This window comes from Pseudomonas citronellolis, from assembly GCF_900112375.1.
Taxonomy (GTDB): domain Bacteria; phylum Pseudomonadota; class Gammaproteobacteria; order Pseudomonadales; family Pseudomonadaceae; genus Pseudomonas; species Pseudomonas citronellolis.
The window spans coordinates 1-110422 of the sequence record NZ_FOLS01000020.1 but is presented as its reverse complement, the minus strand read 5'-3'; the positions used below and the strand labels follow the sequence as shown (position 1 = coordinate 110422).

The following is a 110422-nucleotide window of genomic DNA, read 5'->3' as shown; positions in this document are numbered from 1 at the left end:
GCCAGCGCCTGGCTGAGGCTGAGCTGGACGCGGTCGCGCTCGCGGAACAGGCTGGCGTTGTCGGTGTCCAGGGCGTCGGCCGCGGCGGCCAGCCCCAGGTAGCCCTTGTCCGAGCGGCGGTAGGACAGCTGCAGGTTGGTGCCGCCGAACGACTTGTTGTAGGCCAGGCGGTAGCTTTCGCCGTTGTCGGGCATGTCCTGGCCCGCGGCGTCGGCGGGCAGGGCGTCGAAGCGCGACAGGGTGGCGTCCAGGGAGAAGGCGCCGTAGCGCGTGTTCAGCGCGGCGCCGATCAGCGAGGCCATGTAGCTGTCGGCGATCACCGCGCCGGAATAGGCGCTGAGGTTGTTGCTCAGGCCCCGGCGGTAGCCGCCCTGGACGAACTTCAGCGGGTTGTCGACGTCCTCGCCGCGGTAGCTGCCGGAGGCCACCTGGTAGCGCGAGGCGCCGGGCCTGAGCAGTTCGGCGGCATAGGAATAGGGCACGCTGAAGCTCTTCTCGCGGCCGTCGGCCTCGATCACCGTGACCAGCAGGTCCTCGGTGTAGCCGGTGTTGTACAGGTCGTCGATGACGAAGGGGCCGGGCGGCACGCTGACCTGGTGGATCAGTTGCTGGCCCTGGTGGATCTTCACGGTCGCATTGCTGTCGGCGATGCCGCGCACCACCGGCGCGAAGCCGCGCTCGCTCTCGGGCAGCATGCGCTCGTCGCTCTCCAGCTGCACGCCGCTGAAGGGGATGCTGTCGAACAAGTCGCCGGCGGTGAAGTGCTGGCCGAGGGTCAGTTGCGAGGACAACGCGGTGATGTCGCGCTGGGCGTAGTTGTTCAGGGTGCGGTAGTGGCTGCCCTGGCGGGTGGTGTCGCCGTGGCTGAAGGTGGCGTTGTGGCGCAGGCGCCAGTCCATCAGGTTGAGGCCGCCGTTGAGGCCGAGGAACAGGTCGTTGCGGGTGTCCTGGCTGTTGCTGGAGCGGTCGAAGTTGCTGGTGTAGCTGACGAAGCCGGCGTTGATCCCCGAATCCCAGCTCTGCGGCGGCGCATAGTTGCGTGGGCGCTGCTTGACGTAGGCCTGGGGCAGGGTGAGGAGGATGGCCCCGCTGGCGCCGTCCAGCTCCACGCGGCTCTGCGGCACGCGTTCGGGCAGGTCGATGCAGTCGCCGCTGGCGGGCTTGGCGTCGGCGGCGGGCTCGGGCAGCAGCACGCCCCACTGTTCCAGTTGTTCCTGGGTGAAGCAGTAGACCTGGCGTTGCTCGGCGGTATGCACCACGCGCACTTCCTGCTGGCCGAAATACACCTTGTTCAGGGTCAGGTCGAGGGAGTAGGTGCCCGGCGGCAGCGCCGAGGGGTTCTTCTCGAACCCGGAAACGTCCGTGCTCATGCCCAGCGTCTCCAGCAGGCCGCGGTCGAAATGCACCTCGCCGGTGCCTTCGGCGGCCACTGCCGGGGCCGGGAGCAGGGCGCAGAAGAGCCCTCCCAGGCACCCCAGACGCAGGATGCGGGACAGTATCGAAGGGGACACGATGGACCTCGCGGGGGAGGGTTACTCGACGGTGGCTTCGGTTTCGATCAGGCCGCCGAAATCGTTGATCCAGGTGTAGCGGACCCGTGCGCCGGGCCTGGCCCAGGCCGCCGCGTCGCGGGGCAGGGCGATGCCGTAGCTGCCCTTGGCCGGGACCATGTCCAGGTCGTCGTTGTCGTATTGTCTGGCGCCCGAGCGCAGTTGCAGGCGGGCCAGGGACACCGAGTAGGGCAGGTCGTTGACCGCGCGCAGCATGCTCTTGCCGCCCTCGGAAACGACGCGCCACTTCAGCTGCTGCGCCGCGTCGGCGGCCACGCCCTTGAGCTTGGCCGGGCGGTAGAACAGCTTGAGCTGAGAACGGAAGGCCACCTGCAGCTTGCCCGCGCTGTTGTTGCTGGCGGCCGCGTCGGCCTTGTCCGGGCTGCTCGAGGGCACCTCCAGGACGTTCAGCCAGAATACCGATTCGCGGTCCTGGGGCAGCGAGCGGTCGATGTTGGCGATGCGCAGCAGCAGGCCCTTGTCCGGGTCGACCCGCGAGACCGGCGGCGTGACGATGAAGGGCGAGCGCCCCTGCTTGTCTGCGCCGGGCGTGCCCTTGCCGTTGTCCACCCAGGCCTTGATCAGCGACGGCGTCTTGCCGGTGTTGCGGATGTTGACGGTGATGTCCCGCTCGGCGGCCGGGTAGACCACGCGGGTGCCGGTGATGACGATGCTGGCATTGGCCTGGAACGCCAGCAGGCAAAGACCGAGCAGGAAGAACAAGTGGGTAGCGGGACGCATCGGGCAACCTCCTTCTCTGTAAAGAAGGACTTTGGGTGGAGTCTAGGCGGGGCCGGGGTACTGGCAAGTTCCCGGGCGGTGAAGTTGTCCGGAGAACTTGTAAGTGCGTTTATTCATTCAGACCGTGTATGAACTTTCGTCGATGTGTTCATGCGCGTGATGAATATTCCGAGTGCATCCCCCGATGGGGGAGGGGGATGCATCCGGGGCCGCTGTCAGTCGTAACGGATGGAATACAGCAGGGCGGTGTCGGCGGTACCGGGCGATACCAGCTCCGAGGTCTGTACGTAACGGGCGTAGTAGGCGAATTCCAGCGGGCCGGCTTCGTCCATGGGCTTACTGACGTTGTTGGCGTTGGTGCGCAGGTCGATGGCTTCCAGTTCTTCGTTGGCGATCTGCAGCTCGATGCCGGACATGCTCATGGCTTCGCCGTTGAAGGCGAGGTTGCCGGTGGTCGGGTTGACGTTGGCCGAGGCGAAGTCGACCTTGTAGGTCTGGCCGACGGTGCAGCCGTTCAGGGCGATGGTGAAGCGCTGCTCGCCGGCGGTGGAGCCCACGGTGTCGAAGTCGCTGGTGGAGATCGACGGCAGGTTGATGGAGGCATCGGCGCCGCCACCGTTCACGCTGACTTCGCAGGTGTCTTCCATAACGTGGCCGGTGAAGCTGATCTGGCCACCGGTCGCTGCCTGGGCGCCACCGGCTGCCAGGGCGAGGAGTACGGCTGCGGGAAGAGTGAGATTTTTCATGGTGTTTTTCCTTGCAGGTTTTTCGGTAGGTGAATTCTCCCTGCTTCCCGAAATTTCGAATATTAGGAAACTTCTGATGCGCCGTAGGTGTATTCCTATGAATGAGGTAGGCAACGGATATAAGTGGGTTACTAATTGAAAAGTAGGAAGTAAAACAAGTTGCCTGGAATGTAGGGCGTATAACCGTTGGCGGTTATACGCCGCCACACCCAAGCCTCCAGCCAACGCCCAGGCCAGCCCCGGAGCCGCCGCGCGCCAAGGCCAAACGGCGGATAACGCGGAGCGTTATTCGCCCTACGGATTTCCAGAGAAACATCCAAGCGCACCGGAACGCCCCTTCAGAAGGCCGAGCGAAACCGGCGCTCAGGAGGTCGTGCGACATGGATGTCGCGAGAGCCCCGATGGGCTACAGGGACGTACCCTCGGGGCGGGCCTTCGTGGCGGGGGAATTCGTGAGGGTAGCCCGACTCTGTCGGGCCCGTATGGCGGGGCAAGCCTTTTTGGTTCCTTTTGTGGCGATTGACAAAAGGGACTCGCCCGAGGGGGCGAAACAAGACGGTCGGGCAGACTCGGAGCGGCGCGTTACACCGAGCCCCAAGCCACTGGGCGGAGTTAAGGTCGGAGAGGAGGACAGACTTCGCGAGCCAAGCCACAGCCCCCCAAATGAAAAAATGCCGTTTCCCCCAGACAGAGAAACGGCATCCTTTCTTAAGTGAACAGCACTACCGGCATTTGCCGAAGGCTATCTCAGTTATACCGACGCGCAACAGATCGTGGTCAGGCTCTTAGAACTTGTAGCCGAAGCCAATCATGTACACCCACGGATCGACGTCTACGTCGACCTTGGTCTTCTGGATGCCCAGGGCGCCCGGGCCGTTGACGCTGGCCTTGGTGTCGATGTCCATGTACCACACGGCAACGTTGAACAGAGCGTGCTCGTTGAGCATGTAGTCGAAGCCCAGTTCGCCGGCCAGGCCCCAGGAATCCTGCAGCTTCAGGTTGCTGAAGCCCTGGTCCTTGCGGTTGCTGGCCAGGTCTTCGTCGAAGAAGGTGGTGTAGTTCACGCCCAGGCCGCCGTAGGGCTGGAAGGCGGAGTTGGTGCCGCCCATGGGGTAGTACTGCAGCAGCACGGTCGGCGGCAGCTGCTTGATGTCGGCCAGCTTGCCGTCCAGGCCGGTCAGGCCGGTGGCGCGGTTCAGGCCCTTGACGTCGACCTGGTGGTTGAACGGGGTGGCGGCGACCAGCTCGACACCGATCTTGTCGGTGATCAGGTAGCTGAAGGTCAGGCCCAGCTGGGTGTCGCTGTCCACGGTGGCCTTGGTGCCGCCGACCTTGCCGCCGTCCAGCTTGATGTCGCTGCTGTCGTCGTTGGGGGCTACGGTGGCGAAGCCGCCGCGGACGATGAAGTCACCGGCCTTGTGGCCCTGGATGTCCGCAGCCTGGGCGGCGAACGGCGTGGATACGGCGGCGGCGAGCAGGGAGGCGGTGAGCCAGGACTTGCGCATGATGGTGATGCTCCATGATTTTGGAATAAGCGTTGGTGGACATCATGGTAGACGGCGCTAAGCGATCCTTCTTGATTCAGCTCAATAAAGCCCCCCTGCCTCGTAGGGGTAATGCCTGTGGCGGATGGTCGCAGGCTATTCGCCCTCGTATTCGTACGGCGTGACCTCGTCGGCTTTGAGCTGGTAGCCGGCCTGGGCCAGATCGCTGTCGATGTGCTTCACCTGCATGCGCCCGACCACCCAGTAGGGCTGGTACAGCTCGTCCATCTTCACGCCGTGGGCCTGGTGCACGTAGACGATCTGGTTGGACGGCGGCGGTGGCACGTGGATGCAGGCGCCGTAGTAGGGCACCAGGAGGAACTCGTTGACCTCGCCGTCCTGGCCGACGTCCAGCGGCACTATGTAGCCGGGCAGCTTCACCTGCTGGCCGTCCAGCGCCTGCACCACCGGGGCGGCCGGCGACTGCTGCTTGGCCGCCGGGCCGCTCTCGGCGTTGAGCGCGTCGCTAAGCTGGGAAATGTCGTGCAGCGGCACCGGCGGCGGGGGCGGCGGCGCGCCCTCGGGGATCAGCTGCGGCCAGGTCAGCGTCTGCGGCGTGCCGGCCCAGGCCGCGCCGGCGGCGAGCAGGAGCAGGGCGAGGAAGGTGGAGGCGGTTCTTTTCATGGGGGCTACTCAGATGCGGATCGACAGGCCGTCGGCCAGCGACTGGCGATAGGCGCGCCAGGCCGGCACGCAGCCGATCAGTATGGCGGCCAGCAGTATGCCGCCGAGCAGCGACCACTCATAGGCGCTCGGCGCCGCCAGCGGCAGGAAGATGCCGTAGTTGGCCTGCACGTAGCCCTGGGCGGCGGCGATGCCGGCGTACAGCAGGCCCAGGCCGAGGGTGACGCCGGCCAGGGCCAGGGCGAAGGCCTCGGCCAGCAGCAGGCTGAACACGTGCCAGGGCCGCGCGCCCACCGAGCGCAGGATGGCCATCTCGCGGCGGCGTTCGTTGAGGCTGGTGAGGATGGCGGTGAGCATGCCGATCAGGCCGGTCAGCACCACGAACAGCGAGACCACGAACAGCGCCTTCTCCGCCGTGCCCATCAGCCCCCACAGCTCCTGCAGGGCCACGCCGGGGAGGATGGCCAGCAGCGGCTCGCCGTCGTACTCGTTGATCTGCCGTTGCAGGGCGAAGGTCGCCACCTTGCTCTTCAGGCCGAGCAGGAAGGCGGTGATGGCGGTCGGCTGCAGGTCCATGTGGCGCGCCTGGTCGGCGCTGATACGCCCCGCGCCGCGGGCCGGCACGCCGTTCTTCCAGTCGACGTGCAGCGCCTCCATGCCGGCCAGGGAAATGTGCAGGGTGCGGTCCACCGGGGTGCCGGTACGCTTGAGGATGCCGACCACGGTGAACGGCTTGTCGTCGTGCTGCACCAGGCTGATGGTGCTCACCCCGTGGCTGAGGACGATGTGATCGCCCAGCTTGTAGTGCAGCGCCTCGGCCACCTCGGCGCCGAGCACCACGTCGAACAGGTCCTGGCCGAAGGGCCGGCCCTCGGCCAGTTGCAACTGCTGGTCGCGGGCGTAGCGGTAGTGCTCGAAGTAGCCGGTGTCGGTGCCCATCACCCGGTAGCCGCGGTGCGAGTCGCCCAGGGAGATCGGGATGGCCCATTTCACCAGCGGGCTGGCCTTGACCGTCTGGAAGCTCTCCCAGCGGATGTTGTTGGTGGCGTTGCCGATGCGGAACACCGAGTACAGCAGCAGGTTGATCGAGCCGGAGCGCGCGCCGACGATCAGGTCAGTGCCGGAAATGGTGCTGGCGAAGCTGGCGCGGGCCTCGCTGCGCACCCGCTCCACGGCCAGCAGCAGACAGGCGGAGAGGGCGATGGCGAAGACCGTGAGCAACGCGGTGAAGCGGCGGTTGGAAAGGCTGGCCAGGGCCAGGCGCAACAGATACATGCTCAGATCCCGGGGGCGGTGGCGGCGCGGTTGAGGTCGGCCAGCGACAGACTGCGGTCGAACAGCGGCGCCAGGCTCTGGTCGTGGCTGACGAACAGCAGGCTGGCGCCGGCCGCGCGGCATTCGGCGAACAGCAGTTGGAGAAAGGCTTCGCGGGCGTCGGCGTCCAGCGCCGAGGTCGGCTCGTCGGCGATCACCAGTTCCGGCTGGCCGATCAGCGCGCGCGCCGCGGCGACGCGCTGCTGCTGGCCGATGGAGAGGTTGTCGGCGCGCCGCTGCAGCAGCGCCGCGTCGCCCAGGCCCAGGTGCGCGAGCAGGGCGCTGGCGGCTTCGCCGACGCTGCCGTGGCGCTCGCGAGCGCGGGCCGCGCGGCTGCGCGAGAAGTGGCAGGGCAGTTCGACGTTCTCCTGCACCGAGAGGAACGGCAGCAGGTTGAACTGCTGGAAGATGTAGCCGGTGTGGTCGACGCGGAAGTGGTCGCGGCGCGCGGCGGAGAGCTGCGCCAGGTCCTCGCCGAGCAGGCGGATGCTGCCGCGCCGGGGCTTCTGCACGCCGCCCAGCAGGCCGAGCAGAGTGGTCTTGCCGCTGCCGGAGGGGCCCTTGAGGAACAGCGTCTCGCCACGGCCGAGGGAAAACTGCGGGATGTCCAGCAGCTCCGCCTGGCCGGGCCAGGCGAAGCCGAGGTCGCGGAGTTCGAGCAGGGTGTCCATGGGGCGCGTCAGAACTTCAGCAGGCTGCTGGCCGGGGTCAGCTCGGCGCCCTGCTGGCCGTTCGGGCCGATCAGCTGCACCACCAGCTTCTGGGTGCCGGGGAAGCGCTTGAACAGCGGGGCGAAGTCGAGGCTGGTGAGGGCTTCGGGCGCGGCGCAGGTCAGCTTGTAGTGGGCGTTGATGTCGCTGTGCTGGTGGCCTTCGTGCTCGTCGCCATCGTCGTCGTGGTCATGTTCGTGGGCCTTGGCACTGCCGAACAGCGGACTTTCCAGCTCCACCTCGGCGACGCCGCACTTGGCTGCGGCCGGTGCCTGTACCAGCTCCAGGGGCTTGCCCAGCTGGGCGCGGGCGGCGGCCACGGTGGCCTGGTCGGCGGCGCTGCTGGCCGGGTGCTCGAAGCCGACGAAGTTCATCGCCGGGCTGTCCACTTCCAGCTCCAGGGTGTTGCCGTCCAGCGCGACGTTGAGCTGGGCCACGCCGTGCTCGTGCTTGCCGAGGCTGCCATGCTCGTGTTCGTCATGGGCCTGGGCGGCGGCGAAGGGGATCAGGGCGAGGGCGAGCAGCAAGGGGCGCATGGACGGTCTCCGGGAGGGAAAAATCGAGAGTGCGTTACGTTATAACGAAATATTGCGGCTGGCTAGAGGCGCCCCGGGAGATTGGCGTGGCCGGGCTGGCGTGGGAGCATGCCGACATGCAGGAGGAAACCGACATGCGAATCCGTGGAAGCATCGGCGACTGGCCGGTGGACCTGAGCCTGGAACTGGACGAGGAAGAGTGGCAGCGCCTGGGCGCGGCACTGCGCCATGCGCCCGCCGCACCTGTCGCCGCTCCGGTGGCGCCTGTGGATAACCCGCTGGTGGCGCCCAGCGGTACCGACCGCCTGTGGCAGGCGGCCCGCGACCTGTTGCGCCGGGCCGGCAGTTGCGAAGGCCCGCAACTGCTTGACGAACTGGCCGCCCTGGCTGGCAGCGCCGGCGCGGCCAAGGGGCTGCTGGTGCGTTTGCGGCATAGTCCGGATGTGAGGATCGAAGTGCGGGAGGGGACTCAGGTGTTTACCTGGGTTGGGGAGTAAGGGGCTTTTGGGCTTTTTGCTTTTCGTAGGAGCGAGCTTGCTCGCGAACGGAGTTTCCCGGCCATGCTGGTGCCAGGCATGAGAGCGCCCTCTCCCTAACCCTCTCCCTGAAGGGAGAGGGGACCGTTCGGAGCGCTTGGGTATTCCTGAGTTAGCCGGCTAGTCCGTTGGCTTCCAGCTGAAACCATCACCTCTCTCGGCACGGACAAGCCCCCTCTCCCTTCAGGGAGAGGGGACGGCGCCACACCCAGCACCAGAGCAGCCGGTTGGCACCGTTCGCGAGCAAGCTCGCTCCTACACGAAACGAACCCCCCTGCTCAATACAGCAGATTGGCCAACTTCCGCCGATAGGCGATCACCAGCGGATGCTCATTGCCCAGCAGGTCGAACACCTGCACCAGCGTCTTGCGCGGCAGGTCCTCGGCGTAGCCGCGGTTGCGTTGGAACAGGCGCAACAGGCCGTCCATCGCCGCTTCGTACTGCTGCCGCGCGAGTTGCTGCACGGCCAGTTGGTAGGCGGCCTCGTCGTCGCCGGCGTCGGCCGCCAGGCGGGTTTTCAGGGTGGCGGCGTCGGGCAGGTCGGCGGCCTGGCGCAGGAAGGTCAGCTGGGCGCGGGCGGCGGCCAGGGCGGACTTGTGCTCGTCGCTCTTCACCGCGTCCAGCACCGTCTCGGCTTCGCCCAGCTCGCCGCGCTCGGCCAGGCAGCGGGCGTAGAGGATCAGCGCCGCGGCATTGGTGTTGTCTTCGCCCAGCAGGGCCTTGAGCTGGGCCTCGGCCTCGGCGAAGCGGCCTTCGGCGAAGGCGGCTTCGGCAGCGTCCAGCGGGTTGCCGGCGGGGGCTGCCGGCGGCTGTACGTGCTGCTCCAGCATCTGCCGCACCGCCGATTCCGGTTGTGCGCCGGCGAAGCCGTCGACCGGCTGGCCGTCCTTGAACAGCACCACGGTGGGCAGGCTGCGGATGCCGAAGCGCATGACGATGTCCTGCTCGACGTCGCAGTTGACCTTGGCCAGCAGCAGTTCGCCCTGGTAGGACTCGGTGACCTGCGCCAGCATCGGCATCAGCGCCTTGCAGGGCGCGCACCAGTCGGCCCAGAAGTCGACGAGCACCGGCTTGTGGAAAGAGTTCTGGATCACCAACTGGTCGAAGTCGGCGCTGGTGACGTCGAAGATGTAGGGCGTGTCGCTCATGGGGGCTCTCGTCGGGCGAAAGGGGCGAAAGGGTGCTGGTCACTATAAGTGGGGGCGCGGCGGACGGAAACAAGGCAATGCCGCACCGCGCCCTACGTCCCAGGTGAGCACGGCTTCTCGTAGGAGCGAGCTTGCTCGCGAACAGACTCCGCTGCGGGGCTCATTCGCGAGCAAGCTCGCTCCTACGAAGAGCGCCTCGGCGCGGTCCTTACGACGGCGGTCAGGCGCCGCGTTGCGCGTGATACAGGCTGACCTTGCGGAATTCGTGGGGCTCGGCCAGGTCCGGCCAGGTGCAGGCGTCGAGGATGTCCAGGCGCCGGTACAGCGGGTGCTGGAAGTCGCGCACCCGCGAGTCGGCCACCAGGGCCTCGCGGCCCTTGCCGAGGAAGGCGTCGAGCAGCGGCAGGTTGGCGCGGTCGTAGAGCACGTCGGCGACCAGGATCAGGTCGTAGCGGTCCTCTTCGCCGAAGAAATCTTCTGAATAGCTCAGCTGCACGCCGTTCAGCTCGGCATTGGCGCGGCTGGCGGCCAGGGCCAGCGGGTCGAGGTCGCAGGCCACCACTTCGGCGGCGCCGGCCTTGGCCGCGGCGATGGCGGCGATGCCGGAGCCGGCGCCGAAGTCCAGCACGCGCTTGCCGGCCACCCACTGCGGGCGCTCGGCCAGCCAGCGCGCCAGGGCCAGACCGCTGGCCCAGCAGAAGCACCAGTAGGGCGGTTCTTCGAGGATGCGGCGGGTCTCGTCGGGGCTGAACTGGCGGTCCATGTTCTGCGCATCGATCAGCCACAGCGCTATGTCGGTGCCGGGCAGGCGCTCGGCGCCCAGGCGGGCGTCGCCGAGCAGCTCGCCCAGGGCCTGCTGCAGGTCCTGCGGGGCCTTCACGGCGCCGGCTCCAGGCGCAGCTCGCCGAGGACCTGGGACTGCCCGGGAGCGATGGTCAGCGGGCGCAGGCGCCAGGCCAACTGGCCGTTCTGCGCCACCCGCGCATGCAGTTCGATGCGGCCGCCGCTGGGGAAGTCGCTGGGGTCGTAGCGCAGGCTGAAGGGCAGGGCGCCGCCGTTGCCCACCAGGACCAGGCTGGCCAGGGCGCGCTGCGGCCGGTCGCGTTCATCCATCAGCAGCAGGGCCAGTTCCACCTCGGCGCCATCGGGCAACGCGCCGCGGCTGCTGGTGAGCACCCCGGACAATTCGCGCTGGTTGGCCGGCAGGGGCGTCGCGGCGGCCTTGGCCGGGGCACTGGCGGCGGGAGGCTGCGGAGCGGGTTGCTTGCTCGAACAGGCGGCCAGCAGGGCCAGGGCGAGCAGGCAGAGAAGGCGGAGTGGCATGGGCGATTTCCCTCGCGGCGGTTTCCAGGGCGGCGCCTGTATAGCGTAAAGCGTGCGGCTTGTCTCGGGGAGCGCGGCGCCGGATGTTTCGTCGAACGGCCGGTCGAAGGGCCCCGGCGGATGGGGTACCATGGGCCACCATTTCGTAGGGCCATTCTCTGCCATGCATTGTCCCTTCTGCGGTGCCCACGACACCAAAGTCATCGATTCCCGCCTGGTCGCCGAGGGCGACCAGGTCCGCCGCCGCCGCGAGTGCCTGGCCTGCGGCGAGCGCTTCACCACCTTCGAGACCGCCGAGCTGGTCATGCCGCGGCTGATCAAGCAGGACGGCAGCCGCCAGCCGTTCGACGAGGACAAGCTGCGCGCCGGCATGCAGCGCGCGCTGGAGAAGCGCCCGGTCAGCGTCGAGCGCCTGGAAGAGGCCATCGCCCACATCAAGCACAAGCTGCGCGCCACCGGCGAGCGCGAGGTGAAGTCGCGGGTGCTCGGCGAGCTGGTGATGGCCGAGCTGCAGAAGCTCGACGAGGTGGCCTACATCCGCTTCGCCTCGGTGTACCGGCGCTTCCAGGACCTCAACGAGTTCCGCGAGGAGATCGAGCGCCTGGCCCGGGAGCCGTCCAAGGAATGAGCGCCGTCGACCTGGCCTACATGGCCCGCGCGCTGGAACTGGCGCGCAAGGGGCTGTACTCCACCCACCCCAATCCCCGCGTCGGCTGCGTGGTGGTCAAGGACGGCGTGGTGATCGGCGAAGGCTGGCACGTCCGCGCCGGCGAGCCCCACGCCGAGGTCCACGCCCTGCGCCAGGCCGGCGACAACGCCCGCGGCGCCACCGCCTACGTCACCCTGGAGCCCTGCAGCCACTTCGGCCGCACCCCGCCCTGCGCCGATGCCCTGGTGAAGGCCGGCGTCGCCCGCGTGGTGGCGGCCATGCAGGACCCCAACCCGCAGGTCGCCGGGCAGGGGCTGCGGCGCCTGGCCGAGGCCGGCATCGAGGTGGCCTGCGGCGTGCTGGAGGCCGAGGCCCGGGAAATCAACGCCGGCTTCATCAAGCGCATGGAGACCGGCCTGCCGTTCGTTCGCGTCAAGCTGGCGATGAGCCTGGACGGGCGCACCGCCATGGCCAGCGGCGAGAGCCAGTGGATCACCGGCGCCGCCGCGCGCCGCGCCGTGCAGCGCCTGCGTGCGCGCTCCAGCGTGGTGCTCTCCGGCGCCGACACCGTGCTGCTGGACTCTGCCCGCCTCACCGTGCGCCCCGACGAACTGGGCCTGGACGCCGAACAGACCGCCCTGGCCGCCGCGCGCCAGCCGCTGCGCGTGCTGGTGGACGGTCGCCTGCGGGTGCCGACCGACGCCGCCTTCTACCAGGCCGGCCCGGCGCTGGTGGCCAGCTGCGCCGAACGCGACGGTTTCGCCGCCGAGGGCCGCGAGCTGCTGGTGCTGCCCGGCGCCGATGGCCACGTCGACCTGGCGAAGCTGCTCGCCGAACTGGGCGCGCGCGGCGCCAACGAAGTGCTGGTGGAAGCCGGCCCGCGCCTGGCCGGGGCCTTCGCCCGCCTGGGGCTGGTGGACGAGTACCGGATTTTCGTTGCGCCCAAGCTGCTGGGTTCCAGCGCCCGTCCGCTCTTGGAGCTGCCGCTGGAGAAGATGGCCGAGGCGCGCGAGCTGAAGATCGCCGACATCCGCGCCGTGGGCGACGACTGGCTGGTCACGGCGCGGCCGGTCTGACGGAATTGTCTGCGCTACCCCCTGCGAATGCGCGGGGAGAGCAAACTGAACCTTCCGACTTGCGCCGGCCTGTGGTAAAACGCCACACGCGGTCAACGCTGTAACGGCCGCGATTGACGTTCTCAGGGCGGGGTGCAAGTCCCCACCGGCGGTGATGGCGCGCAACGCGTCGAGCCCGCGAGCGCTTGCCACGACCGGCCCACCGCCGCAGTGGCAAGGTCAGCAGACCCGGTGCGATCCCGGGGCCGACGGTAACAGTCCGGATGAAGAGAGAACGGGATGAACCTGCGCAAGGTGCATCTGCACGCCTGCGCGTCGTGTCCCTTCGATCGGTATGCCCTGTTTTTCCCAAAACAGGAGTTCCAACACCATGCACCACCCCTTCGTTTCCACTGCGCTGGCTCGCGCCGGCCGGCACGCCTGCGCGCAACCGCATTGCGCCGTCCGGGAGGCCCCATGTTCACCGGCATAATCGAAGCCATCGGCAGCATCCGCTCGATCACCCCCAAGGGCGGTGACGTGCGCCTCTACGTGCAGACCGGCAAGCTCGACCTCGCCGACGTCAAGCTCGGCGACAGCATCGCCGTCAACGGCATCTGCCTGACCGCCGTGGAGCTGCCCGGCGACGGCTTCTGGGCCGACGTCAGCCGCGAGACCCTCGCGCGCACCGCCTTCGCCCAGCTCAAGGTCGGCAGCCGCGTCAACCTGGAGAAGGCCCTGACCCCCACCACCCGCCTGGGCGGCCACCTGGTCAGCGGCCACGTCGACGGCGTCGGCGAGATCGTCAAGCGTGAGGATAACGCCCGCGCCATCCAGTTCACCGTGCGCGCCCCGCGCGAGCTGGCCAAGTACATCGCGCTGAAAGGCTCGATCACCGTCGACGGCACCAGCCTCACGGTCAACGCGGTGAATGGCGCCGAGTTCGAGCTGACCATAGTCCCGCACACCTTGGGCGAGACCATCATGGGCGACTACCGCCCCGGTCTTCAGGTGAACCTGGAAGTGGACCTGCTGGCGCGCTACCTGGAGCGCCTGCTGCTCGGCGACAAGGCCGCCGAGCCCGCCGCCAGCAGCATCACCGAAGCATTCCTGGCCGAAAACGGCTTCATGAAGCATTGATAGGAGCTGCCCAGATGGCACTCAACAGCATCGAAGAACTGGTCGAAGACATCCGCCAAGGCAAGATGGTCATCCTCATGGATGACGAGGACCGCGAGAACGAAGGCGACCTGATCATGGCCGCCGAGTGCGTGCGCACCGAAGACATCAACTTCATGGCCAAGTACGCCCGCGGCCTGATCTGCATGCCGATGACCCGCGAGCGCTGCGAGCGCCTGGGCCTGTCGCTGATGGTGCAGCGCAACGGCTCGGGCTTCGGCACCAAGTTCACCGTCTCCATCGAGGCCGCCGAAGGCGTCACCACCGGCATCTCCGCCGCCGACCGCGCACGCACCGTGCAGGCCGCCGCCGCGAAGGAAGCGGTGGCCGCCGACATCGTCAGCCCCGGCCACATCTTCCCGCTGATGGCCCAGCCCGGCGGCGTGCTGGCCCGCGCCGGCCACACCGAGGCGGCCTGCGACCTGGCGCGCATGGGTGGCTTCGAGGCGTCCGGGGTGATCTGCGAGATCATGAACGACGACGGCAGCATGGCCCGCCGCCCGGAACTGGAAGCCTTCGCCGAGCAGCACGGCATCAAGATCGGCACCATCGCCGACCTGATCCACTACCGCCTGATCCACGAGCGCACCGTCGAGCGCCTCGCCGAGCAGCCGCTGGACACCGAGCTGGGCCAGTTCAACCTGATCACCTACCGCGACTCGGTGGAGGGCGAGGTGCACCTGGCATTGACCCTGGGCGAGATCTGCGCGGAAGAGCCGACCCTGGTGCGCGTGCACAACATGGACCCGCTGCGCGACCTGCTGATGGTCAACCAGGCCGGGCGCTGGAGCCTGCGCGCGGCCATGGCCAAGGTGGCCGAGGCCGGCAGCGGCGTGGTGCTGCTGCTGGGCCACCAGATCGGCGGCGAGGACCTGCTGGCCCACGTGCGCGAGATCGCCGCCAGCGCGCCGGCGCCCAAGCCCAGCACCACCTACAGCACCGTCGGCGCCGGTTCGCAGATCCTCCGCGACCTGGGCGTGCGCAAGATGCGCCTGATGTCGGCGCCGATGCGCTTCAACGCGATATCCGGTTTCGACCTGGAAGTTGTAGAATACCTGCCCGCCGAATGAACCCGCGCCGCCGTGCCCTGGCACGGCGGCGCCGTTCTTCTAGCCTAATTTCGCGGAGCGTCGCCGACGCTCCGGCTCTTTAACGAAACGAGACCTGTCCATGACCCTGAAGACCATCGAAGGTACCTTCATCGCCCCCAAAGGCCGCTTCGCCCTGGTGGTTGGCCGCTTCAACAGCTTCGTGGTGGAAAGCCTGGTGCAAGGCGCCATCGATGCGCTGGTGCGCCACGGCGTCGCCGAAGGCGACATCACCATCATCCGCGCCCCGGGCGCCTTCGAGATCCCCCTGGTAACCCAGAAAGTCGCCCAGCGCGGCGAGTTCGACGCCATCATCGCCCTCGGCGCGGTGATCCGCGGCGGCACCCCGCACTTCGAATACGTTGCCGGCGAGTGCACCAAGGGCCTGGCGCAGGTTTCCCTGCAGTTCGGCGTGCCGGTGGCCTTCGGCGTGCTGACCGTCGACTCCATCGAACAGGCCATCGAGCGCTCCGGCACCAAGGCCGGCAACAAGGGCGCCGAGGCCGCGCTGTCCGCCCTGGAAATGGTGAGCCTGCTGTCGCAGCTGGAGGCCAAGTGAGCAGCAACGACAACGGCACCCCGTCCAAGCCGGCCAAGCCCAACAAGATCGCCATGCGCCGCAAGGCCCGCAGCCTCGCGGTGCAGGCCCTGTACTCCTGGCAGATGGCCGGCCAGCCGCTGAACGAGATCGAGGCGACCTTCCGCACCGACAACGACTTCAGCGATGTCGATGGCGCCTACTTCCACGAGATCCTCCACGGCGTGCCGCGCCTGAAGACCGAGCTGGACCAGGAATTCACCCCCTGCCTGGACCGCCCGCTGGAAGAGATCGACCCGGTCGAGCTGGCCATCCTGCGCCTGGCCACCTACGAGCTGCGCAACCGCCAGGACGTGCCCTACAAGGTGGTGATCAACGAAGGCATCGAGCTGGCCAAGACCTTCGGCGCCACCGACGGCCACAAGTTCGTCAACGGTGTGCTGGACAAGCTGGCGCCGCGTCTGCGCGCCGCCGAGCTGCGCGGCGCCAAGCGCTGAGTCCGCCGCAAGGCATGGGTGAGTTCGAACTGATCCGCCGCTATTTCGCCGCGGCCGCCTGTGCGGCCGCGGCCGATGGCGTGGCCCTGGGCATCGGCGACGACTGCGCCCTGCTGGCGCCGGCCGCCGGCCAGCAACTGGCGGTGTCCACCGACACCCTGGTGGCCGGCGTGCATTTCCCCGCGCTGTGCGATCCCTTCCTGCTCGGCCAGCGCGCCCTGGCGGTTTCCGCCAGCGACCTGGCGGCCATGGGCGCCGCGCCCCTGGCCTTCACCCTCGCCCTGACCCTACCCGAAGCCGATCCGGCCTGGCTGGAAGCCTTCGCCCAGGGCCTGAACCGCATGGCCGCGGCCTGCGGCCTGGCGCTGGTCGGCGGCGACACCACCCGCGGCCCGCTGAGCATGACCCTCACCGTATTCGGCCAGGTGCCCGTCGGCCAGGCGCTGACCCGCAGCGGCGCCCGCCCCGGCGACCTGCTCTGCGTCGGCGGCCCGGTCGGCGAGGCCGGCGGCGCTCTGGAGCTGGTGCTCGGCCGCCTGGCCGCCGAACCCGAAGTGGCCGAGCCGCTATTGGCGCGCTACTGGGCGCCGCAGCCGCAGCTGGCCCTCGGCCAGGCCCTGCGCGGTCGCGCCACGGCGGCGCTGGACGTGTCCGACGGGCTGCTCGCCGACTGCGGCCACATCGCCCGCGCCTCCGGCGTGGCCTTGATCATCGAAGCCGAACGCCTTCCGGCCAGCGCGCCGCTGGAAAGCCTGCTGGGCGCCGAGCGCGCGCTGCAGGCCAAGCTCGGCGCCGGCGACGACTACGTCATCGCCTTCACCCTGCCGCCCGCGCAGTTGCCGGCCTTGCAGGCGCAGTGGCCGCAGCTGGCGGCCATCGGCCGCGTCGAGGCCGGCAGCGGGGTGCGCGTGCTGGACGGCGCAGGCCACGACATCACGCCGCGCCAGGGCGGCTACCTGCATTTCACGGAGTGACCGCAGTGCCCGAACATCCCGACCAAGCCCCCGCCCAGCCCGTGCCGCCGTCGGTCTGGCGCAACCCCTGGCATTTCCTGGCCTTCGGCTTCGGCTCCGGAACCCTGCCCAAGGCGCCGGGCACCTGGGGCTCGCTGGTGGCCATCCCCTTCGTCCCGCTGTGGCAGCTGCTGCCGGACTGGGGCTACTGGCTGATGCTGGGGCTGACCATGCTGTTCGGCTTCTGGTTGTGCGGCAAGGTCGCCGACGACCTGCGCGTGCACGACCACGAAGGCATCGTCTGGGACGAGATGGTCGGCATGTGGATCACCCTCTGGCTGGTGCCCGAGGGCTGGTGGTGGCTGCTGGTGGGCTTCCTGGTGTTCCGCTTCTTCGACATCCTCAAGCCCTGGCCGATCCGCTGGGTCGACCGCCACGTGCACGGCGGCGTTGGCATCATGCTCGACGACGTCCTCGCCGGGGTCTTCGCCTGGCTGGCCATGCAGGGCTTGGTCTGGGCCTGGGCCGCCTGGCTGCTCTGACAACAGCCGACTTCATCACTGACGGCGCAGCGGCGCCGGTGTAACGTGGCGCCATCCTCGCGCCAGCCGACAAGGAGCCCCACCATGCTGCGCCTGCTGCCTGCCCTGAGCCTCGCCCTTGCCGCCAGCGCGGCCCTCGCCGCCCCGCAGGTGTGGGTGGTGGGGCTGTTCCCCAACGCCGCGGTGGTGAACATCGACGGCCAGCGCAAGTTCCTCCGCGTGGGCGAGACCGGGCCGCAGGGCGTGCAGGTGGTCAGCGCCGACGCGCACAAGGCGGTGCTGCGCGTCGAGGGCGTGGAACGCACCTACGAACTGAGCCGCGAATACAACGCCAGCGGCTACTCGGCCCCGGCGCCGGTACAGGAAATGAGCATCGCCCGCGGCACCGGCGGGCATTACTGGGTGTCCGGCTCGATCAACGGCCAGAACGCCCAGTTCCTGGTCGACACCGGCGCCACCACGGTGGCGATGAACGAAGCCCAGGCGCGGCGCCTGGGCATCGACTACCGGGTGGTCGGCAAGCCCATGGTCGCCTCCACCGCCAGCGGCACCGTCAAGGGCTGGCGCATCGGCCTGAACAGCGTGAAGCTCGGCGGCATCGAGGTGCTGGGCGTCGACGCCAGCGTGCTGGAAGGCGAGTTCCCCACCGAGATTCTGCTGGGCATGAGCTTCCTCAACCGCGTGGGTTGGCGGGAAGAGCAGGGGATGATGTACATCCAATCCAAACACTGAGCGCCGGATCCATCGATGGCTTCGATAGCCAAGTTGCGGATTTCGCAATGACGGCGGCCCCGGCACTGCTGTTACAATGCCGGCTCCTTACTACTGTCTGACTTTCAGGAGTTTCCGGTGTCCGTCGTGTTCGTCGCCGCCTCCAAGCTGCCCACTCCCTTCGGCGAATTCACCATGCATGGCTTCCTCGACGAGGAAACCGGCAAGGAACATGTCGCCCTGACCATGGGCAAGATCGACGACGGCCAGCCGGTGCTCGGTCGCCTGCATTCCGAATGCCTGACCGGCGATGCCCTGTTCAGCCTGCGCTGCGACTGCGGCTTCCAGCTCGAAGGCGCGCTCTCGGCCATCGCCCGCGAAGGTCGCGGCGTGCTGCTGTACCTGCGCCAGGAAGGCCGTGGCATCGGCCTGCTGAACAAGATCCGCGCCTACGCCCTGCAGGACGAAGGCGCGGACACGGTCGAAGCCAACCTCAAGCTGGGCTTCGGCGCCGACCAGCGCGACTACGCCATGTGCCTGCCGATGCTGCAGCACCTGGGCGTCTGCTCGCTGAAGCTGATGACCAACAACCCGCGCAAGGTGAAGGCGCTGGAGGGCTACGGCCTCACAGTGGCCGAGCGCGTGCCCCTGCAGAAGGGCCTGAACCCGCACAACAAGCGCTACCTGGCGACCAAGGCCGGCAAGCTCGGGCACATGCTCGGCGAGCTGCACCAGGGCGAGGCGGAGATCGAGGCGCAGTGAACCGCGCCGCCGAGTTCGGCCGCCTGGGGCGTCTGTGGTGGCTGCACCTGGCCCTGGCTCTCGGGCCGCTGCTGGCGCTGCTGCTGTGGGGCTTCGAGATCGACGCCCTGGCCGTGCTGGCCACCCCGCTGTACGTCGCCGCGCTGGTCTCGATGTACTTCACCCTGCCGCTGTTCCGCCGCTACAAGCTCGCCCTGATCGACGCCGGCAAGGCCCGTGACACGGCCGAAGAGCCCGTCGCCTGGGCGGAGCTGGCGCGCACCTGGCGCAACGGCGTCCTCGGCGCCAGCCTGCCGGCCTGGATCGGCGTGCTGGCGTGTTTCACCGACCTGTCCGGCGTGGCGCTGATCCTCCTCGGGCTGACCAGCCTGCTGATCCTCTGGCTGTACCGCCTGCCGCGCCAGTTGCTCTGATGCGCCTGCTCGTTGCCGTCCTGCTGCTATCGCTAGGCCTGCCGGCACTGGCGGCGCAGCGGGTGGTGAGCCTGTCGCCCTCGATGACCGACAGCGTCCTGGAACTGGGCGCCGGCGCGCGCCTGGTGGGTGTGCTCGATGGCGACGAACGCCCGGCGCAACTGGCGGCGCTGCCATCGCTGGGGCGCTACGGGCAGCTGAACCTGGAACGCCTGCTGAGCCTGCGGCCGGACCTGGTGCTGGTCTGGCCCGGCAGCATTCCCGATGCGCAGATGGCGCGGCTGAAGGGCCTGGGCCTGAAGCTCTACATCGCCGAGCCGCACCGGTTGGAAGATATCCCCAGGCAGCTGGAAGAGCTGGGCGCGCTGCTCGGCGCCCAGGACAAGGCCGCGGCCTTGGCCGCCAGCTTCCGCCAGCGCATCGCCGAACTGCGCCAGCAGTACGCCCGCGAGCACCCGCTGCGGCTGTTCTACCAGGTATGGAACCGTCCGCTGTACACCCTGGGCGGACGCCAGGTGGTCAGCGATGCCCTGCAGGTGTGCGGCGCGCGCAATCTGTTCGACGACCTGCAGCTGCCGGCGCCGCAGGTGGGCATGGAAGCGGTGCTGGCCCGCGATCCGCAAGTGATACTGGCGCCCAACGCCGAACAGGCGGCGGAATGGCGGGCCATGAAACAACTGAGCGCGACCCGCCTGAACCAGCTCTGGGTGCTGCCCGACCGCAACCTGGAGCGGCCGAGCTACGCCATGCTGGCCGCCACCGAAAAACTCTGCCGCCTGCTCGCCAAGGCCGAGCCGTAGGGCGGATAACCGTTCGCGGTTATCCGCCGGCCGGGATGCCGTACCCCCCCATAACCTGTAGGAGCGGGCCCTGCCCGCGAATCGCGCGCAGGGCGCGCTCCTACATGGGAATGGCGCGGGTGGGCGCGTAGGCGCAACTGTCTTGCAGACCGCACCGGGGTGCTCTTCGTAGGAGCGAGCTTGCTCGCGAACAGACTCCGCTGCGGGGTTCATTCGCGAGCAAGCTCGCTCCTACGAAAAGCCGTGCTCGCCTGCAGCGTAGGACCTCATTCGCGAATTGCGTCGGTATGTCCGGCTCTTACGGGAGAGAAGCACCGTACCTCCCACCGCTCAGAACCCCTCCAGCACGATCTTGCCCTTGGCCTTGCCGCTCTCCAGCAGCGCGTGGGCGCGGCGCAGGTTGGCGGCGTCGATGCGGCCGAAGTGCTCGCCCAGGGTGGTGCGCAGCACGCCCTGGTCGACCAGGCTCGACACGCGCTGCAGCAGGCGGTGCTGCTCGATCATGTCGTCGGTCTGGAACATCGAGCGGGTGTACATGAACTCCCAGTGCAGCGACAGGCTCTTCTGCTTGAGCAGGCTCACGTTCAGGTTCGCCGGGTCGTCGATCAGGCCCAGGCGGCCCTGCGGGTGCAGGCTGGCGACTATCTGCTGCAGGTGCCCGTCGGTGTGCGTCAGGCTGGCCACGTGGCTCACCTGGCCGATGCCGATGCGCTGCAGTTCCTCGCTCAGCGGCTTGCCGTGGTCGATGACGTGGTGGGCGCCGAGGTCGCGGACCCATTCCTGGGTTTCCGCCCGCGAGGCCGTGCCGATCACGGTCACGCCGGTCAGGTGCCGGGCCAGTTGGGTGAGGATGGAACCCACGCCGCCGGCGGCGCCGACGATCAGCAGGCTCTGCCCGGCGCTGCCCGGGCCCTCGGCGATCTGCAGGCGTTCGAACAGCAGCTCCCAGGCGGTGATGCTGGTCAGCGGCAGGGCCGCGGCCTGGGCGAAGTCGAGGCTGGCCGGCTTGGCGCCGACGATGCGCTCGTCCACCAGCTGCAGTTCGGCGTTGCTGCCCGGGCGCGTCAGGTCGCCGGCGTAGAACACCTCGTCGCCCGGGCGGAACAGGCTGACCTCGCTGCCCACCGCGCGGACCACGCCGGCGGCGTCCCAACCCAGCACCTTGTATTCGCCGGCCGCAGGCTCGGCGCGCTGGCGCACCTTGGTGTCCACCGGGTTGACGGAAATGGCGCGGACTTCCACCAGCAGGTCGCGCGGGCCGGGCGTCGGCTCCGGCAGTTGGATGTCGAGCAGGGCGTCGTCGGCGTCGATCGGGCGGCTGTGGGTGTAACCGATGGCTTTCATGGCGGCTCCTCAGTCGATGCGGTTCATCAGGCGGATGTCGAGTTCGGCCAGGTCGTCCCGGCTGGACGCGACGAAGGCCTGGAAGTGCTCGCTGGCCTCGTGCTCGGCGAGGGCGGCCTCGTCGCGCCATTGCTCGATCATGTAGATCAGGTCGGCGTCCTTGCGGTCGCGGTGCAGGTCGTACTGGATGCAGCCGGGCTCGGCCCGCGAGGGCACGCGCAGCTCGGCCAGGCGGGCCTGCAGGGCGTCGGCGCGGCCGGGCTTGGCGCGGATGATGGCGATCAGGGTGAGGGGGCTGCTCATCGGGACTCTTCCTTGCGGCAGTGGGGGATGGGCGCATCCTCCGCTCTTTCGTTGTGAAGAAAAACCGCGTAGGAAGAAAGTCTCTTTCAAAGGAAAATTGAAAATGCTGCGTTTCGACGACCTCCAGCTGTTCGTCCGCACCGCCGAGCGCGGCAGCCTGTCCGCCGCGGCCCGCGAACTGGAGGTGTCGCCGGCGGTGGCCAGCGCCGCGCTCAAGCGCCTGGAGGGCGCCCTGCAGGCGCGCCTGTTCGCCCGTTCCACCCGCAGCCTGCGGCTGACCGCCGAGGGCGAGCTGTTCCTGGCCCATGCGCGGGCCTCGCTGCAGAGCCTGGAGGAGGGCCGCCAGCTGCTGGCCGGCGGCCGCAGCGAGATCGCCGGGCCGTTGCAGGTCTCGGCGCCCTCGGACCTGGGGCGCAACGTGCTGTTGCCCTGGCTCGACGAGTTCCAGGCGCAGCACCCGCGGCTGGTTTTGCGCCTGCTGCTCAGCGACCGCCAGGCCGACCTCTACCGCCAGCCGGTGGACGTGGCCATCCGCCTCGGCCAGCCGCCGGACTCCAGCCTGGTGGCGCTGCCCCTGGCGGCGGACAACCGCCGCGTGCTGTGCGGCGCGCCGGCCTACTTCGCCCAGCATGGCCGGCCGCAGCGGCCGCAGGACCTGGCCCGGCACAACTGCCTGCTGTACATGCTCGGCGGCCGTGTGCACGAACGCTGGCGCTTCGGCGACGAGACGGTCGAGGTGGGCGGCGACCGCGTCAGCGACGACGCCGACGTGGTGCGGCGCTGGGCGGTGGCCGGGCGCGGGCTGGTCTACAAGTCCTGGCTGGACGTGGCCGCCGACGTGCGCGCCGGGCGCCTGGAAGTGGCCCTGGCCGACCACCGGGGCGAGGCGGCGCCGCTGAACCTGTTCTGCACCCACCGCGCGCAGCTGAGCCCGTCGGTGACCCTGCTGCGCGAGTTCGTCCAGCAGCGCTGCGCCGAGCATCTGCGCGGCGCGCCCTGGCGCTGAGGCTCAGAGCGGGGTGTAGCGCGCCACGGCGTGGCTGAGGTCCCAGCCGACCGAGACCGAGAACACCAGCAGCAGGGTCGGCACCAGGCACCACCAGATGCGCTTGGGCAGGGCCGGCAGCGGCTGGCGCAGCTGGCTGGCCCAGAGCGCGGCGGCGCAGACGGCGGCGGCGAGCAGGGCGCCGGCGATCACGTCGCTGGGCCAGTGCGCGCCCAGGTACAGGCGCGAGCCGGCGATCCAGGCGGCCGGCAGCATGGCCAGCAGCAGCCAGGTCAGGCGCACCCGCGGCGAGCCCTCGCGGCTGGCCAGCACGCCGAGCACCAGGAAGCAGGCGAAGGACGCCGAGCTGTGCCCGCTGGGCATGCTGAAGGCGCTCAGCGGGTCGGCGATCACCTCCGGGCGGGCGCGGCCGAAGAAGTGCTTGAGGGTGGTGTTGAGCAGTGCCGTGGCCAGCAGGGTGCCGCCGGCGAACAGCGCATGGCGCCATTTGCCCAGGCCCAGCAGCAGGCCGCTGACGACGATGCCGACGATCACCTGGGTGCGGAAGTCGCCCAGGCGCGTCACCGCCACCATGATGTGGTTCAGCAGCGGGCTGCGTTCCTCCTGGATCAGCGTCATCAGGCCGTGGTCGAGGGCATCCAGGTGCGGCCAGCCGATCAGGATGCCCAGCAGCAGGGCGGCGCTCAGCCCGGCGGCGATCAGTGCGGTGCCGTGGCGCCGCTTCAGGCAGGCATGGATCAAGGCGCCGCCGAGCACGGCCAGGCCGCCGGCGACCACCGCCATCTCCGGCCAGAAGCCTTCCGGCAGTGGCAGGCGCAGGGCTGCGCCGGTGGTCCAGCCGGGCAGCAGGTAGGCCACCGACCAGCCGGCGGCGGCCAGGATGGAGACCGCCAGGAAGCGCCCGAAGGGCATGTCGAGCATGCCCGCCACCAGCGGCAGGAACGGCCGCAGGGCGCCGATGAAGCGGCCCACCAGCAGGCTGGTGACGCCGTAGCGGGCGACGAAGCCTTCTGCGCCGGCCAGCCATTCCGGGTGGTGGCGCAGCAGCGGCAGGCGGCGGATGTCCTGGTGGAAGCGGCGGCCGAGGAAGTACGAGCAGAGGTCGCCCAGCAGGCCGCCGGCGAAGGCCAGCAGCAGCGTCTGCCCCAGGCCCAGGGCGCCGCCGCCGGCCAGCACGGCCACGGCGAAGAGCATCACCACGCCGGGCAGCACCAGGCCGACCACCGCCGCGCATTCGAGGAAGGCGATGAGGAAGACCACCAGCCCCAGCCACTGCGGGTGGCCGGCGATCCATTGGTTGAACAGGTCCAGGCTCATGTGCGGTGCGCTTCCGAGCTATCCAGCAGGTAATAGTCGCGTCCTTCGACCTGGCCGCGGCGCAGCGGGTTTCGCGTGCAGAAGGGCGCGAAGGCGGCGTCGACGAAGCGGTACATCAGGTGCTCGTCGCGGCCGTGGGGGATGCCTAGGCGGGTGGTCTGGATGACCTGCGCCGGGGTGTCGCCGACGTCGTCGACGAACAGCCGCTGCACGTCGAACTGTCGGGCATCCCAGTCCGGCACCTTGAGGCCCATGGCCTTGCACAGCAGTGTCTGGCCGGCGCAGAGCTTGCCCAGCGGGCGCTCGCTGCCATCGGCGGCGGGGTTGAGCTGGCGCATGCGGGCCACGGCCTCGTCGCCGCTGACGCGATCCATCCAGGGGTGCCCGGACTTCATCAGCACGGCGTTGCCGGCGCCACCGGCGCTGAAGTTCAGCGAGTCGCCGCCACGCGCGTAGTACATGTAGATGTGCCCGCCGTCGAGGAACAGCGCCTTGCGCTTCTCGGTGTAGCCGAGCGAGGCGTGGCTGCCTTTCTCGGCCAAGTAATAGGCTTCGGTCTCGATGATCCGCGCGGACAGCCAGAGCCCGCCGACGCGGTGACGGATCACCTTGCCCAGCAGCTGGCGCGCCACCAGCAGGGCGTCGCGGTCGAAGAAGGAATGGGGCAGCGGCCGCGCTTCGGGCCAGGGCAAACCAAGGATGGGATCGGCAGGCATGGGATTGTCGTGGGTACCAGGGCGCTCTTAGGCTGGCGGATGATAACAACAAGAGACTGAATCATGGCTGAACGCATCCGCGCCGACAGCGCGCACATCACCCCCAGTGCGCACTACACCGGCTATGTCTGGTTCCGCCACAAGCTCGCCGAGCCGGCCTTCGCCACCGCCTTCGGGCGCTGGGTGCACGGCTGCATGGCGCCGATCGCCTGGGGCGCGCGCCTGGGCTTCGGGCTGAACATCGAGGACTTCCTGCTGCAGCGCCACCTGCTGATAGACGCGCGCCTGCGCCAGGCCATCGAGCAGCGCGGCGTCACCCAGGTGGTGGAGATCGCCTGCGGCCTGTCGCCGCGCGGCAGGCGCTTCCGCCAGCGTTATCCGCAGCTGGACTACCTGGAGGCGGACCTGCCGCCCATGGCCGCGCGCAAGTCGGCCCTGCTGCAAGGGCAGGGCTGGCTGGACGAAAGGCACCGGGTGCACCCCGTGGACATCCTCGCCGAGGACGGCCCGCATACCCTGGCCGCGCTCTTCGCCCAACTCGACCGCCAGCGCCCCGTGGTGGTGATCACCGAGGGCCTGGTGAACTACTTCCAGCGCCCGCTGATCGAGGGTTTCTGGACGCGCCTGGCGGCGGTCCTGGCCGACTTCCCGGCGGCCACCTACCTCACCGAACTCTACCCGGACCTGCGCGAACATCCGCGCTATCGGCAGATCCGCTGGGGCGTCGGCCTGATCGGCCGGCTCACCCGCGGCGGCTACCCGCTGCACTACCGCAGCGAGGCGGAAATAGCCGCGGCCTTCCGCGGCTGCGGCTTCGCCGGCGTAGAAGTGCTTGACCCACAGGTGCACGGCGCCGAACTGTGCCTGCCGCGCGGACGCATGCCGAGCCTGGTGCGCGTCATCGAAGCCCGCACCTGACCTGCCCCGACGGCTCTTCGTAGGAGCGAGCTTGCTCGCGAACCGCATCCTGCCCAAGGGTGGGTTCGGCAGGGTTCGCGAGCAAGCTCGCTCCTACAGGGGAGGGTGAACCTAGGCGGCATCGTGGTTCGCCCTTGGGTGTAGGGCGTATAACCGTTCGCGGTTATACGCCGTTCCGTTGCTTCAGGCCGCGCAGGCCCCTTGCTGCAACGGCACCACCAGCTCCGCCAGGCTGGCGCTGGCGCGGGGATCGCCGTGGGGGAAGATGAAGGCGACGCCGTCCGCTGTGCGGCGCAGCGGCAGGATGTCCAGTTCTTCCACGCCGGGGATGGCCAGGCGCCAGCCGCGTTGCGGCAGTTCGGCCGGCAGGTCGGCGTGGGCCAGGCCGCCGAAGTAGCCGATCTCCATCAGTTCGGCGCGCCATTGCCCGCCATCGGCATGGTGCAGCAGGGCGCGGGGTTGCGGTGGCGCCAGGCGCGGTTCGAAGCGGCGTTCCAGGTGCGGCAGTTGCTGGCGTTGGAAGCGCGTGCTGCCGGCGGCGTTGAGCGGCAGCGGCTGGCCGTCGAGGAAGGGTGTGTACAGCCGGGCGCAGGCGCCGCGGCGTTCGAACTGGGCCAGGTGGTCGGCGTCGTGGATCAGGGCGAACTGCGCGTCGGCGCAGGCGAGGGCGAATTCGGCGTGCTCCCAGGGCTGGGTGAAGTGGTCGTATTCGCCGGCCAGCACCAGGGTCGGGCATTGCGGGTGGCGCTCGAAGCCGCCGAAGGCCAGCAGGCGCCGGCTGTTCTGCCGGTAGCGTTCGACTTCCGCCGGTGTCAGGCGCTGTAACTGGCGCAGCAGGGCCTTGCGGAACACCGGGGAGACGCCGGTATCGGCCAGGCGCAGCGGATTGACCAGGCCGGTCAGCACGCCGTTGGCGAAGGCTTCGTGCTGGCCCAGGTTCAGGCGCGCCAGGGCTTCTTCCAGTAGCGCGCGGGCGCCGGGGCGGCCGAAGGCGGTGATGCCGGCCAGCAGCAGGCGCGCGCAGCGCCCGGGGTGGCGGGCAGCGAAGAGGGCGGCCAGGGCCGAGCCGTAGGACAGGCCGATGGGCATCAGCGGCGGCAGGCGCAGCGCCTCGGCGAAGGCGGCGATCAGGTCGGCCAGGTCTTCCAGGCTCAGTTGCGGCGCCAGTTGCAGGTTACCGCCCTGGCTGGGCAGGTCGAGGAGGATCACCGGGTGCTCGGCGAGCAGCTCGCTGACTTCGCTGGCGAAGGAGCGGAAGCTCTGGAAGGCGCCGCCGAGCAGCAGCACCGGCGGGTGCGGGTCGTCCGCGCGGTGGGCGAAGGCCTGGTAGTGGAGTTGCCAGCCGTCCAGTTCGAGCACCGCCGGGGCGGCGGTGAGGGCCTGGGCGCTGTAGTCGGTGCGGTAGCGCATGGCGAATCTCCGGCGGTGTTCCGCCTCTTGTTGTTCTTCCCTGGCGTGCCGGATGGCGAACGGCTGGCATTGCGCGGCGGGGTGGCTCCAAGGTAGACAGAGGCCGGCCTTTTGTTTACCCAACCTTCGGGCGGGGGAAATCGCAACGCGCTGTTGCGGGTGTCACCGTTCCGCAGCCGGGGCGCGGCCCGCGGCGCCCGGGCGGCGTTACCGGCGTGCCGGTGGGACGCCCTGTCTACCGGCTGGCTGCTGTGGCTGGGCGGGCGCAGGCGGGGTCGCTATAATCGCGCATTTCCCTCACGCAGACGCGTACGAACCATGACCGAGTCCGTCCTCGACTATATGAGCCGCCTGGGCCGCGCCGCCCGTGAAGCCTCGCGCGTGCTCGCGCGGGCCTCCACCGCGCAGAAGAACGCCGCCCTGCTGGCCGCCGCCGATGCCCTGGACGCTGCCCGCGAGCAGCTCGCCCACGCCAACGAGCAGGACCTGGCCGCCGGCCGGGCCAATGGCCTGGAGCCAGCCATGCTCGACCGCCTGGCGCTGACCCCGGCGCGCATCGACGACATGATCGAGGGCCTGCGCCAGGTGGCCAAGCTGCCGGACCCCATCGGCGAGATCCGCGACATGCGCTTCGTGCCCTCGGGCATCCAGATCGGCAAGATGCGCGTGCCCCTGGGCGTGGTCGGGATCATCTACGAGTCGCGGCCGAACGTGACCATCGACGCCGCCAGCCTGTGCCTGAAATCGGGCAACGCCACCATCCTGCGCGGTGGCTCCGAGGCCATCCATTCCAACCAGGCCATCGCCCGCTGCATCCAGGCTGGCCTGGCCGCGGCCGGCCTGCCGGCGAGCGCCGTGCAGGTGGTCGAGACCACCGACCGCGCCGCCGTGGGCGCGCTGATCAGCATGCCCGAGTACGTCGACGTGATAGTCCCGCGCGGTGGCAAGGGCCTGATCGAGCGCATCAGCCGCGAGGCCAAGGTGCCGGTGATCAAGCACCTGGACGGCATCTGCCACGTGTTCATCGACGAGTCGGCCGACCTCGACAAGGCCATCCGCATCGCCGACAACGCCAAGACCCAGCGCTACGCGCCGTGCAACACCATGGAAACCCTGCTGGTGCACAAGGCCATCGCCGCGCGCGTGCTGCCGCCGCTGGCCGCCATCTACCGCGACAAGGGCGTGGAGCTGCGCGGCGACGCCGCCACCCGCGCGCTGCTGGGCAGCGACGTGCTGGAGGCGACCGAGGAAGACTGGCGCACCGAGTACAACGCGCCGATCCTGTCGATCCGCATCGTCGACGACCTGGACAGCGCCATCGAGCACATCAACACCTACGGTTCGCAGCACACCGACGCTATTGTCAGCGAGAACTTCAGCAACGCCCGGCGCTTCCTCGCCGAGGTGGACTCGGCTTCGGTCATGGTCAATGCCTCGACGCGTTTCGCCGACGGCTTCGAGTACGGCCTGGGGGCGGAGATCGGCATCTCCACCGACAAGCTGCACGCCCGCGGCCCGGTCGGCCTGGAAGGCCTGACCAGCGAGAAGTACGTGGTCTTCGGCGACGGGCACGTGCGCACCTGATGAGTAAACGGCAAGCGCGGCGGATCGGCCTCTTCGGCGGCACCTTCGATCCGGTGCACATCGGGCATCTGCGCAGTGCGCTGGAAACCGCCGAGCTGCTGGGCCTGGACGAGCTGCGCCTGCTGCCGGCGGCGCGCCCGCCGCACCGCGAGACGCCGCAGGTCTCGGCGCCGCAGCGCCTGGCCATGGTCGAGCTGGCGGTGGCCGGCGTCGCGCCCCTGACGGTGGATGCCCGCGAGCTGGCCCGCGACAAACCGTCCTACACCATCGACACCCTGGAATCGCTGCGCGCGGAGCTGGGGAGCGAGGTGCAGCTGTTCCTGATGGTCGGCTGGGATGCCTTCTGCGGCCTGCCTACCTGGCACCGCTGGGACGAACTGCTGCGGCACTGCCACATGCTGGTGCTGCAACGCCCGGATGCCGACGTGGAAGCGCCGGAAGCCCTGCGTGACCTGCTGGCGGCGCGCAGCGTGGCCGATCCCAACGCCCTCGCCGGGCCGGCTGGGCAGGTCACTTTCATCTGGCAGACGCCCCTGGCGGTGTCGGCCACCCAGATCCGCGCCCTGCTGGCGCAGGGGCGCTCACCGCGCTTCCTGGTGCCGGACGCGGTATTGAACTACATCGAGGCGCACGGGCTGTACCGCGCGTCCCTGGCAAACTAGAGAGTCATTCAATGCAAACCGAACAACTGGTCGAGCTGGCCGTCGCCGCTCTGGAAGACATGAAAGCGCAGGACATCACCGTCCTCGACGTGCGCGACAAGACCAGCATCACCGACGTCATGGTCATCGCCTCCGGCTCCTCCAGCCGCCAGGTCAAGTCGCTGGCCGACAACGTCCTGGAGAAGGTCAAGGAACAGGGCGTCAAGCCCATCGGCAGCGAAGGCCAGGAAGGCGGCGAATGGGTGCTGATCGACCTGGGCAACGTCGTGGTCCACGTCATGCAGCCGGCCACCCGCCAGTTCTACGACCTGGAGCGCCTCTGGCTCGGCGCCGAACAGAGCCGCGCCCACCACAGCGGCGAGTAAGCGCCCTTGCGCCTGCGTCTGATCGCGGTCGGCTCGCGCATGCCGCGCTGGGTCGAGGAGGGCTGGCAGGAGTACGTCAAGCGCCTGCCCTCGGAGCTGTCCCTGGAACTGGTGGAGATTCCGCTGAACACGCGCGGCAAGAACGCCGACGTGGCCCGGCTGATCCGCCAGGAGGGCGAAGCCATGCTGGCCAAGGTGCAGCCCGGTGAACGGGTGGTGACCCTGGAAGTCGAAGGCAAGCCCTGGAGCACCCCGCAGCTGGCCGCCGAACTGGATCGCTGGCGCCTGGACGCGCGCACCGTCAACCTCATGGTCGGCGGCCCGGAAGGGCTGGCGCCGGAGGTCTGTGCGCGCAGCGAGCAGCGCTGGTCGCTGTCGCCGCTGACGTTGCCGCACCCGCTGGTGCGCATCCTGGTGGGCGAGCAGATCTACCGCGCCTGGACGGTGCTGTCCGGGCACCCCTACCACAAGTAGTCGTAGCCGTACCCGATGCCGCAGCCGATACAACTCAAGGACCACGAGAAGGACGCCCGCCTGGTGCGTCGCCGGGTCGTCGTCGGCGCGGTGGCGATCTTCCTCCTGGCCCTGGTGCTGGTGGCGCGCATGTACCACCTGCAGGTCACCCAGTACGAGTACCACTCGACGCTGTCGGAGAACAACCGCGTCCACGTCCAGCCGATCCCGCCGAACCGCGGCCTGATCTACGACCGCAACGGCGTGCTGATCGCCGACAACCGCCCCAGTTTCAGCCTCACGGTCACCCGCGAGCGCACCGAGAACCTGCAGCAGGAGTTGCAGGCGCTGGTGGAGATCCTCGGCCTGACCGAGGAGGACAAGGCGATCTTCGAGAAGCGCATGAAGCAGGGCCGGCGGCCGTTCGAGCCGGTGCCGATCATGTTCGAGCTGTCCGAGGAGCAGATCGCCCGCATCGCCGTGAACCAGTACCGCCTGCCGGGCATCGACGTCACCGCGCAGTTCGTCCGCCACTACCCGCTGGGCGAGCACTTCGCCCACTCGGTGGGCTATGTCGGGCGGATCAACGAGGCCGAGCTGAAGGTGCTCGACCCGGTCAACTATTCCGGCACCCACCACATCGGCAAGACCGGCGTGGAGAAGTTCTACGAGGCCGAGCTGCACGGCACCGTGGGTTACGAGGAGGTCGAGACCAACGCCCGCGGCCGCGTGCTGCGCGTGCTCAAGCGCACCGACCCGGTGCCGGGCAAGGACATCGTCCTGAGCATCGACAGCAAGCTGCAGGCCAAGGCCGAGGAGGCCCTGGGCGGGCGCCGCGGCGCCATCGTGGCGATCCAGCCGGCCACCGGCGAGGTGCTGGCGATGGTCAGCCAGCCGAGCTACGACCCCAACCTGTTCGTCACCGGCATCAGCTTCAAGGACTACTCGGCGCTGCGCGACTCCATCGACCGCCCACTGTACAACCGCGTGCTGCGCGGCCTGTACCCGCCGGGCTCGACGGTGAAGCCGGCGGTGGCCCTGGCCGGGCTCGACGCCGGGGTGGTCACCCCCGGTTCGCGGGTCTTCGACCCCGGCTACTACCAGTTGCCCAACTACGACCACAAGTACCGCAACTGGAACCGTTCCGGCGAGGGCTGGGTGAACCTGGAGACGGCGATCATGCGCTCCAACGACACCTACTTCTACGACCTCGCCCACAAGCTCGGCATCGACAGGCTGCACGACTACATGAGTCGCTTCGGCTTCGGCCAGCGCGTGTCCCTGGACATGTACGGCGAGTCGCCGGGGCTGATGCCCTCGCGCGAGTGGAAGCGCGCCACCCGCCGCCAGGTCTGGTTCCCCGGCGAGACGCTGATCCTCGGCATCGGCCAGGGCTACATGCAGTCCACGCCGCTGCAGCTGGCGCAGATGACCGCGCTGATCGCCAACCACGGCAAGTGGCTCCGTCCGCACCTGGCCAGGACCGTCGACGGCCAGCCGCCGGTCGACCCCGAGCCGATGCCCGACATCGACCTGCGCGAGCCGGGCAACTGGGAACTGATTGACTCCGACATGCAGCAAGTGGTGCACAATGCCCGCGGCACCGCGCACAAGGTCGGCGCCGCCTCGGTCTACCGCATCGCCGGCAAGTCCGGTACCGCGCAGGTGGTGGCGATCAAGCAGAACGAGCGCTACGACCGTTCCAAGCTCAACGAGCGCAACCGCGACCACGCGCTGTTCATCGGTTTCGCCCCGGCGGACAACCCGCAGATCGCGGTGGCGGTGATGGTGGAGAACGGCGAGTCCGGCTCCGGCGTCGCAGCGCCCGTGCTCAAGCAGGTGATGGATGCCTGGTTGCTGGACGAGAGCGGCAAGCTCAAGCCCGAATTCGCGCCACAGGTGGCGGAGGCGCCGAAGCCATGAGCATGAACATGAACCCCAACTTCGACCGCACGCTGTCCAACGAGGACGTGATGAAGCGGCGCGCCAGCCTGCTGCAGCGCCTGCACATCGACGGCCTGCTGCTGCTGCTGTTGCTGGTGCTGGGCGCGGCCGGCCTGTTCGTCCTCTATTCGGCCAGCGGCAAGAGCTGGGACCTGCTGCTCAAGCAGGCCTCGTCCTTCGGCCTGGGCCTGGTGATGATGTTCGTCATCGCCCAGATCGAGCCGCGCTTCCTGGCCCGCTGGGTGCCGCTGGGCTACCTGATCGGGGTGCTGCTGCTGGTGGTGGTGGACGTCATGGGCCACAACGCCATGGGCGCCACGCGCTGGATCAACATCCCCGGGGTGATCCGCTTCCAGCCCGCCGAGTTCATGAAGCTGTTCATGCCCATGACGCTGGCCTGGTACATGTCCAAGCGCAACCTGCCGCCGAATCTCAAGCACCTGGCGATCAGCCTGGCGCTGATCGGCGTGCCCTTCGTGCTGATCCTCAAGCAGCCGGACCTGGGCACCGCCATGCTGGTGCTGGCCTCCGGCGCCTTCGTGCTGTTCGTCGGCGGCCTGCAGTGGCGCTGGATCCTCGGCGCGGTGACCGCGGCGGTGCCGGTGGCGGTGGCCATGTGGTTCTTCGTCATGCACGATTACCAGAAGCAGCGCGTGCTGACCTTCCTCGACCCGGAAAGCGACCCGCTGGGCACCGGCTGGAACATCATCCAGTCAAAAGCGGCCATCGGTTCCGGCGGCGTATTCGGCAAGGGTTGGCTGCTGGGCACCCAGTCGCACCTGGATTTTTTGCCGGAAAGCCATACGGACTTTATCATTGCCGTGCTCGGCGAAGAGTTCGGCCTGGTGGGGGTATGCCTGTTGCTGGCCCTGTACCTGATGGTGATCTACCGCGGGCTGGTGATCACCGCGCAGGCGCAGACGCTGTATGGCAAGCTGCTGGCCGGCAGCATCACCATGACCTTCTTCGTGTACGTGTTCGTCAACATTGGTATGGTCAGCGGGTTGCTGCCGGTCGTGGGGGTTCCGCTTCCCTTCATCAGCTACGGCGGAACTTCGCTGGTGACGCTGATGTCAGGGTTCGGGGTTTTGATGTCGATTCATACGCACCGGAAATGGATCGCCCAGGTTTGAAGAAGAAACGTTGAGACCAGAGTGAAGAAAGGAATGCAGATACTGCGCGAGTGGGCAGTCAGGGGTGTCCATTGGGTGGGGCTGGCAGGGGCCATCGGCTTCGGCGGCGCTGCCCAGGCGGGCGACTACGACGGTTCGCCCCAGGTCGCCCAGTTCGTCGGCGAGATGACCCGCGACTACGGCTTCGCCGACGAGCAGCTGCTTTCGCTGTTCCAGGACGTCGAGCGCAAGCAGTCGATCCTCGACGCCATTTCCCGGCCCGCCGAGCGCGTCAAGCCGTGGAAGGACTACCGGCCGATCTTCCTCACCGACGCGCGCATCAAGCGCGGCGTGGAGTTCTGGAGCCAGAACGCCGAGGCCCTGGCCCGCGCGGAGAAGGACTACGGCGTGCCGGCCCAGTACATAGTGGCGATCATCGGCGTCGAGACCTTCTTCGGCCGCAACACCGGCAACTACCGGGTGATGGACGCGCTGTCCACCCTGGCCTTCGACTACCCGCCGCGCGCCGACTTCTTCCGCAAGGAACTCAAGCAGTTCCTCCTGCTGGCCCGCGAGCAGCAGGTCGACCCGCTCGGCCTGAACGGCTCCTACGCCGGCGCCATGGGCCTGCCGCAGTTCATGCCCAGCAGCTTCCGCGCCTACGCCGTGGACTTCGACGGCGACGGCCACATCAACATCTGGACCGACCCGACCGATGCCATCGGCAGCGTCGCCAGCTACTTCAAGCAGCATGGCTGGCAGGCCGGCGAGCCGGTGGTGTCGCAGGCCGAGCTGAGCATGGACAGCGCCCAGGACGCCATCACCCAGGGCCTGGAGCCGCAGATGAGCCTCGGCCAGCTGCGCGCCGCGGGCTGGCGTACCCATGACGTGCTGCGCGACGACCTCAAGGTCACCGCCATCCGCTTCGAAGGCGCCGACGGCCCCGAATACTGGGTCGGGCTGCCCAACTTCTACGTGATCACCCGCTACAACCGCAGCGCCATGTACGCCATGGCGGTCCATCAGCTGGCCGGCGAGATCGTCCGGGCGCGAGGTGTCCAGTGAACCAGCGACTGAAGCGACCGGGCTTCTGGTCGGCGGCGGCGTGCTTCGGCCTGAGCGCCGTGCTGCTCGCCAGCTGCACCAGCTCCCGGGCTCCGCAACCGGCCCAGAGCGGCGGCCTTTCCGGGCCGATGGACTACAACCGGCCGCACCGCGACGGCGCCCCCTGGTGGGACGTCGACGTGTCGCGCATCCCCGATGCCGTGCCGATGCCGCACAACGGCCCGTTCAAGAACAACCCCTACACCGTGCTGGGCAAGACCTACTACCCGCTGAACGACGCGCGCGCCTACAGCGTGACCGGCACGGCGTCCTGGTACGGCACCAAGTTCCACGGCCAGGCCACCGCCAACGGCGAGATGTACGACCTCTACGGCATGACCGCGGCGCACAAGACGCTGCCGCTGCCCAGCTACGTGCGGGTGACCAACCTGGACAATGGCAAGAGCGTCATCGTCCGCGTCAACGACCGCGGCCCGTTCTATTCCGACCGCGTCATCGACCTGTCCTTCGCCGCGGCCAAGAAGCTCGGCTATGCCGAGACCGGCACCGCGCGGGTCAAGGTCGAGGGCATCGACCCGCAGCGCTGGTGGGCCGCCCAGGGGCGCCCGGTGCCGATGGTCCTGGCGCAGCCGAAGATGGCGCCGGTGCAGAGCGCCCCGGCGGCCGGCGCACAGCCCCAGGCGGTGGCCATGGCCCAGCCGATCGAGGTCTACACCCCGCCGCCGGCGCAGCACGCCGCGCCCGTGGCGCCGGTGCAGGTCGACTCAAAAAAAAACGCTTCATTACCAGCCGCTGGCCTGTATCTCCAGGTGGGTGCCTTCGCCAACCCGGACGCTGCGGAACTGCTCAGGGACAAGATCAGCGGCATGACCTCGGCCCAGGTCTTTATCAGCTCGGTCGTGGTCAACAAGCAGACCCTGCACCGGGTACGCCTGGGGCCGATCGGAACGCAGGATGAAGCGGCGCGGATGCAGGACAGCATCCGCCTGGCCAACCTCGGCCAACCCAAGCTGGTGCGCCCGGACTGAACGCGGCGCACCGATGAAGCGGCACGCCAGAGGCCGCCCGGGAATTCCCCCAAGGGATTGTTTGACCATTAGTGAACCCAGAGAGACGGATGAACATCATCACCATCGCCAAACGCCTGTCCATGCTCGTGTTGCTCAGCGCCCCCGTGGCCGGCTGGGCGGCTGAATCCGTTGTCCCCGCCGCGCCGCAGCTGGCAGCCAAGGCCTGGGTGCTGATGGATGGCGCCAGCGGCCAGGTCCTGGTGGAGAACAACGCCGACGAGCGCCTGCCCCCGGCCAGCCTGACCAAGCTGATGACCGCCTACATCGCCACCAAGGAGATCGAGGGCGGGCGCATCGCCGAGAGCGACCAGGTCACCGTCAGCGAGCACGCCTGGCGCACCGGCGGCTCGCGCATGTTCATCAAGCTGGGCTCGCAGGTATCGGTCAGCGACCTGCTGCACGGCATCATCATCCAGTCGGGCAACGACGCCTCCGTCGCCCTCGCCGAGCACATCGCCGGCAGCGAGGACGCCTTCGCCGACATGATGAACAACACCGCGCAGAAGCTGGGCATGAGCAACTCCCACTTCATGGACGCCACCGGCCTGCCGAACCCGGAGCACTACTCCTCGGCCCGCGACATGGCGACCCTGGCCCGCGCCATCATCTACGGCGAGCCGACCCACTACGCCATCTACGCCCAGAAGGAATTCCTCTGGAACAACATCAAGCAGCCCAACCGCAACCTGCTGCTGTGGCGCGACAAGACCGTCGACGGCCTGAAGACCGGCCACACCGAGGAAGCCGGCTACTGCCTGGTGGCCTCCGCCGTGCGTGACGGCCAGCGCATGATCGCCGTGGTGTTCGGCACCAACAGCGAGCAGGCCCGCGCCGCCGAGACGCAGAAGCTGCTGACCTACGGCTTCCGCTTCTTCGAATCGCAGACCTTCTACAAGAAGGGTGCCGAGCTGACCAAGGCCCTGGTCTGGAAGGGCTCCGAGCACGAGGTCAAGGCCGGCCTGTCCGAAGACCTGACCATGACCGTGCCGCGCGGCCAGCTCAAGCAGCTGCAGGCCAACATGGTGCTGCAGCCGCAGCTGATGGCCCCGATCCAGCAGGGCCAGGTGATCGGCAAGGTGGAAGTGAAGCTGGGCGACAAGGTCGTGCGCACCTCCGATCTGGTGGCCCTGAACGCCGTGGAGGAGGGTGGTATCTTCCGCCGCCTGTGGGATAGCATCCGCCTGTTCTTCTACGGCCTGTTCAACTGACCGACGGTCCCCCGGGCTCGTACTTTTGTATACAAGCCCGGGAATTTCTACGCATGCGCGCGCCCGACTCAGGTAAAATGCGCGCCTGCGCCTGATCGACCTCCCCCGTGGCGTCGGCAGCCGTCAGGTCCGATCCATCCGGAACCTCCCGACCAGGGAGCTTCGTACGGAGGCGGGCTACCCGCCCGCGACAGCCATGACTGAAACCACTGATACCAGCACTCCTCCCGCGCCCAAGATCGAGTTCCCCTGCGAACGCTACCCGATCAAGGTGATCGGTGACGCCGGCGACGGCTTCGCCGACCTGGTCGTGGAGATCATCCAGCGCCACGCGCCGGACCTGGACGTCACCACCCTGGTGACCCGCGACAGCCGCAACGGGCGCTTCCTCTCGGTGCAGGTGCTGATCACCGCCACCGGCGTCGACCAGCTGCAGAACATCCATAGCGACCTGCGCGCCAGCGGCCGCGTGCACATGGTGCTGTGATGCCCGAGGCCGGTCCTTCCCTGGGCTTCCGCGAACTCGGCGTGCTGCCCTACGAGCCGACCTGGCACGCCATGCAGCGCTTCACCGCCGAGCGCGACGAGGGCACGCCCGACGAAGTCTGGCTGCTGGAGCACCAGCGGGTATTCACCCAGGGCCAGGCCGGCAAGGCCGAACACGTGCTGATGCCCGGCGACATCCCGGTGGTCAAGGTGGACCGCGGCGGCCAGGTGACCTACCACGGCCCCGGCCAACTGGTGGCCTACCTGCTGCTCGACGTGCGCCGCTCGCACCTGGGCGTGCGCGAGCTGGTCACGCGCATCGAACAGAGCCTGATCGGCCTGCTCGACAGTTTCGGCGTCAGCGCCGTGTCCAAACCCGACGCCCCAGGCGTCTACGTGGACGGCGCGAAGATCGCCTCCCTCGGCCTGCGCATCCGCAATGGCCGTTCCTTCCATGGCCTGGCGCTGAACGTCGACATGGACCTGGAGCCTTTCCGTCGTATCAATCCCTGCGGCTACGCAGGCATGGCCATGACCCAGCTGCGCGAGCTGGCCGGCCCCATCACCCTGGCCGAGGTGCGCGAACGCCTGCGCGGCGAACTCACCGAGCGTCTTGGCTACGCTGAACAGAAGACCCTAACGGGCGGGATCGAACTGAGATGAGCACTGTTGTGGAGACCCCGGGCCAAGGCAAGCCGGGCAAGGTGGAAGTCGGCGTGAAACTGCGCGGCGCCGAGAAGGTGGCGCGCATTCCGGTGAAGATCATCCCCACCGAGGAACTGCCGAAGAAACCCGACTGGATCCGCGTGCGCATCCCGGTCTCGCCCGAGGTGGACCGCATCAAGCAGCTGCTGCGCAAGCACAAGCTGCACAGCGTGTGCGAAGAGGCCTCCTGCCCGAACCTGGGCGAGTGCTTCTCCGGCGGCACCGCCACCTTCATGATCATGGGCGACATCTGCACCCGCCGCTGCCCGTTCTGCGACGTCGGCCACGGCCGGCCGAAGCCGCTGGACGTGGACGAGCCGACCAACCTGGCCATCGCCATCGCCGACCTGCGCCTGAAGTACGTGGTGATCACCTCGGTGGACCGCGACGACCTGCGCGACGGCGGCGCCCAGCACTTCGCCGACTGCCTGCGCGAGATCCGCAAGCTGTCCCCCGGCATCCAGTTGGAAACCCTGGTCCCGGACTACCGCGGACGCATGGACATCGCCCTGGAAATCACCGCCGCCGAGCCGCCGGACGTGTTCAACCACAACCTGGAAACCGTGCCGCGGCTGTACAAGTCCTCGCGCCCGGGTTCGGACTTCGAGTGGTCGCTGGACCTGCTGCAGAAGTTCAAGCAACTGGTGCCCCACGTGCCGACCAAGTCCGGCCTGATGCTCGGCCTGGGCGAGACCGACGACGAGGTCATCGAGGTCATGCAGCGCATGCGCGAGCACGAGATCGACATGCTCACCCTCGGCCAGTACCTGCAGCCCTCGCGCAACCACCTGCCGGTGCAGCGCTTCGTCCATCCGGACACCTTCGCCTGGTTCGCCGAGGAAGGCGCGAAGATGGGCTTCAAGAACGTCGCTTCCGGCCCGCTGGTGCGCTCCTCGTACCACGCCGACCAGCAGGCCCACGGCGGCAAGATCGGCTGACCGGCGCCCGATACCCCGGCCGGCCCGCAAGGGGCCGGCCGTTCATCCTGCGAATTTTCCCCTCCCTGCGGCACCTCTCTTTCCCCTCCGCGCCATACCCACGGACCGCGCTTGCTCCGGGCCTCTGTGCGGCCGGTCACAGATATGGCTTACGGGGATGGTGGCACATTGCCAGGAAATAAGTGGGGCTGAAGGCGCCTTTCCCTGACTGTATAGGGGAAAAGTTCGATTGGGCGTATAGGGCGTTTCCTACGTTTTTTGGGGGTTCCCTTACCTTAATTCATTTCCGAGTTTGTTCGACCATTTGTCCGGGCCTTTGAAGACGCCCTGACAACCAACGAGTCAGTGCCAGCCAAGCGCTGCCTGACGCCGTATCGACCTGGAGTTCGAACAAATGAGCAAGAAGCTAATCGCCGCCCTGGCGTGTCTTTCCGTGGCCGGCTTGTCCGGCGCGGCAACGGCTGCCGACGGTACCCTGACCTTCGAGGGCCTGGTCAACGCCAAGACCTGCACCCTCGAGCCCTCCAGCGCCAGCCAGCTCGTCACCCTGCAGCCGGTGAACGCCGACCTGCTGCAGGGCGCCGGCACGGTCGCCGGCTCGCAGACCTTCACCCTCAAGGCGACCAACTGCGAGGCCGATGCCATGGTCGCCGCGGTGTTCGCCAGCGGCGGCAACGTCGACCCCGCCACCGGCAACCTGAACAACACCATCCCTTCCGCGAACGGCGGCACCAATGCGCAGATCGCCCTGTTCCGCGCCGACGGCACCACCAAGATCGACCTGAACGACATCTCCAGCTCCGGTGGCTACCAGGCGCAGGCCGTTGGTGGCGAGGCCACGCTGGGGTTCGTCGCCAAGTATGCCGCGAGCAGTGCCACCACCACCCCTGGCGTACTGAAGACCAACCTGCAGTACACCATGAGCTACCAGTAAGTCCCGCTTCCCCCGGGAGGCGACTCCCGGGGCATCCACCGAGGTTTCCATGAGCATGCTGATTCGTGCTGTCGCAATGACGGCAGGGCTCGCCTTTGCCGCGTGCCTGAGCACTTCCGCCTGGGCCGCCGTCACCGTCCAGGGTACCCGCCTGGTCTACCCCGCCGGCGAGCGGGAAATCACCGTCCGCCTGAGCAACGACGGCAAGGTCCCGGCGCTGATGCAGATCTGGGTCGACGAAGGCGACATCCAGACGCAACCCCAGGATGCCGACGCGCCCTTCGTCATCACCCCGCCGATCTTCCGCCTCGACCCCGCCAAGGGCCAGTCGGTGCGCGTGGCCTTCAGCGGCGAGACGCTGCCGGACGACCGCGAGTCGCTGTTCTGGTTCAACGCCCTGGAGATCCCGCCGCTGCCGGACGCCAGCGAGCGCAGCTACATGCAGATCGCCGTGCGTTCGCGGCTGAAGCTCTTCTACCGCCCCTCGGGCCTGCCCGGCAGCGCCGCGGAGGCGGTGCGCAAGGTGCGCTGGCAGGTGCTGGAGCAGGCGGGCAAGCGCGTACTGCGCGGGGAAAATCCCACGCCTTACCACGTGTCCTACGCCAGCCTGGGGCTGAAGCAGGGCGGGCGCGGCCACGATCTCGGCCCGGGCATGCTCAAGCCGTTCTCCCACGAGGACTTCGCCCTGCCCGCCACCCTGAAGGCCGCCGGCGGCACCCTGGAGTACAGCTGGATGAGCGACTACGGCGTCGCCACCGACGACAAGGTCAAGCTGCCGTGACCGGCATGGGCTCCTGCACAGGCTTCATCCGGCGCTGGAGCGGGCGGCGCAGGACCACCGCCGCCCTGGGCTCGCTCGCCGCCGCCCTGGCCGGCCTGCCGAGCCTCGCCGGCTGGGCGGACGACCAGCCGGTGCGCTTCGACACCGACTTCCTGCGCAACGCGCCGGGCCAGACGGTCGACCTGACGCGCTTCGAGCAGGGCAGCCCGGTGCAGCCCGGCAGCTACACGCTGGACCTGTACCTCAACGACAACTGGCAGGGGCGGCAGCGCGTCGAGGTGCGCGAGGACGCCCGCGTGTGCTGGGCGCGCGAGCAACTGCCGCTGCTGGGGCTGGCCATCGACCGCCTGCCGGCCGAGGCCCGCGAGGCGCTGCAGGCCGCCGACCCGGCGTGCATCGACCTCCAGCGCCTGATCCCGGATAGCCGGGTTACGCCCGACCTGGCCGACATGCGCCTGGAGCTGAGCATTCCCCAGGCCTACCTGTGCCGCACCCGCGCCGACCACGTCGACCCGCGCGACTGGGACCGCGGCATCACCGCGGCCTTCGTCGACTACAACGCCAACGCCTACCACAGCGACGTCGGCGGCAGCAGTTCCAGCCAGTACTACGCCGGGCTCAACAGCGGGGTGAACCTCGGCGACTGGCGCCTGCGCCACAACGGCAGCTATAGCCGCTCCGACGGCGTTTCCGAGTACGACGCCATCAGCAGCTACGCCCAGCGCGACATCACCGCGCTGAAGTCGCAGCTGACCCTGGGCGAGTACTACACCCCCGCCGACCTGTTCGACAGCGTGCCCTTCACCGGTGTCCAGCTGGCCTCGGACGAGCGCATGCTGCCCGACTCGCAGCGCGGCTTCGCCCCGGCCATCCGCGGCACCGCCGAGACCAACGCCAAGGTCACGGTGCGCCAGGGCGGCAACATCCTCTACGAAACCACGGTGGCGCCCGGCCCCTTCATCATCGACGAGCTCTACGGCACCGGCTATGCCGGCGACCTGGAAGTCACCGTGACCGAGGCCGACGGCCGCGAACGGCGCTTCACCGTGCCCTTCGCCAGCGTGGCGCAACTGCTGCGCCCGGGCGTGTCGCGCTACAGCCTCAGCGCCGGCGAGTACCGCGACGAGCGCCTGGACGACGCGCCTAAGTTCCTCCAGGGCACCTACCAGCGCGGCCTGTCGAACCTGTGGACCGGCTATACCGGCGGCATCGTCGCCGAGAACTACCTGGCGCTGCAGGGCGGGGTAGCGCTGAGTACGCCGGTGGGCGCCTTCGCCTTCGACGTCACCCGCTCCAGCGCCTCCGGCCTGGACCCCGTCCACGGCCTGGGCGGCGATGCCAGCGGGGAGAGCTACCGGCTGAGCTACAGCAAGCTGGTGGAGTCGACGCGCACCAACTTCGCGGTCGCCGCCTACCGCTTTTCCAGCGAAGGCTACCTGGGGCTGGGCGAGTTCGCCGAACTGAGCGACGGCTCCGGCGGCACCGGGCGCTTCCGCCAGCGCAACCGCCTGCAGGCCAACATCAGCCAGCCCCTGGCGGACGGCTGGGGCAGCTTCTACCTCAGCGGCTCGGCGCAGAACTACTGGAACGTCGACGCCGGCAGCGACCTCAGCTACCAGGCCGGCTACAGCAACGGCTGGCGCTGGGGCAGCCTGAACCTGTCGGCCAGCCGCACCCGTTCGCAGTCCGGGCAGAGCCAGAACCAGTACATGCTCAGCCTGTCGCTGCCCCTGGGCCGCGCGCCCAGCTCGCCCTACCTGAGCAGTTCCTACAGCCGCACCGACAACGGCGCCAGCGATGCCCAGCTCGGCCTGTCCGGCTCCCTCGGCGAGCGCAGCGCCTTCAGCTACGGCGTCTATGCATCGCGCAGCCGCAACGACGGCGGCAGCAGCACCAGCAGCGGCGCCAACGCCCAGTATCGCGCCTCGGCCGCCTCGCTGTCGGCCAGCGTCAGCGATGGCGACGGCTACCGGCAACTGGGCGTGGGTCTGTCCGGCAGCCTGCTGGCCCATGCCGGCGGCATCAACTTCAGCCCCGACCAGGGCGAGACCAAGGTACTGGTCGAGGCCCGCGGCGCCAGCGGCGCCGGCCTGGTCAACAGCACCGGCGCGCAGGTCGCCGGCAACGGCTTCGCCTTCACCAGCGGCCTCACCCCCTACCGGCGCAATCGCGTGGGGCTGGACCCCAAGGGCCTGGGCGAGGACGTCGAACTGCAACTGACCGAGCAGACGGTGGCCCCGCGCTTCGGCTCGGTGGCCCTGCTCAAGTACCCGACGCGCAACGGCCAGCCGCTGCTGCTGACGCTGCGGGACGAGGACGGCGGCAAGCTGCCGGTGGGCGCCGAGGTGCTGGATGCCGAGGGCACCAGCCTGACCCTGGTGGGGCAGGGCAGCCGCGTGTTCCTGCGCGCCGAGCAGGCGCAGGGCGAACTGCTGGTGCGCTGGGGAACCAGCCCCGACCGCCAGTGCGGGGCCGCCTACCAACTGCCGGAAACGAAGGCCGAAGGCCAGCCGTTCTTCCGCCTCGAGGCGCTCTGCCGCCGATCCGCCAACTGACAGGTGGGCGCCCGGCGCCCACGGAGAGTCCCCATGCTGAGAACAACCCTGCCGCTCTGCCTGCTGCTGTTCGCCGCACCTTCGGCCTGGGCCTCCTGTGCCTTCGTGCCAGGCTACATGACCTCGGTCTTCAGCGTGCCCATCGATAACGTCCTGGCCGTTCCGCGGGACGTGCCGGTCGGCACCGCGCTGTTCGACAGCGGCTGGCAGCGCGCGACCGGCGTGACCATCCGCTGCGACAGCAGCGGCCACGCCCAGGGCCTGCTGGGCGGCGGCTTCGGTGCGCCGCTGCAGGGCATTCCCGGCTTCGGCAGTGGCGAGGTGCTGGACACCGAGATTCCGGGCGTGGGCATCCAGGTGTTCTGGTGCAACTACGATTCCGAGTGCGGCAACCCTCCCGCGCCGAACCGGAGCGTGTCGCTGGTACAGAAGCTGGACTGGCGAGTGCCTGCCGATACCTATGCGCCCAGGAACAACTGGTGGGTGCGGCTGGTGAAGACCGGGCCGCTCCAGGCCGGGCTGCACGGCTTCAGCGGCACGGCGACGGTGCGCTACCTCGACCTGGACGTCGCCACGCTCAGCGTCCACGGCGCGCTGAGCACCAGCGCGCCGACCTGCCGGCTGGACACGCCCAACCTGGTGGTGCAGATGCCCACCGCGCCCCTGGATGCCTTCCAGGGCCCGGGGGTATTGCCGGAGCCCTGGCAGAAGCGCTTCGACATCAACCTGCAGTGCGACGCCGGCATCCGCCTCAGCTACCGGGTCGACCCGCTGTCGCTGTCGGCCGCGGCGGTGGGCGTCATGGCCAACCGCGAGGGGCCGCACATGGCCAGGAACGTCGGCATCCAGCTGTTCCACGGCGATGGCGAGGACGCGCAACCGCTGCCCATCATGACCAAGCTGCTGCACACCCCCTCGACCGCGGCCGGCCTGGTGCGCATCCCGCTGTTGGCCAGGTACTACCAGATCACCCCGAAGGTCACCTCGGGGCTGGTGACCACTTCGGCCACGCTGACCCTGACCTACGAGTGAGGCCTCCCATGTTCAACAGAACCCTGGGTTGTGCCCTGTGCCTGCTGCTGTGCCTCGCCGCACCGGCGGCCTGGGCGAAATGCAGTTTCAAGCCGGGCTATATGAAGTCCGTCTACAACGTCGAGCTACCGGCGGACCTGGACTTCCCCCAGGACCTGGCGCCAGGCCGGATGCTGTATTCCAGCGCCTGGCGGAGCGCCACCGGCGTGCGCATCTCCTGCAACGCCTCGGGCAGGGTGTCTGGGCGGGTGGCGGGACACATCGGCCCGCTGCTCGAGGTGCCGGGCTGGTACAACGGCGGCGTGCATTCCACCAACGTGCCGGGCGTGGGCATCGCCGTGTACTGGTGCAACCGGGGCAACAGCTGCGAGCCCTCGCCGCCGGTGACCAGCCTGAACTGGGAGGTCGGGCCCTGGGACTACGATCCGGAGAACAACTGGCTGGTGCTGCTGGTCAAGACCGGGCCGATCGCCTCGGGCGTGCACGACTTCCTCGGCACCGCGACGGTGCGCTACGACAACCTGGACGTCGGCGAGCTGAGCATCCACGGGCGCTTGAAGGTGACCGCCCGGGGCTGCCGGCTCGACCCCGCCAGCAGCACCCAGACCATACGCCTGCCGACGGTCCCGGTGGATGCCTTCCAGGAGGGCGGCGTGTTGCCCGACCCCTGGCTGGGGCGGCCCTTCGACCTGCGCATGGAGTGCGATCCGGACATCCGCCTGAGCTACCGCATCGATCCGCTGTACCCCAGCAACTTCCCCGACGTCCTGGCCAACCGGCAGGGCGACGGCCTGGCGCGCAACGTCGGTATCCAGCTGTTCCGCGAGCTTGGCGGCAAGAGCGTGGTGCTGCCGCTGCGGATGACGGTGTTCGAGGGCTGGACCCAGGGCGGCGCGCAGCGTATCTCGCTGTTCGCCCGCTACTACCAGACCGGCGCGCGGGTCACGCCCGGCGCCCTCAACACCGCTGCGACCTTCAGCATGATCTACGAGTGACGCATTCGACATCCTGAGCCCTGGCGGCGGAACCCGTTTGCATTTGCGCGGACGGGCCGTTGAGCCAGGGCGGCGGCCCCACGATCATGGTCCGACCCGGCAGGCGCCTGCCGCCGAGCCGGGGCATATTGCCACGGAGCGGGGGAGTCGTGTGCGGAGGTTCCGGGCGCCGTTCGTCTGCCACTGGATGGAGAACGAAAAGTGTCACGGAAATGCTTGCGTGTCGGATCCTTGTCATTGCTCATGAAATCCCTGGGGTTGTCGATCGCCTCGGGCCTGGCGCTGCTGTCGTCGGCGCTGGCCCAGGCCGACTGTTCCTGGAGCAACGGTGGCTCGGGGTATGCCGGCCCCGGCAAAGTCGATTGGCCTCTACCTGCCACGCTGTCGGTTCCGCGGGATAAACCGGTAGGCGCGGTGCTCTGGCGTTCGGGTTGGAAATGGGGGGCCACCGGCATGCTCAACCGCTGTTCGGCGGGACGCATCAGCGGCCGCCTGACCAGCGACATCGGCCAGCCCACCAGCAATCCTGCGGTCCATGCCACGAACGTTCCCGGTATCGGCATCGCGGTGTTCTGGTGCAACGTGGGCCAGTCTTCCTGCGCGTCCGATCCGTTTCCGCTCGGGGTGACCGACAACCGCACCTGGTCGGAAGTCTCGGCGCTGAACTGGAGCTACCGGGCCGGCACCTACGATCCTTTCACGCACTTCATCGTGTATCTGGTGAAGACCGGCGACGTCAGCCCCGGAGTGATACGGATCGGTGGCCTGTCACAGGTGTTCTACAACGCCATCGAGGTCTCCCGGCTGACCCTGTCGGGGCAGACCATCGTCAGTTCGCCCGCCTGCCAGATCACCTCGGGCACCGACGTGCGCGTGCGGATGCCCCAGGTGACGGTCACCGACTTCCCGCCGAGCATCGGAGTGATGGCCGACGACAGCAAGGCCGCCCCGTTCAATATCGGCCTGCTGTGCAGCGGCAGCATGAAGGTCAGTTACAGGATCGATCCGCTGAACGCTGCGACCGTCGCCAACGTCATCGACAATGCGAAGGGTGCAGACTACGCGGCGGGCGTCGGTATCCAGCTGTTCCAGGGCGACACGTCCAGTTCCACGGTGCTGCCGCTGTCCACCCGCCTGACCCAGGCGAACGTCTCGGGCTCCAACCTGCCGCTGTCGATCCCGTTGGTGGCCAGGTACTACAAGACTTCCAACCGCATCAGCGGCGGCGCGGTGCGGGCTTCGGCGATGTTCACGCTGTTCTACGAATGAGACGGTCGGTGCGGGCCGGCATTGCCGGCCCGCACGGGACCTTTCAGTCGCCTTGCTGCAGGCGTGCCAGCAGCGCCGGGGTGGGGTAGCCGTCGGCCGGCAGGCCCTGGCTCTGCTGGTAGGCGCGGATGGCCGTGCGGGTGTTGGCGCCGATGATGCCGTCCGGGTTGCCCGGCTGGTAGCCGCGGGCGGCCAGGCCCTGCTGCAGGGCGATGCGCTCGCTGCGGCTGAGCGGGCGGTCTTCCACCGGCCAGCCGGCCTCGATGCGGCCCAGGCCCTTGAAGCTGTCCGACAGCAGCCCGACGGCCAGGGCGTAGTTGGTGGAATTGTTGTACCTGAGGATGGCGCGGAAGTTGTCCAGCACCAGGAACGCCGGCCCGCGGTAGCCGGCCGGCAGCAACAGCGAGGCCGTGGCCTGGGGGTTGCCCGGCAGGCGCCCGCCCACCGGTTGCACGCCCAGGCGCAGCCATTCGCTGATCGGCTTGCGGATGCTCATGTCGGCCTGGGCGTAGTCGAAGCCCTGGGCCAGGCGCACCTCGAAACCCCAGCTCTGGCCGGGCTTCCAGCCGGAGGCCTGGAGGTAGTTGGCGGTGGAGGCGAGGGCGTCGTCGGCCGAGCGCCAGATGTCGCGGCGACCGTCGCCGTCGAAGTCCACCGCGTACTGGTCGTAGGTGGTGGGGATGAACTGCGTCTGGCCCATGGCGCCGGCCCAGGAGCCGACCATGGCGCTGGCCGGCACGTCGCCGTGCTGGATGATCCGCAGGGCGCTCAGCAACTGGCCGTGGGCGTACTCCGGGCGGCGCCCTTCGTAGGCCAGGGTGGCCAGGGAGCGGATCACGCTGCGCTCGCCCATGTTGTTGCCGAAGTTGCTTTCCATGCCCCAGATCGCCACCACGGCCTCGGCATCCACCGCGTAGCGGCTGTCGATGCGCTGCAGCACGGCGGCGTTCTGCGTCAGCTTGCCCTGGCCATTGCGGATGCGCGCCGGCGACACGGCGCCGGCCAGGTATTCCCACACCGGCCGGGTGAACTCCGGCTGGCTGCGGTCGGCGGTGACCACCGCCGGGTCGGGCTCCAGGCCGGCGAAGGCCTGGTCGAAGGTCTGCGCGCTGATGCCGGCGGCCAGGGCCTGCTGGCGGAAGCCCTCGCGCCAGGTCTCGAAGCTGATGGACGGCAACGGCTGGCCATCGGCGTCGAGCAGCACGCTGGCCGTGGACGGCTGCGAATTCGCCGCCGGCGCGTCGGCGCAGGCGGAGAGCACGCAGGCACTGAGAAGGGTCAGGCAGAGGGGAAACAGACGGAAGGGTGAAGCGGGTGTGCGCATTGCGCTCCTCGGCGGGTTCTTCAGGCAGCGGCCACCTTAGCACGCGGACGCCGGAGCGTCTGCCGCCGGGCCGGGCGCCGCGATGACAGGTTGTTGTTGCAGGTTCAGGGGGCGGGCTTGGCCTTGGTGGCGCTCTGGTCCAGCTCCTTGAGCATCTGGTCGTAGGCCGCGCAGTCGTCCGGGCGCTCCTTGCTGGAACGGCTCTTCTTCATGGCGGCGAGCTGGGCGTTGAGGCGCTTGGCGGTTTCCGGGTCGCGCTGGGTGATGGCGGCGACCTTGTCCGCGACCTGGCGGCCCTTGGCCAGGGCCTGCTGGTCGGAACAGAAGGCCCAGGCCGAGCCGGCCATGGGCAGCAGGGCCAGCACCAGGCCGGCGGCGAGTGTCCTGGTGTTCATCGTGCTTCTCCGGGTGTTGTGCCTATTCCATGGAGGGCGCACGGTGGGCCGGAGTTCCATCGATCTTGGCCTCGGGCTCAGGATCCCTTCGCGGCGGGGAAGCCTCCGCGCTCCCCCGGCGCGTGGGCCGGGCCTCAGAAGTAGTAGCCGATGTTGCTGTACAGCTGGTTTTCCCAGTGGCCGGTGCCGCCGACGCCCAGGCTCTGGGTGTAGTCGCTGCCGCCGATGTACGGATCGTTCCTGCCGTGCAGCCATTCCAGGGCTATCCACAGCGGGCCGAGGCTGAAGGAGCTGCCGAGGATCAGGCGCTGGGAGTCGCTGAAGGCGCTTTCGTCCTTGTCGAACAGGCTGTAGTTGCCATAGACCTTGATGCCGGAGAGCCAGCCGTAGCGGCCGGGGATGTCGTAGCTGAGGTCGGCGACGTAGAGGTTGCCCTTGGCCGCGACGTTGAAGGTGCCGTCGAAGCTGCCGAAGCTGACCAGCCTGTCGCTGCCCGGGTTCTTCGCATTCATCTGCTGGCGCGTGGCCTGGGCCTGTATGCCCCAGGGGCCGCGCTTGCCGCTGTAGTGCAGGGCGAAGGCATAGCGGCTGCCGTTGTCGTCGGTGTCCCGGTTGTCCAGGGTCGAGCCCAGGACGGAGGCGCCGATCTCCGAGTTCCAGCCGCCGCCTTCGAACTTGCGGGCCAGCCGGCCGACCAGGATGTTGCGTTCATGGTTGTCGCTGCCGTCGACCACGTAGTCGTCGGCCGTCGCCACGCTGGTGCCGTAGGTGCGCCCGCCGCGGCTGGTGCCGCGCCCCTGTTCCGCCGGGATGGGGTAGTAGGCGGCCTGCAGGTCCCAGCCGGCGCTGTTCTGCAGGTATTTCACGCCGATGTCCTGGGTGTCTTCCAGGCCGATCACGTTGCCCAGGGTTTCGAAGAAGGTGCTGCCGAAATACGGCAGCAGGCCGAAGGGGATGGGCGTCTGGCCGACCTGCACCTGGCGCTGCGCGGAGAATTTGTAGCCGACCCAGGCGTACTCGGCGAAGGCGATGTCGCCGACCCGGTCGGTGTATTCATAGGGATAGGCGTCGCCGTAGAAGCGGTACTTGGCCGCGGCTATCCAGGTGTCGGAGTGGTAGTCGGCGGTGAGGAAGAAGGTGTCGAAGCTGAACTTGGAGATATCCCGGTCCGGGTCGTAGTCCAGGCGGCCGCGCAGGGCGCCGCCGAGGTCGAGATCGTCGGTGATGGATACCGCGTGGGCGCCGGTGGCCAGCAGGGCCAGCGGCAAAAGGCAGGCGATGAGCCGCAGATGCAGGTGCAGCATGGAGTGCTCCAGTGTTTGTCGGTTCTTGTTGTCGGGAGCGAGCGGCGCCGGGCCGCTCGGGGTCAGCCGATATCGCTTTCAGCGAGCGGGCGGCGGGCGAGGGAGGGCGCCCACAGGTAGCCGAGGAAGGCCAGGCAGAAGGAAGCCGGCGCGGAGAAGGTGGACAGCTCGGCGTGGCCGAGCAGGGCGATGCCCACTGCGGCGGAGACGAACCAGGTCAGCAGGCCGCGGGCGTTGAAGGCGGGCAGTTGCGCGGGATGGCGGCCCGGCTGGCTGCGTGTCCTGCGTATTTCCGCGAGGGCGATCGCCACCCAGGAAACGATGAAGATGCTCTGGTAGGACAGCGCCTGGAGGATGTAGCCGAAGACGTCCAGCAGCATCAGCAGGTAGACCAGCGCCCCGGTCAGCAGCGCCCAGGCCGCGTAGGGCACCCGGCGCAGGCCCAGGCGTCCGAAGAAGGCCTGCATGTTGGTCGCGGCGAGGAAGAAGTTGCCGGTGTTGATGCGCGTCTGGGTGATCCAGACGAACAGCAGGCCGCCCAGCCCCATCAGCTTGAGGATCGCCAGCACCACCGAGACCTCGCTCAGGCCGCCGTCGCTGGGGATGGTCGCGGCGAGGAAGATGCCGACCGCGCCGTTGAGCAGGAAGGTGACCATGTAGAACGGGATGCCGAAGTTCACCCGCGCGTGGTAGTCGCTATCCTCTGGGCGGCCGTAGCGGGCGTAGTCCCAGGTGTACATCATCAGCACCCAGACGCCCATGAAGTAGGTGAAGCAGTTCCACCAGCCGTGCGCCACCGGGCCGCCGGGCGGTGCCAGCTCCAGCCAGGCAGTGGAGTAGCCGTATTCGGCGATGCTCATGCCGACCAGGGCGAACAGGCCGATGAGGTAGAGCGGCAGCAGCAGGCCGTTGAGCTTGTCCAGCCGGCGCATGGCGTTGCCGAAGATCATCAGCACGCTGTAGACCACTACCACCAGCGCCGAGGCGTGCGTGCCCAACGCGGGAAAGCTGTGCTGCAGCGCCACGGCCATCACCGAGCCCTCGAACACGCTGTAGTAGACCGCCGTGGCGCAGAAGATCAGCGTGGCCAGGGCCGCGCCGGCCTTGCCGAACAGCACCTGGGAGAACAGCGCCACCGACAGCCCGCTGGCGATGGCATAGCGGCTGATGACCGCGTTGATCGCCCCGTAGCTGAGCACCGATAGCAACAGGCCGATGAGTGCGTTGAGGGTGCCGTAGCCCATTGCCAGCGCCGCGGCGACCACCAGGTAGAACATCGCGCTGCAGATGCCCCACCAGGCCATCGTCAGCGAGCCGCGGCCGAGCCGCTGGGCCTCGGGAATCACTCCCGCGGCGAGTTCCGTGGATGAAGCCGAATTCGAGATTGCTCCTGCCATGACCGTCCCCTTTGTTGTTGTTGAAATGAGCGGTCGCACGACATTAGGGGAACGGCTTCGCCGGGTATTTGCCGACAGCGCAGGAAGTTTTGTCGGCCAGCGCAAGCGGGTTCAGGGCGGGGGGATCGCTGGGAGGGGGATGGTGCGGGCGGTTGCGGGAGGGGGCTTTCGCGGGGATTTTCAGGCTGCCAGAAAGAACGAAGCCTCCCAGTTGTGGGAGGCTTCGCGGCGGTAGCTGCCTTTGCCTTTCTGCGGTTTTTCCTGGCGGCTGCGGAACAGCGGTTGGGCTACCAGGGACTTGGCCTTGTTCGGCCGCTTGGCTTTCTTCGCCATGGTCTTCTCCTCGGGATGAACGCCCGCCCATTGCGGGCGACAGCATCATCGGCGCTTTCTCCGGGGATGTCCAGGCCGCAGGTCAGTTGACCCGCGCAGCCCTGCGCAGCTCGCCGGGCGCGATGCCGTAGCGGGCCTTGAAGGCGCGGTTGAAGTGGGCCTGGTCGGCGAAGCCCCAGCGGTAGGCCAGCTCGCCGATGGACGGCGGTGGCGGCATGGCCAGCAGGGCATCGTGGCAGGCCTGCAGGCGCAGTTCGCGGACCCATTCCTGCACGCTGCGGCCGCTGCCCTGGAACAGCCGGTGCAGGTAGCGCACCGAAATGCCGCAGGCCTGGGCGATGCCGGCGGGGTTCAGGGCGCTGTCGTCGAGGTGGCGGTGGATGTGCTGCTCGACGCGGCGCAGGTGGGCCGCGGCGACGGCGCTGGACTGGCTTTCGCCGGGGTGCTGGCGCTCCAGGGCCATGCCCAGCAGTTCGAGCAGTTGGCGGCTCAGGCGTTGCCCGTCGCCGGGTTCGAGCTCGCCCAGGCGGCGCGCGCTGAGGGCCAGGTAGTCGGCGAACAGCGCGCCGGCGCCGCGGGTGGCGTCGAAATTCAGCGCGCAACGCTGGTCGGGCGTGGCGACGTGGCGGCGCAGGGTGCGTTCGGGCAGTTTCAGCACCCACAGGGCGTTGCTCTGGGCGTAGAGGAATTCGTAGGGTTCGCCGCTGCGTTCCAGCACGAAGCTGCCGGGCTGGCAAACGGTACGGCGGCCGCGCTGGGTAAATTCGAAACAGCTGCGCAAGGGCAGGGAGAGCAGAAACGACTCGTCCTCGCTCTGGCCGAGATGGTGGTTCTGGCGACGGTAGCGCAGGGGCGAGGAGTCGAGGTAGGACAGGCTCAGGTCGCCCAGGCTGAACAGCTCCAGCCGGCCTTGGAAGCGCTCGCCCGCCATGTAGTCCAGTTCCAGCGGGAAATAGGTGTCGCTGACGCAGCGCTTCCAGTAGTTCTGGCGCCGCTCGCTGGCGATATCGGTGGTGTCGAAGCAGGCTTGCTTGGTCATGGCGGCGGCGGTTGCAGCGTATTCGGGGTGGAATATCCATGCAGCTCTTGTGCCTTGCCAGGCGCAGGGGCGCCGGACCTCCGCGGGAGGCCCGGCGCTCCCGGCTCAGCGCTGGCGCGTCAGGCGGTAGCAGCCGGACTCGTGCAGCTCGACGACCCAGCCGGGGCGGATAAGGATGTTGGTGGTGGCTTCCTCGATCACCGCCGGGCCGTGCAGGCGGTCGCCGGCCAGCAGCAGGGCGCCCTGGTAGACCGGCGTGTCGGTGCGGATGCCGTCCTCGCCGAAGAGCATCGGCCGGCTGCCGGCCAGGGCCCGCTGGGCGTGGCCGTCGCTGGCCGCCAGGCTGGGGAAGGGCGGGCGCGAGACGCGGCCGATCACCTGGCTTTCCAGGTTGACGATCTCCACCGGGTTATCCGCCTCGGCGTAGGTGTAGAGCGCCTCGTGGCGGCGGTGGAAGGCCTCGACTATGGCCGGCAGGGTGTCGGCGTTGACCTGCAGGTCGCCGATTTCCACCGTGCATTCGTGGATCTGCCCGACGTAGCGCATCTCCAGGCTGCGCACCACGGCGATGTCCTCGTCGCGGAAGCCGTCGCCGCGCAGGGTGGCGCGGCCCTGCTGTTCCAGTTCGGCGAAGGCCGCTTCCAGGCCGGCCAGGTCGGCGTCCTCGCGGGCGAGGATGGGGTAGGTGGCCAGGTAGTTGTGCTTCACGTCGGAGAGGATCTGCCCGAGCGCGCACAGGCCGGAGGCGACCTTGGGGATCAGCACGGTGTCGATGCCCATGTCCTCGGCCAGCGCGGTCATGTGCACGCCCGCCGCGCCGCCGGCGCCGATCAGGGCGAAGTCGCGCGGGTCGTAGCCGCGCTCGATGGACACGCGGCGGATGCCGTTGACCATGTTGGCGTTGACGATGGCGTGGATGCCCCAGGCCGCCTTGTCCACGTCCATGCCCAGGGGCTCGGCGATCTTCCCGCGGATGGCCGCCAGCGCCGCCTCGCGGTCCAGGCTGATGCGCCCGCCCAGGCGCGCCGCGGGGTTGAGGTAGCCCAGGGCGAGGTTGGCGTCGGTCACCGTCGGCAGCTCGCCGCCCTGGCCGTAGGCTACCGGGCCGGGGCTGGAGCCGGCGCTTTGCGGGCCCACTTCGAGCATGCCGTAGGGGTTGATGTGGGCGATGGAGCCGCCGCCGGCGCCGAGGGTCTCGACCTGGATCATCGGCACGCCGATGCGCTGGCGCAGGAAGTCGGCATCGCGGCTGAGGTTGGTCTTGCCTTCGCGGGTCAGGGTGATGTCGAAGGAAGTGCCGCCCATGTCCACGGTGATGACGTTGCGGATGCCGAACGGCTGGGCCACGAACAGCCCGGCCTGGGGCGCCGAGGCCGGGCCGGAGTTGATCGCGTTCACCGCGCGGCCGCGCATGTGCTCGCCGGTGGCCAGGCCGCCGTTGGACTGGAAGTAGCGCACCGGGCGCTGCGCGCCGAGCTGGCGGAAGTAGTCGTCGATCTTCGCCACGTAGCGCGCCATCACCGGGCTCAGGTAGGCATTGACCAGGGTGGTGGAGGTGCGGGTGTATTCGCGGATCTGCGGGAACACCTCGGTGCCGCTGCAGACGAACACCCCCGGCAGCATCTCGCGCAGGATGGCCGCGGCGCGCTGCTCGTGGGCCGGGTTGCGCACCGACCAGAGGAAGGACACGGCGACCGCCTCCACGCCCTGCTCGGCGAACAGCCGCGCGGCCTCGCGCACGTCGTCCTCGTTCAGCGGCGTGTGCTCGCGGCCGTCGGCGAGGATGCGCCCGCGCACCGGGCGGCGCAGGAAGCGCGGGGCCAGTTGCGGCGCCGGCGGGTAGTCGGGGTCGTAGCGGTAGCCTTCTTCCTTGTGGCCGAGGCGGATTTCGATGCTGTCCTCGTGGCCGGCGTTGGCCAGCAGGCCGACCTTGACGCCCTTCAGTTCGATCAGCGCGTTGAGCGCCACCGTGGTGCCGTTGATGCAGAGGTCGCAGTTGGCGACGACCTCTTCCACCGGGCGGCCCAGCGCCTGGCTGATCTGGCGCAGGCCGTCGGCGATGGCCAGGGTGCCGTCCTGCGGGGTGGAAAGGGCCTTGAACAGGTGAACGCGGCCTTCGCGCTCGGCCAGGATGAAGTCGGTGAAGGTGCCGCCGGCGTCGACACCGAGGCGGTATTGGCTGTGCATGTCGGTTTCCTCAGGCGGTTTGGCGGCGTTGGGCGGTGGCGTCGTGGTCGACTTCGCCGGCGGGGCTCAGCACCACGCCGTAGTCGAGTTCGGCACCCTGCGGCGAAACCAGGCCGTCGCGCACGTCGCGGGCGACCGCCTCGGGCAGGCGGCGGAAGGCCGGGCCGTAGCCGCCGCCACCCGGGGTGCGGTTGACCAGGCGCTCGCCGGGCTTGAGCACGGTCATGACGTTGCGGGTGTGCTTCTCGTGCTCGCCGGCGCGGACGATCTCCACGCCGCCCAGCTTGGGCGCGTCCAGGCCGTTGGCCGCGCCGGCGGCGCCCATGGTGGTGCGCTGGCGGCCTTCGCCGAAGGAGATCACGGTCATCTCGTGGTCCAGCGGCTCCACTTCCAGGCAGGTGCCCGAGCCGCCGCGCAGTTGGCCGGCGCCGGCGCTGTCGGCCATCAGGCCGTAGCGGTGGATGAGGATCGGGTAGCTGTACTCCAGCAGCTCGATGTCCCCGGAGTAGAGCGCGCCGAAGCAGCACAGCGGACCGCAGGCGTGCCAGCCGTCCAGCTCCGAGGTGGCGCCGGCGCCGGAGATGATCGAGGCCAGCACCATGGTCACGTATTCCTCGCCGGTGCGCGGGTCGACGCCGGCGATGTTGACGCCGCTGGTGTGCCCCCAGGAGGCGGTGACGCGTTCCGGCGCGGCCTGTTCGAAGGCCTGGCGCACGGCGTCGGTGAGGGTTTCCATGGGCGTGGTGGTGCAGTTGACGTGGGGCGCCGGTTCCTCGGCGTTGCACAGGGTGCCTTTCGGCCCCAGGTCCACGGTCACGCAGCGGTACAGCCCGGCGTTATAGGGCGGCGGCACCTGGGCGAACATCATCAGCCCGAGGTAGATGCCCGACATCGAGTTGCCGGCGTAGGAGTTGATGAAGTAGGGCACCTGCGGCGGGCTCTGTACGGCGATGTGGCAGCTGTCGTCCTTGATGGTGACGGTGGCACGGATGGCCAGCTCGCCCAGGCCGTGGCCGGAGTCCTCCAGCACCGCGTGGCCGGTGTAGCTGCCGTCGGGCACCGAGCGGATCAGCTCGCGCATCTGCCGGTCGGCCATGTCCTTCAGCTCGGCGATGCACTCGCGCACCGTGGCTACGCCGTACTTGTCGAGCAGGGCGACCAGGTTGCGCTCGCCGACGCGGCAGGCGCCGTACTGGGCGTTGAGGTCGCCTTCCTGGTTGCGCCGGGCGCGCATGTTGGTGAGCAGCAGGTTGATCACGTCCTCGCGGCGGCGGCCCTTTTCCCACAGCTTCACCGGCGGGATGCGCAGGCCTTCGGCGTAGATTTCCTTCGCATCGGGGTTGTAGCCGGCCGGCACCGGGCCGCCGATGTCGGTGAGGTGGCCCTTGCACACGGTCCAGAACACCAACTCGCCCTGGTAGAACACCGGCTTGTACATGCAGCAGTCGATGATGTGGCTGCCGGCGTAGGTGGGGTCGTTGTGGTAGATCACGTCACCTTCGGCGATGTCGTCGCCGAAGTAGCCGGACACAGCCTTCATCGCCGGGATCAGCGAGCCCAGGTGGATGGGGATGTCCTGGCCCTGCAGGATCATTTCCGAGTGGTGGTCGAAGAGGGCGTTGGAATAGTCGTGGGCGAGGTTGAAGACGCTGGAACGGCTGGTTTTTTCCAGCGTCAGGGTCATCTCGCGCTGGGTCATTTCCAGCGCGCCGCGCACCACGGCCAGGGTAATCGGATCGGCCGGCATCGCTTTGTTCTCCTTATCGGCGGGTCGATGGGGCGACGATAGGGAGGCGCCGGCCGGGCGTATTGCGCGGCAGCGCAGTGGTTCTTGTCGTGCAGTGCACAGGTGCCGAACGGGGGCTTTCCGGCATCAACCTGTAGGAGCGGGCCCTGCCCGCGATTCGCGCGCAGGGCGCGCTCCTACCTGGGAACGGCGCGGGTGAGCAGCGTAGGAGCGGATCTCATCCGCGAATCGCGCCGGTACGTCCGGCCATCGCGGACAAGGTCCGCTCCTACGGCTCCGGCAAACCCGACACCCCGTAGGATGGGTTGAGCGAAGCGATACCCATCACCTGGGTCTGTAGGAGCGGATTTATCCGCGATTCGCGCGCAGGGAGACGGCAGGGGAGATCAGCCCGGCGGCAGCGGCAAACGCTGGCCGGCCAACAGCAGCGCCAGGCGCGCCAGGCCGTTCCAGGCGTCGCCCTGGGCCTGGCCCTTGATCTGCGCGTCGATCAGCTGGGCGTCCTGCAACAGTTGGTTCCAGCGGTTGCCGCTGTGGCGCTGCAGGGCGCGGGTGAGCAGGGGGCGACGCTTGTCCCACACCGGTGGGCGGCACTGGGCGAAGGCCTTGTCCAGGGGCACGCCCTGGCCGAACTGCTGGGCGATGCCGGCCAGTTGGCGGATTTCCCGGGCCAGGGCCCAGAGGATCACCGGCGGCTCCACGCCCTCGCCGCGCAGGCCTTCGAGCATGCGCAGGCTGTGCGCGGCTTCGCCGGCCAGGGCCGCGTCGATCAGGCCGAACACGTCGAAGCGCGCGCTGTCGGCCACCGCCGCCTGCACGGTGGCGGCGTCGAGCTGGTTGCCGTCGGCCAGCAGCTTGAGTTTCTCGATCTCCTGCGCGGCGGCCAGCAGGTTGCCTTCCACCCGCGCGGCGATCAGGTCCACCGCGTCCTGGCTGGCGGCGAGGCCGGCCTGGGACAGGCGCTGGCGGATCCACTGCGGCAGCTGGTGCACGTCCACCGGCCAGATCTGGATGAACTGCGCGGCCTCGCCGTCGATCAGCGCCTTGGCCCACTTGGTCTTCTGGGTGGCGCCGTCGAGCTTGGGCAGGGTGACCAGCAGCACCGTGTCTTCCGGCGGGCGCTGCAGGTATTCCTGGAGGGCGGCGGCGCCCTTGTCGCCGGGCTTGCCGGAGGGCAGGCGCAGCTCCAGCAGGCGCTTTTCGGCGAACAGCGAGAGGCTGGCGCCGGCTTCCAGCAGCAGGCCCCAATCGAAGTTGGCCTCGGCGTTGAACACCTGGCGTTCGCTGAAATCACGCTGGCGGCAGGCGGCGCGGATGGCGTCGCAGGCTTCCTGGCAGAGCAGCGGTTCGTCGCCGCTGACCACGTAGACGGGGGCCAGGTTGCCCTGCAGGTGCTTGGCGAGTTGGGCGGGATTGAGCTTCATGAAAGTACTGGGGCCGGCATGGCCGGCCCCCTGGTCCTCTTACTGCGCCTTCGGCAGTTCGATCGGCGATTGCTGCGGCTGCTGCCTGGCCGCCTCGTCCGCGGCCTTGAGCGCGTCGGCTTCGGCCTTGGCCTTGGCTTCGGCCTGCTGCTGCAGGTATTCCAGGCGGGCCGGGGTGAGCATCTGCAGGCGCAGGGAGAGCTGCTGCACCAGGTCGCGGCGCATTTCCTTGCGCAGCTGGGCCGCTTCCTGGTCGGAGCCGATCAGGTTGTTCTCGTCGTGCAGGTAGACCTTCTGCACTTCGACCTTGTCGGTCATCAGCAGCAGGTTGTCGGCGCCGCGCACTTCGTAGTCGACCGTGGTGGTCAGCTCGTACTCGGCACTGCGCGCCGAGCTGCTGTAGCTGGCGGTGCGCTGGGTCTCGGCCTCGCGGGCGAGGAACAGGTGGTAGGGCGCGCCCTTGGTCACTTTCACGCCGCTGTTCTCCAGCAGGCGCTGCAGGTCCTTGACGGTGTCGCCATAGGCGTTGCGCGCGCTCAGGTCGACTTCCTTGAGCGCGAAGTTCGTATCGCCCAGGCCGCGCAGGTGGAAACCGCAGGCGGCCAGCACGGTGGTCAGGCCGATCAGCGCGATGCCGGTCAGGATACGTTTCATCAAGCTTCCCTCACTCCTGTTGATCCGGGTTGCCCGCGGCAAGGCGCCGCGGGCGAATGCCATCAGTTGGCGACGATATTGACCAGCTTGCCGGGGACCACGATCACCTTGCGGATGGTCAGGCCGTCGGTGAAGCGCAGCACGTTCTCGTTGGCGCGGGCGGTGGCCTCGACGTCCTCGCGGCTGGCTTCGGCCGGCACCTCGATGTGCCCGCGCAGCTTGCCGTTGACCTGCACCACCAGTTGCAGGGTGTCCTGCACCAGCGCGCTCTCGTCGACCTGCGGCCAGGGCGCGTCGATCACCGCGCCGGTGTGGCCCAGCTCGTGCCAGAGCACGTGGCAGATGTGCGGGGTGATCGGCGCCAGCAGCAGGGCGACGGTCTCCAGGCCTTCCTGCAGCAGGGCGCGGTTGCCGGCGCCTTCCTGCGGGACCTTCTCCAGCACGTTCATCAGCGTCATCACCGCGGCGATGGCGGTGTTGAACTTGTGGTTCTGGCCGATATCCTGGCTGGCCTGCTTGATGGCCAGGTGGATGGCGCGGCGGATTTCCTTCTGCGCGTCGTCCAGCGTGTCCTGCGCCACGGCGGCGGCGAAGCCGGCGTTGACGTGGGCCTGGGCCAGGCGCCAGACGCGGCGCAGGAAGCGGCTCGCGCCCTCGACGCCGGAGTCGGACCATTCCAGGCTCATGTCCGGCGGCGAGGCGAACATCATGAACAGGCGGCAGGTGTCGGCGCCGTAGGCGTCGATCATGGCCTGCGGGTCCACGCCGTTGTTCTTCGACTTGGACATCTTCTCGGTGCCGCCGATCTCCACCGGCAGGCCGTCGGTCTTCAGGCGCGCGCCTATGACCTTGGCCTTGGCGTCACGCTCGACTTCCACGTCGGCCGGGTTGAACCAGTCCTTGCCGCCATTGGCGGTGGTGCGGTAGTAGGTCTCGGCGACCACCATGCCCTGGGTCAGCAGGTCCTTGAACGGCTCGTCGGAGTCGATCAGGCCCTCGTCGCGCATCAGCTTGTGGAAGAAGCGCGCGTACAGCAGGTGCAGGATGGCGTGCTCGATGCCGCCGATGTACTGGTCCACCGGCAGCCAGTAGTTGGCGGCCTTCTTGTCCAGCATGCCGTCCTCGAACTGCGGGCAGGCGTAGCGGGCGAAGTACCAGGACGACTCGACGAAGGTGTCCATGGTGTCGGTTTCGCGCTTGGCCGGCTGGCCGCATTTCGGGCAGCTGCACTCGTAGAATTCCGGCATTTTTGCCAGGGGCGAACCGGCGCCGTCCGGCACCACGTCCTCCGGCAGCACCACCGGCAGCTGGTCGGCCGGTACCGGCACGTCGCCGCAGGTCTCGCAGTGGATGATCGGGATCGGGCAGCCCCAGTAGCGCTGGCGGCTGATGCCCCAGTCGCGCAGGCGGAACTGGGTGCGCGCCTGGCCCAGGCCCTTGGCGGCCAGGTCGGCGCCGATGGCGTCGAAGGCGGCCTGGTAGCCGAGGCCATCGTACTTGCCGGAGTTGACGGTGCGGACGCTGTCGTCCTTGGCGCCGTACCACTCCTGCCAGGCGCTGGCGTCGTAGCCGTCGTCGCCGGCGGCCAGGGTGATCACCTGCCTGATCGGCAACTGGTACTTGTTGGCGAATTCGAAGTCGCGCTCGTCATGGGCCGGCACGGCCATCACCGCGCCTTCGCCGTAGGTCATCAGCACGTAGTTGGCGATCCACAGCGGCAGCTTCTCGCCGGTCAGCGGGTGCTCGACGAACAGGGAAGTGGCGACGCCTTTCTTCTCCTGGGTGGCGATGTCCGCTTCGGCGACGCCGCCGCGCTTGCACTCGTCGATGAATGCCTGCAGGGCCGGCTCGCGCTGGGCGGCCAGGGTGGCCAGCGGATGCTCGGCGGCCACGGCGACGTAGGTGGCGCCCATCAGGGTGTCCGGACGGGTGGTGAAGACCTTCAGCTGGCCGGCCTCGCCGATGGAGGCCTGGTCATAGGGGAAGGCGATCTCCATGCCGCGGGACTTGCCGATCCAGTTGCGCTGCATGGTCTTGACCTGTTCCGGCCAGCCCGGCAGGTGGTCGAGGCTTTCCAGCAGCTCTTCGGCGTAGGCGGTGATCTTGAAGTAGTACATCGGGATTTCGCGCTTCTCGATCAGCGCGCCCGAACGCCAGCCGCGGCCGTCGATGACCTGCTCGTTGGCCAGCACGGTCTGGTCCACCGGGTCCCAGTTGACGGTGCCGTTCTTGCGGTAGATCACGCCCTTCTCGAACAGGCGGGTGAACAGCCACTGCTCCCAGCGGTAGTAGTCCGGCTTGCAGGTGGTGACTTCGCGCGACCAGTCGATGGCCAGGCCCAGGCTGTTCAGCTGGGCCTTCATGTAGGCGATGTTGTCGTAGGTCCAGGCGGCGGGGGCGACGTTGTTCTTCATCGCGGCGTTTTCCGCCGGCATGCCGAAGGCGTCCCAGCCCATCGGCTGCAGGACGTTCTTGCCGCGCATGCGCTGGTAGCGGCTGATCACGTCGCCGATGGTGTAGTTGCGCACGTGGCCCATGTGCAGCTTGCCGCTCGGATACGGGAACATCGACAGGCAGTAGAACTTCTCCTTGCCGGGGACTTCCTCGACGCGGAAGGAGCTGTGTTCGTTCCAGTACTTCTGGGCCTGGGATTCGATCTCGAGAGGCTGGTATTGCTCGTGCATGGCGCGACTTGGACCTGTACGGAATAGACGGCGCGGCCGTGGGAGCGGAGCGGGCGCTCCCGTCTTGCCGGGGCACCGCGGCGGCCGGTCGGCAAGGGGCTGCATAAAGCCTCGTAGCATACATGAGCCCTCCCCGAGCCGGTAGCCCGCGCCGTTTGTCGCACGCTCGGTGGCCTGGGGGCCGGGACGCTAAGCTTGGCCTGAGGGCGGGAGGTTTCCGCCTGCTTGAGGTGACTGATGGCTGAGCTGCATCGTGCAAGTTTGTCGGGTCCCGGTCTTTATGAGCGGTTGTTGCATCGACTTGAACTGGCCCTGGACGAGGCCGAGACCGCGGAACGCCTGCGCGATGAGCATCCCGAGGAGTTGGAGCTGCGCGGCCTGAGCAGCGCCGAGATGCAGCTGATCCGCGCCTACCTCGACCAGGACGTCAACTGGCTGCGCGGCTGGCATGCCGCCGCCGAGGAACTGGCGCTGATCGAGCACGCTCCCGCCCGCTCCACGCGGGCGCGCCTGGGCGGCAGCGCCGGCAAGACGCGCCCGTCCCACCGTCACCTGCAATTGCTCTGCGCGCTGTGCGGCACGCCGGTGGTGTACAACCGCCAGCACGGGGTGATGCCCTGCGCTTCCTGTGGTTCGCAGTTGTTCCGCGGCTCCCGCGGGCGTTGATTCCGCGCGTTCATCCGCTAGGCTGTGGCGCTCCATGAAAGGAGCCGCCGATGCCGTTGCGCTATCTCATCAAGCAGATCCTGATGCCGCCGGGCATCCTGCTCATCCTCCTGTTGCTGGGCTTCGTCCTGCGCCGCCGCCGGCCGAGGCTGGCGCTGGCCTGCTTCGTCGCCGGGTTCGCCGGCTTCTGGCTGCTCAGCCTGCCGCTGACGGTGGAGTGGGGCGCGCGCCTGCTGGAGCGCCAGCCGCCCCTGGCCCGTAGTGAATGGGCAGGGCTGGCGCAGCGCGCCGAGGCCATCGTCATCCTCGGCGCGGGCCGCGAGCGCGGCGACCCGGCCTGGGGCGACGACCAGCCCGGCCTGATGGCCCGCGAGCGGCTGCGCTACGCCGCGCGCCTGGCCAAGGCCAGCGGTCTGCCGCTGCTGACTTCCGGCGGCCTGCACTACGGCACGCCGCCCAGCGAGGCGCAGATCATGGCCACCAGCCTGGCGGACGACTATGGGGTGAGCGTGCGCTGGCAGGAAGGGCGCAGCCGTACCACCTGGGAGAACGCCACCATGAGCGCGGAAATCCTCCGCCAGGCCGGCGTGCGCCGCGTGGTGCTGGTCACCCAGGCGCAGCACATGCCGCGTGCGGTCTGGAGTTTCGAGGCCAACGGCCTGGAGGTGGTGCCGGCGCCGATGGGCTTCATCGGCGTGGACAACGCCCGCCCGTTCGGCGGCTGGCTGCCGGAGGCCAAGGCGTTCTGGCAGAGCAACCAGTTGCTCAACGAGGCGCTGGGGTTGCTGGGGTACCGGTTGTTCTATCGCTGCGGGGATGCATCGCGGACCTTGTCCGCGATTCGCGCGCAGGGCGCGCTCCTACAGTAGGAATGGCGCGTGGCTGGCTATCGCGGATGAATCCGCTCCTACGTTCCCGGCGAGCATGGCTTCTCGTAGGAGCGAGCTTGCTCGCGAACAAACGCGGTGCCATGCGGTTCGCGAGCAAGCTCGCTCCTACGAAGAGCACCTCGGCGCAGTAGGAGCGGGCCCTGCCCGCGATTCGCGCGCAGGGCGCGCTCCTACAGGGGAACGATGTGGGTGGGGCAGCGTAGGCGGATAACCGTTCGCGGTTATCCGCCGCCTGACCTTGGCTGCATTCCGCTCGGTGTCGAGCACGGAGCCGCTGTTGAACTCAACCTCGGCGTACAACCGCGAACGGTTGTACGCCCTACGCTCAGCCGAACATCCGGCGCTGCTCGGGCGCGGCCTGGCGGCGCACCACGGCCCAGAGCGACAGGATCACCGCCAGGGCGCCCAGCGGCCACAGGCGCCATTTCAGGTAGGGCGTCAGGCCCTGCATCGGGGTGACCTCGCCGCGCAGCACGCCCTGCTGGAACTGCGGGATCTCGTGGGCGATGCGGCCCTGCGGGTCGATCAGCGCGGTGACGCCGTTGTTGGTGCCGCGGACCATCCAGCGCCCGGCCTCCAGGGCGCGCATCTGCGCCATCTGCAGGTGCTGCAGCGGGCCGATGGAGGTGCCGAACCAGGCGTCGTTGCTGATGGTCAGCAGCAGCTGGCTCTGCGCCGCCAGGCCGGCGGCGAATTCCGGATAGACCACTTCGTAGCAGATGTACGGCGCGATGGCGTAGCCCTTGGCCTTGAGCAGCGCCTGGTCGGCGGGGCCGCGGGCGAAGTCGGACATGGGCAGGTCGAAGAAGGTGATCAGGCCGCGCAGCAGGTCCTGCAGCGGCACGTATTCGCCGAAGGGCACCAGCTTCTGCTTGAGGTAGTCGCCGCTGCCGTCGCCGACCACGGTGATGCCGTTGTAGTAGTGCACGCCGTCGGCGTCGCGCTGGCGCATGGGCACGCCGGTGATGAGCGCGGCACGCTTCTGCCTGGCCATCTCGTCGAGCATGCCCAGGTAGCCGCCGGCCTGGTCCTTGAGCAGCGGCACGGCGGTTTCTGGCAGGACGATCAGGTCGACGTCATGCTGTTCGGCGCTGAGGTCGCGGTACAGCTCCAGTTGCGCGGTGACGTGCTTGGGGTCCCACTTCATTTCCTGGGCGATGTTGCCCTGGATGGCGGCGACGGTCAGCGGCGCGCCGGCGGGGGCGGTCCAGGCGTGGCCCTTGAGGACGAGGCCGGCGATCCACGGCGCGAGCAGCAGGACCAGGCCGACGACCAGTTGCGCCGGGCGGAAGGTCAGCTGCGGCAGGTTGATCAGCAGCGCGGCGCACAGGGCGATGCTGAAGGAGATCAGCCACACGCCGCCGATCGGGGCCAGGCCGGCCAGGGGGCCCTGCAGCTGGCTGTAGCCGGTGAAGAGCCAGGGGAAGCCGGTGAGGAACCAACTGCGGAACACCTCCAGGCCCAGCCACAGCGCGGCGAAGGCCAGGGCGTCGCTGACCGGTGCATTGTTGCGCCGCAGCAGGCGCGCCCAGGCCCAGGCCGGCAGGCCGAAGAAGAAGGCTACGCCGGCGCTGAAGCCGACCACCAGGAAGCCGGCCAGGGCCGGCGAGGCGCCGCCGAAGTCGTGGATGCTGTAGTAGATCCAGCCGGTGCCGGCGAGGAAGGCGCCGAAGCCGTACCACCAGCCGCGCCACAGCGCCGAGCCCGGGGTGACGCCACGCAGCCCGAGGTAGAACAGGGCGACGGAAAGCAGCGCCAGCGGCCAGATGCCGTAGGGGGCCAGGGCCAGTGGGGTGATGGCGCCGGCGGCGAGGGCCAGCAGATGGCCCGGCCAGCCGGGACGGGTGATCCAGCGCATCGGTATTCCTTGGAAGCGATTTGGCGATGCGCAAGAGTAATGGAGAGACGAACGGTCGGCTATGGGGACGAGGGCGAAAAGCCACGAGGCGTCTGCGACGCTGTGTTGCAGGATGTCAGAATGCCCCGTAGGCGCGGAGCTTGTCCGCGGCGGGAGGCGCTCTTCGTAGGGTGGGTTGAGCCTGCGAAACCCATCGGACCATGGTGATGGGTATCGCTTCGCTCAACCCATCCTACGCTGGAGCTGTAGGAGCGGGCCCTGCCCGCGATTCGCGCGCAGGGCGCGCTCCTACAGAGGGGTGTGGGAGCGGCAGGCCCGCCTCAGTCGCGCAGCGGCGTCAGGCGCAGCAGGTGCAGGCGGCGGCTGTCGGCGTTGAGCACGCGGAAGCGGAAACCGCCCAGCTCGGTGGTCTCGTTGCGCTTGGGCAGGTGGCCGAAGGCGCTCATCACCAGGCCGCCGACGGTGTCGAATTCCTCGTCGGAGAATTCCGCGCCGAAGAAATCGTTGAAGGCTTCCACCGGGGTCAGCGCCTTGACGATGAAGTCGCCGCTGGGCAGCGGCTTGATGTAGCTGTCTTCCTCGACGTCGTGCTCGTCCTCGATGTCGCCGACGATCTGCTCCAGCACGTCCTCGATGGTCACCAGGCCCGCCACGCCGCCGTACTCGTCGATGACGATGGCCATGTGGTTGTGGTTGGCGCGGAATTCGCGCAGCAGCACGTTGAGGCGCTTGGACTCGGGCACGAAGGTGGCCGGGCGCAGCAGGTCCTTGATGTTGAAGGCGTGGCTGCCGTCGTGGAGGATCAGCGGCAGCAGGTCCTTGGCCAGCAGCACGCCCATCACGTCGTCGAGGCTCTCGCCCACCACCGGGTAGCGCGAGTGCGCCGCGTCGATGATCGCCGGGAGGAACTCGCGCGGGCTCTGGCTGGCCTTGATGCTGATCATCTGCGAACGCGGCACCATGATGTCGCGCACCTGCAGGTCGGCGACCTGGATGGCGCCTTCGACGATGGACAGCGCCTCGCTGTCCAGCAGCTTGTTGTCGTGGGCGTCGCGCAGCAGCTCGAGGAGCTCCTGGCGGTTTCTCGGCTCATGGGCAAAAGCCTGGGTGATCTTGTCCAGCCAGGACTTATGCCCGTTGCTCGATCGGTCTTCGCTCATCTTTCCTTTGCTCGTTGGCTTTTATTCTTCATCCGCCGCGTACGGGTCGGGGTAGCCCAGTTCGGCCAGCAATTGCCGTTCCAGGGCCTCCATTTCCTCGGCCTCGGCGTCTTCGATATGGTCGTAGCCCAGCAGGTGCAGGCAACCGTGGATCACCAGGTGGGCCCAGTGCGCCGCCGGCTCCTTGCCCTGTTCGGCGGCTTCGCGCTCGACCACCGGCACGCAGATCACCAGGTCGCCCAGCAGCGGTATGTCCAGCAGTTCGTCGGGTACGTCGGCGGGGAAGGACAGCACGTTGGTGGCGTAGTCCTTGTGCCGCCAGGTGCGGTTCAGCTCGCGGCCCTCGGCCTCGTCCACCAGGCGGATGGTCAGCTCGGAGTCGGCCTGGCGCTGGCGCAGGGCCAGCTCGCACCAGCGGCGCAGCTGCGCCTCGGCGGGCAGGTCGGCGGCTTGGCTGGCGACCTGCAGGTCGAGTTCAAGCATCGCGGGTTTCCCTGGGCGCGCGTTCGCCGTCCAGGCGCACCGGCTGGCGTGCCTCGAAGCGTTCGTAGGCTTCGACGATGCGTTGCACCAGCGGGTGGCGCACCACGTCCTTGGGCTTGAAGTGGGTGAAGCTGATGCCCGGTACGTCGTGCAGCACTTCCATCACGTGCTTGAGGCCCGAGCGGGTGCCGCGCGGCAGGTCGACCTGGGTGATGTCGCCGGTGATCACCGCAGTGGAGCCGAAGCCGATGCGGGTGAGGAACATCTTCATCTGCTCGATGGTGGTGTTCTGGCTCTCGTCGAGGATGATGAAGCTGTTGTTCAGCGTGCGCCCGCGCATGTAGGCCAGCGGCGCGACCTCGATCACCTGGCGCTCGATCAGCTTGGCCACGGTCTCGAAGCCGAGCATCTCGTACAGGGCGTCGTACAGCGGGCGCAGGTAGGGGTCGATCTTCTGCGACAGGTCGCCGGGGAGGAAGCCGAGCTTCTCGCCGGCCTCCACCGCCGGGCGCACCAGCAGGATGCGGCGGATCTGCTCGCGCTCCAGGGCGTCCACGGCGCAGGCCACCGCCAGGTAGGTCTTGCCGGTGCCGGCCGGGCCGATGCCGAAGTTGATGTCGTGGTCGAGGATCGCCTTGACATAGCGCTGCTGGTTGGCGCCGCGCGGGCGGATGTGCGCCTTGCGCGTCTTCAGCGTGATGTTGGGCACGTCGCTGGCGCTGGCCAGGTCTTCCAGGCCGGATTCCTGGAGGAACAGGTGGACCATGTCCGGGGTCAGCTCGGTGCCGCTCTGTGCCTCGCGGTACAGGCGCTGCAGCAGGTGCTCGGCGGCCTGGGTGCGCGCGGCCTCGCCAACCAGTTCGAACTGGTTGCCGCGGTTGCGGATCTCGATGTCCAGGCGTTTCTCGATCTGGTGCAGGTGCTCGTCGAACTGCCCGCAGAGATTGGCGAAGCTGCGTGCGTCGAAGGGTTCCAGGGTGAAGCGGTGAAGATCCAGGGGGGCGTTCAAGGTGCTGTCGGTATGACCGTTGGGAAATTAGGGATGACCGAAGAATAACCCCGGCGGCCCCTGTGGGAAAGTCGGGCGCCGGGATGGACTTCAGTGACGGGTGGGCTCGATGAGGCGGCCGCGCAGCGAGTTGGGCAGCGCCTCGTAGATTTCCACCTCGGCGAACTGGCCGATCAGGCGCGGATTGTCGCAGGCGAAGTTGACCACGCGGTTGTTCGCCGTGCGGCCCTGCAGCTGGCCCGGGTCGCGCTTGGAGTAGTCGGTGACGAGGATGCGCTGCACGCTGCCGACCATGCGTCGGCTGATCTCGAAGCCCTGCTGCTGCAGGCGCGTGTTGAGAATCATCAGGCGCTGCTTCTTCACCTCGTCCGGGGTGTCGTCGACCAGGTCCGACGCCGGGGTACCCGGGCGCTGGCTGTAGATGAAGACGAAGGAGTAGTCGAAACCGACTTCTTCCACCAGCTTCATGGTCTGTTCGAAGTCCTTGTCGGTCTCGCCGGGGAAGCCGACGATGAAGTCCGAGCTGATGCAGATGTCCGGCGCCGCGGCCTTGAGCTTGCGGATGCGCGACTTGTATTCCAGCGCGGTGTGGTTGCGTTTCATGGCGGCCAGCACGCGGTCCGAGCCGGACTGCACCGGCAAATGGACGAAGGGCACCAGCTGCGGCAGCTCGGCGTGGGCGGCGATCAGCGCATCGCTGAACTCCAGCGGGTGCGAGGTGGTGTAGCGGATGCGTTCGATGCCGTCGACCTCGGCGACCACCCGCAGCAGCTCGGCGAAGTCGGCGATGCGCCCGTCGTGGGTGGCGCCGCGGAAGCCGTTGACGTTCTGCCCCAGCAGGGTGACTTCCTTGACGCCGTTCTCGGCCAGGTGGATGACCTCGGCGAGCACGTCGTCGAACGGCCGGCTGACTTCCTCGCCGCGGGTGTAGGGCACCACGCAGAAGCTGCAGTACTTGCTGCAGCCTTCCATCACCGAGACGAAGGCGGTGGGGCCGTCGACGCGCGGTTCGGGCAGGCGGTCGAACTTCTCGATCTCCGGGAAGGACACGTCCACCTGCGGTTTGCGGGTGGTGCGCGCGGCGTCGATCATTTCCGGCAGGCGGTGCAGGGTCTGCGGGCCGAAGACCACGTCGACGAACGGCGCGCGCTCGCGGATGGCGGCGCCTTCCTGGCTGGCCACGCAGCCGCCGACGCCGATCACCAGCTCCGGCTTCTGCTGCTTCAGAGTCCGCCAGGCGCCCAGTTCGGAGAACACCTTCTCCTGGGCCTTTTCGCGGATCGAGCAGGTATTGAGGAGGATCACGTCGGCTTCTTCGGCCTTCTCGGTCAACTCCAGGGCATGCTCCTCGCCCAGCAGGTCGGCCATGCGCGAGCTGTCGTACTCGTTCATCTGGCAGCCGTGGGTCTGAATGAAAAGCTTCTTGGCCATGCGCGTTTCGTCGGGGAAATCCAAAATGACCGGGCATTATAGTGGCGCGCCGGGCCCGTTCCTAGGGTTGCGCGCCAGGCGGCTGTGCTATGCTTCGCGCCCCCCTTTTCGCAGAGCTGTCATCCGTCGTTCATGAACAAGCGCGAGAACCCGATCTACAAAGTCGTCTTCCTCAACCAGGGCCAGGTGTTCGAGATGTACGCCAAGCAGATCTACCAGAGCGAACTGTGGGGCTTTCTGGAGATCGAGGAGTTCGTCTTTGGCGAGCGCACCCAGGTGGTCGTGGACCCCAGCGAAGAGAAGCTCAAGGCCCAGTTCGAGGGCGTGATCCGCAGCTTCGTGCCGCTGCACGCGATCATCCGCATCGACGAAGTCGAGCGCCTGGGCACGCCGAAGATCAGCGAGGCCAAGGGCGGCGGCAACGTGATGCCGTTTCCGATGCCGATGCCGGACAAGAGCAGCTGAAGGCTATAGGCTATAGGCTGAAGGCAAGAGCGAAGAGCACGCTGGAGTCGCTCCTACGAAAAGCCCGTATGCTCTTCGCCTCTAGCCTCTAGCCTCTAGCCTCTAGCCTCTAGCCTCTAGCCTCTAGCCTCTTTTAGGGCAACGGCGAAAACGGCGTATTGCCCGCCGTCTGCAGCTCGATCAGGTAGTTGCGGAAGATCTGCCCCAGCACCTTGCTGGCGATGTCCAGTTCGTCCTTGCTCATCTGCTCGGCGACCAGGTCGGCGCTGTCCATGGCGTCTTCGGCGCCGTTCACCGCGGCCATCTTCAGCACTATGTAGGCCTGGATGTTGTTGGCCTTGACCCCTTCGCCGCGGAAGAACATGGTCCCCAGGCGCCATTGGGCCTGGGCGTGGCCCAGCAGCGAGGCTTTTTCGTACCAGCGCAGGGCGGCCGGGAAGTCGCGCGGGGCGCGTTCGCCGGTGTAGTAGTACTCGCCCAGTTCGAATTGCGCTTCGGCGTCGCCGCCGTTGGCGATCTGCTGGCAGCTGGCCAGGGCCTGCTGCAGTTGCTCGGGCACCGTGTTCAGGGTGCAACGGCCGGTCGCCGGGACCAGCAGCGAGTTGCCTCCCGCCTGCGCGAGCAGGGGCGAGATGAACAACAGGCTGCCCAGCAGCAGGGCGCGACCAGAACGGTACATGGGGAGAAACGGCCTCCGGCAACGGGGCGGGCGCAATGCCCGGCCGGCGAAAACGTGCCGGCCTGCACATTATGAAATAAGCCGACGCTTCCTTACAAAGTCTTTACGGTGTTTTTCGCGGTTTCCGTCCGAATGGCCAAGAAACCGGCGTAGGACTCGCCTGGAAAGCGTAACGACGGAAAATTGGCCGCGGCGGGCGCCGCGGCCGGAGGGAGTTACTTGAGGGCGGCGAAGGCGCGCTCGGCGGCGTCCAGAGTCAGCTTCAGCTCGGTGTCGCCGTGGGCGATGGAGGTGAAGCCGGCCTCGTAGGCGCTGGGCGCCAGGTACACGCCGCCGTCCAGCATCAGATGGAAGAAGCGCTTGAAGCGCTCGGCGTCGCTGGCCATCACGTCGGCGAAAGTGATGATGTCGTCCGCGCCGCTGAAGTACAGGCCGAACATGGCGCCGGCCTGGGTGGTGACGAACGGGATGCCGGCGGCATCGGCGCGCTCCTGCAGGCCCTGCAGCATGCGGCTGGTGTAGTCGGTCAGCTCGTCGTGGAAGCCCGGGCGGCTGATCAGCTTCAGGGTGGTCAGGCCGGCGGCCATGGCCAGCGGGTTGCCCGACAGGGTGCCGGCCTGGTAGACCGGGCCCAGCGGGGAAATCTGCTGCATGATCGCGCGCTTGCCGCCGAAGGCGCCCACCGGCATGCCGCCGCCGATGATCTTGCCGAAGGTCGACAGGTCCGGGGTCACGCCGTACAGCGCCTGGGCGCTGCCGAGGTGGACGCGGAAGCCGGTCATCACCTCGTCGAAGATCAGCACCACGCCGTGCTTGTCGCAGGCCTTGCGCAGGCCCTGGAGGAAGCCCGGGGCGGGCGGCACGCAGTTCATGTTGCCGGCCACCGGCTCGACGATGATGCAGGCGACGTTCTGGCCGCACTCGTCCAGGGCCTTCTCCACCGCTTCCAGGTCGTTGAACGGCAGCGTCAGGGTGTGCTTGGCGAAGTCCGCCGGCACGCCCGGGGAGTTCGGCACGCCGAAGGTCAGGGCGCCGGAGCCGGCCTTCACCAGCAGGCTGTCGGAGTGGCCGTGGTAGCAGCCCTCGAACTTGATGATGTCGTCGCGGCCGGTGTAGCCGCGGGCCAGGCGGATGGCGCTCATGGTCGCCTCGGTGCCGGAGCTGACCATGCGCACCATGTCCATGGACGGCACCAGCGAGCAGACCAGGTCGGCCATTTCCACTTCCAGCGCAGTCGGCGCGCCGTAGGACAGGCCGTGCTGCAGCTGGCGGCGCACCGCGTCGAGCACTTCCGGGTGGGCGTGGCCGAGGATCATCGGGCCCCAGGAGCCGACGTAGTCGACGTAGCGCTTGTCGTCTTCGTCCACCACGTAGGCGCCTTCCGCGTGCTTGAAGAACAGCGGGGTGCCGCCGACGCTCTTGAAGGCGCGCACCGGCGAGTTGACGCCGCCGGGGATGTGCTTCTGGGCGTTGGCGAAGAGGAGTTCGGAACGGGACATGGCGACCTCTCGTTGGGATCCGTGAAAGCGGCGCGCAGCGGCGCCGCGGGAAAGGGTTAGAACAGCGCGGCGAAGGCGCGGGCGCGGCGCTCCACTTCGGCCGGGGTGTCGGCGGCGAAGAGCGCGTTGATCACCGCCAGCAGGTCGGCGCCGCGGCCGATCAGCTCGGGGGCGTTGTCCAGGCTCACGCCGCCGATGGCCACCAGCGGTACGTTGGCGAAGCGCGCGCGGGCCTGCTCCAGCAGCTCGGGGCTGGCCTCGGAGGCGCCGGGCTTGGTCAGCGACTGGAAGAAGCGGCCGAAGGCCACGTAGTCGGCGCCCTCGGCGACGGCCTGGTCGGCCAGCTGCAGGTTGCCGTGGCAGGTGGCGCCGATGATCGCCTGGCGGCCCAGCAGGGCGCGGGCGGCGGCCAGGGAGCCGTCGGTCTGGCCCAGGTGTACGCTCACACCCAGGCGCGCGGCCAGCTCGGCGTCGTCGTTGATGATCAGGGTGGCGCCGTGGCGCTCGCAGAGTTCGCGCAGGGCCTCGGCCTCGCGCAGGCGGCGCGACTCGTCGCTGGACTTGTCGCGGTACTGCAGCAGGCGCGCGCCACCGCGCAGCGCGGCCTCGACGTAGGGCAGCAGGCGGCCGTCGGCGAGCAGCTTGCTATCGGTGATGGCGTAGAGTCCGCGGAGTTTCATGAAGGCCTCGGCAGGTGAATCAGGAGCAGAAGTCCAGCGGCAGCCGGCGCGGGACGTACTGGCCGTGGCCGGGGGCCTCGGCGTCGCGCAGGGTGCGCCAGGTGTAGTCGAGGGCGCTGCGCACGGCGCTGGCCAACTCCTCGCCCAGGGCCAGGCGGCCGGACAGGGCGCTGGCCAGGGTGCAGCCGGAGCCGTGGTAGCTGCCCGGCAGGCGCTGGCAGGTGAAGCTATGCTGGCTGCCGTCGCGGCTGTACAGGCGATTGTGCACCTCGGATTCGTCGCCGTGGCCGCCGGTGATCAGCAGGTTGCGGATGTACGGCAGCAGCTTCTCGGCGCATTCGTCGGCGCTGCCTTCGGGCAGCTCGGCGAGGATGCGCGCCTCCGGCAGGTTCGGCGTGGCGATGGCGGCCACCGGGAACAGCCGCTCGCGGATCGCGTAGCCCACCTCGTCCTTGCCCAGGGCGCCGCCGCCGCCAGCGCGCAGCACCGGGTCGCAGACCAGTGGCACGCCGGGCAGCGACTGCATGATCTCGACCACGGTGTCGACCATCTCCACCGAGCCGAGCATGCCCAGCTTGACCGCGGCCACCGGCAGGTCGGCGATCACGGCGTTGGCCTGGGCCAGCACCCACTCGCGGTCGAGCACGCGGAAGTCGGCAACGTTGACGGTGTCCTGAACGGTCAGCGCGGTGACGGCGGGCGCCGCATGGCAGCCTTGGGCGATCAGGGCTTCGATGTCGGCCTGCAGGCCGGCGCCGCCACTGGGATCGTGGCCGGACAGGCAGAGCACTACGGGACGGGAGGTTGGCGTTTTCATGGCGCGGGAGCTTACCACTAAACCCGGCAGGCGTCGTTTGCCCCGACCCCCGGCCCGGCGCTGCTTGATCGTCATGCCGGCGTGCTAAAGTTGGCCGATTCGAAAATCACGCCCACAGGGCGCGCCGATCGCGGGGGATGGGGCCCCTGGGCGTCGTCCGGAGGGGCACTGCGGGGTAGCATGCAGCGCTGGCTGATCCTCTTCCTTCTCCTTCTTTCGCCGCTGGCCGGCGCGGTCAGCTTCGACGAGCACACCAGCCGCCTGCCGCTGGGCCACTCGATCGACGTCTTCGAGGACGTGCGCGGCACCGCCGACATCGCCGACATCACCTCCGCGGCCCTGGCCGACAGCTTCCGCCGCCACGACCGCGACGTGCTCAACGCCGGCTACTCGCGCTCGGTGTTCTGGATCCGCCTGGACCTGGACTACCGCCCGCAGGAGTCCCAGGACCCGGCGCCCTGGCTGCTGGAACTGGCCTACCCGCCGCTGGACCGCCTGGACCTCTACCTGCCCGACGCCGACGGCAAGTACCGCCTGGCCCAGAGCACCGGCGACACCCTGCCGTTCGCCAGCCGGCCGATCAGCCTGACCAACTACCTGTTCGACCTCAAGCTTGCGCCCGGCAAGCCGCTGCGGGTGTACCTGCGCCTGGAGAGCCAGGGCTCGATCCAGGCGCCGCTGACGCTCTGGTCGCCCAAGGCCTACATGGAAAACCTGCCGGGCAACGTCTACGTGCTCGGCATCATCTACGGCGTGCTGCTGGTGATGCTGGTGTACAACCTGTTCATCTTCGTCAGCGTGCGCGACACCAGCTACCTCTATTACATCCTCTACATCGCCTCTTTCGGCCTCTACCAGGTCTCGGTCAACGGCGCCGGCATCGAGTACTTCTGGCCCGACAGCCCCTGGTGGGCCAACGCCGCCACGCCCTTCCTGATCGGCTCCGCCGGCCTGTTCGGCTGCCAGTTCGCCCGCAGCTTCCTGCACACCCGCGAGCACAGTCCATGGGTCGACCGCACCCTGCTGGCGCTGATGGCCGTGGGCGTGCTGGTGATGCTGCTGGCGTTGTCGGCCAGCTACGCGCTGTCGCTGCGCCTAGCCACCTATCTGGCGCTGGCGTTCGTGGTGGTCATCTTCAGCGCCGGCATCCTCGCCTGGCTGCGCGGCATGCGCGTGGCGCGCTACTTCATCTTCGCCTGGACCGCCTTCCTCCTCGGCGGGACCATCAACACCCTGATGGTGCTGGGCTTCCTGCCCAACGTGTTCTTCACCATGTACTCCGGGCAGATCGGCTCGGCGCTGGAGGTGGGCCTGCTGTCCCTGGCCCTGGCCGACCGCATCAACGCCATGAAGGAAGAGCGCACGCGTATTCTCCAGGAATCCAGTCGCAAGCTGGAGCAACTGAACCTCGAACTGGCCAACAGCAACCGCCTGAAGGACGAGTTCCTGGCCACCGTCACCCATGAGCTGCGCACTCCCATGAGCGGGGTGATCGGTTCGCTGGAGCTGATGCAGACGGTGCCCATGGACGTGGAGCTGGCGCAGTACCAGAAGACCGCCACCGGCTCGGCGCGCGACATGATGCGCATGGTCAACGACATCCTCGCGCTGATCGAGCTGCAGGCCGGCAAGCTCTACCCGCGGCGCGAGCCCTTCAGCCTGCGCGGCCTGTTCGACAGCTTGCGCGCCCAGTACGCGCCGCGCGCCGAGGCCAAGGGCCTGCGCTTCGACCTGCAACTGGACGAGAACCTGCCGGACACCCTGGAAGGCGACGCCGGCAAGCTGGCCCAGACCCTCGGCTACCTGCTGGACAACGCCATCAAGTTCACCCATCAGGGCGGCGTGAGCCTGCGCGTGGACGGCCAGCGGCAGAGCGACGGCGTCGCCCTGCGGGTGACGGTGCAGGACTCCGGCATCGGCTTCGAGACGCCGGCCGACGATGCGCTGTACCAGCGCTTCCACCAGCTCGACGGCTCGCTGACCCGCGAGTACGGCGGCCTGGGCATCGGCCTGGCGCTGTGCCGCCAGCTCACCGAGCTGCTCGGCGGGCAGCTGCAGCACCATTCCAGCCCCGGGCGCGGCAGCCGCTTCGTCCTTGAACTGAACCTCGGCCAGCCGGCGCAGAGCTTCAGCGTGCCGCCGCGCCGCGCCGGCGGTCAGGCCCTGCGCCGCCCGGACCAGTGCACGGTGCTGGTGGTGGAGGACAACGCCATCAACCAACTGGTGATCCGCGGCATGCTGCTCAAGCTGGGCTACCGGGTGCGAACCGCCGACAACGGCTCGGAAGCCATCGACCTGCTGCGCCGCGAGAGCGTCGATGCCGTGCTGCTGGACTGCCAGATGCCGATCATGGACGGCTTCGCCACCTGCCGGGCGATCCGCACACTGCCCCAGGGCGGCGAGCTGCCGGTGCTGGCCATCACCGCCCACAGCCACAGCGGCGACCGCGAGCGCTGCCTGGCGGCGGGCATGAGCGACTACCTGGCCAAGCCGGTGAAGTTCGAGGAGCTGCAGACCCTGCTGCACGACTGGCTGCTGTGCCAGCCGGCGCTGCCCAGCCACGCCTGATCCGCCACGCCCGTTGCGTCACGCGGCGCGATCCGCTGGCCGGAACGCCCGCACCGCTGGCGCAATTCCCCCTATGGCCAAGTCCTGAACCGTGATTCACTGCTTGAAACAGTGAATCCGGATTCAGAGCATGGTCTACCGTCTCACCGAAGCCCGCCTGCAGAAGGACGTGGAACTGCGCGAGCGTATCCTCCAGCTGGCCCTGGCGCGGGTCGCCGAGGGCGGTTTCGCGGCGCTGACCATGCAGGGCCTGGCCGAAGAGGCGGGCATCGCCACCGGCAGCCTGTACCGGCATTTCCGCGGCAAGGGCGAACTGGCCGCCGAGGTCTTCGCCCGCGCCAGCCAACGTGAGGTGGACGCCCTGGCCGTCGTCCTGCGCGGCCCAGGCGGGCCCGCCGGGCGCCTGGCCCGTGGCCTGCGCCAGTTCGCCCGGCGCGCCTGGGAGAGCCGGCGCCTGGCCTTCGCGCTGATCGCCGAACCGGTGGACCCCGAGGTGGACGAGCAGCGCCTGCTCTACCGCGAGGCTTACGCCGAGCTGTTCATCGAACTGCTGGAAGAGGGCGTGCGCAGCGGCCACTTCCATTGCGGCCCCACGCCGCTGATCGCCGCCTGCCTGGTGGGGGCGATCGCCGAATCCCTGGTCGGCCCGCTGTCGCCGCCGGCCCGAGCCGCCCGCGATGCCGGGCAAGCCAGCCCTGGCCTGGAGCAAGTCAGCCAGGCCCTCGTCGATTTCTGCCTGCGCGCCGTCGGCGCGCCCCAGCCGGAGGAACAGCGATGAACCTGCACGAGTACGCCGAGACCCACGAAGTGACCAACCAGGTGCCGCCGCTGGACGGCGCCAACCTCTACCGCATCGACCTGCCGCTGCAGGAGTGGGTGCGCCGCTACGACGGCGGCTGGGCCGAGCAGCGTCTGGGAGCCTACGGCGCCCTGGCCGGCGGGCCGCTGATGGCCGCCGGCTTCCTCGCCAACGAGAACAAGCCGGTGTTCAAGAGCCACGACCGCTACGGCCACCGCATCGACCTGGTGGAGTTCCACCCGGCCTACCATGAGCTGATGCGCACGGCCATCGAGCATGGCATCCCGTCCATGCCCTGGACCGACCCGCGCGCCGGCGCCCACGTCGCCCGCGCCGGCCTGAGCTACCTGCACAGCCAGGCCGAGGCCGGCACCGGCTGCCCGCTGACCATGACCTTCGCCAGCGTCCCGGCGATCCGCCTGCAGCCGGACATCGCCGAGAAATGGCTGCCGAAGATCCTCGCCAGCGAATACGACCCGCGCAACCTGCCGATCGAACAGAAGGCCGGCGCCACCATCGGCATGGCCATGACCGAGAAGCAGGGCGGCACCGACGTGCGCGCCAACACCACGCGCGCCTACCCGGTGGGCATCCCCGGCCCGGGCCAGGCCTACGAGCTGGTCGGGCACAAGTGGTTCTGCTCGGCGCCGATGTGCGACGCCTTCCTCACCCTGGCCTATACCGACAAGGGCCTGACCTGCTTCCTGCTGCCGCGCCACCGCCCGGACGGCACGCGCAACGAGTTCTACGTGCAGCGCCTGAAGAACAAGCTGGGCAACTGGTCCAACGCCTCCAGCGAGGTGGAGTACCGCGGCGCCCTGGCCTGGATGGTGGGTGAGGAGGGCCGCGGCGTGCCGACCATCATCGAGATGGTGGCCATGACCCGCTTCGACTGCATGGTCGGCTCCAGCGCGCTGATGCGCCAGGCGCTGACCCAGGCCGCGCACCACTGCGCCTACCGCCAGGTTGGCGGCCGCGTGCTGGCCGAGCAGCCGCTGATGCAGAACGTGCTGGCCGACCTGGCCCTGGAAAGCGAGGCCGCGCTGGCCCTGACCATGCGCATGGGCCGCGCCCTGGACCACCTGCACGACGACGCAGAGGACAAGTTCGCCCGCCTGGTCACGGCGGTGGGCAAGTACTGGATCTGCAAACGCGCCCCGGCGATGATCAACGAAGCCGCCGAATGCCTGGGCGGCGCCGGCTACGTCGAAGACACCATCCTCCCGCGCCTGTACCGCGAGGCCCCGGTGAACTCCACCTGGGAAGGCTCGGGCAACGTCCAGTGCCTGGACGTGCTGCGCGCCCTGTCGAAGGAGCCGGGCGTGCTCGACGCGCTGTTCCACGAACTCGGTGACGGCCACGGCGACGCCCGCCTGGCAGCCTTCATCGGCAACCTCAAGGCCTCCTTCGCCGACACCGCCGACATCCAGTTCCGCGCCCGCCAGCTCACCGAGGACGTGGCCGTGGCCCTGCAGGCCAAGCTGCTGCTGGAAGCCGGCAACGCCACCGTCTCCGACGCCTACATCGGCAGCCGCCTGGGCGGCGGCGGCCGCGTCTACGGCACCCTGCCGCGCGGCACGGACGTCGAAGCGCTGGTGGCGCGGGCGACGCCGCATCTGGCCTGATGCCGCTGGCCGGGAGCCGCGAGGTTCCCGGCCTAGCCCGTAGGCACCTGTCTGTCGGCTGGCATCGCCGAGGACATGATTCAGTCATCCCCTTCCTGCGAATAAGCAGGCAAGATGGAGCTGATCGCTCAGACAGGAAGCCCACCATGAATGCCGAGCTCGGCGACGCTTTCGTCGTCGCCCATACCGCAGAAGAAGCGGTCGACCGCCTTGCCGCCTTGCACCAGCGCGCCACCGGGGCGCTCAGCCAGGCTCTGCGGCGCTACCTGAAGACCCGCGAGCAGCCGGGCGCCGAGGAGCGCGCGCTGTTCCGCTATCCGCAGCTGCGCCTGACCTACCTGTGCCAGGGCGAGGTGCCCTCGACCACCCGCGCCTACGCCAAGGTGCAGACGCCCGGCACCTATGCCGTGACCATCACCCACCCCGCGGCCTTCCGCAAATACCTGCTGGAGCAGCTGCGCCCGCTGATGGAAGACTTCACCGTGCGCATCGAGGTCGGCCCCAGCGAGCAGAACATTCCCTATCCCTACGTGGTGGAGCAGGGCGATGAGCTGGCCGGCTCGGGCGTGACCGCCGCCGAACTGGCGCGGGTGTTCCCCAGCACCGATCTGTCGGCCACTTCCGACGGCATCGCCGACGGCCTGTACCAGTGGGAAGGCGCCGACCCCATGCCGCTGGCGCTGTTCGACGCCGCGCGCACCGACTTCTCGCTGCGCCGCCTGGTGCACTACACCGGCAGCGACTGGCGCTGCGTGCAGCCGTGGATCCTGCTGACCAACTACCACCGCTACGTCGACCAGTTCATCCACATGGGCCTGGAGCGCCTGCACGAGGACCCGCGCTTCGTGCGCATGGTGCTGCCGGGCAACGTAGTGATCGAGCGCGACATGGATCGGGGCGAGGCCAACGCCATCATCGCCGGCGTCGAGTGGCACCGCTTCCAGATGCCGGCCTACCACCTGATCGCCAACGACGGCGACGGCGTCACCCTGATCAACATCGGCGTCGGTCCGTCCAACGCCAAGAACATCACCGACCACCTGGCCGTGCTGCGCCCGCACTGCTGGCTGATGATCGGCCACTGCGGCGGCCTGCGGCAGTCGCAGACCATCGGCGACTACGTGCTGGCCCACGCCTACATGCGCCGCGACGGCATCCTCGATCGGGTGCTGCCGCCGCACATCCCGATCCCGGCACTGGCCGAGGTGCAGGTGGCGCTGCAGGAGGCCGCGGCGCTGGTCACCGGCGAGCGCGGCGAGGCGCTGAAGCGGCGTCTGCGCACTGGCACCGTGCTGACCTACGACGACCGCAACTGGGAATTGCACTGGGCCCAGGAGCGCCCGCTGATCAACCTGGCGCGGGCCGTGGCGGTGGACATGGAGAGCGGCACCATCGCCGCCCAGGGCTACCGCCTGCGGGTGCCCTACGGCACGCTGCTGTGCGTCTCGGACAAGCCGCTGCACAGCGAGATCAAGCTGCCCGGCGCCGCCAGCGCCTTCTACCAGCGCGCGGTGAGCCAGCACCTGGCGATCGGCATCGCCGCCGTCGACCTGCTGCGTACCCAGCTCAACTCGCTGCACTCGCGCAAGCTGCGCAGTTTCGACGAGCCGCCGTTCCGTTGATCCGGCGCATGGCCACGGCCCTTTCCCGCCCGCGCGGGGAGGGCCCGTGGCAGGATGGCGCAAAGGCCGCAACCGGAGGACGCCATGGCTGAACCCCTGCAACCGACCCGCGCCGAACGCGCCGCGCGGGTACTGTCGCTGCTCGACCTGACCTCGCTGAATGCCGACGACGATATGCCGCGCATCGTCCAGCTCTGCCGTCGGGCGCTGACGCCCTATGGCGAGGTGGCGGCGGTGTGTGTCTACCCGCGTTTCGTGCATGTGGCGCGGCGTACGCTCAATGGCTTTGGTGCGCGCTCGGTGAAGGTCGCCAGTGTGTGCAACTTCCCCACTGGCGATGCGCCTTGGGCGGAGGTGGTGGAAGAAGTGCGGCGTACCCTCGCCGAGGGTGCTGATGAGATCGATCTGGTCTATCCCTGGCAGGCGCTCAAGGCTGGACGGGCAGATGGGGCGGTGGAGCTGATCCGGGCCTGCAAGGCGCTTTGCGGGCCCTACCATCGGCTCAAGGTGATTATCGAAAGTGGCGAGTTGGGCGAGCCTGAGTTGATTCGTACGGCTTGTCGCGAGGCTATTGCCGGTGGCGCCGATTTTCTCAAGACCAGTACTGGCAAGGTGGCCGTGAATGCTACGCCGGAGGCTGCGCGGGTGATGCTTGAATGCATCGTGGAGGCGGGTGGCAAGATGGGCTTCAAGGCTGCTGGTGGCATTCGTAGCCTGGACGATGCCGAGGTCTACTTGGCTATCGCGCAGGAGATGCTTGGGGATGATTGGATTACGTCCGAGCACCTGCGCTTTGGGGCTTCGGGGTTGCTCGATGAGCTGTTGCGCGAAATGGAGGAGTGACTTTTGTAGGAGCTAGCTTGCTCGCGAACGGTGCCTCTCTGCGATGCCTGGTGTTTATCCCGAAGAGCACCCTCTCCCCAGCCCTCTCCCTGAAGGGAGAGGGGGCTAGTCCGTGCCGACGTGGAAGACATGCCTCATGGAAATATCAGGCGTTATGCGGGGCATCAGGGAGTGCGGAAGTGCCAGCGCACGCCGAACGACTCCCTCTCCCTTCAGGGAGAGGGTTGGGGAGAGGGGCGGCGTTCGGATTGGCACCAATGGTTCCGGGAGACTCCGGTCGAGAGTCCCCCCACACACGAAGCTAAGGCCTACCCACCCATCCGCTCCACCAACCACTGCTCCCCCGGCTTGGGCGCGCGGAACGCCTGGCTTTCCACGCCCTGTTCATCCAACGCCCGGGCCAGGTCGTGGACGGGAGCGAACTGGCCTTCGTCGCTCAGGCGGAAGGTGCCGAAGTGGATGGCCATGCTGCACTGCGATTCCAGCGTGCGGTGGGCCTGCACGGCGTCGTCCGGGTTCATGTGGTGGTGGCGCATGAACCAGCGCGGTTCGTAGGCGCCGATGGGCAGCGCGGCGAAGCGCATCGGCCCGAAGCGTTCGCGGATCAGCGCGAATTCCGGGCCCAGGCCGGTGTCGCCGGGGAACAGCACGGGGCCGTCCGCCGATTCCAGCACGAAGCCCAGCCACAGGGTGCGGTTGGTGTCGTAGCGCGAGCGCGCCGACCAGTGCTGCGCCGGCACGCCGGTGAGCAGCATGCCCTCGTGCAGCGGCAGGCTCTGCCACCAGTCCAGCTCGTGCACGTCGACGAAGCCGCAGGCGCGGATCAGCTCGGCGTTGCCCAGGCCGGTCACCACCTTCGCTTCTGGGAAGCGCCGGGCCAGTTCGCCCAGGCTGCTGACGTCCAGGTGGTCGTAGTGGTTGTGGCTGACCAGGATCAGGTTGATCGGCGGCAGTTCGTCCAGGGCCAGGCCCGGCGGATGGTGGCGCTTGGGGCCGACGAAGCTGAAGGGGCTGGTGCGCTCGCACCACAGCGGGTCGGTGAGGATGTTCAGGCCGCGGTGCTGGATCAGCAGGGTGGCGTGGTTGATGTAGGTGATGCGCAGTTCCTCGCCGCTGACCTGCGCCGGGGTTTCCGGACGGCGTTCGGCGCCGGGCTGTTCGATCCAGGCCAGTTGCCTGTCGCGCTCCAGCTGCCACTTGAGGAATTCACGGAAGCCATGGTGCGGCTTGGCGTCCAGATTGCGGAAGCGCAGGCCGTCGAAGTTCGTGCTTTGCGGCCCGCTGTAGCCGCCGCCGAGGCGGCCGGCGAGGTTGAGCAGGGTGATCAGCCAGGGGGAGCGACGGGCCTTGGGCATGGTGGGATGCTCTGCGTGCTCTTGCGGGGGAACGGTGGCACAACCTAGCATGCCGGCCCATCCTTGTGCTCCGCCGACTCGTTGCCGTTTCTTGCCCATGCCCCGTCCGCCTCGTCCCACCACCCGCCGTCCCGCTCCCCGCCGCGTCGCCAAGGCGCCGCCGGAGCAGCCGCGGCTGATCCTGCTGAACAAGCCGTTCGACGTGCTGACGCAGTTCAGCGATGGCGAGGGCAGGGCGACGCTCAAGGACTACGTGCCGGTGCCCGGCGTCTATCCCGCCGGGCGCCTGGACCGCGACAGCGAGGGCCTGCTGCTGCTGACCAACGACGGCCGCCTGCAGGCGCGCATCGCCGACCCCAAGCACAAGCTGCCGAAGACCTATTGGGTGCAGGTGGAGGGTGAGCCGGACGAGGCGCAGTTGCAGCGCCTGCGCGAAGGCGTGCAGCTCAACGACGGCCCGACGTTGCCGGCCGAGGCGCGGCGCATCGACGAGCCGCAATTGTGGGAGCGGGTGCCGCCGGTGCGTTTCCGCAAGTCGGTGCCCACTGCCTGGCTGGAGCTGGTGATCCGCGAGGGACGCAACCGCCAGGTGCGGCGTATGACGGCGGCCGTCGGCCTGCCGACCCTGCGCCTGGTGCGGGTGCGCATCGGCCCTTGGGGCCTGGACGGGCTGCAGCCGGGGGAGTGGCGCGAGGTGCAGCCCTAGGGCTGGATCAGAAACCGCCTTCCAGGCCGGCGACCACGAAGGATTTGACCAGGAAGCCGAAGACGCCGAGGCCGAGGGCGAAGAACAGCACCATGGTGCCCATGCGTCCGGCCTTGGACTTCTTGGCCAGGTCCCAGACGATGAAGGCCATGAACAGGACCAGGGCGCTGACCAGCCCGTACATCATCCAGTCTTCGAAACTCTCGTTCATTGCTGCTCCTGCCCGGCGCGGGCGCTTGAGTGGGGGCCGGAAGGTCCGGCGGTCGCGAGGACGGGCGGCATTATAAGGGCTTGGTCGCCGGTTGATCAGCGCTGTTCAGAAAGTGAGCAGAATTTCCCGCGCGGGGCCGGCGACGGCCGAAGAAGTCCCGCCGCAGCGGCCCTGGCGGGAAATAGTCGAGCGCCGGGCGGCCCCCGCAGGACGTGAGGTGCGCGTATTTGTCGCAGTTGGCGCACTTCGTAGGAGCGAGCCTGCTCGCGAATGAGCCCCGCGGCGGAGTCTGTTCGCGAGCAAGCTCGCTCCTACGAGAAGCCGTGCCTGCCCATGCGGCCGTGGTGATGGGTATCGCTTCGCTCAACCCATCCTACGAGAAGCCATGCCCGCCGCCCCATCCACGCCATTCCCCTGTAGGAGCGGGCCCTGCCCGCGATTCGCGCGCAGGGCGCGCTCCTACATTTGCCGGGTCAGCTGCGCAGGTGCTCCAGCGGCAGTTCGGTGCTGGCCATGATGTTGCGCAGCACGAAGCTCGACCGCACGCTGGTCACGCCTTCGATGCGCGTCAGGGTGCCGAGCAGGAAGTGCTGGTAGTGCTCCATGTCCGGCACCATCACCTTCAGCTGGTAGTCCGCGTCCATCCCGGTGACCAGGCTGCATTCCAGCACCTCCGGGCACTGGGCGATGATCGACTGGAAGTGCTCGAAGCGCTCCGGGGTGTGCCTGTCCATGCCGATCAGGACGAAGGCGGTGAGGCTCAGGCCGAGCTTCTTGCTGTCCAGCAGGGCGACCTGGCGCAGGATGTAGCCGTCGTCTTCCAGCTGCTTGACGCGCCGCGAACAGGGCGAGGGCGACAGGCCGATGCGTTCGGCCAGCTCCTGGTTGGAGATGCGCGCATCGCGCTGCAATTCGGCGAGGATTCGCAGGTCGTAGCGGTCCAGTTTGTTCATTGTGGCCTCAAAAATTTATCGACTTGCATGTTTTTATACATTCTTGGTGATTTATTGCGCAATCGATAGTTTGATGCGCAATCTTCGCAATCCGCTGTCGCTTCGCTCCCCGTAACATGGCTCCAGAAATCACGGCCCGGACCCATACGTCCACGGCGATCCGCCCAATCAGGCGCATCGCGGCCTGCCGACCCGATCGGGTCGCCCAGGCCACCGGGCTACGCACCGCCCAGAAGGTGGAGCGAGGTGAGCCGGCGCCAGAAGCGACGAGCCAGGACGAATTCCCCGAGGGGAGGTCACTGACCTCCCTTTTTTCTTGCCTGCGATTTGCCCGCCGACCTTTACCTTGACTTTACCCTGGCCCCGGGGATGCGCGGTCTGCGCGGTTGTCTATCTGTCATGCAAATGAGCGAGGTCGGCCGGCAGGCCGCTGTGAGGCATTCATGAAGTCGGGCATCTGGCGTCTGGCATCCGTTGGGTTGCTGTCACTGGCCATCGCCGGCCAGGTCTTCGCTGAAGGCCAGGGGCCCGGGCAGGACGGCCATGGCGGACAGGGTGGGCATGGTGGCGGCAATGGGGGTGGCCAGTGGCAAGGTCGCCCGCAAGGCAATCAGGGTGGCCAGTTGCAGGGCCGACCGCAAGGCAACCAGGGTGGCCAGTGGCAGGGCCGACCGCAAGGTAACCAGGGCGGCCAATGGCAGGGCCGTCCGCAAGGCAACCAGGGCGGCCAGTGGCAGGGCCGACCGCAAGGCAACCAGGGCGGCCAATGGCAGGGCCGACCGCAAGGCAACCAGGGCGGCCAGTGGCAAGGCCGTCCGCAGGGCAACCAGGGCGGTCAATGGCAAGGCCGACCCCAAGGCAACCAGGCCAGCCAGGGCCAAGGCCGACCCCAGAACAACTGGAACGGCCAATCGCAGGGCCGTCCCGCCACCGGTCATGACGACCGCGGCCCCGACCGGCCTTCCGCCGGGGGCGGCTCCTGGCAGGGCCGGCCGCCGTCCGCGCCCGGCAATGCCTGGCATGGTCGCCCGGGCGGCAACTGGGGGCCGCATCCGTCGAACTGGCGGCCGGGCTATGTGGTGGACCGCGTGCCTTCGGGCTACTACCGGGTGCCCTGGCGCGGCAGCGACTATTTCTTCAACGACGGCTACTGGTACCGCCCCCATGGCGCGCGCTATGTGGTGGTGGCGCCGCCCTATGGCGTGCGGGTGAGCTACCTGCCGTCCTACGCCGAGCAGCTGTGGTTCGGCAGCATGCTGTACTTCCTCGCCGCCGGTACCTACTACCTGTTCGACAATTCCTCGCAGACCTACGAGGTGGTGCCGCCCCCGCCGCAGGTAGCGCAGGCCCCGCTGCCGACGAGCAACCCCTACGACGTGATCGCCTACCCGATGTACGGACAGAGCCCGCAGCAGCAGGCCCAGGACCACTACGAGTGCCATACTTGGGCGGTCGGGCAGAGCGGTTTCGACCCGGCCATGGCCGGTTACGCGCCGTCGCAGCAGGCCGTGGATACCTATCGCGGCGCGCTGGGCAGTTGCCTGCAGGGGCGTGGCTACAGCATCAACTGATGGTTTCCCGGCCCACCACTTCCAGCGGGTCGGCGTGCACCAGCACCTCGGCCCGGGGGAACTCGGCGCGGATCGCCAGCACGGCCTGGTCGCACAGGGTGTGGGCCTGGGACAGGCGCATGTCGCCGGGCAGTTCCAGGTGTAGCTGGACGAACCAGCGATCGCCGGAAATCCGCGTGCGCAGGTCGTGGGCGCCGACCACCCCGGGCACCTGGCGCACCAGTTCGAGCATGCGCTCGCTGACGTCCGCCGGCAGCTCCTCGTCCATCAGCACCGCCACCGATTCGCGGGCGATGCGCACGGCGCTCCAGAGGATGTAGGCGGCGATGCCCAGGCCGAAGACCGCGTCCATCCGCGGGAAGCCGTAGTGCGCCAGCAACAGGGCGACCAGGATGCTGCTGTTGAGCAGCAGGTCGGAGCGGTAGTGCAGCGAGTCGGCCTGCACCGCCAGCGAGCCGGTGCGCTTGATGACGTAGCGCTGCACGCCCAGCAGCGCGGCGGTCAGCGCCAGCGACAACAGCATCACCAGGATGCCCCAGCCGGTGGCGCCCAGCGGTTCGGGGTGCTGCAGGCGGTCCAGCGCCTGGGAGCCGATGAGCACCGCGCTGACCGAGATGAACAGCGCCTGGCCCATGCCCGATAGCGACTCCGCCTTGCCGTGGCCGTAGCGGTGGTCGTCGTCCGCCGGGCGCAGCGAATAGCGCACCGCCAGCAGGTTGAGCAGCGAGGCGGCGCCGTCGAGCAGGGAGTCGGTCAGGCCGGCCAGCAGGCTCACCGAGCCGCTGTGCCACCATGCCAAGGCCTTGGCCACCACCAGGGTGACTGCCACCGCCAGCGAGGCTCTGGTGGCCAGGTGCAGCAGGCGGGCGCGCTGGTTGTCCAAGTTCAGCGGGTGTCCTGGCGTTGCGGCAGGAAATAGATGTAGTCGAGTAGCGGCGCTGGCTGGCCGAGGGTGGTGAGCGCGGCGCTCATCTGCCCGCGGTGGTGGGTGCCGTGGTTGACCAGGTGCTGGACGATGTCGGCCAGGCTCTGGCGGTGGTCCTGGCCGGCCATGTTGCGGTATTCCAGCAGCTTGCCGAGGTCGCGCTCGTCCTGCCGGGCCAGCCACTGTTTCCAGCCCTGTACGCCCTCGCGGAGGAAGTCGGCCAGGGCGGCGCGGTCCGGCGCGGCCTCGCTGTCCAGGCGGGTGAACTGCCAGGTGCGGCCCTCGACGCGGTCGAGCCAGATGCGGTCGACCACCGCGAGGTGGTTGAGGGTGCCGTGCAGGCTGCCGAAGAACAGCCCGCGCGGTTCGCGGTAGGCGGCCTCGTCCAGGGGCGCGACGGCCTCGAGGATGCGTTCGTGGGCCCACAGGTGGTAGTCGAGGAGTTTTTCCAGGTGGCGCCCCAGTGCCGCGTGCATGTCAGCCCTCCAGCTTGAGCCCCAGGCTGGCCAACTGCTGCGGGTTGCCGACGCGCTGGATCAGGCGTGGGTCGTCCAGCGGCAGGGCACGGCCGGTCTCGCGTTCGATGATTGCCTTGAGTTTAGTCCGGTCCACCTGGCCGTCGGCGCCGACCGCCTCGTGCAGTTTCTCGGGGGCGACGGAGTATTTCTCGTCCGGCAGGTAGATGGCTCCGGTGGCGAAGTCTACGCCGAAGGCGATCAGCCCCGGGATGATGTAGAACAACAGTCCGATGGCGTCGAACACGGCGATGGCCGGGTCGATGCGGCCGTCGATCTGCCCGCGGCGGTCGGGGTAGAACAGGGTGCCGCAGGCGGCCAGCTGGCTCAGCAGGGCTGCGCTGAGAACCGCGCAGGAAACTCGGGTGGCAAGACGCATCTAGAACCTCCGGAATAGGCTTCGGGCAACTATATCAATGCGGCGCAGGGGCCTCTATCGTCGGCCGCCGCCCTTGTTGCATAGGACTGCGGCGGGTCGGTCGTGGTTCGCCGTTATAATCGCCGGTTCGTTATTTCCGCGTGCTTAAGGGTGGATGAAATATAGCCATGAATGCCCTTCCCATCGATGCCATTCTGCCATCCCTGCGCCAGGCCCTGGGCGAGCGCGACGAGGCCGTGCTGGAGGCGCCGCCCGGCGCCGGCAAGACCACCCGGGTGCCGCTGGCGCTGCTCGACGAGCCCTGGCTGGCCGGGCAGGGCATCCTCATGCTCGAACCGCGCCGCCTGGCCGCCCGCGCCGCGGCCGAGCGCCTGGCCGCGGAGCTGGGGGAGAAGGTCGGCGAGACGGTCGGCTACCGCATCCGCCTGGACAGCAAGGTGGGGCCGAAGACGCGCATCGAGGTGGTCACCGAGGGCATCCTCACCCGCCGCCTGCAGGACGACCCGGCGCTGGAAGGCGTGGGCCTGGTGATCTTCGACGAGTTCCACGAGCGCAGCCTGGACGCCGACCTGGCCCTGGCGCTGACCTTGAACGGCCGCGAGCTGCTGCGCGACACGCCGCTGAAGGTGCTGGTGATGTCCGCCACCCTGGAGGGCGAGCGGCTGTCCGCCTTGCTCGACGAGGCGCCGGTGGTGCGCAGCGAGGGGCGCATGTTCTCAGTGGAGCTGCGCTGGGGACGGCCCTGGCAGGCTGGCGAATTCGTCGAGCCGCGGGTGGTGCAGACGGTGCTTCAGGCCCTGGCCGACGAGCCTGGCAGCCTGCTGGTGTTCCTCCCCGGGCAGGCCGAGATCCGTCGCGTCGCCGAGCAACTGGGCGAGGCCCTGGCCGAGCGCGACGAGGTGCTGTTGTGCCCGCTGCACGGCGAGCTGGAGCTGTCCGCCCAGCGCGCCGCTATCGAGCCGGCGCCGCCCGGCAAGCGCAAGGTGGTGCTGGCCACCAACATCGCCGAGACCAGCCTGACCATTGACGGCGTGCGCGTGGTGGTGGACGCCGGGCTGGCGCGGGTGCCGCGCTTCGACCCGGGCAGCGGCATGACGCGCCTGGAGACCCAGCGCATCTCCCGCGCCTCGGCCACCCAGCGCGCCGGCCGCGCCGGGCGCCTGGAGCCGGGCGTGTGCTACCGCCTGTGGTCCGAGGCGCAGCATGAGCAACTGCCGGCCTACGGAACGGCGGAAATCCTCCAGGCCGACCTCGCCGGCCTGGCGCTGCAACTGGGCCGCTGGGGCGTGGCGCCGGAGGAGCTGGCCTGGCTCGACGTGCCACCGGTGGCGGCCTACGCCCAGGCCCGCGAGCTGCTCGCGCGTCTCGGCGCACTGAACGACAGCGGCGCGCTGAACGCCCACGGCCAGGCCATGGCCGAACTGCCGGCGCACCCGCGCATCGCCCACCTGCTGCTGCGTGGCCAGGCGTTGGGCCTGGGCAGTCTGGCCTGCGACGTTGCCGCCTTGCTGGGCGAGCGCGACATCCTGCGCGGCGCCGGTGCCGACCTGCACGAACGCACGGCGCTGCTTGCCGGAGAGTCGGCCGGCAACCGCGCCAGTCGCGGCGCAGTACAACGGGCCAAGCAACTGGCCCGGCAGTTCCGCGGCTACCTGCGCGGCAAGCCGAGCGAAGCGGTGGCCGACCCCGACCATCCACGCTGGCTGGGCGCGCTGCTGGCCTTCGCCTATCCCGACCGCGTGGCTCGCCAGCGTCGCGAGGGCGGCGGCGAATACCGCCTGGCCAACGGCCGCGCCGCGCAGTTCGGCGAGCCTGATGCCTTGATGAAGGAACCCTGGCTGGTGGTCGCCGACCTCGGCAGCCGCCAGGGCCAGCGCGAAGAGCGCATCTACCTGGCCGCCGCCCTGGACGCAGCGCTGTTCGACTCGGTGCTGGCCGAGCAGGTGAGGGTGCACGACGAACTGGACTGGGACGAGCGCGAAGGCGTGCTGCGCGCCGAGCGCCAGCGCAAGGTCGGCGAACTGGTGCTCAGCCGCGAGGCGCTGCCCGGCTTGGATGCCGAGGCCCGCAGCCGCGCGCTGCTCGGCCTGGTGCGGCGCAAGGGCCTGGAACTGCTGCCCTGGACCCCGGAACTGCGCCAGTGGCAGGCGCGGGTGAACCTGCTGCGCCGCCTCGATCTGGAAGGCAAGGGCGAAAGCGAGTGGCCGGACGTTAGCGATGCGGCCCTGCTGGCCTCCCTGGAGGACTGGCTGCTGCCGTACCTGGGCAAGGTCTCGCGCCTGGCCCACTTCGCCAACCTGGAGCTGCCCGGCATCCTCCACGGCCTGCTGCCCTGGCCGCTGCCGCAACGCCTGGACGAACTGGCGCCACGCACCCTGCAGGTGCCGTCCGGCTCGAGCATCCGCCTGGACTACAGCGAATTCCCGCCGGTATTGGCGGTGCGCCTGCAGGAACTGTTCGGCCTGGCCGACACCCCGCGCATCGCCGGCGGCCGCCTGGCGGTGAAACTGCACCTGCTGTCGCCAGCGCAGCGCCCGGTGCAGGTGACCCAGGACCTGGCCAATTTCTGGCGCAGCACCTACGCCGAGGTGAAGAAGGACCTCAAGGGCCGCTACCCCAAGCACTATTGGCCGGACGATCCGCTGATCGCCGAACCCACCGCACGGGCCAAGCCGCGCAAGACTTGAAAATGCCGTCTACGGCAAGCCCCGCGGGCGGTTTTCCGGCTGATTTCGAGGCGCTACGGGCGCAGCGCCGCGCAGGCCGCCTCGTCTACAATAGGCACAAACCATCCAGAGTCCCCCCATGTCCGAAACCGACAGCCGTGCGCTGCAAGACCTGCCGCTGGAGCAGCTGATCGCCTGCCATGAATGCGACCTGCTGATGCGCCGCGAGCCGGTCCCCACGGGCAACCGCTCGGTCTGCCCGCGCTGCGGCTACGAGCTGGAAATCCACCGGCCGCACATGGTGCGCCGCGCCATGGCGCTGGTGCTCACCGCGCTTTTCCTCTACATCCCGGCCAACTTCCTGCCGATCATGAAGATCGACATCCTCGGCCAGGTCGGTATCGACACCGTCTGGGGCGGGGTGCTTGGCCTGTACGCTTCGGGCATGCACGGAGTGGCCGTGCTGGTGTTCCTGTGCAGCATGGTGATTCCCCTGGCCAAGCTGCTGTGCCAGCTGTTCGTCCTCTGCAGCCTGCGCTTCGACGTGGCGCGCGCGCAGGCCATGCAACTGCTGCGCTGGTACCAGCACCTGCGCGAGTGGGGCATGCTGGAGGTCTACCTGATGGGCATCCTGGTGGCCATCGTCAAACTGATCGACATGGCCGAGCTGCACATCGGCGTGGGCCTGGCCTGCTTCATCGGCCTGCTGCTCAGCCAGATATGGCTGGAGGTGACCATGTCGCGCCACCAGGTGTGGGAATCGCTGGCCGGGGAGTTCGACGATGAGGGCCATTGACGCCGGCATCCTGACCTGCGGCGAATGCCACCAGCTCAACCGCGCCACCGACGAGGAGCCGCAGCACTGTTCGCGCTGTGGCTCGGTGCTGCACGCGCGGCGGCCGAACAGCCTCACCCGCACCTGGGCGCTGCTGATCACCGCGGCCATCCTCTATATCCCGGCGAACCTGCTGCCGATCATGACCGTCAACTTCCTCGGCAGCGGCACCCCGGCGACCATCATGGAAGGGGTGGTGGAGCTGATCCACGCGGACATGATCCCGGTGGCCGCGGTGGTGTTCGTCGCCAGCATCCTGGTGCCGACCTTCAAGCTGGTCGGCATCGCCCTGCTGCTTTATTCGGTGCAGCGCCACCAGCCGATGTCGGCGCGGCAACGCATCCTGATGTACCGCTTCATCGAGTGGATAGGTCGCTGGTCGATGCTCGATATCTTCGTCATCGCCATCCTCGTGACCCTGGTGAACTTCGGCAACCTGGCCAGCATCGAGGCGAACCTCGGTGCAGCCGCCTTCGCCACTGTGGTGGTGCTGACCATGCTGGCGGCAGTGACTTTCGATCCCAGGCTGATCTGGGATAACACGGACGCGGAAAACGACGATGAGTGAACTCCCCACCCCGAAACTGCGCAAGACCACCAACTGGTCGGCGATCTGGATCCTGCCGCTGATCGCCCTGGCCATCGGCGCCTGGCTGGCCTGGCGCGCCTACGACCAGGCCGGGGTGACCATCAACATCCAGTTCGAGAGCGGCGACGGCATCCAGCCGAACAAGACCGAGGTGATCTTCAAGGGCATCGCCGTGGGCAAGGTCATCGACCTGCACGTGAACAAGCCTACCCTGGGCGTCACCGCGGTGGTCGAGATGCGCAAGGAAAGCATCGAGTACCTGAGCAAGCGCACGCGCTTCTGGCTGGTCAAGCCGCGCGTGTCCCTGGCCGGGGTGACCGGGCTGGAGACACTGGTGTCGGGCAACTACATCGCCGTCGACCCGGTGAAAGGCGAGCTCAACCACGACTTCGTCGCGCTCAAGGAGCCGCCGCCGCTGTCCGACAGCCTGCCCGGCCTGCACCTGATGCTCAAGGCCGAGCGCCTGGGTTCGCTGGAGCAGGGCAGCCCCATCTACTACCGGCAGATCCAGGTCGGCCAGGTGAAGAGCTACCAGCTGGCCGACGACCAGAAGACCATCGAGGTGAAGATCCACATCGAGCCGGCCTACGCCAACCTGGTGCGCAAGCACACGCGCTTCTGGAACGCCAGCGGCATCACCCTGTCCGGCAGCCTCAGCGGTCTGAAGCTGCGCACCGAGTCGCTGGCCAGCATCGCCGCCGGCGGCATCGCCTTCGCCACCCCGGACAGCTACCCGGACAGCCCGCCCACCGACCCGACCAAGCCCTTCCGCCTCTACGAGGACTACGACGCCGCCCAGGCGGGCCTGGCGGTGCGCCTGAAGGTGGACGACGTCAGCGGCCTTTCCGCCGGCAGCACCCCGGTGATGTACAACGGCGTGCAGGTGGGCACGGTGAAGGCCATCGACATGAACAAGGACTTCAACGGCGCCACCGCCACCCTGTCCATGGACCCGCGCACCGAGGACTTCCTCAACGGCAAGACCGAGTTCTGGCTGGTCAAGCCGAGCATCTCGCTGGCCGGCATCACCGGGCTGGAGGCGCTGGTGAAGGGCAACTACATCGCCGTGCGCTTCTCCAAGGAGGGCGAGCCGACCCGCGAGTTCACCGTGCGCCCGAAGGCGCCGCCGCTGAACCTGGACGCGCCCGGCCTGCACCTGGTGCTGACCAGCGACCGCCTGGGTTCGCTGGAGGTGGGCACGCCCATCCTCTACCGGCAGATGAAGGTCGGCACCGTACAGAGCTACCAGCTGTCCCGTGATCGCCAGCGGGTGGTGGTGGGCGTGCACATCGAGCCCGAATACGCGGCCCTGGTGAACACCTCGACGCGCTTCTGGAACGTCAGCGGCGTGACCCTGAGCGGCGACCTCAACGGCATCAAGTTCAAGAGCGAATCGCTGCAGACGCTGATCAGCGGCGGCATCGCCTTCGACACCCCCGATCCCAAGGCCGCGCCCATCACCAAGGTGCGCCGCTTCGCCCTCTACGACAGCGAGGACAGCGCCCACGCCAAGGGCCAACTGATCGAGCTGCGCGCCGACTCGGCCGACGGCCTGCGCGAGGGCACGGTGATCCGCTACCGCGGCCTGGACGTGGGCCGTGTGGAGCAGGTGGACCTCAGCCGCGACCTCGGCGGCGTGGTGCTCAAGGCGCGCCTGACCCGCGCCCAGGACAGCATCGCCCGCCAGGGCAGCCGCTTCTGGGTGGTCTCGGCGCAGTTGGGCCTGGGCGGCGCGGAGAACCTCGGCACCCTGGTCAGCGGCCCGTACATCGAAGTGCTGCCGGCGGCCAAGCCGGGCCCGGCGCAGACCGGCTTCAAGCTGCTGGGCCAGGAACCCAACCGCCTGCTCGACGCCGACGGCCTGCGCCTGACCCTCAGCGCCGCCCGCCGCGGCTCGCTGAAGCCGGGTGTGCCGGTGACCTACCGCGAGGTGCAGGTGGGCAAGGTGACTTCCTTCGAACTGGGCGAGCAGGGCGACCGGGTGCTGATCCACATCCTCATCGAGCCGCGCTACGCGCCTCTGGTGCGCACCGGCAGCCGCTTCTGGAACACCAGCGGGGTAGGGGTGGATGCCGGCCTGTTCAAGGGGGTGAAGGTGCGTACCGAGTCCTTCGAGACCATCCTTGCCGGCGGTGTGGCCTTCGCTACGCCGGACAATGCGCAGATGGGCGCCGCGGCGCGGCCGGGGCAGACCTTTGCGCTGTTCGACGAGTACCAGGATGAGTGGCTGCAGTGGGCGCCGAAGATTCCGCTGGGGAAGGCGGTGGGCGAGTAGGGCGTATAACCGTTCGCGGTTATACGCCGCTTATCCGAGACCAAGCGCCCCGCCGGGAGACCGGCGGGGCGTTTTTGCTTGGGACGTTCGGGGGCTTTTGATTTTCGTAGGAGCGAGCTTGCTCGCGAATGGTCCCAGTCCGAAGAGCACCCTCTCCCCAGCCCTCGGCTGCGCGCCCCGCCCTGAAGGGAGAGGGGGCTTGTCCGTGCCGAGAGAGAGTATGGGTTCTACTGGAAACTACCGTGCTGACCGGCTGACTCGGGAAAGCCAGGCCGCGCCGAACGGTCCCCTCTCCCTTCAGGGAGAGGGTTAGGGAGAGGGGGCGGAGTGTCCCACCGCACCTATGTCACAAGGAGCTTGGTTCGCGAGCAAGCTCGCTCCTACGAAAAGCGCTTCCGCCTCAGCGCCCACCCCGCGCTGCCCGCGTCGTCAGCAGGTACACCGGCACCCCGGAAATCAGGATCAGCAACGCCGCATACGGCGCCGCCGCCGCATATTCCAGCGTCGACGTATGCACCCACACCGCCGTAGCCAAGGTCGTCAGCCCCGTAGGCCCGAGCACCAGGGTGGCGGTCAGTTCCTTCATGCTATCCAGGAACACCAGCACGAACCCCGCCCCCATGGCCGGCGAGATGATCGGCAGGGTGATGCGCAGGAAGGCGCGCAGCGGTGTCTGGCCCAGCGTGCGGGCGGCTTCTTCCAGTTGCGGCGAGGCCTTTTCCAGAGCCACGCGGATAGGCGCCTGGGCCAGGGGCAGGAACAGCAGGGCGTAGGCGATCAGCAGCAGCGCGCTGGTCTGGTACAGGTCCGGCACGTAGTGCAGGGCGAAGTACACCAGCGACAGGGCGATCACCAGCCCCGGCAGGGCCTGCAGCAGGTAGGGCAGGCGTTGCGCCCAGCGCGCCAGCGGGCCCGGGTAGCGCACCACCAGGATGCTCACCGGCAGCGCCAGCAGGCAGCCGAGCAGGGCGCCGCCGAAGGACAGCGACAGCGACGACAGCAGCGCCTGGCCGATCTCCAGCAGCGGGAAGGCCGCCGAGGCGCCGGTGAGCAGCCAGTAGCCGAGCATGGCCATGGGGATGCCGGTGCCGATCACCACCAGCGCCACCAGCAGCAGTTGCAGCGGCCATTTCCAGGCGTGCAGGTGAACGCGCTCGGCCTGTCGCGCGCTGCCCTGGCCGGTGCGCACCAGGCGGCCGCGGCCGCGCATGCGCAGTTCCAGCCACAGCAGCAGGAAGCACAGCGCCAGCAGCACCGAGGAGAGCATGGCCGCGGTGGCGTTGCTGAACTCCAGTTCGAACTCCTGGTAGATCGCCGTGGTGAAGGTCTGGAAGCGCAGGATCGACAGCGCGCCGAACTCCACCAGCATGTGCAGCGCCACCAGCAGGCTGGTGGCGGCCAGGGTCGGGCGCAGCAGCGGCAGGGTCACCCGCCAGAACACCTGGCGGCGCGACACGCCGAGCATGCGCGCGCTTTCCTCCAGCGACGGGTCGAGGTTGCGCAGGGTGGCGGCCAGCGGCAGGTACACCAGCGGGTACTTGGACATCGCCATGACCAGCACCGCGCCGCCCAGGCCCTCGTAGGCCGGGCTCAGCGACACCCAGGTGAAGCTGCTGACGAAGGAGGGGATGGCGAACGGCAGGCACAGCAGCACGTTCCAGTAGCGCCGCCCGGGCAGGTCGCTGCGCTCCACCAGCCAGGCACAGGCCAGGCCGAGCAGGGCGCTGAGCACGGTGACCAGCACCAGCAGCTTGAGGGTGTTGCCGAACAGGCGGAACACGTAGGGCCGCCAGAGCAGTTCCCAGGCCACGTGCCAGCCCGAGTCCCAGGCCTTGGCCGCGACGTAGAACAGCGGCAGCGCCGCCAGCAGGGCGAGCAGGAGCACCGGCGGCAGCAGCCACAGCGGCGCCTTGCGCCCGTGGCCGCCGCGGGACTGGACCACGGGCGCGGCGATGGACATCAGTTCAGGCCGACGTCGCGTTCGAGGTCCAGCGCGTCCTTGGCCTCACCCATGTCGGCGGGGCTGAGTTGCGGCGGGTTCAGCTCGGCGAACGGCTTGAGCTGTGGGTCGGCCTGCATGCCCTTGCGCAGCGGGTACTCGGCGGACTGGCTGAGGATGGCCTTCTGGCCCTCTTCGCTGAGCATGAAGGCGACGAACTGCTGGGCTTCCTGCGGGTGCTGGCTGGACTTGAGCACGGCGGCGCCGGAGACGGTGACCAGCGCGCCCGGGTCCTGGTTGCCGAAGAAGTACAGGCGCGAGTTCAGCTCGCCCTTCTCCTTCTTCAGGGTGTACCAGTAGTAGTTGTTGATCAGCGCCATGTCGACCTCGCCGTTCTCCACGGCTTTCATGGCGGTGACGTTGTTGGTGTAGATGCCGCCGAAGGCCTTCAGGCCGGTGAGCCAGTCCTCGGCGGCGTCGCGGCCCTTGAGCTTGATCACCGCGGAAACCTGTTCGAGGAAGGCGCCGCTGGTGGGGACGAAGCCGAAGCGCCCGGACCACTGCGGGTCGGACAGGTCCATCAGGCTCTTGGGCAGGTCCTTCTCGTCGATCTTCTTCGGGTTGTAGGCCAGCACCCGGGCGCGGGCGGTGATGCCCACCCAGTCGCCCTTGCCGCCGGCGTTCTGCGCCTCGACCAGGGCCACGGTGCCGGCGTCCAGCGGGGCCAGCAGGCCGGCGCCGGACAGGCGCATCAGCGGCGGCGATTCCTCGGTGTAGATGACGTCGGCCGGCGAGCGAGCGCCTTCCTCGGTGATCTGGCTGGCCAACTGGCCGTCGCCGCCCTTGCGGATCTTGACCGGGATGCCGGTCTTGTCGGTGAAGGCCTTGGCGATGGCGATGCCGGTGGCGGCGTGCTGGCCGTTGTACAGGGTGAGGGTGACCGGATCGGCAGCGGCGTGCAGAGACAGGCCGCCGAGCAGGCAGGCCAGGACAGCGCCCTTGACGCCGGCGAGCAGACGAACAGACATGGAAACTCCCGTGGTGTCGCCAATGAGAATGCAAGCCATTATATGTAACCTGGCCTTTCCGGCCAAACTCCATAGCTTGCTCATGAATGCCGCCGCCGGCTGCGCGCCGGCGGCGGGGGCGCTCAGGCCGGTTCCGCGGCCTCCTCGGCCGTGGCGGCGGGGTGGTCGACGGCCAGTTCGCGGCGGCGGATGAACTTCCAGTCGGCCTCGTCGATGTAGATGCCGTTGGGCCCGCTGCCGCCTTCCAGGTCGATGGCTACCTGCGCCGAGACCTGCGGCTTGACGCTCGCCAGGATCGGCACGAAGCCCAGTTGCAGGCTGGTTTCCAGCAGCGCGGCCTGGTTGCGTTCGTCGATGTCGGCGGCCTCGTCGAGGTAGTAGGGCAGGCGGATGCGCCCGGCCTGCTCGCGGTCCATCAGGTGCAGCAACAGGTACATGTTGGTCAGCGCCTTGATGGTCATGGTGGTGCCGTTGGAGGCGGCGCCGTCGATGTCGGTGTGGACGATCGGCTGGCCGCCGACCTTGGTGATCTCGAACGCCAGCTCGAACAGGTCCTTCAGGCCCAGCTGGTTGTTGTTCGCCGCCACCAGGCGCGACAGATAGTCCTTGGCTTCCTCGTTCTTGGCATCCTGCTCGGCGCTCTGCGTCAGGTCGAACACCGAGAGGTTCTCGCCTTCCTCGTACTGGCCGGCGCTGTGGATGATCTGGTCGATGTGCTTGAGCGCTTCCTTGTTCGGTGCCAGCACGATGCGGAAGCTCTGCAGGTTCGACACCTGGCGCTTGTTGATCTCGCGGTTGAACAGCGCCAGCTGGTGTTCGAGGTTGTCGTAATCGCTGCGGATGTTGCGCAGCGTTCGGGCGATGTCGGTCACCGCTGCGCGGCGCGCCTTGGCCAGGGTCAGGGCTTCGTCGGTGCGGTGCGCGTAGGCGTTGATCAGCAGTTGCAGGCGACGCTCGGGGTCGTCCTCGCTGTCGAACTTGGCCACGCCCTTCAGGCGCACCTGGGCGTACAGCGCCTCGATCTGGCCGTCGATGCGCTGCAGTTGCTGCCAGGTGTCCTGGTAGTCGTTGAGCAGCGGCAGCAGATTGTCCAGGGAGTCGTCCACCGGCTCCATGAACGGCGTGCCGAAGGGCAGGTCGGCGGGCAGCAGCTGGCGGCGGCGCAGGGCGTCGTCGAGGGTGCGCTGCTTGGCTTCCAGGTCGGCCAGCTGGCGGCCCACCAGCTGCAGCTTGGCGGAGAGCTGCTGGACGCGCTCGGTGAAGGCGTCGGCCGAGCGCTTGAGTTCGTCCTGGGTGGCTTCCAGTTGCGCGAGTTTTTCCAGCTTGGCCGGTTCCTCGGCGCTCAGCGTCTCGCTGCGGCGGAAGTCTTCCAGGGCCTTCTGCGCGTCGAGCACGTCCTGGTACAGCTTGTCGGCCTGGGCCTTGCTGGCGTTGCGGTCGGCGGCCACGGCCTGCTGCGTCTTGAGCTGCTTGAGCTCCTTCTCCAGGCGCTCCTTCTGGTCGCGCAGGGCGGCGCGGTCGGCCAGGGCCTGCAGCGCCGGCGGCTCGATGTGCGACAGGTCGATGGCAAGGCCCGGCACTTCGAAGCGCTCGCCCTTGAAGGCGTCGAGGATCTTCTCGACGCTGCCCACCCACTGGCCTTCCTCGTCCAGGCTCACGCCCTTGTCGCCCAGCGGCAGGCTGAACAGCGCGCCGTTGAACAGGCGCATCAGGCGCTCCACGTCCTGCTGCGAGAACTCCTCGCGCAGGCGCGCATAGCTGTTGTTGTCGGCGTGTTCGAGCTGCTGGCGCACGCTCTTCACGCGCTTCTCCAGGTCGCGCACGCGCTCGTCGAGGTCTTCGCTGGAGAACTGCCGCGAGTGGGCCAGGGCGCCGGCCAGTTCGTCGTGGGCGTCCTTGGCGGCGAGCAGCTGCTGCTCCAGGACCTTGGCGTCTTCGACCAGGGCGAAGCGGTTCTTCAATACCGCCAGCTCGCCCATCCAGCGCTGGATCTCGCTGATCTCGCGCTCCAGGCGCATCAGCTCGGCGGTGCCGCCGCGCTGTTCGTTCTGCAGGCCGTCCTGCTCGCTGCGGTAGTGCTCGGCCTGGATCACCAGCTCTTCCTTGCGCGCCCCGGCGTAGTCTTCCCAGGTGCCCAGCAGGTTGTCGAGCAGCGGCGAGAGGCGGTGCATCTTGCCGCGCAGGAATTCGCGCTGCTGCACGCCGTTGGCCAGCGCCTCGACCAGCGGGCCGGCGGCGACCAGGGCCTGGTAGTCGCCCTCCATGCGGCGCACGTCGCGGAAGGCTTCCTCGCAGGCGGCGATGTAGTCGACGCTGCCCGAGCGCAGGCTGTGCTCGAAGGCGTCGAGGAACAGCTGCTTGAGCTTGGCCGCGGTGATTTCGCGCATGTGCAGCAGGTTGATGAACAGCGAGCGGAAGGTCTTCAGGCTCTGCTCGCTGGTGGAGCGCAGCGGGATCAGCGTCAGGTCCAGCGGCACCGAGGTGTGGCCGCCGACCAGCAGCCGGCGCAGCTCGTCGGGCTTGAGTTCGTAGGCCTTCAGGCCGGCGCGCTCCAGGCTGGCGTACAGTTCGCGCAGGCGCAGGCAGGTGCCGTTCTTCTGGTAGTGCTCCAGGTCCAGCTCGCCCTGGTAGGCGAAGAACTGGTGGCCGAAGCCGCCGCCCGGGCCGCGCCCGCCGCAGCCGATGACGTGGCGGCCGTGGGGCAGTTCCAGCTCGATGAGGATGTAGCTGGTGTCGGTGGCGAAGTAGAACTTGCGCGAGGCTTCCAGGCTGTACTTGCCGAAGCTCATGTCCGACATGCGCGCCAGGATCGGGAACTGCAGCGCGTTGATCGAGGCGGACTTGCCGAGGTTGTTGGCGCCGTACACCGACAGCGGCTGCTCCAGGGGGAACACGCCGAGGCTGTAGCCGGCAGTGTTGAGCAGGGCGAAGCGGCGAATGCCGTAGCGTTCCTGGGTCATGCCTGGGCCTCCATGTCGGCTTGTTCTTCGGCGATGGCGCGGGCGAGGGCGTCTTCCTCACTTTCCACTTCTTCAATGAGCGGCGCGGCCGGCTCGGCGGGTTCTTCCAGGCTGACGATCGGCTCCTCGTCTTCCTCGGCCAGGGCCGGGGCGACGTAGGCCAGGTCCTTGGCGTGCAGGCTGGCGGCCAGGTCGCGGTCCTGCTGCACCGACAGGCAGACGTCGAGGAAGCGGTGCATCGGCGGCAGGAAGCGGTACACGCCGTTGTCCTCGGCGGCGAAGCCGAGCTGGGTCATCCGGCGCATGACCTTCTCTTCCAGTTCCTCCTGGGTGGTCACCTCGGCCTGCAGGAACAGGTCGCGGTACTTCTCCAGCAGCGGCGGCAGCTCGTCGCGGCCGATGCTGCCGCCGTCGAGCACGGCCAGCGGGTCGCGGCCCTGGTCGGCCAGGTGCTCCACCAGGATGAAGGTGAACAGCGCCAGGCGCTGGGCGGTCTTGTTGACCTGGGCGCCGATCTGCTCGGGGACGAAGTAGTAGAAGCCGCGGGTGTCGCAGACCAGCTCGAAGCCCAGCGAGCGGAACAGCGCGCGGTACTGGTCCTGCTGGTTGGACAGCTGGCTGTACAGCTCGGGGTCGCGGCGGCTGATGTGGAAGCCCTTGAACAGCTCGCGGAAGATCGGCCCGAGCTGGGTCAGTTCGGAAAGATTAATTTGCATGGGGTTCGCTCGCTTTGTCGGCCTTGCCGCTCGGGGCGGCGAGCAGGGCGAAGGAGCACAGGCTGACGCTGTGCTGGGCGGTATCGTAGTCGCGGCGCTCCAGGCGCTCGCGCTGGAAGCGGCCGTCGCGCGACAGGCGCGAGAACCAGTAGAGCAGCTCGTCGGTGGCGCCCTCGGGCTCCTGCTGCAGCAGCCAGACCATCAGGTCCGGCAGCGGCAGGGCGGCCTGGCAGCGCTCGAGCATCTCCCGCGCGGTGCGTGGCGCGTTGCGCGGGCCGTCGCCGCCGCGCTTGCCGGTCGCCTTGGGGAAGTGCGCGGGCTTGGGCTCGAAGCGGGCCAGGGCGAAGACGTAGCTTTCCACCTGCGAGGCGCTGCCGAGGAAGGTGCTCTGCGGCCGGGTGAACAGCGGCAGGGAGGCCTGGGGCACGGCGTCGATGCCCTTGCGGCGGATCACCGACAGGGCCAGCGCGGCGCCGCGAGTGATCGCGTTGTGCCGGCGGGCTTCCTCGCGCAGCGGCAGCAGCAGTTCGCGGGCGCGGCGCAGGGTGAGCTGGGCGGTGGTCTGCATCTCCAGGATGCGCGCGTGGGTGCGCAGCAGCTGGTCGTCGTCCACCAGTTGGCCGAGACGCTGCTGTTCGCCCAGCAGGCGCAGCAGCACCTGCTCGACGCGGCGCACGCCCTGTTCGAAGGCGCCGTCGGCGGAGACCAGCTGGATCATCGGCTCGACGTACTCGTCCCAGGTCGCCAGGACCTCGGCGTAGCGCTGGCGCAGGGGAATCTGCCGGTCGCTGGTCTTGGCCCGCTCGGCCACGGCGATCAGCGCCTGTTCGTCGTTGGCCAGCTTCTTCAGCACGTCGCGCACGCGCATGTCGAGCAGGCGCAGCTGGCGCGCCAGGTCGTTGCCGTCGCGCACCTCGAAGGCGTCGCGGATGTAGCCGGCCAGGCGCTCCAGGTGGCGCAGGTAGGCCTCGATCTCCAGGCACAGGCCCAGGCGGTGCTCGTGGCGCAGGTAGGCGAGGAAGTCGTGGATCTGGGCGTTCAGCTCGAAGCGGTTGGGGCTCTTGGCCACCGGCACCAGGATGTCCAGGCGGATCCACTGGTCGAGCAGGGCGGTGACGTCCGCCGGGCTGCCTTCGGGCAGCTGCGCCGTGAGTTGCAGGCGCAGCTCCGCCAGGGCCAGGGTGCCGCTGTCGAAGCGCTCGCAGAGCGGTTCGAGCAGGGCCCAGTGTTCGGCGAGGGCGCGCAGTACGCGTCGGGGGTCGATCATCGGGTAGCCGCTGTTGACGGGTAAAGGGGGCGATTGTACTGCAAAGGTCCGCCCGCGGCGGAAGGGGTGACGAAACGCGGCAGTTTACGCCGTGCGGGATGTCGCCAAGGCCCTGAAAAGCGGCGTTAACCCCCTGAAATTCCTGGCATGTTTTCTGCCAGTTGGCTAACAGCCAATAGCCAATTGCCGCCATGACATACGACGCCGCACTCGCCAAGGCCCGCTGGGCCGAACTGGAGCGCCAGGACGACCTGGACTGGGACCTGGACGCCATCACCGACCGCAGCGAGGCCATCGACTTCCTCAGGCGCTTCGAGAACCGCCTGTGCATCTATTCCTCCTACGTGGAGAAGCTCTACAGCAACTACAGCTTCGTGATCCCGGAGAGCCAGGAGGGCGGCATCACCATCCTGCCCAACGAGCAGGCCTGGTTCGACACCTTCCACGACATCCCCGCCGACGCCGTGGAACCCACCGGTATCCACATCCTGCCCGGCGAGACCATGGGCCACAGCGGCCTGTACCTGAAGATCCCCGGCGAGCACCGCCTTGTGGGTTCCGCCGAGCTGCCGTTCCAGGACGGCCTGAAGCTGCTGATCCGCCGCTACCGCATGCGCGACGAGCCCTTCCTGCCGGTGCTGGTCAAGGGCGACCTGCGCGAGTACGAGGCGCGCATGCCCTCGCTGCACCTGCACCGGCTGAACAGCGCGAAGCTGCAGGCGCAGTCGCGGCTGAACCTGGAGGCCATCAAGGGCGCCATCGCCGAGCACCTGATCGGGCTGTTCCGCCACGGCTGACGCGGCTGTTACGCCGGTGTGACCTTGGGTAACACGGCGGCCAGCTGCCAGCAGGCGATTCTCGACTATGGGTCGGGCCGCAAGGGCCGGCGACTCCCTATAGTGGCAGACAGGGCTTTTGCCCCTTGGTCGGCGAACGAGAAAAGAACAAGAGGTGGCCATGGCCAGCAGCCGTATCAGCCTTCCGCGCCCCGCCCGCATTGCGCTGGCGACCGGCGCCTGCCTTGCCTGGATGGCCCTGGCGGCGCGCGCCGACATGGTCGCCCTGGACGACGAGCAGCTGTCCGACGTGCAGGGCGCCGGCATCGGCTTCGTGGTGGACAACGCCATGATCGACGGCAGCAAGGCCACCACCAACATCACCGGGCTGAAGGACCCCAACGGCAAGGACGTCTCCATCGCGGTGCGCAACCTCTACCTGGGCGCCACCGGCAGCAACCACGGCAGCAACCTGCAGCCGGTGACCATCGGCCGCCTGACCTATCCCTTCAAGCTCAACCTGGCCAAGGGCTCGGTGCTCACCACCCAGCTCGCCGACGGCCGCGTGGTCAACACCCTGCCCAGCGATGCCGACGTGCTCGAACTGGCCTTCCCGCCGCTGATCGCCAACAACGCCGGGCAGCCTTGCATCAGCGGCTACGCCGGCGCCGGCAGCGGCTGTTCGAGCCGCGCCAGCGAGAAGGTCGACCTGGGCGCGCGCTTCGACTTCACCGTGCCGGTCAGTGGCGGCACCCGCACCGACGTGCTGGCCCTGGACTTCCAGGACCTGGCGATGGACGGCAGCTACCTGCGCCTGTGGGGCTCCAGCGCGCGCAGCCAACTGGTCGGCGAACTGCGCCTGAACCTCTACGCCAAGACACTGGACATCCTCTCCTGCGCCGCGGGCAACACCAACTGCGCCAGCGCGGCGGAGAAGGCCGCGCGCAGCGTCTACCTGACCAACGCCTACGCCAGCGTCGCCCTGGGCTACGGCAAGTCCCAGCCGCTGCTGCTGTCGGTGACCGCCGACGGCAACTTCACCTTCGAGCTGCCCATGCTGACCGCGGCCAACGCCGCGGACTTCTACGCCAACGCGCCGCGCACCAGCCTGGTGATCGACAACCTGAACATCGGCGGCACCCGGGCCTCCTACGGCGCGGTGCCGACCGGCGGGGTCAACCTGGGGCGCAGCGAGCTGTCCGGGTTGAGCTTCAACTACCTCAAAGTCACTTCCCACAACCTCTGACGGAGCACGGCACGATGAGCTTTCCACCGCTGCTTCCGCCCCGCCGCCGGCTCCGGGCCGCCGCCGTCGCCCTGCTGGCGATGCTGGCCGGCACGCTCGCCCAGGCGGAACTGCGCACCCTGCCGGACGACGACCTTGGCCAGGTGGTGGGCCAGGACGGCCTGAGCCTGGGCGTCACGGTCAACATCCAGAAGACCCCCAGCATCACCCGTTGCCCGGGCGGCTGCGGCGCGCGGGTGGCGATCCAGCCGGCGGGCAGCGGCAACAACTTCCTGGTGCTGGACAACATCAGCGGGACCTTCAGTTTCGACGAGGTCACCGTGGACATCCTCTCCATCAACAGCGGCTTCGGCGGCGACGGCGCGGCCTTCAACCGCCAGGTCCTGCGGGTCGGCCTGAAGGACGTCAACTTCAACGGCGTCAGCCTGACCCTGGCCGGTGCCAACAAGGCCCGCAGCACCGATGCCGGCCTGGTGCAGACCGACCTGCTCAGCGCCCGCGTCGACGGCGTGCTGCACGTGCAGGGCAACCTCAACCTGTTCCAGGTCCCGGCCCGATGAGGGGAGCGCGCATGGCCGGGACCAAGCTCCAGGGGGAAAACCCATGACCTTCCTTTCCGTACGGCGCCTGCTGCTGGCCGGCGTGCTGCTGTGCCTGGCCGGCGGCGCGAACGCCGAGCTGCGGGCGCTGAGCGACAGCCAGCTGTCCGACGTCACCGGCCAGGCCTTCATCAACCTGGCCACCGACGCCGCCGCGGGCATCAACTACACCCGCCTGAACATCGGCGCCACGGTGGAAACGCAGCTGAACATGAACAAGCTGCAGCTCGGCCTCTACGACCGCGCCGGCGAAGCCGCCAACAGCGCGGACATTTCCATCAACAACTTCGCCCTGGGCACGGTCAACAACCAGACCGGGCAGATCAACCCCTTCACCATCGTCGATCCGTACGTCGAGTTCGCCTACGACGGCAACAAGATGGTCGGCGTGCGCATCGGCTTCAACCAGGCCAAGGGCGTGCTTTCCGGCGACATCCAGTCGCTGACCGGGAACATTCCGGTGCACATCAAAGGCACTGCCGACGCCATCTACAACAAGGCCACGGTAGGGCAACAGCTGCTGCTCGGCCTGGCGGGCATCTACCGCAGCAGCACGGTGGAGGCGGATGCCGGCCTGGTCACCTCCGGCGGCGCCAGCGACCCGGTGCGCGGCACCTACGCCGGCATGACCAACGGCTCGCAGCTGGACTGCACCAATGGCTGCGTGCCGCTGTGGACGGACATCGTCACCGGGCTGTTCACCTCCAACAACTGCGCCATCCTCGGCATCACCACCTGCTTCAAGCTCAGCCAGTTCCAGTCGCTGCCGGTGGGCGACCTGAGCCAGGCCGGCCTGGCCGGCGCCGCCAAGGGCTTCTTCATCTCCCTGCAGAGCCAGGACGTGCAGTGGCGCGACATGGACACCGGGCAGATGATCACCGCGCTCAAGGGCGCCTTCATGAACATGCCCAAGTACCGCGACGCCAACGGCAACCTGGTTTCGCCGATCAACATCGACTTCAACCAGGCCTTCAACGGCATTCCCCGCCAGGACACCTGCGTCGGCATGAACAAGGGCTGCTGAGCGGCCCATCCGCCGGCCGGCCTTTCCGTCGGGCGCGTTTCACGCGACAATTCCGCTCCGTTGCGTTTAGCCCTGCGCCCGCAGGATGCCCACAGGTACAGGACTCTTGATCGAAGAAGCCCGCCGTCGCGCCTATCTCGGCGCCATGCAGGTCGCCTCCTGGCTGCCCCGCGTGGTGCTGCCCTTCGCCGCGCCTTCGCGCCCGCAGCTGCTGGAAGTGCCGGAGCCCGTCCAGGCTCCGGCGCCGAGCGCCGCGCCCGAAACCGCCAGCACGCCGCCGGCCGCCGCGCCGGAGAAACCGGCGCCGACGGCCGAGGCCCGGCCAGCGATCCCGGTGGTGGTGCCGCGCCCCGCTGCCCAGACCCGCACGCCGGTGGCCGCCGAGGCACCTGCCGAAGCCGAGGCGCCTGCGCCACGCGCGCCGGTCGAGCCGCCGCCGCGCTTCAGCCTGCAATTGCTGCGCGCCGGCGCCTGTGCGCTGCTGGTCGAGCTGCCCACCGGCGAGCCCCTGGCCAGCCGCGACCCGGCCTACCTGCTGCTCAAGGACCTGCTGCGCGCCGCCGGCTTGCCGGACAGCCCGCAACTGCTCGGCGAGCCGGTGCGCTGGCCGCTGCTTTCCGGCGGCAACATGGACCAGGGCCCGCAGGCGGCCCGCGAGTTCGTCCAGGGCTTCGTCGCCGCGCGCCTGGAAGACAGCGGCCCGTGCCGCTGCCTGTGGCTGGTCGGCCGGCCCGCCGTGCGCTTCGCCGGCGAGGCGGACGACGAGGCGATGCTGCGCGAGCTGCAGATCGAGGAACTGGGCGTGGCCTGGGCCATCCCCGGCCTGGAGCGGCTGAGCGACGAACCCGCCCTCAAGGGCGAACTGTGGCGCGCCATGCGCCGGGTGCGCCAACGCTGGCTGGACCAGGACGCAGAATGACTGACGCCATTTCCTTCCGCCCGATGACCGAGGCGGATCTCGACGCTGTGCTCAAGATCGAATACGCCGCCTTCAGCCACCCCTGGACCCGCGGCATCTTCACCGACGGCCTGAAGAGCTACGACTGCTGGCTGATGTTCGAAGGCACCCAGCAGGTCGGCCACGGCGTGATCCAGATCATCCTCGACGAGGCGCACCTGCTGAACATCACGGTGAAGCCGGAAAGCCAGGGCCGCGGCCTCGGCCTGCGCCTGCTCGAACACCTGATGGCGCGGGCCGGCGAGCTGGGCGCGCAGGAATGCTTCCTGGAAGTGCGCGAGACCAACCAGAGCGCCTACCGCCTGTACGAGCGCTTCGGCTTCAACGAGATCGGCCGCCGGCGCGGCTACTACCCGGCGGTGGGCGGGCGCGAGGACGCCCTGGTGATGGCCTGCACGCTGCTCGACTGACCGTCATCCAGGCCATATCCGGCCGCCGCGCACAGGCGTAGGCTGGGCGATCAATAACAAGAACAAGGTCGCGACATGAAGCCAACCGCTGCAGCGGCGGCGCCTGCCCGTCGTCATCCGCTTCCCGCCTCACATGCCGCCGGCGCGCGGCAGGAGGGCGTCCATGTGTGACACCCTCGTCCTGCGCGCCGACGGCTGCACCTGGTTCGCCAAGAACAGCGACCGCGAGCCCTCCGAACCCCAGCGCCTGCTGCGCCTGCCCGCGGTGCGTGGCGATACGGCCAGGCAGATGCGCGCCACCTACCTGGAGATTCCCCAGGTCGCCGACCGCCATGCCGTCATCCTCAGCCAGCCCGCTTGGCTGTGGGGCGCGGAAATGGGCGTGAACGAGCACGGCGTGGCCATCGGCAACGAAGCGGTCTTCACTCGCCTGGTGGACCAGACCGGCGAGGCGCTGCTGGGCATGGACCTGGTGCGCCTGGGCCTGGAGCGCGGCGCCAGCGCGCGAGAAGCCCTGGAAGTGATCACCGGCCTGCTGGAACGCCACGGCCAGGGCGGGCCGGCGGGCTTTCGCAACAAGCGCCTGCGCTACGACAACAGCTTCGTCATCGCCGATGCCGGCGAGGCCTGGGTGCTGGAAACCGCCGGCCGCCTGTGGGCGGCGCGGCGGGTGGAGCGCTGCGCCATCTCCAACGCCCTGAGCATCGGCCACGAATACGACCTGTGCAGCCACGACCTGCCGGCCCACGCCCGGCGCCTGGGCTGCTGGAACGGCCGCGGCGACTTCCACTTCGCCCGCGCCTTCGACGGCCGCCTGCTGCCCTGGGTAGCTGGGGCGCACCAGCGCCGGCGGATGAACCAGGAGTTCCTCGCCAGTTGCCCGCGCCAGCCTGGCTGGGAGGCCCTGGTGGTCGCCCTGCGCAACCATGGCCGGCGCGACCACAACTTCACCCGCCACGACAACCGCCAGGTGTGCATGCACGCCGGCAGCTTCTGGCGTCCCTCGCAGACCACCGCCAGCCTCATCGCCCGCCTGGGCCCGGACGGCCCGCGCCTGGCCGCCACCGGCACCTCGGCGCCGTGCCTGTCGCTGTTCCAGCCGCTGGGCTTCGAGGCGGCGGCCGGCGCCAGCCTGCTCAGCAAGGCCGATGAGCCGCTGGAGCAGTCCCTCTGGTGCCGCTTCGAAGCGGTGCACCGCCGCGCCCTGGTGGATGCCGAATTCGCCGCCGCCCTGCGCGCGGGGCACGCCTGGCTGGAGGCCGAGCAACTCGCCGCGCTGGACCGTCGCAACCCCGACTGGGCGCGCCTGGCCGCCGAAGCCGAGGCCTGGCACGCGGCCTGGCAGCAACTCGCCGGGCAACTGGAGCCGCGCCTGCCGCGCTGGTGGCGGCAGCACGCCACGCCTTGAGCCATAGTGCTTGTCAAAGGCCGCCGGCGTTACGTAAGGTGCGCCAGCCGCAGAGGAGGAGCCACCATGAGCGACCTGGAACAACTGTTCGAGAACAACGCCCGCTGGGCCGAAGCAATCAATCGCGAGGACCCTGACTTCTTCGCCAAGCTGGCCCGCCAGCAGGCACCGGAATACCTGTGGATCGGCTGCTCCGATGCGCGGGTGCCGGCCAACGAGATCGTCGGCATGCTGCCCGGCGACCTGTTCGTCCACCGCAACGTCGCCAACGTCGTGCTGCACACCGACCTCAACTGCCTGTCGGTGATCCAGTACGCGGTGGACGTGCTCAAGGTGAAACACATCCTGGTCACCGGCCACTACGGCTGCGGCGGCGTGCGCGCCTCGCTGCAGGACCAGCAGTTCGGCCTGATCGACGGTTGGCTGCGGACCATCCGCGACCTCGCCTACGAATACCGCGACCACCTGTCCCAGTTTGCCAGCGAGGAAGAGCGCGTCGACCGCCTGTGCGAGCTGAACGTCATCCAGCAGGTGGCCAACGTCAGCCACACCAACATCGTGCAGAACGCCTGGCACCGCGGCCAGCCGCTGTCGGTGCACGGCTGCATCTACGGCATCAAGGACGGCCGCTGGAAGAACCTCAATGTCACCGTCAGCGGCCTCGACCAGCTGCCGCCGCAGTACCGCCTGCGCCCCATGGGCGAGGCCTGAGCCGCCCCGTGCCGGTCGTCCGGCCCGCCTCGCCGGGCGCGCCGGGCAGACCGAAGATAGGGGAAGGTCACTGACGAAGAGGCGAGCATGCGCGAACTCTGCGTGATCCCCGGCGACGGCATTGGCCGTGAAGTCGTGCCGGCGGCCGTGGCCGTGCTGCAGAAACTGCTGCCCGACCTGCGTCTGCGCGAAGCAGAGGCGGGTTGGGATTGCTTCCAGCGCTATGGCACCTCGGTGCCGGAGGCGACCCTGGAGGCGCTGCGGGCATGCGGAGCCGGGCTGTTCGGCGCGGTGTCCTCGCCCAGCCACAAGGTGGAAGGCTACCGCAGCGCCATCCTGCGCCTGCGCCAGGAACTGGGCCTGTACCTCAACCTGCGCCCGGTGCGTACCTGGCCGGCGGTATCGCCCCACGCCGGCGTCGATCTGCTGATCCTGCGCGAGAACAGCGAAGGCCTGTACAGCGGCCGCGAGCACTGGGAGGCCGACGGCGTGGCCGTCGCCGAACGGGTGATCAGCCGCGCCGCCTGCACGCGCCTGGCCCAGGCCGCGTCGCGCATCGCCCGGCAACGCCAGGCGCGGCGCATCACCCTGGTGCACAAGGCCAACGTCCTGCCGCTGACCTGCGGCCTGTTCCGCGACACCTGCCGCGACCTGCTGGCCACCGAAGGCTGGGGCGACGTGCTCGACGAGCGCCTGGTGGACGTGGCGGCCCTGCAACTGGTGGAGCGCCCGGAAGCCTTCGACCTGATCGTCACCAGCAACCTGTTCGGCGACATCCTCTCCGACCTCGCCAGCCACTGGGGCGGCGGCCTGGCCCTGGCGCCCTCGCTCAACCTGGGCGAGCAACTGGCCCTGGCCGAACCGGTCCACGGCAGCGCCCCCGACATCGCCGGCAGCGGCCGCGCCAACCCACTGGCTGCCATCCTCAGCGCGGCCATGCTGCTGCGCTTCCACTGGCACGACGAAACCGGCGCCACGCGCATCGAGCGCGCGGTGGAAAGCTTCCTGCGCGAAGAAGGCCACCTCGACCACGGCCTGGAAACCACCCGCGTGGTGGGCGAGGGCGTCCTGCAGCGGCTCTAGAGTTACCCTAGCTCGGGATGGTCGGCCAGCCAGGCCGCGCAGCCGCTGCCCACGGCCAACAAGGGCAGCACTGTCAGCATTGCGCGCAAACCTCCGCCCATGGGCAACCCTTGGACGAACAGCGTCCATTCCTGGGCCGCCAGTCCGAGCAGCAGGGAAAGACAGACCACGATCAGCGTGCGGACGAGATAACGCATACAAACGCCCTGAAAAGCGGGAAAAAAGAAGCCATCGCCCGCTCGGAGCGGGGGCGGGCAATGGCTATGGGAGGGCAGGGAAATGGAAGAACCTGCGAAGGCAAAGGTAGCGTCCGGGGATAACATTAGCTAGCTAACGAATGCGCGAAGGAGTTTTTCCCGGGGTGAAACAATTCGGCGGGGCGATGAGCGGGGCGGCGTCCTACGGCATGCCTTCGCCTGTCATTACAGGAGAGGGGGAGGGGGCATACCGGCGTTGCGGAGAATTCCGGGGCACTCTTCGATCATCATGGGATGCGCTTTGAATGATCGCACTGGAGGCAGCCATGGCCAGCATCACCATCAGAAACCTGGATGACGACCTGGAGACCCGGCTCCGTGCGAGCGCCGACAGTCATGGCCGCTCTATGGAAGAGGAGGCCAGGGAGATCCTGGTTCGTGCACTCTCCAAGGATGAAAAGCGGGGAGGCCTGGGGAGCCGGATTCATACCCACTTCGCATCTGTAGGTGGAGCTGACATCGAGCTTCCAGTTCGCAGGCGCAAGGCTCGAGCGGTGGTCTTCGGAGAATGATCCTGTTCGATACCGGCCCGCTTGCGGAGCTGAACTTCGAGGTTTTCAGCGCTCGGCCTGTACGAGAAATACCCAGGAGGTGCCGTTATGCGTGTAGTCAACTTCTCCTATGCCCGCAACAACCTGAAGAAGCTCATCGAAGATGTTGTCGATGGCGAGGATTTCATCGTGATTTCTCGTCGAGACGCGCCGAATGCCGTGCTGCTTTCGCTCGATAGCTTCAACAGCCTGATGGAAACCGTCCATCTGCTGAAGTCCCCAGCCAATGCCGTGCGCCTGGCGCGTTCCTTGGCTCAAATGGAGCAGAGATAGTGGATTGCCACTGAGGGAGCTGGACCATGACAACCAACGGAATGCGCCCCATTCATCCTGGGGAAATCCTGCGTGAAGAGTTCCAGCAGGCGCTGGGGATAACTCCGGCCGCTCTGGCTCGCGCCTTGAACGTGTCGGTCCCGACTGTCAAAGACATTGTCCGCGAGCGCCGTGGCGTCACTGCGGATATGGCTATTCGGCTGGGCCGCTACTTCGACACCTCAGCCGGGGTCTGGATGAACCTGCAGAGCCAGTACGAGCTAGCGACTCAGGGTGAACTACTGGCTCGATGAAAGAGCCTCGTGGATGCGGTCCACTTAAGAAAGAATGCCGTTTCTCCCCATGGGAGAAACGGCATTTTTCATTTGAGATGGGTCATGGCTTTGCTTGTGGAGCTTGGTCCCGTACCCCCAGCCTGACCCCGCCATTCCCGCGAACGCGGGAACCCAGCGGCGTTGGGTTCGCGAGCAAGCTCGCTCCTACGAAAAGCAAAAGCGCGTTTGCTCTTGGACTTCCAGAGAAA

General features: G+C 68.6%; 108 protein-coding genes and 1 riboswitch (1 of these 109 cut by a window edge). Of the genes, 59 read left to right on the top strand and 49 right to left on the bottom strand.

The window, feature by feature from the left end; translation table 11 throughout:
* From BM060_RS19365 to BM060_RS19330, 8 genes are all read right to left on the bottom strand, one after another.
* On the bottom strand, nucleotides 1-1511 hold the 5' portion of the coding sequence (locus tag BM060_RS19365) for a fimbria/pilus outer membrane usher protein (protein ID WP_135499980.1). 1024 nt of this gene lie to the left of the window's left edge; 1511 of the gene's 2535 nt are visible here — the first part of the coding sequence; it begins with the start codon at nucleotides 1509-1511; the stop codon falls past the left edge of the window.
* A 21-nt stretch (nucleotides 1512-1532) separates the two neighbouring features.
* Nucleotides 1533-2291: a fimbrial biogenesis chaperone gene (locus BM060_RS19360; protein ID WP_074982033.1), complete on the bottom strand. Its 759-nt coding sequence runs from the start codon at nucleotides 2289-2291 to the stop codon at nucleotides 1533-1535.
* A gap of 215 nt (nucleotides 2292-2506) precedes the next feature.
* Nucleotides 2507-3037 carry a fimbrial protein gene (locus tag BM060_RS19355; protein ID WP_083426797.1) on the bottom strand — a complete coding sequence of 177 codons (531 nt, stop codon included), beginning with the start codon at nucleotides 3035-3037 and terminating at the stop codon, nucleotides 2507-2509.
* A gap of 785 nt (nucleotides 3038-3822) precedes the next feature.
* Nucleotides 3823-4542, bottom strand: a complete 720-nt coding sequence (locus tag BM060_RS19350; RefSeq protein WP_074982028.1) for an OmpW/AlkL family protein — start codon at nucleotides 4540-4542, stop codon at nucleotides 3823-3825.
* 135 nt (nucleotides 4543-4677) lie between these two features.
* Complete coding sequence (locus BM060_RS19345; protein WP_074982026.1) at nucleotides 4678-5205, bottom strand: DUF3299 domain-containing protein; 528 nt, start codon at nucleotides 5203-5205, stop codon at nucleotides 4678-4680.
* Nucleotides 5206-5214: 9 nt separating this feature from the next.
* Nucleotides 5215-6480: an ABC transporter permease gene (locus BM060_RS19340; protein WP_074982024.1), complete on the bottom strand. Its 1266-nt coding sequence runs from the start codon at nucleotides 6478-6480 to the stop codon at nucleotides 5215-5217.
* 2 nt (nucleotides 6481-6482) lie between these two features.
* Nucleotides 6483-7190, bottom strand: a complete 708-nt coding sequence (locus tag BM060_RS19335) for an ABC transporter ATP-binding protein (protein ID WP_069862149.1) — start codon at nucleotides 7188-7190, stop codon at nucleotides 6483-6485.
* An 8-nt stretch (nucleotides 7191-7198) separates the two neighbouring features.
* Entirely contained in the window at nucleotides 7199-7765 is a 567-nt protein-coding gene (locus tag BM060_RS19330; protein WP_074982022.1) for a DUF2796 domain-containing protein, read from the bottom strand.
* A 134-nt stretch (nucleotides 7766-7899) separates the two neighbouring features.
* On the opposite strand from BM060_RS19330, the gene BM060_RS19325 reads away from it, so the two are divergent.
* Nucleotides 7900-8262, top strand: a complete 363-nt coding sequence (locus tag BM060_RS19325) for a hypothetical protein (RefSeq protein ID WP_245323021.1) — start codon at nucleotides 7900-7902, stop codon at nucleotides 8260-8262.
* 317 nt (nucleotides 8263-8579) lie between these two features.
* Here the strand turns inward: BM060_RS19325 and trxA are convergent, their stop codons facing one another.
* The 3 genes from trxA to BM060_RS19310 form a co-directional block, all read right to left on the bottom strand.
* Complete coding sequence (gene trxA, locus BM060_RS19320; protein ID WP_074982020.1) at nucleotides 8580-9449, bottom strand: thioredoxin; 870 nt, start codon at nucleotides 9447-9449, stop codon at nucleotides 8580-8582.
* Between the two features lie 220 nt (nucleotides 9450-9669).
* On the bottom strand, nucleotides 9670-10329 hold the full coding sequence (locus BM060_RS19315; protein WP_074982017.1) for a class I SAM-dependent methyltransferase: 660 nt from the start codon (nucleotides 10327-10329) through the stop codon (nucleotides 9670-9672).
* The gene (locus BM060_RS19310; protein WP_074982015.1) at nucleotides 10326-10772 is read right to left on the bottom strand and encodes a YbaY family lipoprotein; all 447 of its coding nucleotides are present in this window, start codon (nucleotides 10770-10772) and stop codon (nucleotides 10326-10328) included. Before BM060_RS19310 ends, BM060_RS19315 begins: the two co-directional genes overlap by 4 nt.
* Before the next feature lie 163 nt (nucleotides 10773-10935).
* Here BM060_RS19310 and nrdR point away from each other — a divergent pair, with 163 nt between their 5' ends.
* From nrdR to BM060_RS19250, 12 genes are all read left to right on the top strand, one after another.
* Nucleotides 10936-11400: a transcriptional regulator NrdR gene (nrdR, locus tag BM060_RS19305; protein WP_024128042.1), complete on the top strand. Its 465-nt coding sequence runs from the start codon at nucleotides 10936-10938 to the stop codon at nucleotides 11398-11400.
* Nucleotides 11397-12497, top strand: a complete 1101-nt coding sequence (gene ribD / locus BM060_RS19300; RefSeq protein WP_074982013.1) for a bifunctional diaminohydroxyphosphoribosylaminopyrimidine deaminase/5-amino-6-(5-phosphoribosylamino)uracil reductase RibD — start codon at nucleotides 11397-11399, stop codon at nucleotides 12495-12497. Before nrdR ends, ribD begins: the two co-directional genes overlap by 4 nt.
* Nucleotides 12498-12611: 114 nt before the next feature.
* A riboswitch (FMN riboswitch) is annotated at nucleotides 12612-12777 on the top strand.
* 176 nt (nucleotides 12778-12953) lie between these two features.
* Nucleotides 12954-13616, top strand: coding sequence for a riboflavin synthase (locus BM060_RS19295; RefSeq protein ID WP_074982011.1), 663 nt, complete (start codon nucleotides 12954-12956; stop codon nucleotides 13614-13616).
* A gap of 14 nt (nucleotides 13617-13630) precedes the next feature.
* Complete coding sequence (gene ribBA / locus BM060_RS19290; RefSeq protein ID WP_074982009.1) at nucleotides 13631-14725, top strand: bifunctional 3,4-dihydroxy-2-butanone-4-phosphate synthase/GTP cyclohydrolase II; 1095 nt, start codon at nucleotides 13631-13633, stop codon at nucleotides 14723-14725.
* Nucleotides 14726-14825: 100 nt separating this feature from the next.
* Complete coding sequence (ribH, locus tag BM060_RS19285; RefSeq protein WP_043273459.1) at nucleotides 14826-15302, top strand: 6,7-dimethyl-8-ribityllumazine synthase; 477 nt, start codon at nucleotides 14826-14828, stop codon at nucleotides 15300-15302.
* Nucleotides 15299-15778, top strand: coding sequence for a transcription antitermination factor NusB (gene nusB / locus BM060_RS19280; RefSeq protein WP_074982007.1), 480 nt, complete (start codon nucleotides 15299-15301; stop codon nucleotides 15776-15778). The genes ribH and nusB overlap by 4 nt, the downstream gene beginning before the upstream one ends.
* A gap of 14 nt (nucleotides 15779-15792) precedes the next feature.
* The gene (gene thiL / locus BM060_RS19275) at nucleotides 15793-16752 is read left to right on the top strand and encodes a thiamine-phosphate kinase (protein WP_074982005.1); all 960 of its coding nucleotides are present in this window, start codon (nucleotides 15793-15795) and stop codon (nucleotides 16750-16752) included.
* Nucleotides 16753-16757: 5 nt separating this feature from the next.
* Nucleotides 16758-17273, top strand: a complete 516-nt coding sequence (locus tag BM060_RS19270; protein ID WP_074982003.1) for a phosphatidylglycerophosphatase A family protein — start codon at nucleotides 16758-16760, stop codon at nucleotides 17271-17273.
* A gap of 84 nt (nucleotides 17274-17357) precedes the next feature.
* Entirely contained in the window at nucleotides 17358-18005 is a 648-nt protein-coding gene (locus BM060_RS19265) for a retropepsin-like aspartic protease family protein (protein ID WP_074982000.1), read from the top strand.
* A 117-nt stretch (nucleotides 18006-18122) separates the two neighbouring features.
* Complete coding sequence (ribA, locus tag BM060_RS19260; protein WP_074981998.1) at nucleotides 18123-18746, top strand: GTP cyclohydrolase II; 624 nt, start codon at nucleotides 18123-18125, stop codon at nucleotides 18744-18746.
* A complete protein-coding gene (locus BM060_RS19255; protein ID WP_074981996.1) occupies nucleotides 18743-19159 on the top strand; it encodes an MFS transporter in 417 nt (138 codons plus the stop codon). Before ribA ends, BM060_RS19255 begins: the two co-directional genes overlap by 4 nt.
* The gene (locus tag BM060_RS19250) at nucleotides 19159-19959 is read left to right on the top strand and encodes a cobalamin-binding protein (protein WP_074981994.1); all 801 of its coding nucleotides are present in this window, start codon (nucleotides 19159-19161) and stop codon (nucleotides 19957-19959) included. The genes BM060_RS19255 and BM060_RS19250 overlap by 1 nt, the downstream gene beginning before the upstream one ends.
* A gap of 330 nt (nucleotides 19960-20289) precedes the next feature.
* Here the strand turns inward: BM060_RS19250 and BM060_RS19245 are convergent, their stop codons facing one another.
* On the bottom strand, nucleotides 20290-21303 hold the full coding sequence (locus BM060_RS19245; RefSeq protein WP_074981992.1) for a zinc-binding alcohol dehydrogenase family protein: 1014 nt from the start codon (nucleotides 21301-21303) through the stop codon (nucleotides 20290-20292).
* Nucleotides 21304-21312: 9 nt separating this feature from the next.
* Nucleotides 21313-21606 (bottom strand): putative quinol monooxygenase, encoded by a 294-nt coding sequence (locus BM060_RS19240; RefSeq protein ID WP_074981990.1) that lies wholly within the window; start codon nucleotides 21604-21606, stop codon nucleotides 21313-21315.
* Nucleotides 21607-21709: 103 nt separating this feature from the next.
* Here BM060_RS19240 and BM060_RS19235 point away from each other — a divergent pair, with 103 nt between their 5' ends.
* A complete protein-coding gene (locus BM060_RS19235) occupies nucleotides 21710-22612 on the top strand; it encodes a LysR family transcriptional regulator (RefSeq protein WP_074981988.1) in 903 nt (300 codons plus the stop codon).
* Between the two features lie 3 nt (nucleotides 22613-22615).
* On the opposite strand, the gene BM060_RS19230 is transcribed toward BM060_RS19235, so the two are convergent.
* Together BM060_RS19230 and BM060_RS19225 are read right to left on the bottom strand one after the other, a co-directional pair.
* Nucleotides 22616-23929 (bottom strand): bifunctional DedA family/phosphatase PAP2 family protein, encoded by a 1314-nt coding sequence (locus BM060_RS19230; RefSeq protein WP_074981985.1) that lies wholly within the window; start codon nucleotides 23927-23929, stop codon nucleotides 22616-22618.
* The gene (locus BM060_RS19225; protein ID WP_074981984.1) at nucleotides 23926-24645 is read right to left on the bottom strand and encodes a DNA-3-methyladenine glycosylase; all 720 of its coding nucleotides are present in this window, start codon (nucleotides 24643-24645) and stop codon (nucleotides 23926-23928) included. The genes BM060_RS19230 and BM060_RS19225 overlap by 4 nt, the downstream gene beginning before the upstream one ends.
* A gap of 63 nt (nucleotides 24646-24708) precedes the next feature.
* On the opposite strand from BM060_RS19225, the gene BM060_RS19220 reads away from it, so the two are divergent.
* The gene (locus BM060_RS19220) at nucleotides 24709-25563 is read left to right on the top strand and encodes a class I SAM-dependent methyltransferase (RefSeq protein WP_074981982.1); all 855 of its coding nucleotides are present in this window, start codon (nucleotides 24709-24711) and stop codon (nucleotides 25561-25563) included.
* Nucleotides 25564-25746: 183 nt separating this feature from the next.
* Here BM060_RS19220 and BM060_RS19215 read toward each other — a convergent pair whose 3' ends face one another.
* A complete protein-coding gene (locus tag BM060_RS19215) occupies nucleotides 25747-26973 on the bottom strand; it encodes an alpha/beta fold hydrolase (RefSeq protein WP_074981981.1) in 1227 nt (408 codons plus the stop codon).
* A 318-nt stretch (nucleotides 26974-27291) separates the two neighbouring features.
* On the opposite strand from BM060_RS19215, the gene BM060_RS19210 reads away from it, so the two are divergent.
* The 18 genes from BM060_RS19210 (at nucleotide 27292) to BM060_RS19125 (ending at nucleotide 46131) form a co-directional block, all read left to right on the top strand.
* Complete coding sequence (locus BM060_RS19210) at nucleotides 27292-28557, top strand: glutamate-5-semialdehyde dehydrogenase (protein WP_074981979.1); 1266 nt, start codon at nucleotides 27292-27294, stop codon at nucleotides 28555-28557.
* Complete coding sequence (nadD, locus tag BM060_RS19205; RefSeq protein ID WP_074981974.1) at nucleotides 28557-29219, top strand: nicotinate-nucleotide adenylyltransferase; 663 nt, start codon at nucleotides 28557-28559, stop codon at nucleotides 29217-29219. Before BM060_RS19210 ends, nadD begins: the two co-directional genes overlap by 1 nt.
* An 11-nt stretch (nucleotides 29220-29230) precedes the next feature.
* Nucleotides 29231-29584: a ribosome silencing factor gene (rsfS, locus tag BM060_RS19200; protein ID WP_009617292.1), complete on the top strand. Its 354-nt coding sequence runs from the start codon at nucleotides 29231-29233 to the stop codon at nucleotides 29582-29584.
* A 6-nt stretch (nucleotides 29585-29590) separates the two neighbouring features.
* The gene (gene rlmH / locus BM060_RS19195) at nucleotides 29591-30058 is read left to right on the top strand and encodes a 23S rRNA (pseudouridine(1915)-N(3))-methyltransferase RlmH (protein ID WP_009617293.1); all 468 of its coding nucleotides are present in this window, start codon (nucleotides 29591-29593) and stop codon (nucleotides 30056-30058) included.
* Nucleotides 30059-30073: 15 nt separating this feature from the next.
* Nucleotides 30074-31960 (top strand): penicillin-binding protein 2, encoded by a 1887-nt coding sequence (gene mrdA / locus BM060_RS19190; protein WP_074981971.1) that lies wholly within the window; start codon nucleotides 30074-30076, stop codon nucleotides 31958-31960.
* 50 nt (nucleotides 31961-32010) lie between these two features.
* Nucleotides 32011-33114, top strand: a complete 1104-nt coding sequence (gene rodA / locus BM060_RS19185; RefSeq protein ID WP_099049098.1) for a rod shape-determining protein RodA — start codon at nucleotides 32011-32013, stop codon at nucleotides 33112-33114.
* A 21-nt stretch (nucleotides 33115-33135) separates the two neighbouring features.
* On the top strand, nucleotides 33136-34158 hold the full coding sequence (mltB, locus tag BM060_RS19180) for a lytic murein transglycosylase B (RefSeq protein WP_135499979.1): 1023 nt from the start codon (nucleotides 33136-33138) through the stop codon (nucleotides 34156-34158).
* Nucleotides 34155-35186, top strand: coding sequence for a septal ring lytic transglycosylase RlpA family protein (locus BM060_RS19175; protein WP_074981965.1), 1032 nt, complete (start codon nucleotides 34155-34157; stop codon nucleotides 35184-35186). Before mltB ends, BM060_RS19175 begins: the two co-directional genes overlap by 4 nt.
* An 89-nt stretch (nucleotides 35187-35275) precedes the next feature.
* Nucleotides 35276-36436: a D-alanyl-D-alanine carboxypeptidase family protein gene (locus tag BM060_RS19170; RefSeq protein ID WP_074981963.1), complete on the top strand. Its 1161-nt coding sequence runs from the start codon at nucleotides 35276-35278 to the stop codon at nucleotides 36434-36436.
* A gap of 196 nt (nucleotides 36437-36632) precedes the next feature.
* A complete protein-coding gene (locus BM060_RS19165; protein WP_074981961.1) occupies nucleotides 36633-36923 on the top strand; it encodes a DUF493 domain-containing protein in 291 nt (96 codons plus the stop codon).
* Nucleotides 36923-37585, top strand: a complete 663-nt coding sequence (gene lipB / locus BM060_RS19160) for a lipoyl(octanoyl) transferase LipB (RefSeq protein WP_074981959.1) — start codon at nucleotides 36923-36925, stop codon at nucleotides 37583-37585. Before BM060_RS19165 ends, lipB begins: the two co-directional genes overlap by 1 nt.
* On the top strand, nucleotides 37582-38565 hold the full coding sequence (lipA, locus tag BM060_RS19155) for a lipoyl synthase (RefSeq protein ID WP_074981957.1): 984 nt from the start codon (nucleotides 37582-37584) through the stop codon (nucleotides 38563-38565). Before lipB ends, lipA begins: the two co-directional genes overlap by 4 nt.
* A 394-nt stretch (nucleotides 38566-38959) precedes the next feature.
* Complete coding sequence (locus BM060_RS19150; RefSeq protein ID WP_074981956.1) at nucleotides 38960-39499, top strand: fimbrial protein; 540 nt, start codon at nucleotides 38960-38962, stop codon at nucleotides 39497-39499.
* A 49-nt stretch (nucleotides 39500-39548) separates the two neighbouring features.
* On the top strand, nucleotides 39549-40280 hold the full coding sequence (locus tag BM060_RS19145; protein ID WP_064987593.1) for a fimbrial biogenesis chaperone: 732 nt from the start codon (nucleotides 39549-39551) through the stop codon (nucleotides 40278-40280).
* A gap of 5 nt (nucleotides 40281-40285) precedes the next feature.
* Nucleotides 40286-42835, top strand: a complete 2550-nt coding sequence (locus tag BM060_RS19140) for a fimbria/pilus outer membrane usher protein (RefSeq protein ID WP_074982088.1) — start codon at nucleotides 40286-40288, stop codon at nucleotides 42833-42835.
* 33 nt (nucleotides 42836-42868) lie between these two features.
* Nucleotides 42869-43867 carry a fimbrial protein gene (locus tag BM060_RS19135; protein ID WP_074981954.1) on the top strand — a complete coding sequence of 333 codons (999 nt, stop codon included), beginning with the start codon at nucleotides 42869-42871 and terminating at the stop codon, nucleotides 43865-43867.
* 8 nt (nucleotides 43868-43875) lie between these two features.
* Nucleotides 43876-44862 (top strand): fimbrial protein, encoded by a 987-nt coding sequence (locus BM060_RS19130; protein WP_074981952.1) that lies wholly within the window; start codon nucleotides 43876-43878, stop codon nucleotides 44860-44862.
* Between the two features lie 243 nt (nucleotides 44863-45105).
* Nucleotides 45106-46131 carry a fimbrial protein gene (locus BM060_RS19125; protein ID WP_083426796.1) on the top strand — a complete coding sequence of 342 codons (1026 nt, stop codon included), beginning with the start codon at nucleotides 45106-45108 and terminating at the stop codon, nucleotides 46129-46131.
* 43 nt (nucleotides 46132-46174) lie between these two features.
* Here the strand turns inward: BM060_RS19125 and BM060_RS19120 are convergent, their stop codons facing one another.
* From BM060_RS19120 to leuS, 11 genes are all read right to left on the bottom strand, one after another.
* A complete protein-coding gene (locus BM060_RS19120; protein WP_074981948.1) occupies nucleotides 46175-47455 on the bottom strand; it encodes a lytic murein transglycosylase in 1281 nt (426 codons plus the stop codon).
* A gap of 104 nt (nucleotides 47456-47559) precedes the next feature.
* The gene (locus BM060_RS19115; protein ID WP_074981945.1) at nucleotides 47560-47850 is read right to left on the bottom strand and encodes a hypothetical protein; all 291 of its coding nucleotides are present in this window, start codon (nucleotides 47848-47850) and stop codon (nucleotides 47560-47562) included.
* Between the two features lie 134 nt (nucleotides 47851-47984).
* Complete coding sequence (locus BM060_RS19110) at nucleotides 47985-49154, bottom strand: putative porin (protein WP_074981943.1); 1170 nt, start codon at nucleotides 49152-49154, stop codon at nucleotides 47985-47987.
* 62 nt (nucleotides 49155-49216) lie between these two features.
* The gene (locus BM060_RS19105; protein WP_074981941.1) at nucleotides 49217-50551 is read right to left on the bottom strand and encodes a purine-cytosine permease family protein; all 1335 of its coding nucleotides are present in this window, start codon (nucleotides 50549-50551) and stop codon (nucleotides 49217-49219) included.
* 180 nt (nucleotides 50552-50731) lie between these two features.
* Nucleotides 50732-50884: an alternative ribosome rescue factor ArfA gene (gene arfA / locus BM060_RS19100; RefSeq protein WP_043313745.1), complete on the bottom strand. Its 153-nt coding sequence runs from the start codon at nucleotides 50882-50884 to the stop codon at nucleotides 50732-50734.
* Nucleotides 50885-50966: 82 nt separating this feature from the next.
* Nucleotides 50967-51923, bottom strand: a complete 957-nt coding sequence (locus BM060_RS19095) for an AraC-like ligand-binding domain-containing protein (RefSeq protein ID WP_074981938.1) — start codon at nucleotides 51921-51923, stop codon at nucleotides 50967-50969.
* 105 nt (nucleotides 51924-52028) lie between these two features.
* Complete coding sequence (gene capA, locus BM060_RS19090; RefSeq protein ID WP_074981936.1) at nucleotides 52029-54110, bottom strand: caprolactamase subunit alpha; 2082 nt, start codon at nucleotides 54108-54110, stop codon at nucleotides 52029-52031.
* A gap of 10 nt (nucleotides 54111-54120) precedes the next feature.
* Complete coding sequence (capB, locus tag BM060_RS19085) at nucleotides 54121-55857, bottom strand: caprolactamase subunit beta (RefSeq protein WP_074981934.1); 1737 nt, start codon at nucleotides 55855-55857, stop codon at nucleotides 54121-54123.
* 386 nt (nucleotides 55858-56243) lie between these two features.
* Nucleotides 56244-57281 (bottom strand): DNA polymerase III subunit delta, encoded by a 1038-nt coding sequence (gene holA / locus BM060_RS19080; protein ID WP_074981931.1) that lies wholly within the window; start codon nucleotides 57279-57281, stop codon nucleotides 56244-56246.
* 39 nt (nucleotides 57282-57320) lie between these two features.
* Nucleotides 57321-57935, bottom strand: coding sequence for an LPS-assembly lipoprotein LptE (locus tag BM060_RS19075; RefSeq protein ID WP_009617331.1), 615 nt, complete (start codon nucleotides 57933-57935; stop codon nucleotides 57321-57323).
* A 62-nt stretch (nucleotides 57936-57997) separates the two neighbouring features.
* Entirely contained in the window at nucleotides 57998-60619 is a 2622-nt protein-coding gene (gene leuS, locus BM060_RS19070; protein WP_074981928.1) for a leucine--tRNA ligase, read from the bottom strand.
* A 237-nt stretch (nucleotides 60620-60856) separates the two neighbouring features.
* Between leuS and BM060_RS19065 the strand changes: the two genes are divergently transcribed.
* Together BM060_RS19065 and BM060_RS19060 are read left to right on the top strand one after the other, a co-directional pair.
* Nucleotides 60857-61285: a hypothetical protein gene (locus BM060_RS19065; RefSeq protein ID WP_009617334.1), complete on the top strand. Its 429-nt coding sequence runs from the start codon at nucleotides 60857-60859 to the stop codon at nucleotides 61283-61285.
* A gap of 50 nt (nucleotides 61286-61335) precedes the next feature.
* The gene (locus tag BM060_RS19060; protein ID WP_074981926.1) at nucleotides 61336-62154 is read left to right on the top strand and encodes a YdcF family protein; all 819 of its coding nucleotides are present in this window, start codon (nucleotides 61336-61338) and stop codon (nucleotides 62152-62154) included.
* Between the two features lie 346 nt (nucleotides 62155-62500).
* On the opposite strand, the gene lnt is transcribed toward BM060_RS19060, so the two are convergent.
* From lnt to miaB, 5 genes are all read right to left on the bottom strand, one after another.
* The gene (gene lnt / locus BM060_RS19055; protein WP_074981924.1) at nucleotides 62501-64033 is read right to left on the bottom strand and encodes an apolipoprotein N-acyltransferase; all 1533 of its coding nucleotides are present in this window, start codon (nucleotides 64031-64033) and stop codon (nucleotides 62501-62503) included.
* A 320-nt stretch (nucleotides 64034-64353) separates the two neighbouring features.
* Nucleotides 64354-65193, bottom strand: a complete 840-nt coding sequence (locus tag BM060_RS19050) for a CorC family transporter (protein ID WP_074981921.1) — start codon at nucleotides 65191-65193, stop codon at nucleotides 64354-64356.
* Nucleotides 65194-65214: 21 nt separating this feature from the next.
* Nucleotides 65215-65676, bottom strand: a complete 462-nt coding sequence (ybeY, locus tag BM060_RS19045) for an rRNA maturation RNase YbeY (RefSeq protein ID WP_074981919.1) — start codon at nucleotides 65674-65676, stop codon at nucleotides 65215-65217.
* Nucleotides 65669-66685 (bottom strand): PhoH family protein, encoded by a 1017-nt coding sequence (locus BM060_RS19040; protein ID WP_074981917.1) that lies wholly within the window; start codon nucleotides 66683-66685, stop codon nucleotides 65669-65671. The genes ybeY and BM060_RS19040 overlap by 8 nt, the downstream gene beginning before the upstream one ends.
* 90 nt (nucleotides 66686-66775) lie before the next feature.
* The gene (gene miaB, locus BM060_RS19035) at nucleotides 66776-68116 is read right to left on the bottom strand and encodes a tRNA (N6-isopentenyl adenosine(37)-C2)-methylthiotransferase MiaB (protein WP_074981914.1); all 1341 of its coding nucleotides are present in this window, start codon (nucleotides 68114-68116) and stop codon (nucleotides 66776-66778) included.
* 132 nt (nucleotides 68117-68248) lie between these two features.
* On the opposite strand from miaB, the gene BM060_RS19030 reads away from it, so the two are divergent.
* A complete protein-coding gene (locus BM060_RS19030) occupies nucleotides 68249-68581 on the top strand; it encodes a DUF1820 family protein (RefSeq protein WP_074981912.1) in 333 nt (110 codons plus the stop codon).
* A 133-nt stretch (nucleotides 68582-68714) separates the two neighbouring features.
* On the opposite strand, the gene BM060_RS19025 is transcribed toward BM060_RS19030, so the two are convergent.
* From BM060_RS19025 to BM060_RS19010, 4 genes are all read right to left on the bottom strand, one after another.
* On the bottom strand, nucleotides 68715-69260 hold the full coding sequence (locus BM060_RS19025; protein ID WP_074981910.1) for a tetratricopeptide repeat protein: 546 nt from the start codon (nucleotides 69258-69260) through the stop codon (nucleotides 68715-68717).
* Between the two features lie 215 nt (nucleotides 69261-69475).
* Complete coding sequence (gene hemL, locus BM060_RS19020) at nucleotides 69476-70759, bottom strand: glutamate-1-semialdehyde 2,1-aminomutase (protein ID WP_074981908.1); 1284 nt, start codon at nucleotides 70757-70759, stop codon at nucleotides 69476-69478.
* Nucleotides 70760-70815: 56 nt separating this feature from the next.
* On the bottom strand, nucleotides 70816-71439 hold the full coding sequence (thiE, locus tag BM060_RS19015; RefSeq protein ID WP_074981905.1) for a thiamine phosphate synthase: 624 nt from the start codon (nucleotides 71437-71439) through the stop codon (nucleotides 70816-70818).
* A gap of 19 nt (nucleotides 71440-71458) precedes the next feature.
* Nucleotides 71459-72256, bottom strand: coding sequence for a hydroxymethylpyrimidine/phosphomethylpyrimidine kinase (locus BM060_RS19010; protein WP_074981904.1), 798 nt, complete (start codon nucleotides 72254-72256; stop codon nucleotides 71459-71461).
* A gap of 180 nt (nucleotides 72257-72436) precedes the next feature.
* Between BM060_RS19010 and BM060_RS19005 the strand changes: the two genes are divergently transcribed.
* The 5 genes from BM060_RS19005 to deoC all read left to right on the top strand — a co-directional run bounded on the left by BM060_RS19005 (nucleotide 72437) and on the right by deoC (nucleotide 79713).
* Nucleotides 72437-74824: a hybrid sensor histidine kinase/response regulator gene (locus tag BM060_RS19005; RefSeq protein WP_074981900.1), complete on the top strand. Its 2388-nt coding sequence runs from the start codon at nucleotides 72437-72439 to the stop codon at nucleotides 74822-74824.
* 130 nt (nucleotides 74825-74954) lie between these two features.
* On the top strand, nucleotides 74955-75602 hold the full coding sequence (locus tag BM060_RS19000; RefSeq protein ID WP_074981898.1) for a TetR/AcrR family transcriptional regulator: 648 nt from the start codon (nucleotides 74955-74957) through the stop codon (nucleotides 75600-75602).
* Nucleotides 75599-77248, top strand: a complete 1650-nt coding sequence (locus tag BM060_RS18995; protein ID WP_074981896.1) for an acyl-CoA dehydrogenase family protein — start codon at nucleotides 75599-75601, stop codon at nucleotides 77246-77248. Before BM060_RS19000 ends, BM060_RS18995 begins: the two co-directional genes overlap by 4 nt.
* A 146-nt stretch (nucleotides 77249-77394) precedes the next feature.
* Nucleotides 77395-78870 (top strand): AMP nucleosidase, encoded by a 1476-nt coding sequence (gene amn / locus BM060_RS18990; RefSeq protein WP_074981895.1) that lies wholly within the window; start codon nucleotides 77395-77397, stop codon nucleotides 78868-78870.
* An 84-nt stretch (nucleotides 78871-78954) separates the two neighbouring features.
* Entirely contained in the window at nucleotides 78955-79713 is a 759-nt protein-coding gene (gene deoC, locus BM060_RS18985; RefSeq protein ID WP_074981892.1) for a deoxyribose-phosphate aldolase, read from the top strand.
* Nucleotides 79714-80021: 308 nt separating this feature from the next.
* On the opposite strand, the gene BM060_RS18980 is transcribed toward deoC, so the two are convergent.
* Nucleotides 80022-81068, bottom strand: coding sequence for an MBL fold metallo-hydrolase (locus BM060_RS18980; RefSeq protein WP_074981890.1), 1047 nt, complete (start codon nucleotides 81066-81068; stop codon nucleotides 80022-80024).
* Between the two features lie 97 nt (nucleotides 81069-81165).
* Here BM060_RS18980 and BM060_RS18975 point away from each other — a divergent pair, with 97 nt between their 5' ends.
* Complete coding sequence (locus tag BM060_RS18975) at nucleotides 81166-81774, top strand: pseudouridine synthase (protein WP_074981888.1); 609 nt, start codon at nucleotides 81166-81168, stop codon at nucleotides 81772-81774.
* A gap of 7 nt (nucleotides 81775-81781) precedes the next feature.
* Here the strand turns inward: BM060_RS18975 and BM060_RS18970 are convergent, their stop codons facing one another.
* From BM060_RS18970 to BM060_RS33360, 3 genes are all read right to left on the bottom strand, one after another.
* Nucleotides 81782-81985 (bottom strand): DUF2788 domain-containing protein, encoded by a 204-nt coding sequence (locus BM060_RS18970; RefSeq protein ID WP_009617380.1) that lies wholly within the window; start codon nucleotides 81983-81985, stop codon nucleotides 81782-81784.
* Nucleotides 81986-82458: 473 nt separating this feature from the next.
* Nucleotides 82459-82938, bottom strand: coding sequence for an Lrp/AsnC family transcriptional regulator (locus tag BM060_RS18965; protein WP_009617381.1), 480 nt, complete (start codon nucleotides 82936-82938; stop codon nucleotides 82459-82461).
* A gap of 485 nt (nucleotides 82939-83423) precedes the next feature.
* Nucleotides 83424-83579 carry a hypothetical protein gene (locus BM060_RS33360; RefSeq protein WP_245323020.1) on the bottom strand — a complete coding sequence of 52 codons (156 nt, stop codon included), beginning with the start codon at nucleotides 83577-83579 and terminating at the stop codon, nucleotides 83424-83426.
* Here BM060_RS33360 and BM060_RS18960 point away from each other — a divergent pair.
* A complete protein-coding gene (locus BM060_RS18960) occupies nucleotides 83562-84509 on the top strand; it encodes a DUF6515 family protein (RefSeq protein WP_256257839.1) in 948 nt (315 codons plus the stop codon). The two genes, BM060_RS33360 and BM060_RS18960, sit on opposite strands and share 18 nt — an antisense overlap.
* Here BM060_RS18960 and BM060_RS18955 read toward each other — a convergent pair.
* From BM060_RS18955 to pmcY, 3 genes are read right to left on the bottom strand one after another with little or no spacing between them, the layout of a single operon-like run.
* Entirely contained in the window at nucleotides 84502-85392 is an 891-nt protein-coding gene (locus tag BM060_RS18955) for a cation diffusion facilitator family transporter (RefSeq protein ID WP_371857771.1), read from the bottom strand. The two genes, BM060_RS18960 and BM060_RS18955, sit on opposite strands and share 8 nt — an antisense overlap.
* Before the next feature lie 2 nt (nucleotides 85393-85394).
* Nucleotides 85395-85910: a DinB family protein gene (locus BM060_RS18950; protein WP_074981884.1), complete on the bottom strand. Its 516-nt coding sequence runs from the start codon at nucleotides 85908-85910 to the stop codon at nucleotides 85395-85397.
* 1 nt (nucleotide 85911) lies between these two features.
* Nucleotides 85912-86328 (bottom strand): periplasmic Zn2+ metallochaperone PmcY, encoded by a 417-nt coding sequence (pmcY, locus tag BM060_RS18945; RefSeq protein WP_009617385.1) that lies wholly within the window; start codon nucleotides 86326-86328, stop codon nucleotides 85912-85914.
* 167 nt (nucleotides 86329-86495) lie between these two features.
* Between pmcY and hrpB the strand changes: the two genes are divergently transcribed.
* The 4 genes from hrpB to BM060_RS18925 all read left to right on the top strand — a co-directional run bounded on the left by hrpB (nucleotide 86496) and on the right by BM060_RS18925 (nucleotide 92693).
* Nucleotides 86496-89015 carry an ATP-dependent helicase HrpB gene (gene hrpB / locus BM060_RS18940; protein ID WP_074981882.1) on the top strand — a complete coding sequence of 840 codons (2520 nt, stop codon included), beginning with the start codon at nucleotides 86496-86498 and terminating at the stop codon, nucleotides 89013-89015.
* Between the two features lie 118 nt (nucleotides 89016-89133).
* Nucleotides 89134-89790, top strand: coding sequence for a paraquat-inducible protein A (locus tag BM060_RS18935; RefSeq protein WP_043273518.1), 657 nt, complete (start codon nucleotides 89134-89136; stop codon nucleotides 89788-89790).
* Nucleotides 89777-90397: a paraquat-inducible protein A gene (locus tag BM060_RS18930; RefSeq protein WP_009617390.1), complete on the top strand. Its 621-nt coding sequence runs from the start codon at nucleotides 89777-89779 to the stop codon at nucleotides 90395-90397. The genes BM060_RS18935 and BM060_RS18930 overlap by 14 nt, the downstream gene beginning before the upstream one ends.
* Nucleotides 90390-92693 (top strand): PqiB family protein, encoded by a 2304-nt coding sequence (locus tag BM060_RS18925; protein ID WP_074981880.1) that lies wholly within the window; start codon nucleotides 90390-90392, stop codon nucleotides 92691-92693. The genes BM060_RS18930 and BM060_RS18925 overlap by 8 nt, the downstream gene beginning before the upstream one ends.
* Nucleotides 92694-93093: 400 nt before the next feature.
* Here the strand turns inward: BM060_RS18925 and BM060_RS18920 are convergent, their stop codons facing one another.
* The 5 genes from BM060_RS18920 to mksB all read right to left on the bottom strand — a co-directional run bounded on the left by BM060_RS18920 (nucleotide 93094) and on the right by mksB (nucleotide 100603).
* Nucleotides 93094-94653 (bottom strand): ABC transporter permease, encoded by a 1560-nt coding sequence (locus BM060_RS18920; RefSeq protein WP_074981878.1) that lies wholly within the window; start codon nucleotides 94651-94653, stop codon nucleotides 93094-93096.
* Nucleotides 94653-95660 carry an iron ABC transporter substrate-binding protein gene (locus BM060_RS18915; protein WP_074981876.1) on the bottom strand — a complete coding sequence of 336 codons (1008 nt, stop codon included), beginning with the start codon at nucleotides 95658-95660 and terminating at the stop codon, nucleotides 94653-94655. The genes BM060_RS18920 and BM060_RS18915 overlap by 1 nt, the downstream gene beginning before the upstream one ends.
* A gap of 122 nt (nucleotides 95661-95782) precedes the next feature.
* On the bottom strand, nucleotides 95783-98620 hold the full coding sequence (gene mksF / locus BM060_RS18910; RefSeq protein ID WP_061560658.1) for an Mks condensin complex protein MksF: 2838 nt from the start codon (nucleotides 98618-98620) through the stop codon (nucleotides 95783-95785).
* A complete protein-coding gene (mksE, locus tag BM060_RS18905; protein ID WP_074981875.1) occupies nucleotides 98617-99336 on the bottom strand; it encodes an Mks condensin complex protein MksE in 720 nt (239 codons plus the stop codon). The genes mksF and mksE overlap by 4 nt, the downstream gene beginning before the upstream one ends.
* Nucleotides 99326-100603, bottom strand: a complete 1278-nt coding sequence (gene mksB, locus BM060_RS18900) for an Mks condensin complex protein MksB (protein WP_043273525.1) — start codon at nucleotides 100601-100603, stop codon at nucleotides 99326-99328. Before mksB ends, mksE begins: the two co-directional genes overlap by 11 nt.
* Nucleotides 100604-100794: 191 nt before the next feature.
* On the opposite strand from mksB, the gene BM060_RS18895 reads away from it, so the two are divergent.
* The 9 genes from BM060_RS18895 to BM060_RS18855 all read left to right on the top strand — a co-directional run bounded on the left by BM060_RS18895 (nucleotide 100795) and on the right by BM060_RS18855 (nucleotide 108818).
* Nucleotides 100795-101400 carry a hypothetical protein gene (locus BM060_RS18895; RefSeq protein ID WP_009617406.1) on the top strand — a complete coding sequence of 202 codons (606 nt, stop codon included), beginning with the start codon at nucleotides 100795-100797 and terminating at the stop codon, nucleotides 101398-101400.
* A gap of 160 nt (nucleotides 101401-101560) precedes the next feature.
* The gene (locus BM060_RS18890) at nucleotides 101561-102625 is read left to right on the top strand and encodes a hypothetical protein (RefSeq protein WP_058071550.1); all 1065 of its coding nucleotides are present in this window, start codon (nucleotides 101561-101563) and stop codon (nucleotides 102623-102625) included.
* Nucleotides 102626-102639: 14 nt separating this feature from the next.
* Entirely contained in the window at nucleotides 102640-103185 is a 546-nt protein-coding gene (locus tag BM060_RS18885; protein ID WP_074981873.1) for a DUF6160 family protein, read from the top strand.
* A 43-nt stretch (nucleotides 103186-103228) separates the two neighbouring features.
* A complete protein-coding gene (locus BM060_RS18880) occupies nucleotides 103229-104248 on the top strand; it encodes a DUF6160 family protein (protein WP_074981871.1) in 1020 nt (339 codons plus the stop codon).
* A gap of 106 nt (nucleotides 104249-104354) precedes the next feature.
* Nucleotides 104355-105167 carry an energy transducer TonB gene (locus tag BM060_RS18875; RefSeq protein WP_074981868.1) on the top strand — a complete coding sequence of 271 codons (813 nt, stop codon included), beginning with the start codon at nucleotides 104355-104357 and terminating at the stop codon, nucleotides 105165-105167.
* A complete protein-coding gene (rimI, locus tag BM060_RS18870) occupies nucleotides 105164-105616 on the top strand; it encodes a ribosomal protein S18-alanine N-acetyltransferase (RefSeq protein WP_074981865.1) in 453 nt (150 codons plus the stop codon). The genes BM060_RS18875 and rimI overlap by 4 nt, the downstream gene beginning before the upstream one ends.
* A 163-nt stretch (nucleotides 105617-105779) precedes the next feature.
* A complete protein-coding gene (locus BM060_RS18865; protein ID WP_074981863.1) occupies nucleotides 105780-107024 on the top strand; it encodes a C69 family dipeptidase in 1245 nt (414 codons plus the stop codon).
* A 66-nt stretch (nucleotides 107025-107090) separates the two neighbouring features.
* The gene (can, locus tag BM060_RS18860) at nucleotides 107091-107735 is read left to right on the top strand and encodes a carbonate dehydratase (RefSeq protein ID WP_074981862.1); all 645 of its coding nucleotides are present in this window, start codon (nucleotides 107091-107093) and stop codon (nucleotides 107733-107735) included.
* Nucleotides 107736-107822: 87 nt separating this feature from the next.
* On the top strand, nucleotides 107823-108818 hold the full coding sequence (locus BM060_RS18855; protein ID WP_074981860.1) for an isocitrate/isopropylmalate dehydrogenase family protein: 996 nt from the start codon (nucleotides 107823-107825) through the stop codon (nucleotides 108816-108818).
* A gap of 2 nt (nucleotides 108819-108820) precedes the next feature.
* Here the strand turns inward: BM060_RS18855 and BM060_RS18850 are convergent, their stop codons facing one another.
* Entirely contained in the window at nucleotides 108821-109015 is a 195-nt protein-coding gene (locus BM060_RS18850; RefSeq protein ID WP_009617424.1) for a hypothetical protein, read from the bottom strand.
* Between the two features lie 326 nt (nucleotides 109016-109341).
* Here BM060_RS18850 and BM060_RS18845 point away from each other — a divergent pair, with 326 nt between their 5' ends.
* The 3 genes from BM060_RS18845 to BM060_RS18835 all read left to right on the top strand — a co-directional run bounded on the left by BM060_RS18845 (nucleotide 109342) and on the right by BM060_RS18835 (nucleotide 110192).
* Nucleotides 109342-109587 (top strand): FitA-like ribbon-helix-helix domain-containing protein, encoded by a 246-nt coding sequence (locus BM060_RS18845; protein WP_074981858.1) that lies wholly within the window; start codon nucleotides 109342-109344, stop codon nucleotides 109585-109587.
* Between the two features lie 87 nt (nucleotides 109588-109674).
* A complete protein-coding gene (locus BM060_RS18840; RefSeq protein ID WP_074981855.1) occupies nucleotides 109675-109899 on the top strand; it encodes a type II toxin-antitoxin system Phd/YefM family antitoxin in 225 nt (74 codons plus the stop codon).
* Between the two features lie 26 nt (nucleotides 109900-109925).
* Nucleotides 109926-110192, top strand: a complete 267-nt coding sequence (locus BM060_RS18835) for a HigA family addiction module antitoxin (RefSeq protein WP_074981851.1) — start codon at nucleotides 109926-109928, stop codon at nucleotides 110190-110192.
* Nucleotides 110193-110422: the final 230 nt, after the last annotated feature.

Bases quoted from the DNA above. Each gene is read 5' to 3' on its own strand.
- BM060_RS19360 (WP_074982033.1), bottom strand. From the start codon at position 2,291: ATGCGTCCCGCTACCCACTTGTTCTTCCTGCTCGGTCTTTGCCTGCTG.
- BM060_RS19355 (WP_083426797.1), bottom strand. From the start codon at position 3,037: ATGAAAAATCTCACTCTTCCCGCAGCCGTACTCCTCGCCCTGGCAGCC.
- BM060_RS19350 (WP_074982028.1), bottom strand. From the start codon at position 4,542: ATGCGCAAGTCCTGGCTCACCGCCTCCCTGCTCGCCGCCGCCGTATCC.
- BM060_RS19345 (WP_074982026.1), bottom strand. From the start codon at position 5,205: ATGAAAAGAACCGCCTCCACCTTCCTCGCCCTGCTCCTGCTCGCCGCC.
- BM060_RS19340 (WP_074982024.1), bottom strand. From the start codon at position 6,480: ATGTATCTGTTGCGCCTGGCCCTGGCCAGCCTTTCCAACCGCCGCTTC.
- BM060_RS19335 (WP_069862149.1), bottom strand. From the start codon at position 7,190: ATGGACACCCTGCTCGAACTCCGCGACCTCGGCTTCGCCTGGCCCGGC.
- BM060_RS19330 (WP_074982022.1), bottom strand. From the start codon at position 7,765: ATGCGCCCCTTGCTGCTCGCCCTCGCCCTGATCCCCTTCGCCGCCGCC.
- BM060_RS19325 (WP_245323021.1), top strand. From the start codon at position 7,900: ATGCGAATCCGTGGAAGCATCGGCGACTGGCCGGTGGACCTGAGCCTG.
- trxA (WP_074982020.1), bottom strand. From the start codon at position 9,449: ATGAGCGACACGCCCTACATCTTCGACGTCACCAGCGCCGACTTCGAC.
- BM060_RS19310 (WP_074982015.1), bottom strand. From the start codon at position 10,772: ATGCCACTCCGCCTTCTCTGCCTGCTCGCCCTGGCCCTGCTGGCCGCC.
- nrdR (WP_024128042.1), top strand. From the start codon at position 10,936: ATGCATTGTCCCTTCTGCGGTGCCCACGACACCAAAGTCATCGATTCC.
- ribD (WP_074982013.1), top strand. From the start codon at position 11,397: ATGAGCGCCGTCGACCTGGCCTACATGGCCCGCGCGCTGGAACTGGCG.
- BM060_RS19295 (WP_074982011.1), top strand. From the start codon at position 12,954: ATGTTCACCGGCATAATCGAAGCCATCGGCAGCATCCGCTCGATCACC.
- ribBA (WP_074982009.1), top strand. From the start codon at position 13,631: ATGGCACTCAACAGCATCGAAGAACTGGTCGAAGACATCCGCCAAGGC.
- ribH (WP_043273459.1), top strand. From the start codon at position 14,826: ATGACCCTGAAGACCATCGAAGGTACCTTCATCGCCCCCAAAGGCCGC.
- thiL (WP_074982005.1), top strand. From the start codon at position 15,793: ATGGGTGAGTTCGAACTGATCCGCCGCTATTTCGCCGCGGCCGCCTGT.
- BM060_RS19265 (WP_074982000.1), top strand. From the start codon at position 17,358: ATGCTGCGCCTGCTGCCTGCCCTGAGCCTCGCCCTTGCCGCCAGCGCG.
- BM060_RS19250 (WP_074981994.1), top strand. From the start codon at position 19,159: ATGCGCCTGCTCGTTGCCGTCCTGCTGCTATCGCTAGGCCTGCCGGCA.
- BM060_RS19245 (WP_074981992.1), bottom strand. From the start codon at position 21,303: ATGAAAGCCATCGGTTACACCCACAGCCGCCCGATCGACGCCGACGAC.
- BM060_RS19240 (WP_074981990.1), bottom strand. From the start codon at position 21,606: ATGAGCAGCCCCCTCACCCTGATCGCCATCATCCGCGCCAAGCCCGGC.
- BM060_RS19235 (WP_074981988.1), top strand. From the start codon at position 21,710: ATGCTGCGTTTCGACGACCTCCAGCTGTTCGTCCGCACCGCCGAGCGC.
- BM060_RS19230 (WP_074981985.1), bottom strand. From the start codon at position 23,929: ATGAGCCTGGACCTGTTCAACCAATGGATCGCCGGCCACCCGCAGTGG.
- BM060_RS19225 (WP_074981984.1), bottom strand. From the start codon at position 24,645: ATGCCTGCCGATCCCATCCTTGGTTTGCCCTGGCCCGAAGCGCGGCCG.
- BM060_RS19220 (WP_074981982.1), top strand. From the start codon at position 24,709: ATGGCTGAACGCATCCGCGCCGACAGCGCGCACATCACCCCCAGTGCG.
- BM060_RS19215 (WP_074981981.1), bottom strand. From the start codon at position 26,973: ATGCGCTACCGCACCGACTACAGCGCCCAGGCCCTCACCGCCGCCCCG.
- BM060_RS19210 (WP_074981979.1), top strand. From the start codon at position 27,292: ATGACCGAGTCCGTCCTCGACTATATGAGCCGCCTGGGCCGCGCCGCC.
- nadD (WP_074981974.1), top strand. From the start codon at position 28,557: ATGAGTAAACGGCAAGCGCGGCGGATCGGCCTCTTCGGCGGCACCTTC.
- rsfS (WP_009617292.1), top strand. From the start codon at position 29,231: ATGCAAACCGAACAACTGGTCGAGCTGGCCGTCGCCGCTCTGGAAGAC.
- mrdA (WP_074981971.1), top strand. From the start codon at position 30,074: ATGCCGCAGCCGATACAACTCAAGGACCACGAGAAGGACGCCCGCCTG.
- rodA (WP_099049098.1), top strand. From the start codon at position 32,011: ATGAAGCGGCGCGCCAGCCTGCTGCAGCGCCTGCACATCGACGGCCTG.
- BM060_RS19170 (WP_074981963.1), top strand. From the start codon at position 35,276: ATGAACATCATCACCATCGCCAAACGCCTGTCCATGCTCGTGTTGCTC.
- BM060_RS19165 (WP_074981961.1), top strand. From the start codon at position 36,633: ATGACTGAAACCACTGATACCAGCACTCCTCCCGCGCCCAAGATCGAG.
- lipB (WP_074981959.1), top strand. From the start codon at position 36,923: ATGCCCGAGGCCGGTCCTTCCCTGGGCTTCCGCGAACTCGGCGTGCTG.
- lipA (WP_074981957.1), top strand. From the start codon at position 37,582: ATGAGCACTGTTGTGGAGACCCCGGGCCAAGGCAAGCCGGGCAAGGTG.
- BM060_RS19150 (WP_074981956.1), top strand. From the start codon at position 38,960: ATGAGCAAGAAGCTAATCGCCGCCCTGGCGTGTCTTTCCGTGGCCGGC.
- BM060_RS19145 (WP_064987593.1), top strand. From the start codon at position 39,549: ATGAGCATGCTGATTCGTGCTGTCGCAATGACGGCAGGGCTCGCCTTT.
- BM060_RS19140 (WP_074982088.1), top strand. From the start codon at position 40,286: ATGGGCTCCTGCACAGGCTTCATCCGGCGCTGGAGCGGGCGGCGCAGG.
- BM060_RS19135 (WP_074981954.1), top strand. From the start codon at position 42,869: ATGCTGAGAACAACCCTGCCGCTCTGCCTGCTGCTGTTCGCCGCACCT.
- BM060_RS19130 (WP_074981952.1), top strand. From the start codon at position 43,876: ATGTTCAACAGAACCCTGGGTTGTGCCCTGTGCCTGCTGCTGTGCCTC.
- BM060_RS19125 (WP_083426796.1), top strand. From the start codon at position 45,106: ATGAAATCCCTGGGGTTGTCGATCGCCTCGGGCCTGGCGCTGCTGTCG.
- BM060_RS19120 (WP_074981948.1), bottom strand. From the start codon at position 47,455: ATGCGCACACCCGCTTCACCCTTCCGTCTGTTTCCCCTCTGCCTGACC.
- BM060_RS19115 (WP_074981945.1), bottom strand. From the start codon at position 47,850: ATGAACACCAGGACACTCGCCGCCGGCCTGGTGCTGGCCCTGCTGCCC.
- BM060_RS19110 (WP_074981943.1), bottom strand. From the start codon at position 49,154: ATGCTGCACCTGCATCTGCGGCTCATCGCCTGCCTTTTGCCGCTGGCC.
- BM060_RS19105 (WP_074981941.1), bottom strand. From the start codon at position 50,551: ATGGCAGGAGCAATCTCGAATTCGGCTTCATCCACGGAACTCGCCGCG.
- arfA (WP_043313745.1), bottom strand. From the start codon at position 50,884: ATGGCGAAGAAAGCCAAGCGGCCGAACAAGGCCAAGTCCCTGGTAGCC.
- BM060_RS19095 (WP_074981938.1), bottom strand. From the start codon at position 51,923: ATGACCAAGCAAGCCTGCTTCGACACCACCGATATCGCCAGCGAGCGG.
- capA (WP_074981936.1), bottom strand. From the start codon at position 54,110: ATGCACAGCCAATACCGCCTCGGTGTCGACGCCGGCGGCACCTTCACC.
- capB (WP_074981934.1), bottom strand. From the start codon at position 55,857: ATGCCGGCCGATCCGATTACCCTGGCCGTGGTGCGCGGCGCGCTGGAA.
- holA (WP_074981931.1), bottom strand. From the start codon at position 57,281: ATGAAGCTCAATCCCGCCCAACTCGCCAAGCACCTGCAGGGCAACCTG.
- BM060_RS19075 (WP_009617331.1), bottom strand. From the start codon at position 57,935: ATGAAACGTATCCTGACCGGCATCGCGCTGATCGGCCTGACCACCGTG.
- leuS (WP_074981928.1), bottom strand. From the start codon at position 60,619: ATGCACGAGCAATACCAGCCTCTCGAGATCGAATCCCAGGCCCAGAAG.
- BM060_RS19065 (WP_009617334.1), top strand. From the start codon at position 60,857: ATGGCTGAGCTGCATCGTGCAAGTTTGTCGGGTCCCGGTCTTTATGAG.
- BM060_RS19060 (WP_074981926.1), top strand. From the start codon at position 61,336: ATGCCGTTGCGCTATCTCATCAAGCAGATCCTGATGCCGCCGGGCATC.
- lnt (WP_074981924.1), bottom strand. From the start codon at position 64,033: ATGCGCTGGATCACCCGTCCCGGCTGGCCGGGCCATCTGCTGGCCCTC.
- BM060_RS19050 (WP_074981921.1), bottom strand. From the start codon at position 65,193: ATGAGCGAAGACCGATCGAGCAACGGGCATAAGTCCTGGCTGGACAAG.
- ybeY (WP_074981919.1), bottom strand. From the start codon at position 65,676: ATGCTTGAACTCGACCTGCAGGTCGCCAGCCAAGCCGCCGACCTGCCC.
- miaB (WP_074981914.1), bottom strand. From the start codon at position 68,116: ATGGCCAAGAAGCTTTTCATTCAGACCCACGGCTGCCAGATGAACGAG.
- BM060_RS19030 (WP_074981912.1), top strand. From the start codon at position 68,249: ATGAACAAGCGCGAGAACCCGATCTACAAAGTCGTCTTCCTCAACCAG.
- BM060_RS19025 (WP_074981910.1), bottom strand. From the start codon at position 69,260: ATGTACCGTTCTGGTCGCGCCCTGCTGCTGGGCAGCCTGTTGTTCATC.
- hemL (WP_074981908.1), bottom strand. From the start codon at position 70,759: ATGTCCCGTTCCGAACTCCTCTTCGCCAACGCCCAGAAGCACATCCCC.
- thiE (WP_074981905.1), bottom strand. From the start codon at position 71,439: ATGAAACTCCGCGGACTCTACGCCATCACCGATAGCAAGCTGCTCGCC.
- BM060_RS19010 (WP_074981904.1), bottom strand. From the start codon at position 72,256: ATGAAAACGCCAACCTCCCGTCCCGTAGTGCTCTGCCTGTCCGGCCAC.
- BM060_RS19005 (WP_074981900.1), top strand. From the start codon at position 72,437: ATGCAGCGCTGGCTGATCCTCTTCCTTCTCCTTCTTTCGCCGCTGGCC.
- BM060_RS19000 (WP_074981898.1), top strand. From the start codon at position 74,955: ATGGTCTACCGTCTCACCGAAGCCCGCCTGCAGAAGGACGTGGAACTG.
- BM060_RS18995 (WP_074981896.1), top strand. From the start codon at position 75,599: ATGAACCTGCACGAGTACGCCGAGACCCACGAAGTGACCAACCAGGTG.
- amn (WP_074981895.1), top strand. From the start codon at position 77,395: ATGAATGCCGAGCTCGGCGACGCTTTCGTCGTCGCCCATACCGCAGAA.
- deoC (WP_074981892.1), top strand. From the start codon at position 78,955: ATGGCTGAACCCCTGCAACCGACCCGCGCCGAACGCGCCGCGCGGGTA.
- BM060_RS18980 (WP_074981890.1), bottom strand. From the start codon at position 81,068: ATGCCCAAGGCCCGTCGCTCCCCCTGGCTGATCACCCTGCTCAACCTC.
- BM060_RS18975 (WP_074981888.1), top strand. From the start codon at position 81,166: ATGCCCCGTCCGCCTCGTCCCACCACCCGCCGTCCCGCTCCCCGCCGC.
- BM060_RS18970 (WP_009617380.1), bottom strand. From the start codon at position 81,985: ATGAACGAGAGTTTCGAAGACTGGATGATGTACGGGCTGGTCAGCGCC.
- BM060_RS18965 (WP_009617381.1), bottom strand. From the start codon at position 82,938: ATGAACAAACTGGACCGCTACGACCTGCGAATCCTCGCCGAATTGCAG.
- BM060_RS18950 (WP_074981884.1), bottom strand. From the start codon at position 85,910: ATGCACGCGGCACTGGGGCGCCACCTGGAAAAACTCCTCGACTACCAC.
- pmcY (WP_009617385.1), bottom strand. From the start codon at position 86,328: ATGCGTCTTGCCACCCGAGTTTCCTGCGCGGTTCTCAGCGCAGCCCTG.
- hrpB (WP_074981882.1), top strand. From the start codon at position 86,496: ATGAATGCCCTTCCCATCGATGCCATTCTGCCATCCCTGCGCCAGGCC.
- BM060_RS18935 (WP_043273518.1), top strand. From the start codon at position 89,134: ATGTCCGAAACCGACAGCCGTGCGCTGCAAGACCTGCCGCTGGAGCAG.
- BM060_RS18930 (WP_009617390.1), top strand. From the start codon at position 89,777: ATGAGGGCCATTGACGCCGGCATCCTGACCTGCGGCGAATGCCACCAG.
- BM060_RS18925 (WP_074981880.1), top strand. From the start codon at position 90,390: ATGAGTGAACTCCCCACCCCGAAACTGCGCAAGACCACCAACTGGTCG.
- BM060_RS18920 (WP_074981878.1), bottom strand. From the start codon at position 94,653: ATGTCCATCGCCGCGCCCGTGGTCCAGTCCCGCGGCGGCCACGGGCGC.
- BM060_RS18915 (WP_074981876.1), bottom strand. From the start codon at position 95,660: ATGTCTGTTCGTCTGCTCGCCGGCGTCAAGGGCGCTGTCCTGGCCTGC.
- mksF (WP_061560658.1), bottom strand. From the start codon at position 98,620: ATGACCCAGGAACGCTACGGCATTCGCCGCTTCGCCCTGCTCAACACT.
- mksE (WP_074981875.1), bottom strand. From the start codon at position 99,336: ATGCAAATTAATCTTTCCGAACTGACCCAGCTCGGGCCGATCTTCCGC.
- mksB (WP_043273525.1), bottom strand. From the start codon at position 100,603: ATGATCGACCCCCGACGCGTACTGCGCGCCCTCGCCGAACACTGGGCC.
- BM060_RS18895 (WP_009617406.1), top strand. From the start codon at position 100,795: ATGACATACGACGCCGCACTCGCCAAGGCCCGCTGGGCCGAACTGGAG.
- BM060_RS18890 (WP_058071550.1), top strand. From the start codon at position 101,561: ATGGCCAGCAGCCGTATCAGCCTTCCGCGCCCCGCCCGCATTGCGCTG.
- BM060_RS18885 (WP_074981873.1), top strand. From the start codon at position 102,640: ATGAGCTTTCCACCGCTGCTTCCGCCCCGCCGCCGGCTCCGGGCCGCC.
- BM060_RS18880 (WP_074981871.1), top strand. From the start codon at position 103,229: ATGACCTTCCTTTCCGTACGGCGCCTGCTGCTGGCCGGCGTGCTGCTG.
- rimI (WP_074981865.1), top strand. From the start codon at position 105,164: ATGACTGACGCCATTTCCTTCCGCCCGATGACCGAGGCGGATCTCGAC.
- BM060_RS18865 (WP_074981863.1), top strand. From the start codon at position 105,780: ATGTGTGACACCCTCGTCCTGCGCGCCGACGGCTGCACCTGGTTCGCC.
- can (WP_074981862.1), top strand. From the start codon at position 107,091: ATGAGCGACCTGGAACAACTGTTCGAGAACAACGCCCGCTGGGCCGAA.
- BM060_RS18855 (WP_074981860.1), top strand. From the start codon at position 107,823: ATGCGCGAACTCTGCGTGATCCCCGGCGACGGCATTGGCCGTGAAGTC.
- BM060_RS18850 (WP_009617424.1), bottom strand. From the start codon at position 109,015: ATGCGTTATCTCGTCCGCACGCTGATCGTGGTCTGTCTTTCCCTGCTG.
- BM060_RS18845 (WP_074981858.1), top strand. From the start codon at position 109,342: ATGGCCAGCATCACCATCAGAAACCTGGATGACGACCTGGAGACCCGG.
- BM060_RS18840 (WP_074981855.1), top strand. From the start codon at position 109,675: ATGCGTGTAGTCAACTTCTCCTATGCCCGCAACAACCTGAAGAAGCTC.
- BM060_RS18835 (WP_074981851.1), top strand. From the start codon at position 109,926: ATGACAACCAACGGAATGCGCCCCATTCATCCTGGGGAAATCCTGCGT.